Source organism: Polynucleobacter sp. HIN11 (assembly GCF_030297675.1).
Taxonomy (GTDB): domain Bacteria; phylum Pseudomonadota; class Gammaproteobacteria; order Burkholderiales; family Burkholderiaceae; genus Polynucleobacter.
Map to the genome: position 1 here is coordinate 1,085,290 of NZ_AP028142.1, position 115,343 is coordinate 1,200,632.

Below are 115,343 nucleotides of genomic sequence, written 5' to 3' on the forward strand. Positions count from 1 at the left end.
CGTATTCCACTGCTCCTGCATTTGTAAATCCATCAGGTCAACGTGATACAGGTCCACATCCTCATCTAATACCCCTTTGGCATTGAGGAGCGCTACCCGGGAAGAATCCGCCAGCGCCAAATCGGTTAATCGATTAGGGATTGTTTGAGTAAGGTATTGCACCCAGCCGCCACATCCCCCACCCAAATCAATGGCTGAGAAGTTTTCTGATGCTTGATGACGCTTTAATGACTCTAATAAAAAACGATGGCGCCCTAGATACCAAAAATGCTTGGATTGCATTTCAAATAAATGAGCAAACTGATCTTCAACAAATTCATCATTGCGGTGCGTTACTGGTTTTTGTGGCACATAAATGCCATCGCTATCTTGGTAATACATAAACATCCCCATACCGATTTCGCACCCTATTCGGTGCAGAACTTGGTTTCGTGAGAAACCGCCCAGAATGGAGGTGAACAACCCGCTAAGGGTTTAAGGCAATGAAATGTATTTTTTAGAGGTTGCCACCAACCATTGGCTTACCTGAAGCGGTAAGCGCTTAGATGAAGTGGCGATGAGGTGGCGCTAAGGCCGGGGGTGGAAACTTGGGGTTAAGAAATGAAAACGGGACCAATAAGGTCTTGGCAAACGAAACGCGCCGAATAAAGGGTCGATCTTTTAAGACTAAAAGGACGACTGCAACAAAGGCAACCACAAAAGTGGTGTCGAGAAAATGCTTACGCGCATCTGGAACAGTCACTGCATATGAATCCGGGGTTGGCTCAGGACTGCCATCATCTAAGAGTCGCGCACTATCAAATGCGCTCAAACCCGACATATGAAATCCTGAATCGTTATCTCCAGCGATATGCGCATGTAAGAACGGAGACATGCACTTGAGGAAAATTCCCAAGAACAAGAAAACTATTAGAGTCGATCGATTGAATTTAAAACGCATTCCTATATTTTAACTGGAACTAAAAACTTGAATAACCACTATAAAAATTGGTTTTTGGGCATTTGAATCGATAAGCAATTTCTATAAATTAGAAAGATCATTGCATGCCATCCATCGAGTGGTCTGCCCACTAGGCAGTTGTCTGGTTTCCCGACAAATTCCACAATCCACCACTAGATGCCAGTAGTCACGTGGATCCCACCCAGTATCACCGCCCCACTCTCATCGGTCTGATAGGCAACCAATCTAGATCGCAATCGGCCCAATCAATCCATTAGACAATTGCCTTAATTGGCCTGCCCAGCAGGAGTCGAACCTGCGACCTACGGCTTAGAAGGGCTGGCAAATCTGCGGAACACAATGTTCGACAATGGCTTGCAGTGCCCTGATTCGGGTGTTCGTCGAAACACCGAGTGCCATGGAGTTGGATGGGACCTCGTGTAGGTGGTCATGGTATCTTCAGGCGTTTGTCGGGAAAACCGACAGCTTTAAGCACCCATTGATCACTAAGATACTCCTTATTAAGCTAGTAAAATCCTCATTTAGGGTGATAAATATGTCGTGTGAGCTTAGATAATCAACCCAATGCTTAAAATTTTCTTTAATTCCTTGGGAAATTAATGAGGCGCTTCTCAGCAGTTTTCATATTGGCTGTATTACTTGCCATTTCTGGTCTATTTAAAATAGCCCCGGCACTTGCCTCTTCAGAGCAACGCTCCTTTACCCAAATGCTCAATTTGGGCGAGGTCCGAATGGCTATTCCATATGGCCAGATTTCATATGTGAACGCAAAAAACCAGATATATGGAATCGCGCCAGATCTTGCCAGGAGTATTGGTGATTATTTATCAACTAAATATAAAAAGAAAATACAAATAAAGATTATTCCATCCCCCCAGGGCAATTAATTGCACTCCTCGATCAGGGGGATGCTGACTTTGCAATTGACTACTTTCAAGAGCATGACTTACAAAAAAATTTAAAGAAATTTCTGGTTTATGAACATCCTCGTTCTGAGAAGTTTGTGGTTGTCTCAAGAAATAACCAAAATCCAATCAATAAAATTTCAGATTTATCTGGCCAAACATTGTGCGTAGGACGCACGACAAGGATTTCTTCTTTAAATAAAACTAATGAAGAGTTACAAAAGTCTGGCAAAACTCCAATTCATCTATACCAAGATCATCTTGTCTTAAATGATGAAGATCTTCTACAAATGGTTAATGATGGTTTAGTTGATTTTGTATGGGTTGCTAATTGGCAAGCCCAGCTTTGGAAGCCACTGCTCCCGAATATCGCGATCCACGCTGACACTGCTACAGAAGGCGGTTCTTCTGGCGACGTGATTGTTACAAAAATTAACGCAGACTTAGCAAAAGATATTTTGGAATTTGCAGCAAGTCCTTATTTAGACAAGGTTTTGAAAAACTATCGACAAAAGACCTTTATCCATGAAAAGAATGCCTTAAAAAATCCTCTATCCAAAAACGAATTAAATCGCTTTGAATCCATGAAGACATACTTTCATCGATATGGTCGTGAGAATCAATTAGATCCTTTATTCTTGGCGGGGCTTGGCTTTCAAGAGTCCTTGCTTAATCAAAATGCGGTGAGTCCTGTTGGGGCGATTGGCGTTATGCAATTAATGCTGGAAACGGGCAAGTCCATGAACACAGGCAATATCTATGAACTAGAGCCTAACATTCATGCGGGCGCCAAGTACATTAACTCCCTACTGTATGCTATGTCGCTTCAAAATACGTTACCTGAAACTGAACGAGGATTTTTTGCTGTCGCAGCCTACAACTCTGGTGCAAATAATGTTCGCAAGGCAAGAGAACTAGCAGTCAAAATGGGGCTTGATCCCAATCAATGGTTTTTTAATGTTGAAATGGCAAGCGCGCGATTATTGGGATTAGAAACTTTTCTCTATGTTCGTAATGTATACAAATACTACGTAACCTATGACGTATGGGTCAGGAAAACAGCACTTGACCAAGAGAAACTAAACCCGAAGAGATGAAACTAATTAGCTAGGCAACTACTGTCCATCGCAATTTTGTCGGGTTTCCCGACAAATTCCACCGAGTTCCACTAGATGCCAATAGTCTCTTGGATGCCACCCGGTGTCACCGCCCCACTCCTGTCGGTCTGATAGGTGACCAATCCGGGCCACAATCAACTCAATCGAATCAGTGAAAGATTCCCGGAATTGGCCTGCCCAGCAGGAGTCGAACCTGCGACCTACGGCTTAGAAGGCCGTTGCTCTATCCAGCTGAGCTATGGGCAGTTGGAATGACTGATTTTAATAGACTATCCCCTACCTTTGGCTCTTTTGGGCAATTTATTAAACTCCTGTTATAAATGGTGTTTTGATAACAAAAACTGCGTTGGAGATTTCATGAAATTCCTCAAATCTTGGCTTCTATTGATTGGTTTAAGCCTTTCTCTCTCTTCTTTTGCTCAGTTTCCTGCTGATGTTGGTGACGATAAGTATCAGCCTCGCTTGGGTCAAGAAGGCAAGGATGTAATCTGGATGCCAACTGGCAACGAGCTAGTCACTCAAATGCTCAAGACCGCCAAGGTAGGCCCCAATGATTTGGTCTATGACCTCGGTGCTGGTGATGGCAAGATTGCTATTGCTGCAGCTAAAGAATTTGGTGCGCGCGCCGTGGGTATTGAGTTCAATCCTGATATGGCAGCCTTTGCCCAACGCAATGCTAATCGTGCAGGTGTGGGTGATCGTGTCAAGATCATTAATGGCGATATCTTCAAAGAAGACTTCAGTAAAGCCACGGTGGTTACGCTCTATTTATTGCCTGACCTCAATTTGCGTCTGCGCCCCACCATCTTAGCTATGAAGCCCGGTACTCGCGTGGTCTCGCACGCATTCACGATGGGTGATTGGGAAGCGGATAAAGAAATTGATGTGGGCTCCAAGGGTTACTTCTGGGTGGTTCCTGCCAATGTGGCTGGCGAATGGCAACTCGACGGTGTTGATGTAAACGGCAAAGGCACCCTGAGTTTGTCGCAACGTTATCAACGAATTGGTGGCAATCTCACCATCAATGGCAAGTCACAGCCGATTCTGAATCCAACTCTCGAGGGTGACAAACTGAGTTTTGGCTATCTCGATCGCAAGAACAATTTGCATACAGTCAAAGTAACAGTCAACGGCTCTCAGCTAAAAGGTGAAGACAAAGGTAGCACGACGTTTGCTGAAGTAACTGGTAAGCGTCGCTAAATCTTTATAGATGGGAAGCTCTTTGGGCGCTAACGCTAGCGCCTCTCCTCAACGTTTGCTCAGCCCCCTTGGGGCTGTTGCCATTATTGTGGGCATCGTCATTGGTGCCGGCATCTTCAAAACCCCATCGATGGTTGCCGGTATCACTGGTGATGTTGGTTGGGCAATTACGATTTGGATCGCTGGCGCACTCATCTCATTGATGGGCGCCCTTTGCTACGCTGAGCTTGCTACCCTCTATCCTCACGCAGGCGGTGATTACCATTTCTTGACCCGTGCGTATGGCAAGAACGTCTCGTTCTTGTATGGCTGGGCCAAAGCGATGGTTATTAATACTGGCTCGATTGCATTGCTAGCCTTCGTCTTTGGTGACTATATGACCAAAGTGTTGCCTTTGGGAGCTCACTCCTCCCTCTATTGGGCATTCTTGATTGTGATTGCACTTACGCTCATTAATTTGATTGGTATTCATGCGTCAGCTAATGTGCAAACAGTACTGACTGTTTTAGAGGTGACTGGTTTAGTCGCCATCATCATCGCTGGCTTTGGTTTATTCGGTAATACTCCACCCCCAGTTGATAACCCACCCTTGTTTAGTAATACCCCGCAACTCGGCATGCTTGGTTTGGGGATGGTCTTTGTCTTACTCACCTTTGGCGGTTGGAACGAATCCGCCTACATCTCAGCTGAACTCAAAGGTACTAGCAAAACGATCGTGAGCGTGATTGTGATTAGCCTGGTGGTGATTACCATCATCTACTTACTGGTCAATATTGCTCTTATTAATGGACTAGGCCTGAAAGCGTTAGCCAGTAGTAAGGCGGCGCCTGCTGACTTATTAGGTTTGGTCTTTGGCCCCGTCGGTGAAAAATTACTCGGTTTGTTTGTGGCAGTTGCAGCGCTAACTAGTATTAATGCCACCATGATTGTGGGAGCCCGTACCAACTACGCAATGGGTGAAGACTGGGATGGCTTAAGCAAAATGGGCAAATGGGAATCCGCCCGCGGCACCCCAACCTTTGCATATCTAGTTCAGGGTGTCATCAGCCTGGCTTTAGTTGCCTTTGGTGCTTTGCAAAGTGATGGCTTTGAAGCCATGGTGGAATTTACTGCCCCAGTGTTTTGGACCTTCTTGTTACTGGTTGGCCTTGGCTTATTTGTATTGCGGTTTAAAGACCGCTCTCCGCGCCCCTTTAGCGTACCTCTCTACCCCATCACACCACTGATCTTCTGTGCCTCATGTGCCTACTTAGCGTATTCGAGCATTATGTATGCCCACAGCAAAGGAGCAGTCGAGATCTCCTTCTATGTGATGCTGGCAGGCTTAGTTGCTCTTCTTATTCTGCGGTTACGGAAGATCTCTTAGGTCATTGAACTGACATCTTGCTCTGTAAACTAGAGCTTTTGTGGGTGTGGTTCATGCATTTGTCCTGGTTCATTCAATGCGTTTTGCTGATACTGGTCTTGGCTGGATTGCCAAGACTTGGTCATGCATTTGAGCCCTTAAACACCGATGATGCAGGCACGATTGGCAAGAGGGTCAATCAGATCGAGCAGTACTTTTATGTTCTGCACAACAACACGCCAGGTAATCCTGGTAGCGTCGCCACCCCTGGCGAAGAGTTCCGGGGGCTTGGTAATGCCAAGGCATTTCCATTTACGTACACCCACGGCATCTCCGATACGACCGAGATCGCATTTTCAACAACCTACTATGCAACCCCGCGCGGATCGTATTCACCATTCTCAAACAACATTGTTTCCTTGAAATGGCGCTTCTGGGGCGATGGTCAAACGGGTCTTGGAATGGCAATTAAACCGGCAATTACCCTGCCAGCGAGCACCTCGCAACAGGTGCAAGGCTTAGGTCTGGCAAAAACCAACTATGAGATCAATTACATCGTCTCCTACTATTGGGAACGCATTCAGGTACATACCAATATTAGTTATGCCCGCAATCCCTACAACACCAACTATCCCATAAGCGGCACATACAGTCCGTATCAAATCAATTTGGTATCGGGTTCTATTGCGCCTGTTTGGATTGTGAACTCATGGCTTAAGCTTGCTTTAGATATTGGTAGCTCGATTGATACGTCCCCAAATGCAGCCGCAGTTAATGACTACGGAATGGTGGCAGCAATATTCTCGATGAATAAGAATGTGGATATTGGCCTGTCTTATCTACAGAGCAGCACCACACCCAACAATGCTTGGACTAGCAAGGGCATTACATCCGACCGGACCGAGGTTGGGGTAACGTGGCGTTTTTGAGGAGGTTACGAGCGTATCAAGATAAAAGTGGTCGGAGTACAAGGATTCGAACCTTGGACCCCCTGCTCCCAAAGCAGGTGCGCTACCAGGCTGCGCTACACTCCGACAGACCTCTATTATAGCCTGACTGGGCTCTGAGCGCCCTCCTACAATAGGGGGGCTTGACAGCTCAGGTAGTATTGACGATATGCCTTCTTTATTGCACCATCGCCTCTTTGCCCAAGATACCCCGCCCATTAAGCGCTGGGTCATGCTTGGCTTGGTGCTGCTGAGTCTCTTAAGCACCCAATGGCTTGGGTTGGTTCACCAGATAGAACACCAAGAACTTAAACCCTCAGTAACTCTACAGACCCATGAGTCCCATGCCAGTTGCGAGAGCCATGATCACTCAATTTTTGCATTCCTGGGTCATGAAGAACATTCGGTCGAGTGCCAACTCTTTGATGCAATCACACTCGCAGGTCTTATTACTAGTAGTCCAACTCAGTTGGTTGTTCCAAATGGTTTTAGCCAATCCCTAGTTAGCTTTATTACTCCCGTGAGTGCATCACGCACTCACGAGCCCTACCAATCGCGGGCACCTCCACTCCTCATCCTCTAATCCCCCTTTGTAAATCGGTCTTCGCTTGAAGACTGATTTGGATGATTAAACGGTTTGACCTGGCATGGCCGGGTCATCCCCCCATTTGGATGAATCAATCATGAACCTGACATATTCAGTGATCGCAACACGGCGATCAGCCCTTTGGCTTGTGGCAACAGCTGCATTTAGTAGCGCAGCCATGGCACAACAAAATCCCATGCAAATTGATGTCACGGGCTCCCGCGAATCTGCAAGCAGTATTTTGACTCCCACCAAGATCTTGCAAGGTAATGAGCTGCAAGATAAATTAGGCACCACCTTAGGTGCCACCATTGGCAATGAACTTGGTGTATCGCAAACGGGTTACGGTCTTGGTGCCTCACGCCCTGTGATGCGCGGTCTTGAGGGAGCGCGTGTACAGATCTTACAAAACGGTCTATCGGTTGGCGATGTCTCAGCAATCTCTGCCGATCATGCGGTAGCCAGTCCAGTAGCGAACGCCAGACAGATTGAGATTTTGAGAGGGGCTGCCGCCCTGCTCTATGGCTCAGGATCGAGCGGTGGTTTGGTGAATATCGTCAATGATCGGATTCTGACAACGCTACCTGGTAAAGCTACGGGTGCTGTGAACACTAGTTATGACACAGTTAGCAACGGTCGTGCGGCATCCGGTGTGATTGAGGGGTCTGTGGGATCCGTGGCAGTTCATGTCGATACAGCGATTAACAACAATCAGAACTATCGGATTCCGGGGAATTCAACTTTAGCCCCTGGGGGGTGGCCGATTGGCCCCTATGAAGGTGAGACTGCTCCCAATTACACTGGGAAGCTTCCCAACTCTTTTAACAACCAAAATAACTTAGGTGTAGGTGCGTCGTATATCGGTAAATCAGGGTACACAGGAATCTCAGTTGAGCGTTTGAACAATAACTACGGTATTCCAACGCCTGAGGGTGGATTTATTAATCAATCTCAAAATCGATACGACTTCCAGCACCAAACCCGCGATCCGTTTGCAGGGTTCTCATCCATTAAATTCAGTGCAGCCAATGGCAACTACAACCATACTGAATTTAAAACTTCTGGCGAAGCAGCTGCGGTTTGGAAAAACATAGCTAATGAATTTCGTTTAGAGCTTGCGCATAAACAGTTCATGGGCTGGAAAGGAACGTTTGGCGCACAAGTAACTAACAGTTCGATGGAGGCCACAGAGGTTGAAAGCAGAAGTTATGCCATCTTGCCATCCACCAAAACAAACTCGAATGCGCTCTTCTGGATTGAGGAAGGAAGATGGGGGGCATTGCAAGGAAATCTAGGCTTGCGTTACAACAACGTTGGGCAAAAACCGAATCTTGCAACAGAGTTTGAGGCTCCTTATTATGCAGGTCCAGGTGCCGCCCCTCTAGCGCCAGGCTTACAAAACCGTAATTTCAATCTTCTATCGTATTCAGCAGGAGGTCTCTGGAACTTTGCAAACGGTTATGGAACTGGGTTGTCTTACACCGTTTCACAAAGAGCTCCTTCGGCTCCTGAACTTTACTCCTATGGGGTTCATGAAGCTACAGCGACTTTTGTTGTTGGAAACTCAAACCTCAATAAAGAAACCTCTCATAACCTCGAGTTGAATATCCAAAAAACATTAGGCAAAGTCAAAGGTAAGGTGAATGTATATCTCAACAAATTTAATAACTACATTTATGGTTACTACCTTCCGAATGAGTATGCTGGGGCAGAAGATGATGAGCTATTCAACGTAGTCCAATATCAACAAGCCGCTGCCACCATTAAGGGGGCTGAGGGTGAGCTGACCTACAACTGGGGCAATGTGGGTAGTGGTGCACGCTTGTTTGCCGATGCGTCTCAGGGCAGCTTTGATGCGGGTGGTAACTTGCCCCTGCAACCTGCTCCTCGCGTTGGTGTGCAGGTGGCGCATCAGAAGAATGGTTGGTTGGCGAACGCCAGTTATACCTATAGCTTTCAGCAAAATCGTCTTGCTGACTGGGAGGTTGGCCCAACTCCAAGCTATAACCTCTTAAATGCCGGTTTGTCCTATACCGAGAAGATCAATAAGGTGAGTTGGACGGGCTATATGATGCTCAGAAACATTCTGAACGATGATATTCGCTATGCCACCACGCCGATGGCGGTTCGTTTATACGCACCCCAACCGGGTCGCAGTTTGATGGTGGGTGTTCGAGCTAACTTCTAGAAGCCTCAATCATCGATCTCACCTGGGTCTCGCAATACAGCGCGAGATCCTTGCGATCCAGTTCGACTGCAGGGCTTGGTGCAAAGATCAGCTCGACGGTAATGGCTTTGGCTCTCAGCATCTTGGCAATGGAATCAATCAAGGTCATGTCGCCAATGAAGGCAGTGGCATCGCTATATTCCTGATGCGCATTGCGATATCGAATGGCCATTGGGAAGCTTTGCACCTGGGTTTGGGCGGCCGACTCAAAGAGATTCGTCTTGAAGGGTAAAACCCGATCTCCTGCCGTTGAGGTGCCTTCTGGGAAGATGCAAATCGGCTCTTTAGGGAGTAGATCTTCCAGTTGTTTGGCAATCTCTTTACCATGCCGTTTGTTGTCTCGACGTATAAAGAGGGTTCCGGTTTGTTTAGCCATCCAGCCAAAGATGGGCCAGCTTGCTACCTCGGATTTGGCCACAAAGCGGCAAGGCAAGAAGGAATGAATACTGGCAATATCAATCCAAGAAATATGGTTAGCCGCAATCAGATAACCCCCGCTCTTGGGCAAATACTCGGCATTAATGACCTTGAGTTTGAGCTTAAAGATCTTAAGAAGTTCTCTTGACCAAGTCTGAATATGATGTTTTTTGGTCGATTCCTGCGCAAAGGGGAAAATCACAATCAGAATCAATGCGCCTTTGATCACATGGAGCATGATTTGCAAGGCGGGCCAGAATAAGAGTCGGGATGAATCTGCCATAGTTGAGATGATAAATGGCCTTGCCTTAGCGCTTGTCATCAAACTGACACCAAAGTGTCATGATGATTTCATGATGCGGTGGCATTGTAGAGGTCCATGAAGCACTATCGAGCCATTTGGATCTCAGACGTGCATCTCGGGACACCTGGATGCCAGGCTAAGTTCCTCCTCGATTTCTTAAAGCATAACGAATCCGATACTCTTTATTTGGTTGGCGACATCATTGATGGCTGGCGCTTAAAGAAGAGTATTTACTGGCCTCAGTCGCATAACGATGTCGTGCAAAAGATCTTACGCAAGGCTCGCAAAGGTACTGAGGTCGTCTATGTGCCCGGTAATCATGATGAGTCTGTGCGTCAGTTCTTGGGCCTCTCCTTTGGTGAAATCAAAGTGGTACCCGAGGCTATTCATACCACAGCCGATGGTCGCAAGCTCTGGATTACCCACGGTGATTTATTTGATGGCGTGATGCAATATGCCAAGTGGCTTGCTTATGTAGGTGACAATCTCTACTCCCTCATTTTGTACTTGAATCGCTATCTCAATCTACTGCGTATTCGCATGGGTATGCAGTATTGGTCGCTCTCGCAATACTTAAAGCACCAGGTCAAGAATGCGGTGAGCTACATTGCCGACTTTGAGATGATCATGGCGCGCGAGGCTCGTTTACGGGGTTGTCAAGGCGTGGTCTGTGGGCATATTCATAAAGCTGAGATCCGTATGATCGATAACCTCCTCTATTGCAATGATGGCGATTGGGTCGAGAGTTTGACCGCCTTAGTTGAGACCCATGAGGGTGAGCTCAAGATTGTGCATTGGCCACGCATCTTAGATGACAAACCGGTTATCGAAGAGGTGATGGTTGAGCAAATGAGTCTATCGATTTCTTTTCCGAGCCGAGCCGCATCGCCTGCGTTGATGGCGCAATCCACTACCACTCATTCAATGGAGACTATTTCATGAGAATCATGATCGTAACTGACGCTTGGGAACCCCAAGTCAATGGCGTTGTCAGAACCCTCAAGCAAACCACCTATGAACTCCAAAAGATGGGGCATCAGGTCGAGATGATTACGCCCACCGAATTTAAGACCATTCCCTGCCCCACCTATCCAGACATTTCTTTATCGATCTTGCCTGGCAAGGGTGTCACTAAACGCATGAAGGCCTTCTCGCCCGATGCAATTCATATTGCGACCGAGGGGCCGCTTGGCTTGGCTGCACGCTCGTACGCACTGCGCCACAACTTACCATTTTCAACCGCTTACCACACCCGTTTTCCTGAATACGTCTTCGCACGCACCCGCATTCCACTAGCATGGACCTATCGCTTCCTGAAATGGTTTCATGGGCCATCGATGGCAGTGATGGCACCCACCCAAGTGGTCAAAGACGATCTCGAGAAATACGGTTTTGACAATGTCGTGATCTGGTCGCGCGGCGTTGATCTAGAGATATTTAAAGTCCAACCCTCCAAAGTATTAAATTCTGCTCACCCTATCTTCCTATATGTGGGTCGGGTTGCGGTTGAAAAAAACATCAACGCCTTCTTAGAGCTTGATCTGCCTGGATCAAAGTGGGTGGTCGGTGATGGTCCGACCTTAAAAGAAATTAAAGAGAAATACCCGCTCGTCAACTATCTTGGCGTCCTCAATCAATATCAATTGGCTGAGGTCTATGCAGCGGCCGATGTCTTTGTGTTCCCGAGCAAGACTGACACCTTTGGTCTCGTTTTGCTGGAAGCCATGGCTTGCGGTTTGCCTGTAGCAGCCTACCCTGTTACCGGCCCAATTGATGTACTGGGTGACTCCAAGGCTGGAGTCATGCATGCGGATTTAAAAACCGCGTGTATGGAAGCCCTAAGGATTCCGCGTGAGGTGGCCCGCGCCCATGCCGAGAAGTTCTCATGGAAAGCGGCGAGTGAGCAGTTTGCCAATCATCTAAAGCCAGTGCGTGTGCATGTGAGCACGCAAACGGTTCCCGCTTGATGAGTCAACCATACGACATTAAACAAAATCCCCATAAGGGGAATCGCGGTCTGACCCGAGCGATTCATGCGGCCAAGAACTCCTGGCATGGTTTGGTCTTTGCATTTAAAGAGGAAAGTGCCTTTCGGCAGGAACTAGTCTTATTGGTGGTCTTAAGCCCGATTGCCCTTCTCCTGCCAGTTGGCCACCTTGAGAAAGCTCTCATGATCTGCTCGCTAATCATGGTGCTGGTGATTGAACTGCTGAACTCGAGCGTAGAAGCCGCGATCGACCGAATCTCCTTTGAGCACCATGACCTCTCGAAGCGGGCCAAGGATTTTGGCTCTGCCGCTGTGATGCTAGCCCTACTCATTGCCTTTGTGATCTGGGCTGCCGTCCTCTATCAAGAATTTATTCAATAAAAACAATTACTTATGATTTTGTCACCCCTGCCTTATTCCTGTAATATATGCCCTATAGGATCAGGCTATCAACTAAGGAATCACAATGCCTGATATCCCAAATCCTTTTTCGCCTTTAGACAACCTATTTATTACAACGAAACGTCATGCGAACGCATCAATTTCCACTAAACCCTGGGCGGATAAATTGAATCCTCTCAAAAAGCTCTTTGGCAAAAAGCCAGAGACTCCTGAGGGCGATATCAAGTCCGACACGCCCACGTCTAAGACTGGATTAGAAAACGTTCCTCAGCTCTTAGGTAAAGCCAAGCGTGCTCCCTTTAAGATCTCGTGGGCCATCAATGCCGAGGAGATCAAGGAAGCGCAGCGCCTGCGTTACAAGGTATTTGCCGAAGAGATGGGTGCGCATCTGCCAGTCAATGAAGACGGTCTTGATATCGACGAGTTTGATGCCTATTGCGATCACTTGCTCATTCGTGACCCCGAGACCTTGCGCGTCATTGGTACTTACCGGGTCTTGCCACCCCATAAAGCCAGTCAACTTGGCCGCCTTTATTCGGATTCGGAGTTTGATCTCTCCCGCATTAATCACTTACGCCCCAAAATGGTGGAAGTAGGTCGCTCCTGTGTGCATGAAGACTATCGCTCGGGTGCAGTAATCATGGCCCTATGGAGTGGTCTTGGCCAATACATGAAACAGCATCAATATGAGATCATGCTCGGTTGCGCCAGCATTCCAATGGCTGATGGCGGCCACTATGCAGCCAGTCTCTATAACTCGCTCGGGCCGGAGCAAATGGCACCAGTTGAGAACCATGCGTTTCCGAAGCTACCTCTCCCCTTAGATCGCTTAAATGGCGGTCTGCATGTGGAAGCACCACCGCTCATTAAGGGCTACCTGAAACTCGGGGCTAAGATTTGTAGTGCGCCCGCTTGGGATCCAGACTTCAACACCGCCGATCTACTCACGATGTTGCGGCTCTCCGAAATGAATCCGCGCTACGCGAAGCATTTTCTAGAAAAGGCGGACTAATCCGTTAGCTTTAGGGTGTAGCGGTACCCGATTCGTTCCCACTCCGCCGCTTCTTTACGTAGACTGAACTCGGTTAAGGGGTGGGCATTGGCCCACTGCCGATCAATCGCGACCTCAAAGGTCTCGCTATTAGGGTTCTTCACCTTCACCTTTGGCAAATGCTCATCCATGCGTGAGCGGCACAAGACATGCGCTAGACGAATGCAGAACAACATACGCCAGTCGGTGAAGTTGGCATTGTTTGAGAGCTTGCCCAGTTTGCCCGTATGTCCCAGAAGCAGCGCTGCCAATCGTGCTTGATCATTCTTGGAGAACCCTGGCATATCCGCATTTGCGGCGATATAGGCTGAATGTTTGTGATAGCCGTTATGCGAGATTGATAATCCGACCTCATGCAGGTTTGCTGACCAGCCAAGTAAGGCAAGGTTATCAGTGCGGCTCTCGTGATTAGGCTTTGGTAATTGGGCTAAGAACTCCGCTGCCAAAGTGCCTAAACGATGCGCCTGCTCACGATCAACTGCATAGCGTTGCATAAACTGCTCAACGGTCACAAAGCGCATGTCGTCGTGCTGCGTCCGTCCTAATAAATCGTAGAGCACGCCAACTCGGAGGGCTGCATCACTAACTTCCATGCGCTCGATGCCTAACTCATCGAAGATGGCGAGCATGATCGATAACCCACCCGGCAAGACGGGGCGGCGATCATCCTTGAGGTTGATGAGATTAACGCGATCAATATGATCAAAATCCAGGAGGCGCTTCTTCAGGCCCTTGAGACCCTGCAAGGTAATCACCCCCGCACCACTATTGTCTAAGGGGTCCAGGGTTGACTTCTCACCAGAACCATTCAATTTGTTATCCGCTATCAAGTCAGCCAAAGCACGCGCCGTGCCTGATGAGCCAATGACTTGGTTCCAGCCTGATTTACTAAACCGTCCTTTAATCACTTGCACCTCGCGGCGCGCAGCTAGCTCAGCCTCTTTGAATGCATGGGGATCAATCACCCCATTTGGAAAAAAACGAATGCTATGCGATACGCAACCGATGTAAAGACTCTCTAAGAGCTTTGGCTCATAGCCTTTACCGATGATGAACTCACTCGAGCCACCACCCACATCGATTACCAAGCGATTGCCTGAAACAGCTGGAGCCTCATGCGAGGTGCCGATATAAATCAGACGGGCTTCTTCCACTCCAGCGATTACCTCAATCGGAAATCCCAAAGCAACCTGAGCCTCTTGCACAAACTTTTGCGCATTGCGCGCTACTCGTAAGGTGTTGGTGGCAACGGCTCTCACCTGCTCAGGCCGAAAGCCCCGCAAGCGCTCCCCAAAGCGTCGAATCGCCCCTAAGCCCCGCTCCATCGCCTCGTCATCCAAGACCTTGCCAGGGGTTAGGCCGGCTGCCAAACGAACTGGCTCGCGCAAGGTGTCGATGGTACGTAACTGCATCCCGGAGGGAGTAATGTAGGCCTGACAGATGAGCAATCGAAAGCTATTGGAGCCGAGGTCAACGGCGGCCACTAGGTCTAGTCCGGGCTTATTAGGGGTGCTGGTCTTAGACACGGTATTTAGGATTTATTAAAGTCAAAGACTATTATCGTATGAAATAAAAGTGACACATTTGTGAAATATAAAGAGATATGTCACTTCTATTACTCAACCGTGAAATCGGTATCCTCGAGTTTAATTCACGGGTTCTGGCGCAAGCCGAGGATCCGAAGATCCCCCTACTGGAGCGCATTCGCTTTCTGAGTATTGTCTCGAGTAATCTCGATGAGTTTTTTGAGATTCGGATGTCGGGCATCAAGGAACAGCTCATCGATAACTCCTTAAAGGTAGGCTCTGATGGGCGTACTATTGCAGAGAGTTATGAACTGGTCTCGCAACACACCCACACCTTGGTTGAGCGCCAGTATCATCTTTATCAACAGGTGCTGATCCCGCAGTTGCGCAAAGCGGGTATTGAATTTTTACTACCCGATTACTGGAATGATGAACAGCGAGTTTGGGCTGAAGACTTCTTTAAAGAAGAACTCTTTCCCTTACTCACACCCATCGCCCTCGATCCGGTTCACCCCTTCCCACGCGTCATCAATAAAAGCCTGAACTTTATCGTTCAACTTGATGGGAAGGATGCTTTTGGACGCAAGGCTAATCTTGCTGTGGTGCAAGCACCGCGCGCACTGCCTCGTTTGGTCAAAATGCCTCACCGCTTATCAGGCAATACAAACACCTTTGTATTTTTATCTTCCTTTATTCAAGCGTATGTGGGTCAGCTATTTCCGGGGATGAAAGTACTTGGTTGCTATCCATTTCGGGTGACGCGTAACTCCGATCTCTTTGTATCTGATGATGAGATCACCGATTTACGTCAAGCCTTGCAAGGCGAGCTGCCTACCCGTCACTTGGGTGATGCAGTGCGCCTTGAAGCAAATATTAATATTCCAGATGCTCTCTTACAGCGCTTATGCAAGGAAAATAATCTTGATATGCGCGATTGTTACCGTGTCAATGGCCCAGTCAATTTGGTCCGCCTTGCTCAACTCCCAGACTTGGTTGATGAGCCTAAGCTGGTCTTTAAACCATACACTCCTGCCATACCATTTAAGCACGGCTCAGGTAATGGAGCTGTCTCATTCTTTGAGCGCATTAAGCAGGCCGATATTCTTTTGCATCATCCCTATGAGAGCTTTGAGCCCGTCTTAGATCTATTGCGCGAAGCAAGTCGCGATCCTCACGTATTGGCAATTAAGCAAACAGTGTATCGGACTGGTGATAAATCGCCAGTCATGGAGGCTCTGATTGAGGCTGCCCAAAATGGCAAAGAGGTTACGGTGGTCCTTGAGCTTCTTGCCCGTTTTGATGAGCAAACCAATATCAACTGGGCGGCTCGCTTGGAGGAAGTTGGAGCACATGTGGTCTATGGGGTAGTCGGTCATAAATGCCATGCCAAACTATTGCTGATCGTTCGTAAAGAGAAAATCCATAAGTCAGGTAAGACATCACTAGTGCGCTACGCCCACCTTGGAACCGGCAACTATCACCCCCGTACCGCTAAGCTCTACACCGACTTTGGTTTGATGACCTGTGATCCACTCATCACCAAGGATGTGCATCAAGTTTTTCAGCAACTCACGGGGACTGGAATGCAGCTCGAGACCCGCGAACTGTGGGAAGCGCCCTTCACTATGCTTGAGCAACTCGTACATCACATCCGCGCCGAGACCAAGGCCGCAAAACAAGGTAAGAAAGCGCGCATTATCGGCAAGATGAATGCTCTTTTAGAAAAGACCATTATCGAAGAGCTCTATAAAGCTTCGCAGGCCGGAGTGAAGATCGATCTGATTGTGCGCGGGGTCTGCGCTCTGCGCCCTGGGGTGAAAGGTCTATCCGAGAACATCAAGGTACGCTCGATTGTGGGTCGCTTCTTAGAGCATCACCGGATTTATTACTTCTATCATGGTGGCTCTGAACAGGTTTATCTGTCGAGCGCAGATTGGATGGAGCGTAATCTCCTGCGCCGCGTGGAGGTTGCATTCCCGGTAAAGGATCCCAAACTCAAGCAACGGGTGATTAACGAGGGCTTAATGATTTTGCTCAAAGACAATGCCTCAGCATGGCTAATGAAGCCCGATGGTGGTTACGTGAAGAGTAAGCCACGCAGCAACCAAACCCCGATCGTGGGTCAGCTCGAACTGCTTAAGAAATTCGCTCGGGGGGAAAGCGCAGGGTAAAGGTACTACCCTTGCCAAGCGTACTCTCAACCACTAACTGGGCTTGATGACGGCTCGCCACATGCTTCACAATCGCTAGCCCAAGACCGGTACCACCGGTCTCACGCGAGCGACTCCGATCGACCCGATAGAAGCGCTCGGTTAAGCGCGGTATGTGTTCCGCTGAAATCCCAGGTCCCGTATCGGTTACCGAGAACTCCCCCTCTCCCTCAGGATTAATGCCCCATGAGACCGTCACCGATCCCTCTTCTGGTGTATACCGAATCGCATTCGATACCAAATTACTAAAAGCGGACAACACCTCGCGCTCTTCACCTAATAAATTACAGGGTGTATTGAGATTAAAGTTCAGAGCATGTTTACCCTGCGATAAGGCGTAAGCATCATTTTTGATGAGCGACATTAAATAACTCATCGAAACACTGTTTAGAGGTGCGGGTTGTGTGTTGGCCTCAAGGTTTGCCAGAGTTAAGAGGTCCTCAACTAAATTCTTCATGCGCTTACCTTGATCCATCATCATCTCGAGGTATTGGGCCTTTTGCTCGGGTGGTAGATCCAAGGTTTGCATGGTCTCCAAAAAGCCCATCATGACGGTGAGCGGTGTGCGCATCTCATGCGAAACATTAGCCACGAAATCACGCCGCATGGCCTCAGCCTTACTCAAATCCGTGATGTCCTGAATCAAGACCAAGCGGCGGTTCTCAGAGAATGGGAATGCTTGCAGACGAAGTATCAGGCTTGAACCACTCATCTTCTCTAACACAATCGGCTCTTCATAATTCCGCTCAGTGATGTATTGCACAAACTCTGGTTTGCGGACGATGTAATGAATCCGTTGTAACACATCACGTTTGAGCTCAATCCCCAAAAAGCGTTCCGCAATCGCATTGCACCACTCGATTTGATCTTGATCATCAAGCATCACAATACCATTCGGGGATGCCTGAAATGCCTCAATAAAGCGTTTATGCTGGCGCTCTGCCTGCTCAATGTCTTTCCGTAAGCCAGTAATAATGCGTTGGAGTTTGAAGAAGATCTCAGCCCAAGCGCCGCCAAATCCCGATAAATGAGAGATTCCTGCACCCTTGACAAAGGCGTCTAGGCGGGATTGATTGACATAGGCAATGAATAGGCTAAATACAATGATGAATACCGCAAGAAGCCAACCAAGCTCATCCCGTAGAAACGACTCACCAATCAAGCCAGCAACGCCGGCAAGTAGAAGGATTGGGATAAGGCGGAGAAATCCAGAAAGCATGGCGACATCTTAGAGCATCTTCCGGAGATGCTCAAAAATTAAGCATAACGCCTAAGCTGGGGTTTTAGTGATCCGGTAGCCGCTACCGCGCACGGTCTCGATATATTGATCACAATTGGCTTCCGATAGGGCCGCGCGTAAGCGCTTAATATGGACATCAACGGTCCGCTCCTCGATGTAGACCTGATCGCCCCAAACCCGATCCAGAAGATGCGAGCGGCTATGAACCCGCTCAGGATTGCCCATGAAGAACTGCAGAAGGCGGAATTCGGTTGGGCCCAAGTTGAGCGATTGCTCTTTTTCTCCGGGATGGGTTACGGTAATGCGATGGGTGACCGGATCCAGTTGAATGGGCCCGAGTTTTAATACATCATCACTCATCCCCAAGACGGTATTACGTCGTAATAGTGCCCTCACCCGCGCAATGAGTTCTTTTGGCGAAAATGGCTTGGTCACATAATCGTCTGCCCCAGAGTCTAGCCCCTGGATCTTATCGGCTTCTGCGCCTTTGGCGGTCAGCATCAGAATGGGTATATTTTGTAACTCAGGACTAGCGCGAAGTTCTTTGGTGAATTGCACCCCAGATTTACCGGGCATCATCCAATCCAAGATCAATAAATCGGGTTTTTGAGATTTAATCTTTTGCAGCCCCTCCTCCGATTGCAGGGCACGCTCCACCGTAAAACCTGAATGAGTAAGATTAATCGCAATCAGTTCTGCAATCGAAGGTTCATCTTCAATAATCAGAATGCGGTGTGACATGGGCTACTTAGTCGCCTCGCGAACTAGGTCATCATGTGGCACATGACGAACGTCGGCGCCTTTCACAATATAGATCACAAACTCTGCAATATTTTTTGAGTGATCACCAATCCGCTCGATTGCTTTTGCAATCGACAAAAGATCCAGTCCGGTTGAGATCATCTTAGGATCTTCTGCCATGTAAGTAATGAGCTTACGTACAAAACCCCTAAACTCTTCATCGATTTGTTTATCATCCTCAACCACTTTGGCAGCCGAGGCGGCATCAAGACGTGCAAAACAGTCAAGGGAGCGGCGCAATAGCTCAATGGCCATTTGCCCGGAGAGCTTAATCTCCGCAGCATTAATTTTATAGTTCGGCGCCTGCTCAATCACGCGCTTGGCACGCTTCGCAACAATTTCTGCTTCATCGCCGGCTCGTTCAAGATTGGTAATCGCCTTAGAAATCGCCATGACCAATCGCAAGTCACGGGCTGTTGGTTGACGACGCGCAATTAACTCAGTGCATGCAGAATCAATTTCAACCTCTAAGGTATTAATTGATTTTTCTCGTTCAATGACTTGATTGCATAAATCAATATTAGTTTCTGAGAATCCGCGCATGGCAACCTCGACCTGGGACTCTACTAGGCCACCCATTTTAAGCAGCTTGCTACATAAGGAATTTAAGTCCTCGTCAAATTGAGATGATAGATGGCGATCGTTCATTGCTTCTCCTCACTAACCAAAGCGACCAGTGATGTAATCCTCGGTTTCTTTACGCTTTGGCTTAATAAAAATTTCATCGGTTTTGCCGTATTCAATCAGTTCACCCAAATACATATAGGCGGTGAAATCAGAAACACGCGCAGCTTGTTGCATATTATGAGTCACAATCGCAATCGTGTAATCCTTTTTGAGCTCATTGATTAGCTCTTCGACCTTAGCCGTTGAAATGGGGTCTAGAGCTGAGGTTGGCTCATCCAATAACAGAACCGATGGCTTCACTGCGACACCACGAGCAATACAAAGACGTTGTTGCTGACCGCCCGAAAGAGATAGACCACTTTGATTGAGCTTATCTTTCACCTCATTCCACAAGGCGGCTTTATTGAGCGCCCACTCAACCCGCTCATCCATCTCTGCTTTCGATAAGCGCTCATAAAGACGAACTCCAAAGGCAATGTTCTCATAGATCGACATCGGAAATGGTGTCGGTTTTTGAAAGACCATCCCAATTCGGGAGCGGAGTAAATTAACATCCTTACCCTTTTCCAAAATATTCTCGCCATAGAAGGTAATCTCACCCTCAGCACGCTGACCTGGGTAAAGGTCATACATGCGGTTTAAGGTTCGTAATAAGGTCGACTTGCCACAACCTGATGGGCCAATAAACGCAGTAACCTTACGCTCCAAGATATCGAGGTTGATATTCTTGAGACCCTGAAAACTGCCATAGAAAAAGTTTAGGTTCTTAATCTTGAGAGCAACGGCCACTTGCTCAGCGGACTGCTGTTCAACAGTCTGATTAATATCCGCATGAAACATCGTTTTCATCATTGTCATACTTTTACCTTTTCACGTAATACTACGCGAGCCAAAATATTTAAACCGAGAACCGCAAACGTAATTAGGAGCGCCCCACCCCAAGCCAAATTGACCCAATTGTCATATGGGCTCATAGCAAACTGGAAGATCACCACGGGTAAATTAGCCATCGGGGCATTCATATTGGTTGAGAAGAACTGATTATTTAAAGCAGTAAATAGCAAAGGCGCTGTTTCTCCACTTACCCGTGCAATCGCCAACAATACACCCGTGATCACACCGCTCTTGGCGGCCCGCAAAACCACGCTCAGCGATACCTTCCACTTTGGGGCGCCAAGCGCAAAAGCCGCTTCACGAAGTGTGGTGGGTACCAACTTCAGCATGTTTTCAGTGGTACGTACGACGACTGGGATTGCGATTAAGGAGAGTGCAACCGTTCCAGCCCATCCTGAAAAGTGCTTTACTTGATAGACGATGATGGCATAGACAAAAAGACCAATCACAATAGATGGAGCCGACAACATAATATCGGTGACAAAACGGGTCACTTCTGAAAATTTATTATTTTGGCCATACTCGGACAAATAGATTCCTGCCAAGATTCCGATGGGTGTGCTGATAAAGGCACAGAAAGCCACCATCATCAAACTACCGACGATGGGATTGGCTAGACCGCCCCCCTCTGATCCGGGTGCTGGAGTGCTGGCAAGGAATAAAGATGGGCTAATTGCGGCAAAACCCTTCCACAGAAGAATGGCCAAGATCCAGAAAAGGAATAGCATGCCGATCGACATGGCAATCATGGAGAAAGTCAGGCCCAGGGTATTAGCCCGCTTTCTTTTAGCAAATAAGGATGGATCGCGCGTGCTCATTAGGTTTTGACTCCTTGATTAGCTTCCATGCGCATCAACATGACCTTTGCGAGCGATAAAACGATGAAAGTGATCACAAACAATGCCAAGCCTAAGGCAAATAATGAGGAATAATGCAGACCCACTTCCGCTTCACCGAACTCATTTGCCAAAGTCGATGCAATCGAATTTCCTGGAGCAAAGAGCGACGCTGAAATCTTGTGGGCATTACCAATTACAAAGGTGACGGCCATAGTCTCTCCAAGAGCACGCCCCAAACCCAACATAATGCCTCCGATCACACCGGTTTTGGTGTAGGGTAAAACAACATTCTTAACCACCTCCCAGGTGGTGCAACCAATACCGTAGGCAGACTCTTTTAATACCGGGGGAACAATTTCAAATACATCACGCATCACCGAAGCAATAAACGGCAGAACCATCATTGCCAAAATTAAACCGGCACACAAAATACCGATTCCATTAAAGGCGCCTGAGAACAAAATACCTAGCCCAGGGATTTGCCCCAATGTTGCAGCAAGAGCTGGTTGAACATAGTCGGCAAATAAAGGTGCAAAAATGAATAATCCAAACATACCGTAAATAATGGACGGCACTGCAGCCAAGATCTCAATTGCGGTCCCAAGCGGGCGTCTTAAAATAGTAGGACAGATCTCAGTTAAAAATACTGCGATACCAAAACTCAATGGAACTGCGATCACCAGAGCAATCAACGAGGTCATGATAGTTCCGTAGATGGCAATCAAGCCACCAAACTCGCCATTAATAATGTCCCACTCTACTGTGGTGAAGAACCCGAAACCAAATTTACTAAGCGCTGGAGCAGCATTAAAAATTAAGGAGGCAATAATGCCGAGTAATGCAAGCAATACAGTCAATGCAAAAAATTGCGTGGAATATTTAAAGACACGATCGAGAGCACGCTGTCGTTTAGCAATACTTAAGACTTCGTGATTGACTACGTGATTGCTTAACGCGGCTTCCATAAATAGACCTTTTTAGACAAAATCAGCCCCAGTGATACTAGGGCTGATTTTAGAACAGTCGGTAAAGAGATTACTTTGTATTAATTTGATTCCAAACATTCTTGCGAATGAAGTCGGTCGTGGCATCAGGCATTGGCACATAGTCCAACTCAGCTGCCATCTTTTTACCCTCTTTGAACGCAAAGTCAAAGAACTTCAATACTTCAGCTGAACGTGCTTTGTTTGCAGGCTCTTTGTACATCAAGATAAAGGATGCACCAGTAATGGGCCAGGATTTGGCACCGCCAGCATTAGTGATAAAGGTTCCCATTCCAGGAATCTTTGCCCAATCGGTACCGGCAGCGGCAGCAGCAAATGTATCGTCATCGGGCTGCACAAACTGTCCAGCAGCATTACGAAGTTGTACGTGGGTCATGTTGTTCTTCTTAGCATAGGCATACTCCACATAACCAATGGAGTTCTTAACACGTGCAACGTTTGCAGCCACGCCTTCATTGCCCTTACCACCAACCGATGAAGCGGCAGGCCACTTCACAGCAGCGCCAGCGCCAACAGCGGATTTCCAATCGGCACTTACTTTGGCCAAGTAGTCAGTGAAAATTGCGGTAGTACCAGAACCGTCGGCACGATGCACCACGGTGATCTCTCCCGCAGGAATCTTCACACCAGGGTTCAAGTCAGCAATGCGCTTGTCGTTGAAGTTCGTGATCTTGCCTTGGAAAATATCAGCCAAGGTTTGGCCGTCCAAACGAATTTGACCGGGCTTGATGCCATCTAAATTAATGATTGGCACAACACCACCAATAATTGCAGGGAACTGAACCAATCCATCGGCCTGTAGATCTTCAAACTTCACTGGGTTGTCGGTTGCACCAAAGTCTACAGTCTTGGCTTTAATTTGTTTGACACCGCCTGAAGAGCCGATTGATTGATAGTTCAAACCATTGCCAGTGCGAGCTTTATAAGCTTCGGCCCACTTGGCATAAATGGGGTATGGAAATGTTGCACCAGCACCAGTAATGTCTGCAGCAAAGGCTGCTGGAGCAAAACTGGCAGTGGATAGAGAAAGAGCCGCTACTGCTAGGGCTTTTTTCAAGGTAATCGTCATTTATCTTCCTTTAAATGGTTCTCGCACAACGCGATACTTAAACAATAAACAGGAAATATGACGCTTTCATGACAAGAAACTAAATGAAGTTTCTTAAAAAAATCAAATGAATCAATGGGCTAGCAGCATATGCTACCCCAATGTCTCTTCAATAAATAAAAGAGATCACTGATCGGAAGTTTTTCCAGGAAGGCTTGATTCGGCCTTTTTGACAGCTCGGGATGTTTTTCTGGGTACTAGTTTTTTAACCGCAGTCTTTCGTTTGGTTGGCGCTTTGGGTGCAATGACTTTACTAGCCTTTTTGGCAACTGTATGCAAATTCTTTTCAGCAGAATTAATTGCGCCCTCTACTGCCTTACGGCCCTCTTTAAATACTTTGGCGCCCGCATCGGATACCTCACGCACAACCTTCGCAAGTTTTTCTCCGCCCATTGGTATTTTTTTGTCAGCCTCTTTGATCCAGTCACTGATGGCATCACGAGCACGATCAAAATGCTTTTCAGCACCATCGGCTGCTTCGTTGCCGATATCTTTCAGGATTGCCTTAACCTTCTTTTGGTAGACGCTCATACGCTTAGTCGCATCTTCTGCTGCCTTTTTCTGTAGGGCTTGCAACTTGGTGACGTCCTTTTGTGCAGCAGTCTTAGCGGCCTCCATCGCTTGCTGCATGTTGTAGCGCAACTCTGCTGCATGATGCTCACTTAGCTGTTTGGCAGCATCTAATAATTTGTGGGACAAGGTAAATAACTCTTGTGCTTTGGCTTTCTTAGCAGCTGCTGACGGCTTTTTCATGGAACACCTCGCGTTAAATGAAGATTATTCAGTCTAACAAACGAATATGACAATCGCTTGATGCGCCGCACAAGTTACAAGTCGCTTAATTTAACCTCAAGAAACGCTGACTTCCTTTGCGATGGCCTCGGCACTCGCCTGTGCTAGGCTTTTCTCATTGGCTTCAACCATGACGCGCAGGACTGGCTCCGTTCCTGATGGCCGGATTAAGACCCTGCCCTTACCAATTAGGCTTTGCTCCACCTTACTGACCATGGCATTAAGCTTTTGATCGGCCTGCCACTGATAGCTTGGATTGGTCTTCACATTGATGAGTACTTGCGGATAGATGGTGATGCCATCTAACAGTTCGTTGAGAGATTGTTGCTTTTGTTGCATCGCTGCAAGTACTTGTAAGGCTGCAATCGTGCCATCGCCGGTACTGTGTTGATCCAAACATAAAAGATGCCCTGAACCTTCACCGCCAATCACCCACTGCTTGGCTTGTAAGAGCTCGAGGACGTAGCGATCCCCGACCTTAGCTCGCTCAAATCCAAGGCCTAGATTCTTGATAGCAACTTCAATCGCCAAGTTCGTCATCAAGGTGCCTACTACTCCACCAATTGCTTTGCCTTGCTCTAAGCGATCTTTAGCCAAGATATAGAGTAGCTCATCGCCATTAAACAAACGCCCACTTTGATCCACCATTTGTAGACGATCGGCATCGCCATCAAGTGCAATCCCAATATCGGCATTCACTTCCTTAACCTTTGCAATCAGCGCAGCTGGTGCAGTGGCACCACAATGATCGTTGATGTTCTTGCCATTAGGTTCTACTCCAATCGCAATCACCTCAGCGCCGAGCTCATGAAATACTGGCGGTGCAGTGTGATAGGCAGCGCCATTGGCACAATCCACCACAATCTTCAATCCTTTGAGGTTAAGGTCTTGTGGAAAAGTGGATTTGCAGAACTCAATGTAGCGCCCTGCAGCATCATCCAAACGAAATGCCTTACCAATTTTGTCGGAGCTAACACAGCCCATCGGCTTTTCGAGCTCTGCTTCAATCTCAAGCTCGATCGCATCAGAGAACTTATCGCCTTTACCATTAAAAAACTTGATACCGTTATCTTGGTAAAGATTATGCGACGCAGAGATCACTACACCGGCAGATAAGCGCAGTGCTTTGGTGAGATAAGCGACCCCCGGAGTAGGCATTGGACCGCACAAGGTGACATCGACTCCGGCAGCCGAGAACCCAGACTCCAAGGCAGCTTCGAGCAAATAACCTGAGACCCGCGTGTCTTTACCAATTAGGATGCGTTGACGCTCATTGGGTTTGCCATGGCGCTTAAGCACCATGCCAGTAGCGTAACCGAGGCGCAACATAAACTCCGGAACGATGGGTGGAATACCAACTTCACCCCGAATGCCATCGGTCCCAAAATATTTTTTAGTCATGATTCATTATAAAACTGAGGTACTTTGCTCTCGCATAGCCTGCCAGACCTGCAGTGCATTCACGGTCTCAGGTACATCGTGCGTACGCACAATCATCGCGCCACGCTCCACTGCCAAGATGGCTGCCGCAATACTCGGGATCAAACGCTCGCCCACCTCAAGATTGGTGACCTTGCCAAGCATGGACTTACGCGATAGGCCCGCTAAGACCGGGTAACCATGTTCAGTAAATACGTTCATTTGTGCCAATAATTGATAGTTATGCTCCAAGCTCTTACCAAAGCCAAATCCAGGATCAATGGCAATCCGTTGCGAGTCAACTCCTGCTTCTTCGATCACTGCCGCACGTTCTAATAGGAATGCTTGTACCTCTTGAACCACATGCTCGTAATTGGGATCAAATTGCATAGTTTGAGGATCACGCTGCATGTGCATCAACACAATGCCACATTGGCTTGACTTGATGGCATCGACTGCTCCCGCTTGTCGCAAGGCCCAAATATCATTGACGCAATCAACACCCATGGCGAGTGCTGCTTGCATGGTTTGGGGCTTGTAAGTATCAATCGAGAGAGCAACACCACACTCTTTGAGTGATTCGATGACTGGCAAAACGCGATCGAGCTCCTCTTGCAAACCAACGGGCTCGGCTCCTGGCCGGGTAGACTCTCCACCAATATCGATGATGTCAACGCCCGCAGCGAGCATTTTCTCGGCCTGAATGAGACCTGCATCGCGCTGATAAAACCGCCCACCGTCCGAGAAGGAATCCGGCGTGGCATTGAGAATACCCATTACCAATGGGCGTCGATGCTGATTGGCGGGGAACTCAAAAAGAAAACGCCCGCAGCGCCATGCCACGGGCGATGATGAATGCGGCATGCTTACGCGGTTGCGGGTGCGCTACCTGCTGCAGGACCCTGAGTACCACCACCACCCGCAGAGTTACCAAACGCAGTCGCGGTGACTGGCTTAGGTGGCTTCGGTGTGCGACCCGCCATGATGTCATTGATCTGCTCCGAGTCAATCGTCTCCCACTCTAAGAGGGCAGTAACCATGGCCTCCACCTTGTCACGGTTCTCTTCCAAAATCTTTTTGGCGAGTGCGTATTGACTATCAATCAAGGTGCGGATCTCCGCATCAACCTTTTGTTGGGTCAGCTCCGATACGGTCTTGCTGTTCATGCGACCGAACATGCTGTCTTGCTCGGTATCCACGTAGACCATGGTACCCAAGCTATCGCTCATGCCGTAACGGGTCACCATATCACGAGCCATTTTGGTGGCGCGCTCAAAGTCATTTGATGCACCAGTACTCATGGAGCCCAAGAACACCTCTTCAGCAGCACGGCCACCAAACAAGATGGCTAACTCTTCGAGCATGCGATCTTTGTATAAGTTCACACGATCAAACTCTGGCAGCTGCCAAGTTACACCAAGCGCCATACCGCGCGGCATGATGGTGACCTTGTGAACAGGATCGGCCTTTGGCAACATCTTTGCCACCACCGCATGACCCGACTCGTGATAAGCCGTATTGCGACGCTCTTCCTCACGCATCACGGCGGACTTACGCTCAGGACCCATATAGATCTTGTCTTTGGCATCCTCGAAGTCTTGCATATCCACCGCGCGCTTACTACGACGAGCTGCAAACAAAGCTGCTTCATTCACTAAGTTGGCCAAATCCGCACCCGAGAACCCTGGAGTACCACGAGCCAAGACCGCAGGATCAACGTCAGCATTAATCGGCACTTTGCGCATGTGCACGCGCAGAATTTGCTCACGACCCCGAATATCAGGTAAACCAACATGCACTTGGCGGTCAAAACGGCCAGGGCGTAGTAAAGCGCGATCCAGAACATCCGAACGGTTGGTCGCAGCAATTACGATTACACCGCTATTGGTCTCAAAGCCGTCCATCTCAACGAGCATTTGGTTTAAGGTTTGCTCGCGCTCATCATTACCGCCGCCCATGCCGGCACCACGATGACGGCCTACTGCGTCAATCTCATCGATAAAGATGATGCAAGGTGCATGCTTTTTAGCGTTCTCAAACATGTCGCGTACACGCGCAGCGCCCACGCCCACAAACATCTCAACGAAGTCGGAGCCCGAGATTGAGAAAAATGGTACTTTGGCCTCGCCAGCGATGGCACGGGCCAATAAGGTCTTACCGGTTCCAGGAGGACCAACTAAGAGCACGCCGTGTGGAATACGACCACCCAGCTTTTGGAACTTTTGGGGATCTTTGAGGAAGTCAACAATCTCAAATACTTCTTCTTTAGCTTCATCGCAACCCGCGACATCAGCAAAAGTTACTGAGTTACTGTTCTCATCAATGAGACGTGCTTTGGATTTACCAAAGGAGAATGCGCCACCCTTACCGCCACCTTGCATCTGACGCATCATGAAGAACCAAAAGCCGATGATTAATAAAGTAGGCCCTAGGTAATAGAGTGCAGAGACCAATAGATTGGGTTCGTCTTCGGTCTTGCCAGTAACCTGAACACCGTATTTCATGAGATCACCCACCATCCAGATATCGCCTGGGGAGATGATCGAGTATTTATTGCCATCAACTGGGGTGATTTGCAAGGTACGGCCTTGCACATCCACGCGCTTGATCTTGCCAGCTTTGGCATCATCCATAAATTGGGAATACGTGACCTGATCTTGAGTCCGTGGTTTATCAAACTGTTTAAACACAGTGAACAAAACCAAGCCCACGATGAGCCATACACCCACTTTTTGGAACATATTGTTATTCAAAATACACCTTTGCCGGATCAATCCGGGAGTTATCGGGGTTGAGAACCAAACCTCACCCTATGTATTTGATTCTACTCCCGTTGAAATTCAAGGGTTGGAGGACTAATTTATCCTAAAAATGCTGGGTTTTCTATGGTTTTTGGGCAATCTCTACCATTTACCCTACTTCAAATAGCGCCCTAGCAGAAAGGTTTCCGAGGATTTATCCCGTGAGGCCTTGGGTTTACGAGGGGCAACGGTCTTAAATACCCCCTTAAATGCCTCAACTATTTGACTATAGCCGCTCCCATGAAAGCACTTGATCAGAAGTGCCCCATCGGGCTTGAGATGCTCTTTGGCAAACTCCAAAGCGAGCTCCGCAAGATTAGCCATCCGCGCTGCATCGGCCACACCAACACCAGAGAGGTTAGGCGCCATATCGGATAGCACTAAATCAACTTTGCCATTCGCCTCTGGGGGTAAAGCAGCCTCGAGCGCTCGCAAGCCCTCCTCCTCCCGAAAATCACCCTCTATAAAGGTGACATCCGCCACGGGCTCCATCGGCAAGAGATCAATAGCGATGATGCAACCATCGGGCTTACCAGCTGTCTCGGGTGTGGGATGTTTGCGAAGCTTTACTAAGCGATTACGAATGTACTGACTCCAACTGCCCGGGGCACTTCCTAAATCAACCACAGTCATCCCAGCCTTGATGAGGTGATCTTGTTCATCGATCTCCGAGAGCTTATAGGCCGCGCGCGCACGATAACCCTCTTTCTGCGCGAGCTTGACGTAGGGATCATTGACATGATCGTGTAACCAATTTTTGTTGAACTTATTCTTTGCCACAAACGCTATTGTCCTTGTTTTGGGTTACACACTGCAAATCCTCTATGATGCAGGGATGACTGCTCTCCTACTAACACCAGCGCAACGCAAGGCGCACCGCGCTAAAGCCCATGCTCTTAACCCCGTCGTCATGATCGGTAACGAAGGACTCACTGCTGCCGTTCGCAAAGAAATTGATCGTGCCCTATCGAGCCATGGCCTGATTAAGATCCGCGTGCTAGGTGATGATCGCGATGCCCGCATTGCGATGTATGAATCGATTTGCGATGACCTGAATGCTGCCCCGATTCAGCACATTGGCAAACTGCTCGTGGTGTGGCGCCCCGTTGAATCCAAGCCTGAGAAAGTAGTTCCCAGTAAAAAAGTAGCACGCGCCTATCAAACCGCTCGCAGCAATCAGCGTGGCAGTGGCTCGCGTGTGGGCTTTAAAAAAGCAGCTGTGGCTAGCACCAGCAAACCAAAGCGCCGCAAGACTCGCTTAGCTAGTCCCAAAAAAGCGGCTTTGGGTTAAGCGCCAAACCAAGTAAATGCCCAAGAGGCTTTGTACCAAAAAAACACTGCTTGAGATACCGTGCAAAGTAGCAAATAAACTCGCAGAAGCTGAATACATCACTGGCATGCCTTGCAACAAGGCATCCTCGCGTAAGTTCTCCATCCAGGGCATAAGCACGAAGCTACCAAGCGCAGCACACACAAGCATCGCAAGCAAAATCCAACGAATCGCACGATAGGCTTGCAACCCACGACTTACCAAGAGGTTTGCTAAGACCAGCAGCGCCACGCAGAGCACCAGACTCACATATGCCTCTACCTGAAAGATCGCACCAGCCACCATACCGGCGACCTGACGATCGGTGAGCGTTGCAAAGAGCGTCGGTGCAACCAAGTAGCCAACAGTAATGAGGCTACCAACCCAAAGACTACTCACAAAGAGAAAAAGGCGTTGCGCAATTTGGTGCTGAGTAGATTGAGCTTGCATAATGCGTACTAGGTAACTAAGGTTGCTAGTTTAGCCAAGACCTCATCAATCACAGCCGCCGACACGGTCTCAACGCGTTTTGCTTTGCGAGCCGCGAGGTCTAGTGTGCGAGGTTGATCGCAGCGTGCAATACCAACAGTTTTAGCTCCAACCAGCTCAACTGCAAATCCTGCCACCCGCGCAAACTGACCTCCAGTGGAGATCGGTACAACGATTGGGGTCTTGGTTAATTGATTAAACGGTGCTGGTGACACTACCAATACTGGTCGATACCCTTTTTGCTCATGGCCAGCCGTTGGATCAAGAGATACCAAATAAATATCGCCTCGCTTCATTACAGAATCTCATTGCCGATCGGGGCGCTATCCAACCACTGCCGATCCTCGCTTGGCATTTTTGCTTTGGGATCGCATTGCGCTAATAAATCAGCGAGTTCGTACTTCCGCTTTGCGATGGGTCGAACGACCAATTGCCCGTCCTTTAGGGCGACATCAACGGTCGATCCGCAAGTGATCTGAAGTTCTTTCAGGAAAACCGGGGACACTGCCAGCATCACTGAGCCTCCAACCTTTCTTAAATTGGTATGCATACGCCCTCCGAATAAGTTATACCGAAGTATAACACATTCAGTAGGTTATTATATTTTTATATAACTAGATGTAACGAACTGAGAGGATCTCGACTTCTCGGGCGCCTGCGGGGGCTTGGACGGTCACCACATCACCCTCCTCTTTGCCAATTAAGGCGCGAGCAATGGGGGAGCTAATCGAGATCTTATTGGCAGCGATGTCGGCTTCATCATCGCCTACGATTTGGTAGCTCATTTTTTTACCGTCATCCAGATCTTCCAGTTCAACAGTGGCCCCAAAGACGACCCGACCTTCTGCTTCGAGTAATGCAGGATCAATAATTTGTGCAGCCGATAATTTGGTCTCAAGCTCTTTGATGCGACCCTCAATAAACGCTTGCTTCTCTTTGGCAGCATCGTACTCCGCGTTCTCAGAAAGATCGCCTTGGGCTCGCGCTTCAGAGATTGCATTAATCACTGCGGGACGATCGACATGCTTTAAGCGCGTGAGCTCTTCTTTCAAGAGCTCAGCGCCATGCTTGGTAATGGGAATAGTGTTTGTACTCATACTGCTCAACCTTAAAATCGATGAAGCTCGATTTTAGTCTAGCTAAGCGAAATGTGTAAATTCTGTAAGGAATACACCTCGAGCGAATCCTTCGCCCGCATCCCTTCCATTACCGCACGTGCCGCACTAATTGTGGTGTAGTAGGTCACACCATTGGCTTGTGCGGTAGTTCGGATCGAACGAGAGTCCGCAATTGCATTACGGGTTTCATCCACGGTTGTAAATACCAAGGTGATCTCACCATTTTTGATCATGTCGACAATGTGAGGACGACCCTCTTTGACCTTGTTCACAACCGATACCGGAATATTCGCTGCGGCAATGGCTGCGGCAGTCCCTTTGGTGGCGACCATCGGAAAGCCCATCTCATGCAAGAGCTTGGCAACCGCAACGGCGAGAGGCTTATCACTATCTTTAACGGTCAACACCACATTACCGCTCTTCGGTAATTTGATACCCGCCGCCAACTGTGATTTGAATAAAGCTTCACCAAAGGTCTTACCCACGCCCATCACCTCACCGGTGGAGCGCATCTCAGGACCCAGGATCGGATCAATGCCTGGGAACTTATTAAATGGGAACACCGCCTCTTTAACCGAGTAGTACGGAGGAATCACCTCTTCTGCGATACCCTGCTGATCGAGGCTCTGCCCCACCATGCAACGCGCTGCGATCTTTGCTAACTGTAAGCCAGTTGCTTTGGAGACATAGGGCACCGTACGTGATGCCCGTGGGTTAACCTCAAGAACAAAGATAGTGTCCTTGCCGTCGCTTTGCTGAATGGCAAATTGCACGTTCATTAAACCAACGACATTCAGACCCTTGGCCATCGCCGCAGTTTGGCGCTTAAGCTCAGCAATGGTCTCTTTCGATAAAGAGTATGGTGGTAATGAGCAGGCCGAATCACCCGAATGTACACCCGCTTGCTCAATGTGTTCCATGACCCCACCAATGAACACTCGAGCTCCATCGGAGATGCAATCCACATCACACTCAATCGCATCGTTTAAGAAGCGGTCTAATAATACCGGTGAGTCATTCGATACCTTGACGGCCTCGCGCATATATCGCTCAAGATCACGACCATCGTGCACGATCTCCATGGCTCGCCCACCTAACACATAAGAAGGACGAACCACTAAGGGATAACCAATCTCTTCGGCCAGCTTTAATGCTTCATCCTCAGCACGTGCAGTGCGATTGGGCGGCTGACGTAATTTGAGGTCATGAAGGAGTTTTTGGAAGCGCTCCCGATCCTCGGCAGCATCAATCATGTCAGGCGATGTGCCAATAATCGGCACACCATTTGCCTCAAGATCAAGGGCAAGCTTCAATGGGGTCTGACCACCATATTGCACAATCACACCCTTGGGCTTTTCCTTGGCGACAATCTCTAGTACGTCCTCTAAGGTCAGAGGCTCAAAGTACAGACGATCCGAGGTGTCATAGTCGGTTGATACGGTCTCGGGATTGCAGTTCACCATGATGGTCTCGTAACCATCATCGCGCATTGCCAGTGCCGCATGGACGCAGCAGTAATCAAACTCGATACCCTGGCCAATCCGGTTGGGCCCACCGCCGAGCACCATAATCTTTTCGCGCTGCGTGGGCTGAGACTCGCACTCGCCATGCTGTGCTTCGTAGGTGGAGTACATGTATGCCGTATTGGTTGCAAATTCGGCTGCACAAGTATCGACTCGCTTGTAGACTGGGAATACGCCATGACGATGACGCGCTTGACGCACCGCCGTCGCATCGGTCTTCAATAATTTGGCGAGACGACGATCTGAAAATCCTTTTTGCTTTAAGAACCGTACTTCTGCAGCGCTCAGGCTTGCCAAGGTATGCTCTTTAACGGCATTCTCAATCTCAACGAGCTCTTCAATTTGCTCCAAGAACCATGGGTCAATTTTGGTCTCTTCGTAAACCTCATCGATTCCCATGCCCATACGAAAGGCGTCAGCCACATACCAAATGCGATCCGGGCCAGGCTCACCGATCTCGGCAATGATGTCTTCAAGATCAGTGGATTTCTCATCGAGACCATCAACGCCCACTTCAAGACCGCGCAGGGCTTTTTGGAAGGACTCTTGGAAGGTGCGGCCAATCGCCATCACCTCGCCCACGGATTTCATTTGGGTGGTTAAGCGTGGATCCGCTTCACGGAACTTCTCAAAGGCAAAGCGTGGGATCTTGGTGACGACATAGTCAATGCTGGGCTCAAACGATGCCGGCGTGGCACCACCCGTAATATCGTTTTGTAACTCATCTAAGGTATAGCCCACGGCTAATTTGGCAGCGACCTTGGCAATGGGGAAGCCAGTGGCCTTCGATGCAAGAGCGGATGAGCGCGAGACCCGCGGGTTCATCTCAATCACGATCATGCGGCCATCAACTGGATTAATCGAGAACTGCACATTCGAGCCACCGGTATCTACGCCAATCTCACGCAAGACCGCGATCGAGGCATTGCGCATGATTTGATACTCTTTATCAGTGAGCGTTTGTGCGGGAGCTACCGTGATCGAATCCCCGGTATGAACGCCCATTGGGTCTAAGTTCTCAATCGAGCAAACAATGATGCAGTTATCAGCCCGATCGCGCACCACCTCCATCTCAAACTCTTTCCAGCCTAAGAGAGACTCTTCAATCAAAAGCTCCCGCGTTGGCGACAGATCAAGACCGCGTTTGCAAATCTCTTCAAACTCTTCGCGGTTGTATGCAATACCACCGCCCGATCCACCCATGGTGAACGAGGGGCGAATGACCACCGGGAATCCTGAGCTACCGGTCTCTGCTTGAATACGTTGCTGAACCGCGATCGCCTCGTCCATCGAATGCGCAATCCCAGACTTGGCTGAACCCAAACCAATTTTGGTCATCGCGTCTTTAAACTTCTGACGATCTTCGGCTTTATCAATTGCCTCAGGAGATGCACCAATCAACTCACAGTTGTATTTTTTGAGAACGCCATGACGATGCAAATCGAGAGCGCAGTTGAGTGCGGTCTGACCACCCATGGTGGGCAATATCGCATCGGGCTTCTCGGTGGCAATGATGCGTTCCACCACTTCCCAGGTAATCGGCTCGATGTAGGTGACATCGGCCATCTCCGGATCGGTCATGATCGTTGCTGGATTGCTGTTGACCAGAATGACTCGGTAGCCCTCTTCGCGCAGAGCTTTGCATGCTTGCGCACCTGAGTAATCAAACTCGCAAGCTTGGCCAATCACAATCGGACCAGCGCCAATGATCAAAATACTCTGAATGTCTGTACGCTTTGGCATTAGCGAGCTCCTTGGCCAGCGGCATTCATGAGGTGCATGAAGCGGTCAAATAAATAGGCAATGTCATGTGGGCCTGGGGAAGCCTCTGGGTGCCCCTGAAAACAAAATGCTGGCTTATCTTTCCAGGCTAGGCCCTGCAAAGATCCATCAAATAAGGAAATATGCGTCACCCGCAAATCATTTGGCAAGGTCTTTGCGTCGACTGCAAAGCCATGGTTTTGTGAGGTGATTGCCACCCGACCACTGTCTAGATCTTTGACAGGATGGTTTGCACCGTGGTGCCCAAACTTCATCTTTAAGGTCTTCGCGCCCGCAGCCAAGCCCATGATCTGATGACCTAAGCAAATACCAAAGGTTGGGATATTTTTACTAATGATGGTTTGAGCCGCACTAATCGCATAATCACAGGGCTCGGGGTCGCCAGGGCCGTTGGATAAAAATACGCCATCGGGCTTTAAGGCCAACACTTCAGCCACCGGGGTTTTGGCAGGCACGACTGCGAGCGCACAACCGCGCTCAGCCAGCATACGCAGAATATTGCGTTTCACACCAAAGTCATAGGCCACAACGCGCTTCGTTGGGTTCTTCATGATTCTGAATGCAGGCTTACCCTGCTCGCCATGCAACTGCCACTCACCTTCTTGCCACTCATAGGCTTTATCGGTGCTAACCACTTGCGCCAAATCGAGACCTGCCATTCCAGGAAATGCCTTAGCTAGGTTTAGAGCACGCTTGGCAAGCGCCTCTACATCATCGCCGATCTTCCCAGCCACGATGGCGCCCGATTGAGCGCCGCGGTCACGCAATAAACGCGTGAGCTTGCGGGTATCAATACCGGCGATACCAGGGACCTTAGCAGCACGCAAGTAATGATCGAGACTATCTTCGGCTCGAAAGTTCGAGACACGTGCAGAGAGATCTTTAATGATGAGGCCGGCAGCGTAGATTTGTGCTGACTCAGCGTCTTGGGCATTAACGCCCACATTGCCGATGTGCGGATAGGTTAAGGTAACAAGCTGACGCGCGTAACTGGGATCAGTGATGATTTCTTGATAACCCGTTAATGCGGTATTAAAAACAACTTCACCACTGGTCTCGCCAGGAGCGCCGATACTTTGACCAGAAAAAATGGATCCATCAGCAAGTGCTAAAACAGCGGGGGGAAAGGAAGGAAGCAAGGGCGACAAACAATCTCCAATACCCTGTTGCCGTCCAACACTTTTTGCCCCAAAAGACAAACCCGAGGCGAAATTGCGGGGAGGTAAGTGTCTTTAAGCGCTAGGGCAAATTATTAGTTACTGATAACGTAATGATACCAGTTCTCTGCCCCTCACCCTGCCTTCACGCAAAACGGTTTACTTTGCCAAGCTACTTTCCAATCACCTGTTTAATCTGCGCCAGAACCGATTGATCTTCCATCGTGCTGATATCCCCAGGATCGCGCCCCTCCGCAACGGCTTGCAATGCGCGGCGCACAATCTTGCCCGAACGCGTCTTTGGTAATGCACTCACCAAGTAGACCCGTGCTGGTCGCGCGACCGCTCCTAATTGAGAGTCGACGGTTTTCATGACCTCCGCCTCCATGGTCTCGGTTTTGCTTGGATCTTTTGCAATCACAAAGCCAATTGCTACCTGACCCTTGAGTTGATCTTCCACACCAACAACTGCCACTTCGGCGACATTAGCGTGACTTGAGATACTCTCCTCGATCTCGCGAGTTCCTAATCGATGTCCAGCGACGTTAATCACATCATCGGTACGACCCAAGATGAAAAAGTAACCATCCTTATCTTTAATCGCCCAATCAAAAGTGGAATACACCATCTTGCCAGGCACGGTCTCCCAATAGGTTTTAATAAACCGTTGATCATCGCCCCAGACGGTTTGCATACATCCCGGTGGCAATGGCCCTTCAATCGCAACTACGCCCTTTTGATCCGAACCCAACTCAGCACCGGTTGCTTCATCAAGCAGTTTCATGTTGTAGCCATAGACCGGTACACCGGGCGAGCCAAATTTATGTGGCATGACCTCCACACCTCGTTGAATCGCCAAGATTGGCCAACCGGTCTCGGTCTGCCAGTAGTTATCAACCACCGGCTTCTTCAGCGCATCATGAATCCATGATGCCGTTGGTTCATCGAGTGGCTCACCGGCCAAGAACAATGTCCGCAGCGTCGATAAGTTGTATTTACTGAGGAAGGCGGGGTCCTGTTTCTTGAGTACTCGCACCGCCGTGGGGGCAGAGAACATCACCGATACCTTGTATTTCTCAACCAAGCTCCACCAAATACCCGCATCAGGGCGCAAGGGCGTACCCTCGTACATGATGGTGGCCATGCCGTTAATGAGTGGGCCATAAATAATGTAGCTATGCCCCACCACCCAACCAATATCGGAGGTGGTAAACATCGTCTCACCCGGATTGCCACCAAAGATCAGACGCATTGAGCTTGCGAGTGCAACGGCATAACCACCCGTATCACGCTGTACCCCCTTGGGTTTGCCAGTAGTGCCCGAGGTGTACAAAATATAGGATGGATGCGTTGCATCGACCCACTCGACGGGAACCTTGGTATTGAGATGCTTCTCACGCTCAGTGGCGTAATCCAAATCACGATTGGCCACGGTCGTGAACTCTGAGAGGCCGCGGTTCACAATCAGAACCTTCTCAGGCTTAGCAGTTGATAGCGTAATCGCCTCGTCGAGGAGTGGCTTATAGGGCACGGCCTTGCCACCGCGCATTCCGGCCTCAGCAGTAATAATCATTTTGGGCTTTGCATCATCGATGCGTGAAGCCAAACTATGCGATGCAAATCCACCAAACACGACTGAATGAATCGCACCGATGCGGGTACAGGCGAGCATTGCAAAACAGGCCTGCGCAATCATTGGCATGTAGATCAAAACACGATCGCCCTTCTTCACGCCGTTGGCTTGCAAGATCGCAGCCATACGATTGACCTCATCGTGCAGCTCTGCAAATGTGTAGGCGTGCTCCTGATTGGTTTCGGTCGAGACTGCAACCAGTGCGATTTGGTTGGCGCGATCCTTCAAATGCCGATCTACGGCGTTATGGCACAGATTGGTTTGCCCACCGACAAACCACTTCGCAAAGGGTGGATTGGAATAATCAAGGACTTGTGAAAACGGCTGATGCCAATCAACTAATTTAGCCTGCTCGGACCAAAATGATTTTGGATCCCGAATGGAGTTCTCATGAAACGATTTGTAGCCAACACTCATCCTGCATTCCCTTCACAGCAAAATAATCAATGGCCAGGAATTAAGGAGCCGTTTTTACACTGGCACTTACTCCAGAGCCGGAGGTAGTACCAGTTTTCGCTGATTTTGTGGTGTTTGTCGATGGGGATTTTTGCTGAGTACTTGCGGTCTTAGGGTTGGCGGCCTTTTTGGGGGCCGATTTGCTTGCAGTGCTTGCCTGAGCCGGCTTACTGGTCTTGGGTTTAGGCGGGACTGCCCTGTCGAGCTTCAACTGCCCATGCTCGGCCAAATACTCAGAAATATCCGACTGTTTTCCTGGGGGTTTGGGGATCAGAACGGTTGATCCCGCCCGGATCCGCATGCCACGGGGGATGTTATTGACATCCCGAATCGTTTCCGGATTTAAAGCCAGACGAGTTGCCAATTGCTCAGGGGTCTCACTCTTGGTGACCTTGAGTGCAGTCCAAGACGATAAGGGTTTGGTGTAGCTTGCCAGGTTCATTTGAAAGAGCTCGGCACGCGCAAAAGGTAAGAGCATTTGCTGATCGGTTGCGGCCAAGATCACGGGTTTATTAAATGCCGGATTGAGATTACGAAAATCCTCTAAAGACATTTCGGCTAATTGGGCAGCAACATCGACATCAATATCGCGGGTCACATCAATCGCTACAAAATAAGGGTGGTTCTCAAGCTCCGGTAACACGATGTTGTATGCAGCTGGGTTTTGCACAATGTTTTTGTAGGCCATCAACTTAGGCACATACTCACGGGTCTCGCGTGGCATCGTGAGGCTCTGGTAATCCGTGGGCTTACGCTGGGCTTGATTGCGCTTAATCGCACGGGCCACATTCCCCTCACCCCAGTTATAGGCAGCGAGGGCGAGCTGCCAATCACCAAATTGTTTATACAGGCGCTGAAGATAATCGAGAGCGGCGTTCGTGGATTGCAAGACATCACGTCGCTCATCCCGGAAAACATTCTGGGTTAACTTAAAGTCCTGACCGGTTCTGGGCATGAACTGCCAGATCCCCATGGCTTTGGCGGTCGACTTGGCTTCAGGATTGAAGGCGCTCTCAACAAATGGCAAGAGTGCGATCTCGGTGGGCATATTGCGACGATTAACTTCTTCAACAATGTAGAAGAGATAGCGAGACGAGCGTGCCATCGAACGATTGACATAATCTGGACGCTTAACCAGCCATTGGGTTTGCTGCTCGACCAAGGGGCTATCGAGCTCGGGTAATTGAAAGCCCTGCCGAATCTGGATCCAAAGATCATTCGAAGGTGCCATGATGCTGCTCACCGATTGCTTACTAAGATCCACACGCGGCGCTTTGGCTGCCCGCGGGTCACGCCTTGAATCAGTGCTTGAGGACCACTCGGGCGAAGTACTGGCGCAGCCACTCAACACCAGAACAGCTGCGCTGGCAATTAGTAGGAGTGAACGGCGCATCATCTTAGAAGCGATCCTTCCAGGCCCGCACGACCGCCAAAACCTCGGCGGAACTTTTGAGGTCTTGCCCAATTTGTGCACGCGCAGCGGCAATGACTGGGGCTTGATCGCAGCGCATGAATGGATTAACCCGCTTCTCATGGGCAATCGTCGTGGGTACCGTGGGTTGATTGCGCTGACGTAAGGCATCGGCGGTTTGCGACCACTCGATTAGATCTGAATTATCTGGCTCGACCGCGAGTGCAAACCGAATATTGGATAAGGTGTACTCGTGGGTGCAGTACACCAGCGTATCAGGAGGTAAGGCCAAGAACTTGGCCAGTGAGCTCGACATTTGAGTGGGGGTGCCTTCAAAGAGCCGTCCACAACCGGAAGCAAAGAGTGTGTCGCCGCAAAACAATTTTGAGGTTTGTCCAGCGTTATCCTCGCTGCGTGCCACGTAAGCAATGTGACCCAAGGTATGTCCAGGGACTTCTAGGACGTTTAATTGAATGGGCGGCTCATCAAAGCGGACGGTATCACCCTCAAAGAGTGCGTGACTGCGCAAGGCAATATCCTCAGCCGCGGGGCCATACACTGGGACTGAGAGACCCCCTTGACTTGCCCACGCGAGGATCTCTGGTAATCCTCCAATATGGTCAGCGTGGTAATGAGTGATTAGAATTCCGGTAAGACGTAAGTTCTGCTGAGTTAAATAATCAATCGCTGGCTTTGCTTCACCAGGGTCAACCAAAATAGCCGACTGTTGATCGTGTATGCACCAGATGTAGTTGTCAGTAAAGGCGGGTATGGGCCACACTTGCAATAAGGAATTTGTAACCACGGCAACACCTTAGGACACAAGATAATCCTTCTATGATACCAATGACCCCGCTAAACGTGCAGACCAACACTCCGCCCGAGAGTTCGTGGGAGACTTGGCTGCAATCGCCTCCGGGACAATACATCCTCAAATCCGAGCAAGAGCTCTTTAATCAAGCGGTCGTCGATGTGTTTGGCTATTACGCTTTGCAAATTGGTTTACCGCAAATCAATACCCTCGCAGAAAATCGTATTTCACTCAAATTGATGTTACTTCCCCACGGGATTGCAAAAGCCGATGGTGATCTGCCCTATCAACCGATTGAAGGGATCCCGGAAGAATTACCATTTGCCGATCAATCCATCGATTTAGTGGTGCTGCCGCATGTCTTGGAGTTTGCCCAAGATCCGCACCAAATTCTGCGCGAGGTCGATCGTGTCTTAATACCCGAAGGTCGAGTCGTGATCTCTGGATTTAATCCAGCGAGCCTCTGGGGCTTGCGGCAATATGCAGGACGATTAATCGGTAAAAACTATTTACCGCGTGAGGGTCAGTTCTTAAGTTTGCTGCGTGTTAAGGATTGGTTGAAGTTACTCGACTACTCTCTCGATCGTGGTCACTTTGCCTGCTATCGCCTGCCACTGCGCAAAGAGAAAAATATCGCCCGCATGGCTTTCCTTGAAAAAATGGGTAATCGCTGGTGGCCGATCTTTGGCTCGGTCTTTTTAATCTCGGCAATTAAGCGCCATCCGGGCACCCGTTTGGTAGGACGCGTTCCCAAACAAGCCTTACAAGCGCTCCCACAACTCAACCCAGCTGCTCAGCAAACTTCCCATCGGGTGACTGAAGAGGTATAAAGAGCGCATGAGTAAACCCCATATTACGATCTACACCGATGGTGCTTGCAAAGGCAATCCCGGTCCTGGTGGCTGGGGTGTGGTGCTGCGATCAGGCGCGCATGAGAAACACTTGCATGGGGGAGCCCATGACACCACCAATAATCGGATGGAAATTAGTGCGGTGATCCACGCACTCAAGGCGCTTAAGCAAGCCAGCGTGGTGGACCTCTATACCGACTCCCAATACGTCCAAAAAGGAGTGAGTGAGTGGCTCGCCGGATGGAAGGCTCGGGGGTGGAGGACGGCTGATAAATCCCCGGTCAAGAATGTCGATCTTTGGCAGGAGCTCGACGCCCTTTTACCCCTACATGAGATTCAGTGGCACTGGGTCCGCGGCCATAACGGCCATCCTGGGAACGAACTGGCCGATCAACTCGCCAATCAAGGTGTGGAAGCCTATTTATCCAATAACTGATCTGCACCCCACCTAGGCTTATGAGAGAATGCTTTAACTCTTTAAATAACAAAGCAATTTAGACTAGCTCTGTGACCAAACCTCCATCCTTTTTAGCTCGAGTCAAACAAACCATCATGGCCTGGGGTTGCCAACTGGTCACCCAGCTCCAGAAAATCGACCTCAAACAATTTATGGCGTTTCTGATGAAGCGCAAATGGTGGGTCCTAGCGATCCTGGTACTCATTTATGCCGGTGATAAAGCCTACGATCATTTTTTTCCGCCCGAAAGTAAACGCGGTGGGCCGCAAACAGTGGTTACTCTGGTCCTCGAAAAACAAGATATCCCCATCATCATTGAGTCAACCGGCACAGTTGTGGCGGCTAATATTGTGGATATCCGTCCGCAGGTTAGCAATGTGGTTAAAGAAGTCCACATCAAAGAAGGTCAAGAGGTGAAGAAAGGGCAACTGCTGTTCACCTTAGACGATCGCAATGATCGCGCCAATTACGATAAAGCCAAAGCCGTAGCCGATGATGCACAGCGTCAGTTACAACGCGCCAAAGAGTTGGTTGCTCAAAACTTTATCTCCAAGGCAGGTTTAGATACTGCCGAAGCCAATGCTAAGTCCGCTGCCGCTACTGCGCGTGCTGCTGAGGTGCAACTCTCCTTTGATTACATTCGCGCTCCAATTGATGGGCGTGCAGGAATTATTAATGTGTTCCCTGGCTCCTTGGTAGCACCTGGCAATATCGTAACCACCACCTCAAGCTCTACCGCAACCACTGCCTTAGGTGCGATGGTCACAATTACTCAGCTAGACCCCATCAACGTGCAATTTATCGTGGGCGAGGACAATATCCCTTTATTGATGCAAACTGATCCTGCCAACTTAAAGGTATCGGTGACGGTAGGCGATAACCGTACCCAGGTCTACGAGGGGAAAGTCTTGGTCATCGATAACCAGGTTGATCCAGCAATCGGGGCGGTTCGCGTTAAGGCACAAATTGCGAATGACAAACGTACTCTATTGCCTGGACAATTTGCTCGGGTCAAACTTGAAGCCAATACCTTAAAAGACGCCATTTTGGTTCCATCCCAAGCGGTAGTGATTAATCCGCGCGGACGCTTTATCTATGTAGTGGGCGCTGAAGATAAGGTGAACCTCAAACCGATCAAAGTGAGTTATGAGTACCAGGGCAAAGCTGCTATCACAGGCGTGGAGGCTGGCGAGCGCGTGGTAATCGAAGGCAAACAGAATCTACGCCCCGGCACCAAGATCCGAGAAAACAAGGCAGCGCCTGCCAAGCCTGCTGAGGCTCCCAAACCTGAATCCAAACCTGCTGACAAAAAATGACGCTCTCTGAGCTTTGTATCCGACGGCCTGTTATGACCGTCCTGCTCTCAGTAGTGACGGTCATTGCTGGCGCAGTAGCGTACACCCGTATTCCGGTTGCGGCCTTGCCTAGTTTTAATACACCAGTAATTTCTGTATCAGCCTCATTACCAGGCGCCTCTCCCGAAAATATGGCGTCTTCGGTTGCCCTGCCTCTCGAGAAGGAGTTCTCGACCATTGATGGCATTACGGTGATCAGTTCCACCAATTTCTTGGGAACAACAAACATCACCCTCGAATTTAATAACGATCGCGACATTGATAAAGCCGCGGTTGATGTACAAGCGGCACTGTTGCGCGCCCAGCGTCGCTTACCGATCGAGATGACCGTGCCACCCTCCTATCGCAAGGTCAACCCTGCCGATGCGCCGGTCCTCATCATCGGCATGACCTCGCCATCGATGGATTTATCCGAGCTCAACGATTACGCCGAGAACCTGATTTCTCCAACGCTATCCACGATTGATGGGGTGGCTCAAATTATTGTGTATGGCATTAAGCGCTATGCCATTCGTGTGCAAGCGCGGCCCGACTCCCTAGCAACCCATAACCTCACGATGGAAGATCTCTCGATCGCCATCAATAAAGCGAACTCAAATACCCCCGTGGGTGTTTTAGAGGGCCCACGGCAGCTACTCACTATTTATGCCAATAAGCAATTAGTGAGTGCTTCGGATTTTGCCAACCTCGTGATTGCACAAAAGAATGGTTTACCCATCTATCTACGCGATGTGGCTGATGTGGTTGAGAGTTATGAGAACGTTCGTACCCTCTCCACCACCAATGGTGAGCGCTCGATTGCGCTAGCGATTCAGCGTCAGCCCAATGCCAATACGGTCAAGGTGGTGGATGCGGTGAAAGCGATGATCCCGCAGTTTGAGAAACAACTACCAGCCTCGATCAAACTCACACTGGTCAACGATCGCTCAACTTCGATTCGGGAGGCGATTGCTGACGTCAACTTCACCCTGGCGTTAACCGTGGCCTTGGTAGTCCTGGTGATATTCCTGTTCCTCAAGCACCTCTCAGCCACGATCATTCCATCCTTAAGCCTGCCCATCTCACTGATTGGCGCCTTCTTCCTGCTTTACTTCATGGGCTATAGCTTGGATAACGTCTCGCTGTTAGGCATTACGCTCGCTGTAGGTTTGGTGGTGGATGACTCCATTGTGGTACTTGAGAATATCGTGCGTTATGTGGATGAGGGTATGAGTCCACTCAAAGCCGCCCTCAAAGGGAGTCGCGAGGTCGGCTTCACGATCATTTCCATTTCGCTCTCCTTGGTGGCTGTTTTCATCCCACTCTTTTTTATGGAAGGTCCGATCGGACTACTGTTTCGTGAGTTTGCCGTAGTCGTTTCACTCGCTATCCTGGTTTCTGCTGTGGTATCGCTTTCCCTAGTACCGATGCTTTGCAGCCGCTATCTTCCAAAACCTGGGCAGCATGCTCGCGAATATGCAATTAACCGTCACTTTGATCGCTGGTTTGATTGGACCCAGAAGACCTATGTGCATTATTTGGACTTAGCGCTACAAAAGCGCAAACAAGTGCTATGGTTAGCAATTGCAACATTTGTGATCACCATTGCAATGTTTGTGTATACGCCAAAGGGATTTTTTCCGGAGGAGGATATTGGACAAATCACAGCAACGACCGAGGCCGATCAAGATATCTCCTACAAGGCGATGCTGGAGCTACAAGATCGTGCTGCTGAGATTGTGGCCAATGATCCAAATGTGGCGAGTTTTGTCTCGATTCTAGGTGGTGGCCTAAGCGCGGGTAGCAATACCGGCCGCTTCTTTATTGTGCTCAAGCCCCGCAGCGAGCGGGAGTCTATGACTGAAGTTCTTGAGGGCCTTCGTAAAAAGTTTAGAGATGTCCCCGGCCTACAGGTGTTCATGCGGCCAATTCAAAACCTTCAATTAGGTGGACGTTCCAGTAAAAGCCGTTATCAATTTACTTTGCAAAGTGTTGGTTTTGAGGGGGTGAATGAATGGTCTGAGAAGATGCTGGAGAAATTGCGTAGCGACCCCCTCTTTCGGGATGTGACCTCGGATTCTCAACTGCGCGGCCTCAATGTGCAAATTGATATTAATCGTGAGAAGGCGGCGCAAGCGGGAGTCACGATTGCGGATATTCGTCAGGCTCTGTATAACGCCTTTGGTCAACGTCAGGTCTCCACCATTTACACAAGTGTCAACACCTATTACGTCATTTTGGAGACCGCCGAAGATCAGCGGCAATTTGAAACCGATCTAGGCAAAGTCTTTGTACGAGGGCGCTCAACCAATCAATTGATTCCACTCTCAAGTCTTGCTAGCTTCAAGCGCACCATTGGCCCAACCGCGGTCAACCATCAAGGGCAGATTCCGGCGGTAACTCTCTCATTTAATCTAGCGCCCGATGTCGCCCTCGGGCAAGCCACCGATGCAATTGAGAAATACGTGAAAGAGATTAAGCTTCCATCCTCCATCATCACAAGCTATGGTGGAGATGCGAAGGTCTTCAAAGGCAATCAAAGTGGGCAATTTATTCTGATTATTGCCGCACTCGCAGTGATCTATGTCTTGCTCGGTGTTCTGTATGAAAGCTACATTCACCCAATCACTATTTTGGCCGGCTTGCCCTCCGCAGCGATCGGCGCCCTTCTCTCTTTATGGATGTTTGGGATGGAACTCACCATCATTGCGACGATTGGCATTCTGATGCTAATTGGAATTGTGAAGAAAAACGCCATCTTGATGATCGACTTCGCCCTTGAGGCGCAACGCAAGCAAGGGATGAGCCCTACCGAAGCGATTCGCTCAGCCTGTATCTTGCGCTTTCGACCCATTATGATGACGACCCTCACCGCTGTTGTAGGAGCACTACCTCTTGCTTTGGGAATTGGCGCGGGCGCTGAGTTGCGTCAACCCCTAGGAGTAAGTGTTGTGGGCGGTCTTGTGCTTTCCCAATTTGTCACCTTGTTCATTACCCCCGTTATTTATCTGTATCTGGATCGTTATGCCGGTCGAGGACCCCTTGAGATACCCCCAGAAGATCTTGAGGATGCCTGAGCGTTTTACAATTAGGTATGCGTCAAATTATTCTGGATACTGAAACGACTGGGCTCAATCCAGCTACCGGTGATCGCATTATTGAGGTCGGTTGCATTGAGTTAATCAATCGCCGCCAAACCGGCAAAACTCTCCACCATTACATCAACCCCGAGCGCGATATTGCCGAGGGTGCATTTGCGGTGCACGGCCTATCTCGCGAGTTTTTATCCGACAAACCCCTATTTGCACAAATTGTGGATGAACTCACTGAGTTCGTTGCTGGGGCTGAGGTGATTATTCATAATGCGCCCTTTGATTTGTCATTTCTCAACAATGAATACGCCCTACTCAAGCGCCCGAGCTTCTCAGAGCTTGCTGCCAAGATTACCGATACGCTCGTGGATGCGCGCCGCATGTTCCCAGGCAAACGCAATTCTCTGGATGCCCTATGCGAACGCTTTGCAGTCAGTAACGAACACCGCACTCTGCATGGCGCCTTGCTCGACGCTCAGCTCCTAGCCGAGGTTTATCTAGCCATGACCCGTGGTCAAGATGATCTCACCATTGATTTAATTGATTACAGCGTCTCTGGGAAAGATGGCTTATCAAAGGCCCCTCTACCGAGCGACTTGATCTACTTCAAAGCGAGTGAGCTCGATTGCGCCGAACATGAAAAAGTTTTACAGGCCATCGAGAAGGCCAGTAAAAAGACCCCGATTTGGGGTCTCTAAGTTCACTCTAGATCGCCGCAGCGATCGCCTTGCCTAAATCCTGAGTGCTCGCTTTACCCCCAATATCTGGAGTGAGGGGTGCGTGAGCAGAACCAGCTGACAGCACTGACTCAATCGCCGCAAATACTTGCGCACCGGCTTCTGGATAGCCTAAGTGATCGAGCATGAGTGCGCCGCTCCAGATTTGACCAATCGGGTTAGCAATGTTCTTGCCATAAATGTCGGGGGCTGAGCCATGCACGGGCTCAAAGAGTGATGGAAACTTCCCTTCTGGATTAATGCTGGCGGATGGTGCGACAGCAATCGTACCAGTACAGGCCGGGCCTAAATCAGAGAGGATGTCGCCAAACAAATTAGAGGCGACCACGACATCGAAGCGATCAGGGTTCATCACAAACTGAGCGGTCAAAATATCGATGTGATACTTATCGGTTCGAACATCAGCATAGTTTTTAGCCATTAGTTCAACTCGCTCATCCCAATATGGCATGGTGATCGCAATCCCATTGGATTTGGTTGCCGAGGTCAAATGTTTCTTGGGGCGACTTTGAGCGAGATCAAAGGCAAACTTCAGAATTCGATCGACGCCATGGCGTGAGAATACCGACTCTTGAACCACAATTTCACGCTCGGTATCAGCAAACATCTTGCCACCAACCGCTGAGTACTCTCCTTCGGTGTTCTCGCGCACCACAAAGAAATCAATATCACCTGGTTTGCGGTTTGCTAGTGGACAAGGCACACCTGGCAATAAGCGTACTGGGCGCAGATTGACGTATTGATCAAAGCCACGACGGAACTGGATCAAGCTACCCCACAGGGATAGATGGTCCGGCAAGATATTGGGCATACCAACCGCACCAAAGAAGATCGCATCGTACTTCATGAGGGTGTCAAACCAGTTGTCCGGCATCATCTTGCCGTGCTGTTGGTAGTAATCGCAACTGGCGAAATCAAAGTGGTCAAACTGAAATTGAATACCAAACTTTTTTGCAGCCGCTTCTAGAGCGCGTACGCCCTCCGGCATCACCTCTTTACCAATCCCGTCACCAGGAATCACAGCAATCTTAGGGTTCGTTATTTTCTTTTTGGTGTTCATAAATCATGTCTCATGGATTAAAAGATCGATTTTACTAGCTGATGGCGCGGCGGATTTCACGCTCCGCCTGGCGCTCTTTTTCCTTGGCTTCCTCATCAGTCTCGGCTGCGGGGATCGATAATGCGAGCTCTTCCATACGCAAGTTATCTTTTGGACAAATGGGTGCGCCATAACTTGCCCAACGCTTTAAGAGCGTTACCTCGTAACCACATTGGGGACACTTCGCTTTATTGCGACTGAGATTACTCGCTCGTGGCGGGGGAAACACAATTGCTTGATGAGGGTAAGGGCCTAACTTTTGACTGATGGTCATTAGGCGTACTTGCAGTTCTTCGGATGCATGCGCCATGCGCGCGGGCCCCTCTAAACCAACGGCTTGGCAAATCCCCTTGAAATCCTCACCATGACCGCTATGACAATCATCGACTGCATGGCAGAGCTCATGCAAGAGCGTATCGAGAAGCGTAACTGGATCATCCAATTTTGGTGAGATAAAGATCTCATTCACACCCCCGCCTGAGCGCTCGCGCGGCCAGCACTGCCCTAGGGTGGTTCGTGGGCTACTTGACGCCGGAAAGCCACAGGAGACCCGCACCGGCGGAATCACATAGCCAGCCTTCGCAAAAATTGCTTCCAAATGACGCACGCCATCTTGTAGCCAGGCTTCGCGAGTGCTGTGAGAGGAATTACTTTGAGTCATACAAATAGTGGGAAATCTTGGGGTAAATTGGGGTATTCTAAAAGGGTCAAACAACGAAACCACGAGCATAAACGCATTTAAGCCAAAACGATGACATCCTTTAAAAATCTAGCTAACCTTAGCGCCACCCAAGCCGCGAAAGCGCTCGCTCAACGCGAGATCAAGGCCGAGGATCTGCTCAATGATTGCTTAAATCAAATTGGCATGCGCGAGCCTGAGGTGCATGCTTGGGTCAGCTTTGCCAAGGTGCATGCTCAAACCCAAGCTCGCGCCCTCGATCGCGGTCCAATCCAAGGAATCTTGCATGGCCTACCCATTGGCGTGAAGGATCTATTTGATACACACGATTTGCCAACCAATTACGGCTCACCGATCTATGGCAATAATCATCCGGTTTGCGATGCAGTTTCGGTATCACTGATGCGAGAGGCTGGCGCGATTGTGCTGGGTAAAACAGTCACCACCGAGTTTGCCAGCTTCAAACCGGGACCAACCCGCAATCCACGTAATCTTGATCACACTCCCGGTGGATCTTCTAGCGGCTCTGCTGCGGCGGTTGCGGATTGCATGGTCCCTCTTGCAACGGGCAGCCAAACCGCTGCCTCGATTATTCGGCCGGCGAGTTACTGTGGGGTGGTTGGCTATAAACCCAGTTACGGCAAGATTAGTATTGGTGGGGTCAAGAGCCTATCGGTATCTCTCGATACACTGGGTGTGTTTGGTCGCACCGTATCGGATGTAGCCTTGGGCGTTGCTGCGATGTCGGCAGATCATGATCTTATGAATATTGCTCCCTTAGAGTCCAAAATCCGCGTTGGGATTTGCAAGACCGATGATTTTGCTCTTGCCCAACCTGAAAGCGCAGCTGCCCTCTCGCTAGCCGGCTTTGCAGCGAAGGTGTTTGCTAAAGGGGGCGTTGAGGAGATCACCTTACCTGCAGATTGCGCCAAGCTCAGTGAGACCCAAACCAAGATTATGCTGTTTGAGATGGCCAAAAGTTTTACCTTTGAAAAGCTCAACCACTTTGATCAAATCAGCCCAACCCTTAAAGCGATTATTGAACGTGGCGATGCCATTCATTACCATCATTACAGCGATGCCCTTCTCAAAGCCCGTCGCGCTCGCACTACGATCACCCAATTCTTTTCAAATGACATTGATCTAATCATTGCCCCCAGTGCAACCGGTGAGGCGCCTAAGACATTAGAAGAAACAGGCGATCCAGTCTTTAGTCGCGGCTGGACCTTGCTGGGCTTACCGTGCATTAATTTAACAGTGACCGCGGGGCCCAATGGTTTACCCGTTGGGGTGACATTAGTTGCGGGGCCTGGACAAGATCGCCTGCTACTCAGTGCAGCAAGCGCCCTCGCTCAACAACTCTCCGATCCAATTTCAATCAATCAATCTTAATATTTGCTGCTTTAATTGCTTTTTGCGTTAATGCAATTTCCCTTTTTAGCAAGGTATCGGTTGCCTGCGGATTTAGATAACGTAGCTCAATTCCCGCCGCATCTGCCCGTTGTTTAGCTTCTGGCAGTTCTAAGGCTTTTTTTACATCCTGTGTTAATTTGTTCACAATTGGTGTTGGGGTTCCTGCGGGAGCGTATAGCGCAACCCATGACTCCAGCTCAAATCCTGGCAAACCTGCCTCAGCAACCGTTGGCACATTGGGCATCATTGGGTGCCGAGCTTTACCAGTAACTGCTAGCGCCTTTAACCGACCGCTTTGAATATGGCCCATGACCGAGGGCGGAGTCGTAATAAAGACCTGCACTTGTCCAGCCAATACATCCTGAATCGCTTGGCCAGACCCCTTGTAGGGAACGTGCGTTAATTTGATATCCGTTGCTTGCTCAAAAATCTCAGTTCCAATATGCGAAACCGAGCCATTCCCTTGAGAGGCGTAGTTCAACTTACCGGGATTTGCTTTGGCATACGCAATGAATTCTTTTAGGTTATTCACAGGAACCGAGGGATGAATCGCAATGACGTTCATGGCGACCGTTAATAAAGCAATTGGCGTAAAGTCTTTAAATGGATCCCAATTTAACTTATCCATCAGAAGAGGATTGGCTGCGTGGTATCCGGAGTAAGAGGCTAGCAAGGTGTAGCCATCTGGTTTGCTGCGGGCAACGTATTGATAGGCAATATTGCCACTCGCTCCCTGGCGATTATCAATCACAATCGATTGGCCAATGACACGTGCTAACGGCTCGCTCAATAAACGCGCCGATGCATCAACCAAGCCACCCGGAGGGACTGGAACGACGATCGTGATCGGTCGATCAGGAAAATTTTGAGCAATCGCTTTATGGGGTGCAACAAAACCCAGAACAATACTAAATGTGATGGTGACGAGCGTCTTAAGCACTCTTTTTGTGGTCATCATGGTCTCCTCTTGCGGTTATGGTGAATTTCATTCTAACGCTGCCCCATCTTCGCTTCCACAAAGACGCTTTGCGCATCCCTCGGTAAACAGCGCCAGTACTGTGGACTCGCACTCACTTGCCCTCCTAAGACCGCCGCTGCTTCCCATGCCCAACGGGGCTTGTACAAAAATGCGCGTGCCAATGCAATCAAATCAGCTTCTTGGTTTTCAAGGATTGCCTCAGCTTGCCTTGGATCGGCAATGAGCCCAACGGCTATCGTAGCCATTCCGGTTGCTGCTTTAATTGCTTTCGCAAAGGGCACTTGATAGTTTGGGCCTAACTGAATTTGCTGCTTCGGAGAAATTCCTCCGGATGAGACGTGAATGTAATCGCAGCCCAATACTTTTAGTTGTTTAGTGAGTTCGATGGACTCATCAAGCGACCAGCCGCCCTCGATCCAATCGCTGGCAGAGAGACGCACTCCCAATACGCCCTGCCACTGAGCGCGCACTGCTGAAAATAACTCCAAGACAAAACGCATTCGGTTCTCAAGCGAACCGCCGTATTGGTCATTTCGTTGATTGGCAATCGGCGATAGAAATTGATGGAGTAAATATCCGTGAGCAGCATGCAGCTCAATACCATCGATACCGATTTCTTCTGCGCGCTTGGCGGCGATCACAAACTCATGAATGATTTGCTCAATCTCCTCCAGACTCAAAGCATGCGGCGGTCGCTCGCCCTCCAATTGAGGAATATCCGAGGGCCCTTGTGTTTCCCAACCACCTTGAGTGATCGGTAATAGTTGACCGCCCTGCCATGGTGGCGCACTCGATGCCTTGCGCCCAGCATGTGCCAATTGAATAAAAACCGGGGTCTTCGGCGCTAATTGTTTGGCGCGCTCTAAGGTGCTGTGTAGTGCGCTTTGGGTTGCCTGATCCCACAATCCCAGGCAATATGGGGTGATTCTGCCTTCGGGACTCACTGCCGTGGCCTCGATAATAAAAAGTCCGGCACCACTATTGAGTAAATTGCCCCAGTGCATCAGATGCCAATCGGTTGCCTGACCCTCATGCGCGGAGTATTGGCACATTGGTGCCACCACCACCCGATTGGCTAGCGTAAGAGATCCTTTGGGGGCTGGAAGGGAGTACGAAGAAAACAAGAGGCTCATGGATTGGTGATTGTGAGATTGAGATGAAAGAATGGTCCGCAAGCGGACTTACCTGAAACGATTAAAATGATACCAATAGCTTTGATAACCAATGCATTGGCGACATCTTTGATTGCCAAGCACCCAACCTACGAGACACCAATACCATGAACGCTCCCCAAGCCTTTGAAATTAAAGAAGATATTGCTCATTACATTGGTGGCCAAATGGTCTTGCCCCAAGGCAGTCGCTTTGCCGATGTTTATAACCCCGCCACAGGGAGCATCTCGCGTCGCGTGGCATTGGCCAGCAAAGCCGATGTCAATCAAGCGGTGGCTTGTGCACAAGCCGCCTTCCCAGCCTGGGCCAATACCTCCCCACTGCGGCGCGCGCGCATCTTGTTTAAATACTTAGAGCTCTTAAATCGTCATCGCGATGAACTGGCTGCCATCATTACTTCTGAGCATGGCAAAGTGTTCACCGATGCCCAAGGTGAAGTGACCCGTGGAATTGAGATTCTCGAATTTGCTACCGCCATTCCCGAACTCCTCAAAGGCGATTACACCGAGCAGGTCTCAACTGACATTGATAACTGGGTGATGCGCCAACCATTAGGCGTAGTCGCAGGCATTACACCCTTTAATTTTCCGGTGATGGTACCAATGTGGATGTTCCCCGTCGCAATTGCCTGCGGTAACACCTTTATTCTCAAACCGAGTCCAACCGACCCATCGGCCTCATTGCTCTTAGCGCGTCTCTTAAAAGAGGCAGGTCTGCCCGATGGCGTGTTTAATGTGGTGCAAGGCGACAAAGAAGCGGTTGATGCTCTCTTAGAAAATCCCGATGTCCGTGCTGTGAGTTTTGTGGGCTCCACACCGATTGCTAATTACATTTACGAGCGCGGTGCACACTTTGGTAAACGCGTTCAGGCCCTCGGTGGCGCCAAGAACCATATGGTGGTGATGCCCGATGCGGATATTGATAAAGCCGTTGATGCCTTAGTTGGCGCTGCATACGGATCCGCGGGTGAGCGCTGCATGGCGATCTCGGTTGCCGTGCTCGTTGGAGACGCGGCTGAGAAAGTCATGCCCAAACTGATTGAGCGCACCAAGACCCTCAAGGTAAAAAATGGGCTTGAGCTCGATGCTGAAATGGGTCCCATTGTGACCAAAGCTGCGCTCGAGCGCATTACTGGCTATATCGATCAGGGCGTCAGTGGTGGCGCAAAACTATTAGTCGATGGCCGTGGGCTCAAAGTTCCCGGTTTTGAGAATGGGTTCTGGTTAGGCGGCACCCTCTTTGATCAGGTCACCCCAGACATGACCATTTACAAAGAAGAAATCTTTGGCCCCGTCCTATCATGCGTCCGAGTCGCCAACTTTAGTGAGGCTCTTGAGCTGGTCAATGCCCATGAATATGGCAATGGCGTAGCCTGCTTTACTAGCGACGGCAACATCGCCCGAGAATTTGCACGGCGCGTTCAGGTTGGCATGGTGGGGATTAATGTGCCTATTCCAGTACCGATGGCTTGGCATGGTTTTGGCGGTTGGAAGCGCTCCTTATTTGGTGATACCCATGCGTATGGCAAAGAAGGTGTACGTTTTTACACCAAGCAAAAGAGTGTGATGCAACGCTGGCCAGAGAGTATCTCCAAGGGGGCAGAGTTTGTCATGCCCACCTCCAAATAAAACGAGTCGTTTACTTCTTGCGTGAGATGAACATCACTGGAACCTTCAGGTTCCAGTAGATCGCAGCCGAGCGAAAGGCAAAGATCAGTACGATGCAGGCAATCGATCCGACGATCGCATGCTCCGGAAAGTAGTTCAAGAGCAAGACATAAAGCATGCAACCGAGTGATACGGGGATCGCATAGAGCTCATAGGACATCAATAAGGTTTTGCGTCCTGCTAATACATCGCGAATGAGTCCCCCACCAATCGCGGTGACCACGCCTAGAATGATCGCTGCTGCCGATCCACCAAAGTCATAATGCCAAGCTTTATCGGCGCCTTGGATACCAAACAGAGCCGCTCCTAAGCCGTCGATGTAAAGAATGGCCTTGTACAGTTGAGGCTGAGATAAAGTGGATTCTGCGTAGAAGGTAATGATGCTGGCAATCGCTGCCACCAGAATATAGATGGGGGCATCCGCCCAAAACACGGGCACTCCCAGAATCACATCCCGAATCGTGCCGCCACCAATCGCAGTGATGATGCCAAGCACCAAAACGCCAAAGAGATCCACGCCTCGATCAGAAATAGCTAAAACGCCGGTTACCGCAAAGGCTGCGGAAGCAACAATGCCTACCCAAAAACCCAGCTCTTCCATGGAGCCCTTTTAATCGATTGTGAAGAAGGAGTAATTATTGCAAAGTATTTTTGAGGACCGGCATTTCAGGGAGTGCAAGGACATCAATTCCCTCTTCGCGTAATGCCATCACTTCATCGGCACTGGTCTGCCCCCGGATGCTGCGCTCGGGCGACTCTTTGTAATGAATCTTCCTGGCCTCCTCGGCAAAAGCCGCACCCACATCCTCCGATTTACCAACCAACTCCCGCATGGCTTTCATGAACGTCGCCTGAATCTGACGCTCCAACTGTCCGTGATCGGCATTCGATAAGGCAATACTTTGACTTGGTTCAGCGGCCACTGGCTCTTCTGAACTGACCTTACCGCCAATACGAGGGGCTGATGGCAAGCGGCTGACATGCGCGCTGTCGCAGACCGGGCAGCACAATGTGCCACTGGCTTGTTGCGATAAAAAGTCATCCTCCGAGGCAAACCACCCCTCAAAATGATGCTCCAGATCGCAGGCTAAGTTATAGACTTTCATGAAGAACAGATGGGGATGGTGGTTGGATAATCAATAGCAATCTGACATATTTATCGTTATTGCTATTTTAAGCTCTTAACGCAGTCGTCGTTGGCGATCGAGCCAGTACAGTGAAATGATGGTCTTCACGTCCGTAATCGTGCCGTTCTCCACCCACTCGATCAACTCCTCAAGGGGCGCAGCAAAGACATCCAAAAACTCTTCGGCATCCAGACGCGCTGGGCCAGCGGTTAAACCCTCTGCCAGGTAAATATCGATGAACTCGGTGGAATAGGAAATCACCGGATGAATCCGCCGAATCTTGCTCCACCGCTTAGCAAGGTAGCCGGTCTCTTCTTGTAACTCCCGCTGCGCACAGAGTAAGGGGTCCTCCCCTACATTAAGCTTACCCGCCGGAATCTCAATCACGGCTTGCTCGATGGGGTAACGGTATTGACGCTCTACAATCACACGCCCGTCGTCTAAGATCGGCAAAATGGCAACCGCGCCCGGATGTTCCAGATACTCACGCAAGGCTCGCTGCCCGTCAGGCAGCAGCACCGTATCGCGTTTCATCTTTAAAAAGATGCCAGTGTAGACATCCTCACCCGATACGCGCTTCTCGACTAAATGATCATCGGTATGCGCGAGATCTTGAAACGATTTCTCGCTCATACCCAAACAATTAAGAACCGATGAGGGTATTGCGCATGATATTGAGGCATAGGGCCATCAGACCTGCTGGGAATACACCCAACAGGAGAACCATCAAGCCATTGAGACCCAACACCCCTTTTGCAATTCCTGAACCAGTCACCGAATGCTCATGGCTTGGTTCATCAAAATACATCACCTTCACTACACGCAAGTAGTAGAAAGCACCAATCAGCGATGCGATCACCGCAATCACAGCCAAAGCGATGTAATCAGCGTCAACCAATGCTTCCAAAACAGAAAGCTTAGCGGCAAAACCCAAAGTGGGGGGCACTCCAGCTAGGGAGAACATCATGATGAGACCAATGAAGGCATACCATGGGTGCTTGCGATTGAGACCCTTTAAGCCATCCAAGGTGTCGCAATCGTAGCCCTTGCGTGATAAGACCATCAGCAAACCGAAGGTGCCCAAAGTAGTGATCACATACGCAATCACATAGAACATCGAGGCACTAAAGGCGTGATCATCAAAAATCGAGAGCATGCCAAGCAACACAAAGCCCATCTGCGCAATCGCTGAGTAGGCCAACATCCGCTTGATATTGGTTTGGGCGATCGCCGTGATATTACCAATCACTAAGGATAGAACCGCAAGAATCATCAGCATCGGCTGCCAATCGGAGATCAGGGGTAATAAGGTATTGATCAGCAGACGGAACAGGAGAGCAAAGGCAGCAAGCTTAGGAGCTGCTGCAATCAATAAGGTGACCGCGGTTGGTGCGCCCTGATAAACATCCGGTACCCACATATGAAATGGCACCACGCCAAACTTAAAGGCAACGCCAGCCACAATAAAGACTAGGCCAAACGCCATGATGAGGTGATTAATGCGGGGATCGAGGAGGGAGCGCAAGATCTCTAGAAGATCTAAGGATCCGGTCACACCGTAGATCATCGACATACCGTAGAGCAAAAATCCCGATGCTAAGGCGCCCAGTACAAAGTACTTGATCGCCGCTTCAGAGGAAAGGCCGTTAGAATGGCGCATTGCCACCAAGCCGTAGGTTGACAGAGCCATCAACTCAAGACCAAGGTACAAGGTGATGAGGTTGGATGCCGAGATTAAGACTAATTGTCCCAATAAAGCAAATAAGGTGAGGACCAAGAAATCAGGCCGGAAGAGGCCCCGATCAATCAAATACTGCTTGGAGTAAATCAGGCTAACCAGTAGCGCAAAGCAGCACCCTGCTTTCAGTAAATTGGCAATCGGATCGGACTGGAACAGACCGGCCATGGCAAGGTATGGCAAATCAACCATTCTGCTCAAAAACACCACACCCAAACCAATTAAAAGTAAGCAGGAACAGAAATAGACAAAAGATGCTGCCCGTGGAGTGTGAAAAACATCACTCGCGACATGATCCTTCTTCTCTTTAATAAAGGCACTGGTCAACAGCAAATCACTGGCCACAAAAGCCAGAACAATTTCTGGAGCGATGGCAATTAGGTCAAAAGTATCCATGCAATAACCTTAATTAGAGTTTGCTAATCGCGACATGTTCAAGCAACTGCATCACTGCCGGATGAATAATGTCGGTAAAGGGTTTGGGATACACGCCCATGCCAATCACGCAGAGCGACAGAACGATGAACATAAAGAACTCGCGACCATTGAGATCCTCAAGCTTCTCGACCTCTGGATTGGTGATCGCACCAAAGATCACGCGCTTGACCATCCATAAGGAATAGGCAGCACCAAGGATTAATGCGGTCGCTGACAGTAGACCAATCATAAAGTCATAATCAACGGCAGCCAGGATCACCATAAACTCCCCCACAAAACCCGAGGTGGCTGGTAAGCCGCAGTTAGCCATTGCCATGAGCACCATAAATGCCGAGAACTTTGGCATGCGATGCACCACACCACCGTAATCAGCAATCTTGCGGGTGTGCATACGGTCGTATAAAACACCAATGGCCAAGAACATCGCGCCCGATACAAATCCATGCGAGATCATCTGAACAATGCCGCCCTCAATACCAAGAGGACTGAAGACGAAAAATCCTAGGGTCACAAAACCCATGTGCGCAATCGACGAGTACGCCACCAACTTTTTCATATCCTGCTGAACCAGCGCCACTAAACCAACGTAGATCACTGCAACAAGCGATAAGAAAATAATGATCGGTCCTAAAAGGATGCTGGCATCTGGCGCAATCGGCAACGAGAAACGCAAGAATCCATAAGCACCAAGCTTCAACATAATGGCTGCCAGTACCACTGAGCCACCGGTTGGGGCCTCCACGTGAACATCGGGCAACCAAGTATGCAAAGGCCACATTGGCACCTTCACGGCAAAGGCCATGAAGAAGGCAATAAAGATGAGTACCTGCTCCACAATATCCAACTTCGCCCGGTGCCAGGTCAGCAAGTCAAAGGTATTGGTTAGGTTGTAGAGATACAAAATAGCAACTAGAGCCAGCAACGATCCCAACAGGGTGTAGAGGAAGAACTTAAATGCCGCATAGATACGGTTTTGTCCACCCCATACCCCGATGATGATGTACATTGGGATGAGCGTTGCCTCAAAGAAGATATAAAACAGTAGGCCGTCAAGCGCTGAGAACACCCCAATCATGAGTCCCGACAAAATCATGAATGCGGCATAGTATTGCGAGGCCTTCTCGGTAATGACCTCCCAAGCAGCGATCACGACAAAAATATTGATAAAGGCGGTCAACACCACAAACCATACCGAAATGCCATCCACACCAAGGTGATAATTAATGTCGTAGCGTGGAATCCAGCTATGCTTTTCCACAAACTGCATGCCGGCATTGGCGATATCAAAGTTGGCGATTAGAGGTAAGGTAGCAATAAAGCCCAAAATAGCCCCAAACAAGGCCAAATACTTCACGCCAGCGGATGGACGCTCTGAGCCATAGACCAAAATCATCAGGCCAAAAACAATCGGAATCCAAATCGCGTAAGAAAGAATCATGACCAGGTGTACTTAGTAAGCAATATAAATATGGGTATACAAAATCCAGGCCATTAAGCCAATCAAGCCGACGATCATGGCAAAGGCATAGTGATAGAGATAACCCGACTGCAAATGACGGATCACCCCTGAGAACTTGCCAATCAAATGAGCGCTGCCGTTCACCACAAAACCATCAATGACTCGTTGATCGCCCTGCTTCCATAAGCCACCACCAATCAACAGAGCACCCTTTGCAAAAATCCATTGGTTCAAATCATCGAGGTAATACTTGTTATCCAATAAGGTCTTGATTGGAGCAAAGGTCTTCGCGATTTTCTCGGGCAAGGATGTAGCCCACAGGTAGCAAATGGCCGCCACCAATACACCCAGGATCAAGAGAATAAACACGGGGGTGGTAAAGCCATGCAAGGCCATCGCCACCGGGCCATGGAAATGGGATGCAAAGGTTGCGAGTGCAGGATGCTTAGCCTCATCAATATAGATCGCATCACCAAAGAAACTACCAAACAACATCGGGTCAATCGTGTAGTAACCAATAATCACCGAAGGAATTGCCAATGCAATCAACGGCAAGGTGATCACCCAAGGTGACTCATGCGGCTTCTCACCTGGTGCAAGCCCATGATGATGCTCATCGTGCGCATCATGCGAATGGTGATGGTCATAGTCATGACCAAAACGCTCCTTGCCATGGAATACATAGAAGTAGAGGCGGAAAGAATACAAGGCGGTCACAAAGACGCTCGCCATCACCGCAAAGTATGCAAAGCCCGATCCAGGTATGGTGCTCGCCGCCACCGCCTCAATAATCGAGTCTTTAGAGTAAAAGCCCGAGAAGAATGGTGTGCCAATCAATGCCAAGGAACCAATTAACATCATCAAACAGGTAATTGGCATGTATTTCCAGAGGCCGCCCATCTTGCGCATGTCCTGCTCGTGATGCATTCCAATGATCACACTACCCGCTCCTAAGAACAGCAAAGCTTTAAAGAAGGCATGGGTCATTAAATGGAAGATAGCAATTGGATAGGCAGAGACGCCGAGCGCAACGGTCATATAGCCCAGTTGTGAGAGCGTTGAATACGCCACCACGCGCTTGATATCGGTTTGTACGATTCCTAAGAATCCCATAAAGAGCGCGGTAATTGAGCCCATGACCAGAATGAAGCTCAGGGCAACATCGGAGAGCTCAAATAATGGCGACATACGGGTCACCATAAAAATACCTGCGGTCACCATCGTCGCCGCATGAATCAAGGCCGAAATGGGGGTTGGGCCTTCCATTGAGTCCGGTAACCAGACATGCAATGGAAACTGAGCCGACTTACCCATCGCACCAATGAAGAGGCAAATGCAGGCAACCGTGATTAAATTCCAATCCGTTCCTGGCACAGTCTGCGCAGCCATGACGGTATTTTGGGCAAAGATGTCCGCATAGTTCATCGAGCCAGTAGCCGCGAGCAATAGACCAATCCCCAAGATGAATCCAAAGTCGCCCACCCGATTGACCAAGAAGGCCTTCATGTTGGCAAAAATTGCGGTGGGACGATCGTAATAGAAACCGATCAGCAAATACGACACAACGCCTACCGCCTCCCAGCCAAAGAACAGCTGCAGCATGTTATTGCTCATAACAAGCATCAGCATCGCAAAGGTGAATAAGGAGATATAAGCGAAGAAACGGTTATAGCCCTCCTCACCTGCCATATAGCCGATGGTGTAGATGTGAACCATCAGAGAGACAAAGGTCACCACCACCATCATCACGGCGGTTAATGGATCAATCAGAAAACCAATATCAAAACTCAACTCCCCAATCTTCATCCAGGTGTAGACGCTACCATCGAAGTAATAGCCGTTCATCACCTCATATAAAACCCAACACGACAGCAAAAAGGAGATGGCGACACCCAAGATGGTGATCGATTGGGATGCCACTTGACCAATCCGATTGCCAAAGAACTTGGTGCCTAATAGTCCTGCAAACGCCGCTCCCACCAGTGGGGCTAGTGGAATCGCGCAGAGGTGGGCCGTTGTTAAAGCAGTGGTCATGTCAACTAGCCTTTGAGATGATCGAGGTCTTCGGTATTAATCGTGTCGACCTTACGGAATAGCACCACCAAGATCGCCAAACCAATTGCAGCCTCCGCAGCGGCTACGGTCAGTATGAAAAATACAAATACCTGACCGGCCATATCACCTAAGTAATGAGAGAACGCCACAAAGTTCATATTGACGGCAAGCAACATGAGCTCAATCGCCATCAAGAGGATGATCACGTTACGCCGATTTAGGAAGATACCGACGACGCTAATTGCAAACAGAATAGCGCCAAGGACTAAATAATGTGCAAGGGTGATGGTCATGCTGGGTCACCTGAGTTGGTTCGAGACTTTAGGTCTTGCTTAGCATCACGCTCAGCATCCATCGATACAATCCGCATCCGATCCTTAGCGGAGACCGCAACCTGCTCAGCAATATTTTGACCCTTCACATCCTTGCGTTTGCGCAAGGTAAGAGCAACAGCTGCGATGATGGCAACCAATAAAACAATACCGGCAACCTCAAAAGCATAGATGTACTCGGTAAACATTAAATAACCAAGGGCTTGGGTATTATTTGCTGCCACTACATCGGGCAAGACATTCACTGGCGCGGTAGTACCAATAAAGCCGCGGATTAACACGATCGAGAGTTGCAAGATAATGACCACACCAATCAGCATGGCGAGTGGTAGATACTTCTTGAAATCACGTCGGAGATGCGCAAGATCCAAATCGAGCATCATCACCACGAATAAGAACAACACCATCACCGCGCCCACATAGACTAGGATCAGGATCAAGCTTAAGAACTCGGCCTTGAGCAACATCCAAATACCTGAGGCACTAAAGAACGCCAAAACCAAGAACAAGGCGGCATGCACAGGATTGGGAACCGTAATGACCCGTAATGCGGAAATCACCAAGAGCGCCGCGAAGGCGTAGAAAAAGACTGAGAAGATTAAATTCGGGTCGAGGGTCATAAATCAATCAACGGTAAGGTGCGTCTGCCTCTCGGTTAGCGGCAATTTGCTTTTCGTATTCATCACCGACTGCTAGCAACATCTCTTTGGTGAAATACAGATCACCGCGCTTATCCCCGAAATACTCAAAAATATTGGTTTCCACAATGGCATCCACAGGGCAAGCCTCTTCACAATAGCCACAGAAAATGCATTTGGTGAGGTCGATGTCATAGCGTGTTGTTCTGCGGGTACCATCCTCACGCTGATCAGACTCAATCGAGATTGCCAAAGCTGGGCAAACGGCCTCACACAGTTTGCATGCAATGCAGCGCTCTTCCCCATTCGGATAGCGACGCAGCGCATGTAAGCCTCGAAAACGTGGTGAGAGTGGCGTCTTTTCTTCCGGATACTGAACCGTAATTTTAGGTTTAAATAAATAACGCCCAGTAATCGACATTCCTTTAAGAACATCTTTGAGCATTAAGCTATTGAGAAACTGAGAGGCGCGCTTGAACATAGTGATTAGCTCCAAATGTTCCAGGGGGACAAAATCCAGGCCCCAACCAACAATACCCAAACCACGGTTAACGGAATAAACACCTTCCAACCCAAACGCATAATTTGGTCATAGCGATACCGTGGCAATGAAGCCCGTAACCAAATAAAGCACGAGAGCACAAAAAAGATCTTGGCAAATAACCAGAAAAATCCTGGAATATCGCGCAAGATAGGTAAATCAAGGATTGGTAACCAACCACCCAAGAACATGATCGACGTTAAGGCGGCAATCAAGATCATATTGGCGTATTCAGCCAAGAAAAATAATGCGAAGGCCATGCCAGAGTACTCCACCATATGACCCGCAACAATCTCTGACTCACCTTCCACCACATCAAAGGGGTGACGATTGGTCTCCGCAACTCCAGAGATGAAATAGATCACAAACATGGGTAGTAAGGGCAACCAGTTCCACGAGAGGAAGTTCAGGCCCATGTCGGCAAAGATGCCCACCTCTTGAGAGCGCACGATATTACTGAGATTTAAGGAGCCGGCCACCATCAATACGGTCACCAGGGCTAAGCCCATGGCAATCTCATAAGAGATCATTTGAGCAGAAGCACGCATCGCTCCCAAGAATGGGTACTTCGAGTTTGAGGCCCACCCTGCCAAGATCACGCCATACACACCCACCGAGGTTATGGCCATCACATATAAGAGACCGGCATTTACATCCGCTAGAACTAAGTCTGCCTGGAATGGCACCACTGCCCATGCAGCAAGTGCCGGGGTAAGCACCATGAGAGGGGCAATGATGTAGAGCGTATGACTGGCGCGTGTTGGGGAGACGATCTCCTTCATCAATAGCTTGAGTGCATCTGCAATCGGCTGGAATAAACCGAGGGGACCAACCCGATTTGGACCCAAACGAATGTGCATCCAGCCAATCAGCTTACGCTCCCACAGAGTAAGGTAAGCGACCGCACCAAAGATGGGTAATACGATGATCAGGATCTTCGCTAAGTTCCAAACCAAAGGCCAGAACGAACCAAACAGTTGTTCGCCGTGGCTGGTAATGAGATCGATCCAGTTGCCCATAACGACCTTAAGCGCTCACCGTTAATTTAGAAAGAGCCACTTCACCAAACATAGAGGCTAGATGACCACTCAGCTCCGTTGCTGTTGCAATGCGCACTACACCGTCGGCCAAGTCGGGTTGTAATTGAACGCCCACTTCAACCGTCTGGCCAGCTTGGGTAAGCGCCACGCGATCACCGGCCTGCAAACCTAGTTGCCCCCAAAGGGTCTCCCCCACTCCAACCATATTGGCATCCTTTGCATCACGGGTGCGTTGCAATGCAGGGGCGCGGCGCACAATCGCATCACTTGAATAAATCGCTTGATAGGCAAGGCGCTCGAGCGATGCGGTAATCTGAACGCGTTGTTGGACCTCAGGGTTGGCTGTAAAACAATTATTGAGTTGGCTCTCTACAGACTTTGCAAACGCATCGGCATATACCTCTTCTGGGAGGTTATACAAAAAACCATTGAGGTTTAGGAGACTTCCTAATGCACGGAGCACCTTCCATGCCGGTCTAGCATCTGCCAAAGGTCGAACAGAAGGCTGAATGGTTTGCACCTGCCCCGCCATGTTCACAAAACTTCCAACGGATTCAGTATAAGGAGTGATTGGCAGAATCACATCGGCTAACTCAAGCAAATCGGGGCTCGTGTAGGCGCTCATCGCAATTACGGTATCGGCGCCTTGTAACGCAGCTCGGGTTTGTTGTGGGTTGGGTAAATCCTGAAGTGGCTCGACGTGTAACATCACATAGGCGCGCGCCTTACTTTGCAATACGGTATCAACACTGCCTTGATTACCCTGGGTAGCACCCACCAGTTGCGCCCCCACTGAATTACCACCTTCACACAAGAACCCAAAGGTGCATCCCGTATGCTTGGCAATAAACTCCGCAAGAACATGTAAATCAGAGGCGTTGGGATGGGCAATCGCCAGTGATCCCAAGAATATTGCCTGTGGCTCAGGGCTCTCAAGTTTGGCATTGCTGAGCAATTGATCTGCAATCGCTTGCGCTTCACGAGAAACGCTCTTCACTGAGAGACCAGTTGGAGGCTGTAAGGATTTTGCTTGCGCAATCGCTTGGGCAATTTGCCCCAATTGATCCACCCATTGACTGGGCTTCGATTTGAGATGCGCAGTAATCGGCATGAGCCAATCGTTACCGCCTGCATCGAGTCGATAGACCTTAAGGCCCTGTTTGCTTGCCGTGCGCATCCGAGCAGCGATCAGCGGCAGATCTTTACGCAAATGACTACCAATCACCAAGACACGCTTGAGTTCACTCAACTTCGCAATTGGCATACCCAACCAGGGTAGCGTTGCTGCTCCGCGGGTATCAGTTTGGCGCAAACGCGTCTCAATTTGATGACTTCCCAAACCACGCATCACTTTTTGCAAGAGGTAAAGTTCTTCAGCGCTTGCGATGGGGTGAGCCAATGCCGCTAACGCCTGACTACCATGCTGCTTCTGAATATCACTTAATGAGTGCACGACGTAATCGAGGGCAGACTGCCAATCGGTCTCTAACCACTGCCCATTTTGTTTCACCATTGGAGTGGTTAAACGATCAGGGCTATTTAGGCCTTCATATGCAAAGCGATCGCGGTCACTAATCCAGCACTCATTGATGGCCTCGTTCTCGAGTGCGACAACCCGCATCACATGATTAGCCTTCGTTTGTACGGTAGTGTTGGCACCCACGGCATCATGCGGACTGATCGAGCGCTTACGGACCAACTCCCAGGTGCGCGCGGCATACCGAAATGGCTTACTGGTTAAGGCGCCCACCGGGCAGATGTCGATCATATTGCCCGAGAGCTCAGAGTCAACCGTTTGCCCCACAAAGGTCGTGATTTCCGAATGCTCACCACGGTTGATCATGCCAAGTTCCATGACACCAGCAACCTCTTGGCCAAAGCGCACACAGCGGGTGCAGTGAATGCAACGCGACATCTCTTCCATGGAAATGAGTGGTCCAACATTTTTATGGAAGACCACACGCTTCTCTTCTTTATAGCGCGAACTGGATTTACCGTAGCCAACCGCCAAATCTTGTAATTGGCATTCGCCACCCTGATCGCAAATCGGGCAATCCAAGGGATGGTTAATGAGCAAGAACTCCATCACCGACTTTTGAGCCTCAACAGCCTTCGCCGAATGAGTAAACACTTTCATGCCCGCCATCACGGGGGTGGCACATGCTGGTAATGGCTTAGGCGCCTTCTCCACTTCAACCAAACACATCCGGCAGTTTGCGGCGATGCTCAGCTTCTTGTGATAGCAAAAATGAGGAACGTAAGTGCCTAGCTTGTTGGTGGCATGCATCACCATGGAGCCCTGCGGTACCTCGACGGGCTTACCGTCAACATGGATCTCAATCATGTTCACCGTACTCATGATTAGGCGGCCTTTGCAAATGAAGAAACCATGCAATGCTTATGCTCGACATGGTAAGCAAACTCATCCATATAGTGCTTGAGCATGCCTTGCACCGGCATCGCCGCTGCATCACCTAAAGCACAGATGGTCCGCCCTTGAATATTCCCGGCAACGTCTTTGAGAAGATCTAAATCCTCAGGTCGACCTTGACCGTGTTCAATGCGATTAACAATCCGCCACAACCAACCAGTCCCCTCGCGGCATGGAGTGCATTGGCCACACGACTCTTCGTGATAGAAATACGAGAGGCGTAAGAGTGAACGTACCATGCAACGGGACTCATCCATCACGATCACTGCTCCAGAGCCGAGCATCGACCCAGCCTTGGAGATCGCGTCGTAATCCATCGTGATATCCATCATGATCTTGCCAGGCAAGACTGGTGCCGATGATCCACCAGGGATCACTGCTTTGAGCTGTTTGCCATTGCGCATCCCGCCTGCCAACTTCAATAACTCAGCAAACGGTGTACCGAGTGGAACTTCATAGTTACCTGGGTAAGTGACATCTCCCGATACGGAGAAGATCTTCGTGCCGCCATTATTGGGCTTACCCAATTTGAGATAAGCCTCTGCACCAATGGCCAGAATAAATGGCACAGCTGCAAAGGTCTCGGTATTGTTAATGGTGGTTGGCTTGCCGTACAAACCAAAGTTCGCTGGGAATGGTGGCTTAAAGCGAGGCTGCCCTTTTTTACCCTCAAGCGACTCCAAGAGTGCGGTCTCTTCACCGCAAATGTAAGCACCAAAGCCTGGGGCAGCGTGCAACTGGAAACTAAATTCTGTTCCTAAAATATTCTGTCCAAGATAGCCCGCAGCACGCGCTTCCTCAAGCGCCTCTTCAAAGCGCTCATAGACCTCCCAGATCTCGCCGTGAATGTAGTTGTATCCCGTTGAGATCCCCATGGCATAAGCGCCAATAATCATGCCTTCGATTAACGCATGGGGGTTGTAGCGCATGATGTCACGGTCTTTGAATGTACCGGGCTCACCCTCGTCGCTATTGCAAACGAGGTATTTGTTACCGTTGTAGTTCTTGGGCATGAAGCTCCACTTCAAGCCGGTTGGGAATCCCGCACCACCACGGCCACGCAAGGACGATGCCTTGACTTCCGCAATCACGGCATCCGGGGTAATCTTTTCGTTAAGAATCCGGCGTAGCTGCTGATAACCACCGCGAGCCTCATAGTCTTTGAGATGCCAGTTCTTACCATCTAGGCCAGCCAAAATTAAGGGCTTAATGTGACGACTATGCAAACTGGTCATATGCTCCCCCGTTTTGCTTCTGCACTCAACTCATCTAATAAAGCATCGATCTTTTCTTGGGTCATAAAACTACACATACGGTGGTTATTCACCAACATTACAGGGGAGTCGCCACAAGCACCCATGCACTCACCCTCTTTTAGGGTGAAGGTTCCACAGGGCGTAGTCTCATTAAAGTTAATCCCGAGTTTTTTCTTGAGGTAGTCAGCCGCTTCTTCGCCATGCGTTAATTGGCAAGGCAAATTCGTGCACACCACGAGCTTGAACTTACCAATCGGCTTGGTCTCATACATGTTGTAGAACGTCGCTACTTCCTCAACCGCAATCTTGGGCATCTCCAGAATTTGCGCCACCTCAGCGATGATCTCGGGGGAGACCCAACCATGCTCTTCTTGTGCAGCAATTAAACATGCCATCACCGCCGATTGTTTTTGCTCAGACGGATACTTCGCAATATTGCGATCCATTTGGGCGCGGGTCTTAGCAGAAAAAAGGGATTGGGCTGTCATCATGGTTTATCGATCAATCTCACCAAATACAATGTCTTGGGTCCCAATGATGGTGACCGCATCCGCAATCATATGACCGCGTGACATCTCATCCATGGCTGCTAAATGAGCAAAGCCAGGAGCCCGAATCTTTAAGCGGTAAGGTTTATTAGCACCATCCGAAATGGCGTAGATACCAAACTCCCCCTTCGGGTGCTCTACTGCTGCATACGCTTCACCCGTTGGCACATGAATCCCTTCGGTAAAGAGCTTGAAGTGATGGATCAACTCTTCCATATTGGTTTTCATATCAACGCGCTTTGGCGGGGCTACTTTATGGTTATCACTCATCACTGGGCCTGGATTGGCTCGCAACCACTTCACACACTGTTGAATAATGCGATTGGATTGACGCATTTCTTCCATGCGCACTAAATATCGGTCGTAGCTATCGCCATTCACACCCACTGGAATATCAAAATCCAACTGGTCATAGACTTCATAAGGCTGCTTCTTGCGCAAGTCCCAAGCAAAACCAGAGCCACGCAACATCGGGCCAGTAAAACCCATCTGCAGAGCTCGCTCAGGGGAGACCACGCCGATACCCACCAAGCGCTGCTTCCATATTCGGTTATCGGTTAACAAATTGTTGTACTCATCCACATTGGCTGGGAAGCGATTACTAAAGTCCTCAATGAAATCCAATAATGATCCGCTGCGGCTCTCGTTCAAACGCTTTACCGCTTGCTCACTCCGAATCGCCGACTTGGCGTATTGAGGCATCCTCTCAGGTAAATCGCGATAGACACCGCCGGGACGATAGTAGGCTGCATGCATGCGAGCACCGGATACCGCCTCATACATATCGAAGATATCTTCGCGATCACGGAAGGCATATAAAAAGATTGCCATCGCACCAACGTCGAGACCATGGCAGCCAACCCAGAGTAAGTGATTGAGCAGACGGGTGAGCTCATCAAACATCACACGGATGTATTGGGCTCGGATAGGAACATCAACATCGAGAAGCTTCTCGATGGCCATCACATAGGCATGCTCATTGACCATCATCGATACATAATCAAGACGATCCATATACGGCACACTCTGAATCCAAGTCCGGGTCTCGGCGAGTTTCTCGGTCGCACGATGCAATAAGCCAATATGCGGATCGGCGCGTTGGATCACTTCGCCATCGAGCTCAAGCACTAAACGCAATACACCGTGAGCCGCAGGATGCTGGGGGCCAAAGTTGAGGGTGTAGTTCTTAATCTCAGCCATTTGCCAAGCCACCGTATTGTTCTTCACGAATCACGCGGGGGGTCACCTCACGTGGATCAATCGTGACTGGCTGATACACCACTCGCTTTAACTCCGGGTCATAGCGCATCTCGACATGGCCCGAGATTGGGAAATCTTTACGGAATGGATGACCAATAAAGCCGTAATCGGTCAAGATACGACGCAAATCCTCATGACCATCAAATAGGATGCCAAAGAGATCGAAGGCCTCGCGCTCAAACCAATTGGCTGAGTTCCAAATGGGCACCATCGATGCCACCAATGGATAGTCGTCGTCTGGGGCAAATACCCGAATACGCAGACGTTGGTTATGCTTGATAGACAGTAAGTGGCTAACCACCGCAAAGCGGGGGCCGCTCCAAGTGCCATCGGCATAGTCTTTGTAATCAACTCCACATAAATCAATCAGCTGCTCAAACGCTAAGCTGGGATCGTCTCGTAATAATTTGGCTGACTCAGCATACGTTGCGTGATGCAAGACGATGGTCAACTCACGATGATCGATCGAGGCACTTTGAATACGGTTGCCTAAAACACGATCCAATTGCAAACGAAGTTGTTCGAGGCGATCACTCATCTCAACCCTTCCGCGCAATGGTGCTGGTGCGACCAATTTTGGCCTGCAATTGAATGATGCCGTAGATCAAGGCTTCGGCCGTTGGTGGACAACCAGGAACATACACATCCACTGGAACGATACGATCGCATCCGCGTACCACCGAATAAGAGTAGTGATAATAGCCACCGCCGTTAGCACATGAACCCATCGATATCACCCAACGCGGTTCTGGCATCTGGTCATAGACCTTGCGTAAAGCGGGGGCCATTTTGTTACATAAGGTACCCGCCACGATCATTAAATCTGATTGACGAGGCGATGGACGGAACACCACCCCAAAACGATCGAGGTCGTAGCGCGATGCGCCCGCATGCATCATCTCAACTGCGCAACAGGCCAAGCCAAAGGTCATCGGCCAAAGCGATCCGGTTCTGGTCCAATTAATTAACTGGTCAGCCGAAGTCGTTACAAAACCTTGTTTTAGAACACCTTCAAGTGCCATCGACGTCTACTCCCAATCCAGGGCGCCCTTTTTCCAGATGTAAGCAAAACCAACGATAAATTCGAGGAGGAAAATTGCCATCGCAATGTAACCTTCCCAGCCAATATCCCTCAAGGCAATGCCCCAAGGAAATAAAAATGCGGTTTCGAGATCAAATAGGATAAAGAGAATGGCGACTAGGTAGTAGCGCACATCGAATTTCATACGAGCATCTTCAAAGGCTTCAAAGCCGCACTCATATGGAGAATCTTTTTCTGAATAAGGTTTGGAGGGGGCTAACACTTTTCCCAAAACAATGGGAGCAAGACCGACGCCGATACCAACAAGAATAAACAACAGTACTGGGAAGTAATTTGAAAGGTTCAACTTCTTCTATCCTGTGTCAGATTTCCAAACGTTCGAATTATCAACGACTTTCATTTTGGGATTCTTGATTTACAGCAATAAGACAAGAATTCCCGACCAAACTATTCCACTTTGGTGCCGACGGCGAGACTCGAACTCGCACAGCCTAAGCCACTACCCCCTCAAGATAGCGTGTCTACCAATTTCACCACGTCGGCATCTCGGAAAAGCCCTACAACAACCCTCAATTCTACCGCATTGCACCTTCCAAAAAGGTGCAAATTAGCGAGGCACGACCGGCTTACCGGGTTCTGAACTTGCTCCATTTGCTGGAGTGGCGCCACCTTGCTGGGCAGGGGCTACGGTCGGCAACGTTGAGTTGGATAAAACCCCTGACTCAACAGGCTTTTTAGTTCCCAACCATGTAATTCCTAGGGTGCTTACAAAAAAGATCACTGCAAAAATAGCAGTGGTGCGCGAGAGGAAGTTTGAGGAACCAGTCGCCCCAAATAAACTGCCTGAGGAACCTGAACCAAATGCGGCACCCATATCAGCACCCTTACCTTGCTGAATCAAGACCAAGCCAATGATGGCCAATGCAGAAACTACTTGCAGGACCACGAATAAAGTTTTAAGCCATTCCATTTCTGTTCTCCATATTGTCATTCATCATGCAATCCATCACGCTCGACAGATTGCTAAAAACTCCTTGGCATCTAACGACGCACCACCAACCAACGCCCCATCAATATCGGGCATGGCAAAAAGCTCCGTGGCGTTATCGGCACGGACACTGCCCCCATAAATAATCCCAATATGAGAGGCCACATCATCATCAAACTCAGCCAGTTGCAAACGAATCGCCCGGTGCATATCTTGGGCCATTTGCGCACTGGCAACTTTACCTGTACCAATTGCCCAAATCGGTTCGTACGCAATCAAGCAATCCACCAATCGATCCTGCAGGGTGCTCACCTGACTGGCAACCTGTCGCCTCACCACCTCGACCGCACGCCCAGAATTTCGTTCATCGGCTGTTTCACCAACACAAATGATTGGGGTCAGCTCATGATCTAAAGCCTGCTCTGCCTTAAGGGCAATGCTCTCATTGGCCTCGCCATACTGCATGCGACGCTCCGAGTGACCGACGATCACAAAGCGAACGCCCATCTCTTGCAACATGCTCGCACTCACCTCACCTGTATACGGACCGGATGCATAGGCCGATACATCTTGCGCACCCAACTGAAGTTGCGAACTTCCCAAATAGCTGCCACATTCTTGCAAATAGGGAAAGGGTATGCAGACACCGAAGCGGCGCCCTGCGGGCATGCCCTGCTGCATCTCTGCAATGACCGTTTGCAACCAATCCCGATTACTACGAACACTGCCATTCATCTTCCAATTGCCGATGACCGTCAATGCGCGCATAGCAACCCTCTTACACCGTTAAAACAATTTTTCCGACATGCTCGCTCGATTCCATCAATCGATGCGCATCAGCGGCTTGCTCTAAGGAAAATGTTTTATAAATGACTGGCTTTAGTTGACCCGCATTCAGTAAGGGCCACACCGTCTGATACAACTCTTTGGTAATTTGATGCTTGAAGGCGACAGGTCTAGGACGCAAGGTCGATCCCGTGATAGTTAAGCGGCGACGCAATATTTGGCCCGTATTGACTTCTGCCTTTGAGCCCCCCATGATCGCAATGATCACAATACGACCGTCATCGGCCAAGCAATCAATCTCGCGCTGTAAATAGGTGCCGGTGACCATGTCTAAGATCACATCCACACCTTTGCCATTGGTAGCCTTCTTGATTTCTTCTACAAAGTCTTGAGTTTTGTAATTGATTGCAAGATCTGCGCCCAATTGCGTGCAGGCCGCACACTTCTCATCGCTTCCTGCAGTAACAAAAACTCGATGACCGAGTGCTTTGGCAATCAGAATAGCGGTCACACCAATACCACTGGAACCACCTTGCACCAGCAGAGTCTCACCTTTACTGAGATGCCCGCGCTGAAAGACATTACTCCATACGGTAAAGAATGTTTCTGGCAAAGACGCTGCCTCAATATCTGAAAAACCTTTTGGATAGGGCAAACATTGCGCGATTGGAGCAGTGCATAAATCCGCGTATCCGCCACCCTGCACAAGTGCACAGACTTTATCGCCCACCTTCAAACCAAAGGTGTTATCAGCATGTGCGAGATCACCGCCAATAATCTCCCCAGCCACTTCAAGACCGGGGATATCGGATGCACCTGGAGGAACGGGGTAATGCCCTTTTCGTTGCAAGACATCTGGACGATTAATACCGGCTGCCTTCACCCGAATTAAGACCTCGCCAGAACCTACGCTTGGCACAGCAGGATCAGGGCGCTCAGCTTTTACCAACATCTCTGGCGCGCCATACTCCCGAATCTCCATTACACGCATACCAATACTCCTACTTAAACGGTCTCGTTGGGACTATCGCTTGCCTGAGTATCTGCTGAACCAGACTCCGGGGTTAACAGAGCTTTCATGGATAAACGCAAACGGCCACGCTCATCGGCTGCGAGTAATTTCACACGCACGATCTGACCCTCTTGCAAGAAGTCTTTGACATCCTTCACGCGCTCCGTTGAGATCTCAGAGATATGTAACAGCCCATCTTTACCCGGAAGGATATTCACGAGGGCGCCAAACTCAAGTAACTTCACCACTGGTCCCTCATAGACCTTACCAACTTCAGCTTCAGCCGTGATACCTTCGATCTTGGCTTTCGCTTGCGCCATACCTTCTGCACTGGTTGAGGCAATCGTGACCGTACCATCATCTTTAATATCAATGCTGCACCCGGTCTCTTTAGTGAGCGCCTGGATCGTTGCGCCGCCCTTACCAATCACTTCACGGATCTTGTCTGGATGGATCTTAAAGGTCACCATGCGTGGTGCGTGCTCTGATAGCTCTGTGCGGACAGAACCCATCGCTTCTTGCATTTTGCTCAGAATATGCAAACGGCCTTCTTGGGCTTGCGCCAACGCAACCTGCATGATTTCTTTGGTAATACCCTGGACCTTAATATCCATCTGCAAGGCAGTAATACCGTTAGCAGTACCAGCTACCTTAAAGTCCATGTCGCCTAAGTGATCCTCATCACCCAAGATATCGGTTAAGACGGCAAAGCGATTACCATCCAAGATCAGGCCCATGGCAACACCGGCCACATGGGCCTTGACTGGTACACCGGCATCCATCAGCGCTAAGCAGCCGCCACATACCGAAGCCATTGAAGATGAACCATTGGATTCGGTAATCTCAGAGACCAAACGAATGCTGTAGGCAAACTCTTCCATGCTTGGCAATACTGGTACTAAAGCGCGCTTTGCTAAACGGCCGTGACCAATCTCACGACGCTTGGGTGTACCAACGCGACCGGTCTCGCCGGTTGCAAATGGAGGCATGTTGTAGTGGAACATAAAGCGATCGCGGTACTCGCCTTCGAGCGCATCAATAATTTGCTCATCGCGTGCTGTTCCAAGAGTTGCAACTACTAAGGCTTGCGTCTCGCCACGAGTAAAGAGTGCGGAGCCGTGGGTGCGAGGCAATACACCGTTGCGAATTTCAATGGGGCGCACGGTTCGAGTATCACGGCCGTCAATGCGTGGCTCACCATTGAGAATTTGGCTACGTACGATCTTTGCTTCGATCTCGAACAAGAGATTACCAACCTCTACTTCATCCACTTCACCGTCAGCGGCCAACTGGGTCATGACATTTGCAACCACTTCTTTAATCTTGGTGGAGCGAGCTTGCTTTTGACGAATTTGATACGCATCCCGCAATGGGCCCTCTGCCAAACTTTGTAACTTGGCGATCAAAGCTTCGTTCTTGGGTGCTGGTTTCCAATCCCACTCGGGCTTACCGGCATCACGCACCAGCTCCTGAATCGCATTGATCGCGATTTGTGACTGCTCGTGTCCATACACAACAGCACCTAGCATGACGGCTTCAGATAGCTGTTGGGCCTCGGATTCCACCATCAATACTGCCGCTTGGGTGCCGGCTACGATCAAATCGAGTTCGCTCGTCGCTTGCTCGCTACGATTGGGGTTGAGTAAGTACTGGCCATCACGATAACCAACGCGCGCCGCACCCATGGGGCCATTAAATGGAATACCCGAAATTGCCAGGGCTGCAGATGATGCAATTAAAGCTGGAATATCAGCTGGCACATCAGGATTAATCGACATCACATGTACGACCACCTGGACTTCGTTATAAAAGCCTTCTGGGAATAATGGGCGAATTGGACGATCAATCAGACGAGAAATTAAGGTCTCGCCTTCGGAAGGACGTCCCTCGCGACGAAAGAATCCCCCAGGAATCTTGCCAGCAGAATAGGTCTTCTCAATGTAGTCAACGGTTAAGGGGAAAAAGTCTTGGCCCTCTTTCGCTGTTTTAGCACCGACTACCGTGGCGAGCACCACAGTGTCATCCATATTGAGGAGTACAGCACCACTGGATTGGCGAGCAATCTCACCGGTTTCCATGGTGACGGTGTGTTGGCCCCATTGAAACGTTTTTACAACTTTATGAAACATTGACATCTTTTTTTCTCCAAACATACGCACCGCGGATCCACAGCGCCGCGGTATCACTGGAGTGATTGTTTGATGAACCCAAGTGGGATGCCATTCCAGTGCGCCTCTTTTAAGAAGAAACGCATTGGAATGACACGATCCCTAGAAGCCGGTCATCTTGAACCACTCAAAGTAGAGCCTTGCCGGTTTGGCAACACCCTACTTCATTGCAATGCTGACAAAAACAAGAAATTACTTACGTAAACCTAGTTTGTCGATCAGCGCGCGATAACGGTCCAGATCCTTGCTCTTGAGGTAATCCAAGAGACGGCGACGGCGCGAGACCATCTTCAACAAGCCACGACGGCTGTGATGATCTTTTGCGTTTGCCTTGAAATGGGGGGTAAGTTCATTGATACGAGCAGTTAATAACGCCACCTGAACTTCGGGGCTACCCGTATCGTTTGCGCCACGCGCGTTTTGTTTGACGATTTCCGCCTTATTAATGTCTGCAACTGCCATCTTCATACTCCATACGTGCGGACACTCAAGCTTGCACCTGATATGCCGTGTTAATAAAAAGCTTTATAAATCAAAGCTTCAGCATTCTAACAGACCGCACCCTCCGATTGTGGGCAAAGCGGTCTGATAGTTAATAAAGTTATATAAATCAATAACTTATGATTTAAGGTGCCATCTGGGCATTGAGCTTAATCGCGCTGGGGTCGTGCAATTTGTTCAATGCCGCTAAATAGGCCTTGGCCGAGGCAGCAATAATGTCGGGGTCCATACCTACTCCATTCACAATACGACCCCCTTTAGAGAGCCGAACAGTAACCTCCCCCTGCGACTCGGTTCCTGAAGTAATGGCATTGACTGAGTAGAGCAAGAGTTCAGCGCCGCTTTGTACTTTGTTCTCAATCGCATGCAAGGTGGCATCAACCGGGCCATTACCCTCCGCCTCCGAATGCACATCATGACCACCCATCTTGAACACCACCTTCGCCGATGGCTTTTCACCGGTCTCAGAATGTTGGTTCAAGGAAATGAAACTGAAGTGCTCATTCTGATCAGCCACTGAAGAGTCTGACATTAAAGAAATAATGTCTTCATCAAAAATCTCGGCCTTTTGATCGGCCAAAGCCTTAAAGCGGGCGAAGGCATCATTGAGCTCACTCTCCGACTCCAACACAATCCCCAACTCGGCAATGCGTTGCTTAAAGGCATTCCGGCCGGATAACTTACCAAGCACGATGCGATTGGTTGCCCAGCCCACATCTTCAGCCCGCATGATCTCGTAGGTATCGCGTGCCTTCAATACACCATCCTGATGAATACCTGATGCATGGGCAAAGGCATTGGCGCCAACCACTGCTTTATTCGGTTGCACCACAAAGCCCGTGATTTGCGAGACCAATTTAGAGGCTGGCACGATCTGCTTCGTATCAATGCCCACATCCAACTGAAAGAAATCCTTCCGAGTTCGTACCGCCATGACAATTTCTTCTAAGGACGTATTGCCCGCGCGCTCGCCAAGACCATTAATCGTGCACTCCACCTGGCGGGCGCCGCCAATATGCACACCAGCTAAGGAGTTGGCCACGCCCATCCCTAAATCGTTATGGCAATGCACGGACCAGATGGCTTTGTCTGAGTTCGGAATCCGAGTGCGCAAGGTTTTAATGAACTCGCCATAGAGTTCAGGAACGGCATAACCAACCGTATCAGGAACATTAATGGTGCTCGCACCCTCAGCAATCACTGCCTCCAAGACCCGGCACAAGAAGTCCATATCCGAGCGGTAGCCATCCTCGGGAGAGAACTCAATATCACCTGCCAAGTTTCTGGCAAAGCGGATAGACTTTTTAGCCTGCTCATACACCTGCTCCGGGGTCATGCGCAATTTCTTTTCCATGTGCAAGGCGCTGGTTGCCAAGAACACATGAATACGTTTTGCATTGGCTGCCTTGAGGGCATCTGAAGCGCGAGTGATATCAGTCTCATTGGCACGCGCGAGTGAGCACACCACCGAGTCTTTCACGGCTGCAGCAACCGCAGAGATAGCCGCAAAGTCGCCTTCAGAGCTAGCTGCAAAACCGGCTTCAATCACATCGACCCGTAAGCGCTCGAGTTGACGGGCAATCCGTACCTTTTCATCTCGGGTCATGGATGCGCCAGGTGACTGTTCACCATCGCGCAAGGTGGTATCAAAAATAATTAATCGGTCACTCATCATCTATTCCTTGTCTAAACATCCAATACTGGTTTTCTAAAACAAAAACCCCAGCGGTTTAGCTGGGGCTGGTTTGCGAACTTAGTGCCTTACTTCATGTGTCTAAGCGCGACCCGCCCCGAGCCGAAGGCCCAGTGCTAGAAGAAGTAGAAGCGCATTGAATTGATTCATCATGGAAATACTATACCCCATTTACTCAGACTTGGCTGCAACTGTGGTTTCTCCACCAATCCTGCGCCCCATCGCTCGTTCCCATAACCATAAAACGTAGCCAGAAAGGGAATAAACCACAAATAGGCCAAATAGAGTTAAGGGTGGGTTCGATGAAATCAAGACAAAACCGAGGATTAAAAGCACCATCACCCAAAACGGTACTCGATACCGAATATCCAAGGCTTTGCCACTGTAAAAACGGGCATTCGAGACCATGGTGAGTCCTGCATAAATCGTAATGAAGAAGGTTACTAACGGAATCGCAGAGTCCTTGACTGGTATCTTGTTATCGTCCGCCAACCAAATAAAACCGGCCAAGAGCGCTGCAGCCGCTGGACTTGGCAAGCCCTGGAAAAACTTTTTATCCACCACACCAATATTGGCATTAAAGCGGGCTAAGCGCAGTGCTGCGCCGGCACAATAGGTAAATGCTGCTAACCAGCCCCACTTACCAAGATCTTTTAAGACCCACTCGTACGCCACTAAGGCTGGGGCCACACCGAATGAGACCATATCAGCCAAAGAATCATACTGCTCACCAAACGCGCTTTGGGTGTTGGTCATTCGCGCGATTCGGCCATCCATGCCATCAAGCACCAGCGAAGCAAAGACAGCAATCGCTGCAACCTCAAAGCGATGGTTCATAGCGTTCACAATCGCAAAGAACCCGCAGAACAATGCCGCCGTCGTAAATAAATTGGGTAATAAATAAATGCCTTTGCTACGTGGACGCGGTGGCTCGACGACGAGATCATCCTCCGTCAAATCCTCCACAGAATCCCATTCCTCGCGTCGCGTATTTTTACTCCGCAGAAAACGAGAACGGTCCGGACGGAACTTGCGGCGTGGGGTCATGACTTAATCTAAACCCGGCAAACGTGCCAGCGCGGTATTGGTTGCAAAGACTTTCTCGCCAACACTCACTAAGGGCTCGGCCTCCAAAGGTAAATACACATCCACCCGCGATCCGAAGCGGATAAATCCATAGCGCTCACCGCGCTTGACGCGATCATTAGCACGGATGTAGCACAAAATGCGTCGCGCAACCAAACCTGCGATTTGCACCAAGGTGACCGTTTTGCCATTGGCATCAATCACGACCGCATTACGCTCATTCTCCGTCGAGGCCTTATCAATGCTGGCATTAAAGAACTTACCTGGAAAATAGGTGACCTGCTTAACAAGGCCACTCACGGCACAGCGATTGGAGTGCACATTAAACACATTCATGAACACGCTAATCTTTAAGGCTTCCCGATTGGCATACGGATCATGGGCTTTCTCAACCACCACAATGCGGCCATCGGCTGGCGATAAAACAAGATCCTTACCTAAGGGGGCAATTCGTTGTGGATCACGAAAGAACTGCAAGGTGAAGACAAAGAATAGCCACAATGGCCATGACCAGAAAAAACCAGCATAGCGATGCACTACAAAAGCTAAGACCCCAATCACAACCAGGTAGAGCCAGCCCTCTTTGGCAATGATGGGGTGTGGATACATCATCGGATGATTACCTTCTGAACTTAGTTCTTTGACTGGTCAACGAGTTTGTTCTTCGCAATCCAAGGCATCATGGCACGCAACTTCGCACCCACAACTTCGATCTCATGATCAGCAGTCAAACGACGACGCGAAATCAAGGTTGGTGCGCCAGCCCGATTTTCAAGGATGAAGCTCTTGGCATACTCACCCGTCTGAATGTCGTGCAAGGCCTTGCGCATTGCATTCTTGGTTTCCTCGGTCACAATCCGTGGACCAGTGACATACTCACCGTACTCTGCATTATTTGAAATAGAGTAGTTCATGTTAGCGATACCGCCTTCATAAATGAGATCCACGATGAGCTTTAACTCGTGCAAGCACTCAAAATAGGCCATCTCAGGAGCATAACCGGCCTCCACCAAGGTCTCGTATCCGGCTTTGATTAACTCGACGGTGCCGCCACAGAGTACCGCTTGCTCTCCAAATAAATCGGTTTCGGTCTCTTCACGGAAATTGGTCTCGATCACACCCGCACGGCCACCGCCATTGGCAGTTGCGTACGATAGAGCTAAATCACGTGCAGAGCCCGACTTGTCTTGATAAACCGCAATCAAATGGGGCACGCCACCGCCTTGAGTGTATGTGCTGCGCACAGTGTGGCCAGGAGCCTTAGGCGCAATCATGATCACGTCCAAATCCGCGCGAGGAATCACTTGACCGTAATGCACATTAAAGCCATGAGCAAACGCTAAAGCAGCGCCTTGCTTGATGTTGGGATGTACTTCGTTTTTATACACCTCGGCAATTTGCTCGTCAGGCAACAGCATCATCACAACGTCTGCGTCCTTCACTGCTTCAGCAACTTCTTTCACTTGCAAGCCCGCATTCGCTGCTTTTTTCCAGGATGCGCCGTCTTTACGTAAACCGACGGTGACTTTCACGCCGGAGTCGTTGAGGTTTTGTGCATGGGCATGGCCTTGCGAGCCATAACCAATGATGGTTACCTTTTTACCCTTGATCAGGGACAGATCGGCGTCCTTGTCATAAAAAACTTTCATACGATTTCCTTAAATTAAATACAGAGTGATTAAAACTAAACTTTCAGAATACGTTCGCCGCGCCCAATTCCCGAGCCGCCTGTGCGGACCGTCTCAAGAATCGATGCACGATCAATTGCACTAATGAAGGCATCCAACTTACTACTTACGCCTGTGAGCTCAATCGTGTAACTTTTATCAGTCACATCAATAATGCGGCCTCGGAATATATCCGCAGTACGCTTTAACTCCTCGCGCTCTTTACCAACGGCCCTCACCTTAATCATCATGAGCTCGCGTTCGATATGAGGACCCTCGGTTAAATCAAAGACCTTCACCACCTCGACCAAACGGTTGAGATGCTTGGTGATTTGCTCAATCACATCATCCGAACCAATCGTGACCAAGGTCATGCGCGACAAAGACGGGTCTTCAGTCGGCGCAACGCTCAATGTCTCAATGTTGTAACCGCGCGCTGAGAACAAACCAACGACGCGCGAGAGCGCTCCTGGCTCGTTCTCGAGCAAAACAGAAATAATGTGACGCATTAGAGATCCTCGCTTCCAAGCAGCATCTCGCTAATACCCTTACCCGCTTGCACCATCGGCCAAACGTTTTCCTGTGGATCAATCTGGAAATCCATAAATACGGTGCGATCCTTCAATTTGAGGGCCTCTTTGAGCGCTGGCTCCACATCGGCCTTGGTCTCAATCCGCATCCCCACATGGCCATAGGCTTCAGCCAACTTCACAAAATCGGGTAGTGAGTCCATGTATGAACTGGAATAGCGCTTGCTGTAGGTCAACTCTTGCCATTGACGCACCATGCCTAAATACCGATTGTTTAAGGAAACGATCTTAATCGGCGTGTTGTACTGAGTGAGCGTTGAAAGCTCCTGAATACACATCTGGATCGAACCCTCTCCGGTAATGGTGACGACCTCCTGATCAGGGAACGCCTTTTTAATTCCCATGGCATAGGGCAAACCAACGCCCATGGTGCCTAAACCACCCGAGTTAATCCAGCGACGCGGTTCATTAAACTTATAAAACTGGGCCGCCCACATCTGATGTTGGCCAACATCTGAACACACAAAGGCATCGCCCTTAGTCAACTCCCAAAGCTTCTCAACCACGTATTGAGGCTTCACGATTTGCGAGTCACGATCGTATTTCAAGCAATCGCGCTTCTTCCATTCATTAATCTGATCCCACCACGCCTTCACCTTCGCTTGATTCTTGCGTGCTGGTGCCGCTCTTAATTGCGCGCTCATGTCGACCAAAATCTCTTTGAGATCACCGACAATCGGAACGTCCACCTTAACGCGCTTTGAAATCACCGATGGATCAATATCAATATGAACAATCTTGCGTGGATGGCTAGCGAAGTGTGCTGGGTTTCCAATCACGCGATCATCAAAACGGGCGCCGATTGCAATCAACACATCGCAGTGCTGCATGGCCATATTGGCTTCATAGGTGCCATGCATTCCAAGCATGCCCACAAACTGCTCATGCGTGCCCGGGAATCCACCCAAGCCCATGAGAGTATTGGTTACGGGATAGCCCAAGAGTTCGGCAAACTCTTTAAGCTCTTTGGCAGCTTCGGCCATGATGATCCCGCCACCCGTATAAATATAAGGCCGCTCAGCCTCTTGTAATAAAGAGACGGCTTTGCGGATTTGGCCGCTATGACCCTTGATCACCGGATTGTACGAACGCATGCTCAAACTATCGGGGTAAACAAAAGGTGCTTTAGTGGCCGAGATATCTTTTGGAATATCGACTAACACGGGGCCAGGACGACCAGTGCGTGCAATATGAAAAGCCTTTTTAAGTGTGATGGCAAGGTCATTAATGTCCTTGACCAAGAAATTGTGTTTGACGATGGGTCGTGTAATGCCCACGGTATCGGCCTCTTGAAAGGCATCCTCACCAATCGCGTAGGTTGGCACGTTACCGGTGATGATGACCATCGGAATCGAATCGGTGTAAGCGGTCGCAATCCCAGTGACCGCATTCGTGACTCCTGGGCCGGAGGTAACCAATGCCACACCGACCTTACCGGTGGCACGCGCATAGCCATCAGCTGCATGAACTGCCGCTTGTTCGTGACGAACCAAAATATGTTCAAACTTATCTTGTTTGAAGATCTCGTCGTAAATAAAGAGAACCGCACCACCAGGATATCCCCATACGTACTCCACCCCCTCGGCATGCAAGGCATGCACCAACATCTCAGCACCAATCATTTCAGGGGCGGATTGTTTTGTGGGGCTTGGGTTAGAGTCGGTTTGAGACCCGGTTGCGGCCTGACCACCTTTGGTGGCTAAGAATTCAGCATTACTCGTATTCATTGTCATTTTCCTTTGCAATTTTCGGCAAAAAATTGTTTAGGCTGTTCTGTCCCTTACTTATGGTCCGGGTTCGAACGGCACTGCCGCAAAGAAAAAAGACTGCCACTTCTTGGATGGTCTCTTTGCGGTAAGCTCTCCATTGTAAAGCAATAGCCTAGAATGAGCGAGTTTAGGCACTATTTTGGGTCGAAAACGAATAACGAAACCACAAAAACACACTCATTAATCCGCAGTAATTCACATGGCTTCTGCCCAAGAACTCGACCAATTTCTGGCTGGCATTGAGAAAAAAGCCTTCAAACAGGCCGTCTATGCAGTTCGGGATGAGGCCGCTGCCCTTGATGTGGTGCAAGATGCCATGATTAGCTTGACTCAAAAATACGGCGATCGGCCGGCCGCAGAGCTGCCACTGATTTTTACCCGAATTCTGCAAAATCGGATTCATGACTGGTTTCGTCGCCAAAAAGTGCGCTCCGCCCACGAGACCCCCTTCTCAGCATTGGGATCGGGTAATGATGGCGAGGAAGACTTTGATCCTTTGGAGCTTATTGAGATCCGGGATGGAGGTCCAATACCCCTAGATGCCAGTGCGGCATTAGCCAATCAAGAGTTATTGGCTATCCTTGAGGCAGAAATATCAAAATTGCCAAGTCGTCAACGAGAGGCCTTCCTCATGCGTTATTGGGATGAACTGAGTACTTCTGAAACAGCCCTTGCCATGGGATGCAGCGAGGGCAGTGTAAAAACCCATTGCTCCCGAGCCGCCCACACCTTGGCAGCTGCATTGAGGGCCAGAGGAATTGTGTTGTGATGATGAACAAGAATAAACAAAATTTAGATCCAGTTGAGCAAGAGTTTGGAAAGCGGGTAACCCGTCTATTAAGCGCTCAATCAGAAAATCTCAGCAGCGATATCCAATCGCGCTTGCAAGATGCTCGTGCGACTGCGCTCAGTCGCGCCAAGCCTGAACCTGTATTTGTTGCACAACTCCAAACGACGCATCGTAGCTTTCGGACCTCATCTTGGAATAAACCCATATGGTCATTCACTGGTTGGCTCGTACCCATTACCGTCGTAGTTCTTGGCTTAATTGCCATCACCGAATGGCAAGAAGACTTGCGCATCAATGATATTGCCAATGTCGATATTGCCCTCCTAACCGATGACGTTCCACCCGATGCATTTGTTGATAACGGCTTTATGGCGTTCCTAAAACTAAAGACCCTCGCCAAACCAGAGACGGATGATAAAAAGTCCGACGACGAAAAAATTTAGCGATGCAATTTCGACTTCTAGCACCAGCCCTTCTCACTCTCTTCATCGCACTGTCGAACTCTGGGGCTCATGCGCAGAATACTGGAGTAACCCAGCCCTCCCCGACAACTGTTGGCAAGAAAGTCGATAAGCTCGCCTGGAATCAATTAAACCCACTGCAGCAAACCGTACTTGCGCCATTGGAGAGTGATTGGGAAACCTTGAGCAATGACCGTAAAACAAAATGGTTACGGGTCGCGAATCGCTACCCCTATATGACCTCCCCCGAGCAAGAACGGCTCCAGGGACGAATGGCCGATTGGGCAAAGCTGCCCCAAAAAGATCGGCGTATCGCACGCGATAACTATCTGACGAGCCTACAAATCCCAGCGGAACAAAAAGCGGCTGCTTGGGAAGCTTATCAACAACTCTCCGAAGAAGAAAAGCAAAAGCTTGCTCAGCAAGAACTCAATAAAAGAAAATCAAGCGCAGCTACCGCACCTGCAATTCAGCCGCGCGCAGTCATCAATACCCCCTCAGGGCCCGCACCAAACTCCACAATCAAATAAACTCTGGGGATGAACCCCGCAGAGCTCAATGCCTTACCGCCACCTCGATTTTGGCGACGCGTATTTTGTAATCTTTATGAACAACTTCTACTGGTTGGAGTATTAGCGCTCACCTTTATGGTCCCCAATTTATTAATCGGGGTTCTATTTGGTATCGCGATCCCCAGTTGGCTCAGTTTTTTCTACTTATATGGTGTGCTGGGGTTTTACTTTGTCTGGTACTGGCGACGCAACGGACAAACCTTAGCCATGCAAACCTGGCGCATCCAAATCGTCGCTGAGGATGGCGGTCTGCTAGCCAAAAATCAGGCGCTGTGGCGCTACGTCTACGGCTCGCTGTGGATCGTACCCTGCCTCATCATCCACGCCATCTATCCGCTACGGGGTTGGCAAATCATTGGGCTCCTGTTTGCGGTTTCTCTTTTCCTTTGGCCGCTCAGTATGTATTTGGATCGCAAATATCGTCAAGGCATACCCGATCGCATGGCACAAACGAAGTTAATTCAGTTGCCACCCAAATCAAAGGTTAAGGAGGCCGCCGCTCCAAAAGCGGACTAAACCTCGCGTAGACATTCCATCGTGCTCGCGGTCTGGATCTTTTGCTGTAAACGAAAACCAGCCAGCAAACTGACGCACACGCCCAAAACAATACCAAGTCCAATTGCTGTACCAAAGGAATAGAACTCAATTTCCAATAGGTAGCGGCCCAAGGCCCACGTAGTAGCGCTTGCTGCCAAGCCGCCTAATAGTCCCGATAGAAATCCAATGGTGGTGAGCTCAATGACCACGAGCTGCGCCAAGGTTCGTTTTGATGCCCCCACTGCCTTAAGCAGAGCCGCATCCCGAAAACGATCGTCTTGCGTAGATCCAATTGCAGCAAAGAGCACCAAAATAGCAGCACACAAGGTAAACACCAATAACAAACCCAATGCGCTCGCTAGACGATTTAAGACCTCCTGAATTTGACGAATCGAGTTCTCAATATCAACAATCGTCAAATTAGGATAGGTCTGAGCTAACTTGAGATCCAAGTTCTCACGCTCTCTGGGTTGGTGATAGGAGGTAATCCAAGATTTAGGGAAATCATCCAAGGCCGCAGGCGGAAAGATCACAAAGAAATTAACCTGCATGGATCCCCAATCGAGCTTGCGCATCGAGGTAATGGGTGCAGTAATTTTTTGGCCAGCGATATCAAAACTCATTTGATCGCCCATGCGCAGATTCAGGGTCTTCGCAATACCACTCTCAATCGAAATTTGTGGAGTTGCCGAATTGCCAAACCATTGACCAGAAACCAATTGATTGTCACTGGGTAATTGATTGGTATACGAGAGATTAAATTCTCGATCAACCAAGCGGCGTGCATTGTCGGTTTGATAGTTATCGGGCATGACCTCACGCTCATTGATATGCGTGAGTCGACCCCGAACCATCGGATATAGTTGCGCCTGCGCAATGCCACCGATATTTAACATGCGCTGCACGTCTGCCTTTTGATCATTTTGGATATTGATCAAAAATCGATTGGGGGCATTATCAGGGACATTAGCTTGCCAACTTTGCAATAGGTCTTGGCGTAACAAAAAGATCAGTAAGAGTGCCATGATGGCCAATGCCAAAGAGCTCACCTGAATCATGGCAAAAGCAGCGCGGCGCGATTGTGTACTAATCGCAAAGCGGGTCACAAAGCCAATCCTCGCTAGATAGCGTGATTGGCTAAAGCGCTCGAGGCCCCACAGACCAAGCCAAGCGAGCCCGGCAAAGAGTAAGGCGCCAATCCCAAATGAACCGGTTGCCCAAACGAGTAACTTCAGGTCGCGGGTTGCCCAAAAGACCAAAGCCAAGCAACTAATGAGTCCAAATAGCGCAATCGATTTGGCCGCTAACGGTACTTTGCCAAACTCTCGACGCACTAGACGCAATGGAGAGATCTGACTTAAGGTCAAGATTGGTGGCCCAGCAAAGCCAAATAGGAGTAACAGAGCAAATGCAATGCTCCAGACCAACGGCCAAACCGATGGCAAAGGCAGACGAGTTTGAATAAGCCCCCCCAGGAGCTGCATTAAGGCTTCTTGAGCAAACCAACCGATCAATCCGCCAAGAATGGTGGCTACCACGCCAATGAGGGTAAGAACAAGCAGTTGCTTGCGCAAAATCTGTCCCTGACTCGCGCCAAAGCATTTCCATACCGCACAACTATCCGCTTGCTTGAGAACATAGCGTCTGGCTGCAAGTGCAATTGCCAAGGCGCAGATCAGTGCTGTCATTAAGGCTACTAGTGATAAAAAGCGCTCTGCTCGCTCCAAGGTCTTGCGCATCATCAGCTGAGCATTTTCCAAGGACTCAATCCGAATACCGCGCAGTTTTTCTTGCTCAATATGATTGAGAGCCCAATCTTGATAGTCCCGGATTTGACGATCTGTTCCAGAAACCAGTAGGCGATAGGTAACGCGACTTCCAAAACCAATCAGCCCAGTGCTTGCCAAATCATCAATACTGATCATTGCTCGAGGTGCAAAGTTCATAAAAGCTGCACCACGATCCAGTTCTCGCACTATCACCGCATCAATCCGAAATTGACGATCGCCGATGTTTAGTGAGTCACCTAACTTGGCACGCAGAGAAATCAACACAGCCGGGTCAACCCAAACCGTATTTTTAGGAGGCATCCCAGTGACCTCTTCAATCGATCGCTCGTCGACCCTGCCATCAATGACTTGACGACTAATTTGCAACTGGCCCCGAAGAGGATAAAGAGCGCTCACCGCTTTTAATGAACTTAATTTACTTTCCCCGCCATGGCTCACCATGCTTGGGAATACGACTGTTTGGGCAATGTTGAGCTTTTTGGACCTTGCCTCCTCAATTAATGCAGGCGAGATCGGCTGATCCGCAGCAATTAATAGATCGGCAGCCAGCAGTGTACGGCCATCGATTTCAAAACTGCGTTGGAGCCGATCGGCCAAAAAGCTAACGCTAGAGAGCGCAGCTACTGAAAGCACGAGGGCCACAAAGAGCCAAAAGAGCTCTTTGGCGCGCAGCTCCTTAAAGAGCATCTGCATCTGTATTAAATGCTAGGCACCTGACCGCCATCCACCCGTATTACTGACCCCGTAATGTAGGAAGCGTTTTGACTCGCCAAGAATGCAGCGGTATCGCCATACTCTTTTGGATCACCATAACGGCCTGCGGGAATGGTCTTCAGACTGGCACTTACGACCGCATCGTAAGAGATGTTCTCACGCTTAGCGCGCGCTTCATCAAGTTGGCGCAAGCGATCAGTGGCCACGCGACCTGGCATGATGACATTGACAGTCACACCATCGGCTGCCACCTCGGCAGCCAAGGTTTTGGACCAACCTAGTAACGCGGCACGAAGCGTATTCGAAATTGCTAAATTACGAATTGGCACGATGGCTCCAGAAGTGGTACTGGTAATAATCCGGCCCCATCGACGCTCGCGCATGCCCGGCAGGACCCGATCGGTAATTTTCATGAGGGAGAGAACCATCTCCTGAAAACTTTTTTGCCATAGCTGTGGATCTTGACCGCTCGCCGTTGTGGGTGGCGGCCCCCCAGTGTTATTAATCAAGATATCAATTGGGCCTAGTTGGCTCTCAACCGTTTGAACATGGCCATCAATCGCATTGAGATCGGCGAGATCCCAATTTAAGGCAAGCGCCTTGCCGCCAACCGATTCAATCATTTTGACCGTTTGCGCGAGACCCTCGGCATTGCGACCGGTTATAGCAACGTGTACGCCTTCACGTGCCAAAGCAGTCGCCATGGCTTGCCCTAAACCACGGCTTGATGCCAGCACTAACGCGGTCTTTCCTTTAATTCCCAAGTCCATCGTGCATCCCCTTATTCGTTGTTTTATTGATTGATTGACTTCATCTGAACCAATGGTTTTGGCAGGTTCTTGGTACCCGCATCCAAATCGGCTTCAAACCGCTGCAAGATAGTCGCAAACGCTTGTTGCAAACCATTAGCTAGCGTATTGGGACGATTATCCTTTAAAGGAACGCGCTGTGTGTAACGGCTGTTCATCAAGATGGGATTTTGGGAGCCTGAGGACAGAACGACCAAATAGAACTCGATGCTAACAACCGCTTCTGCTTGATTGCGATAGTCCCCATAAAACTCAGTGACATTAACCTGGAGGGTGTAATACGGAAAGAAGGTGTTACTTTGATTAACAGTTGCTTTAAAAATATTGGCGTCACTGATCCACTGACGCGTCGCATTACCAACCATCTCCGCTGGACTGGAAATATAGCCGTTATAGAAATCCTTCTCATAGCGCTGATCGGCCAAGCGATAAACCATGGATTTACTATCAAATGGTCCATTGACCGATACTGGCCCAACCTTTAACCAAAAATCGGTATTGGGTTTACGGGGCTCCCCAGTTCGCTTTGGATCAATCAACCAAGTGCTAGTTTCAAGATTGGGTCGGGTGGGGGCGCAAGCCGCCAAGATAGAAATGCCAGTCAACAGGACCAAGACTCGCGTGAGGCGACGTAATGCAAAGCTCATTTTTGAACTCCAGTTTGGGGCAAGGTAATGCGCGGTGGGGGCTCTCCCCAAACCATGCTGCTCGGATATCGGCTAGCCACTTTGGCAAAATCATTCAACTGATCGGTAATTTGCTTGAGATTATCGATTGAGGTAATGGTGTCGCCTTGCATACTCGATAAGGTTTGACGAAGAATGACCGTGGTCGCAATCACTTCGCGCATCAAGAGCTCAAGCTCTGCTTTATTAGCGACCTCATCAATTCTGCCAAGCAATACATTTAAGCGCTCAACCGATTTTGCGATCCCGGAATTATCTTTACCATCGCCACCAATGATGGTGTTGAGATTGGTCAGCAGCACATCAAATTTTTTCTGAGTTTCTGCTAAATTCATCTCGCCCAAGTTATCCAATACCTTACGAATTCCTGAGAAAAAAATGTCGGTCTGACTAGGTAGGGAATCAATCACCAAATACTCAGGTTTCCAGTTATATGGGAGAGACTTATAGTTATTCATATCACGCACGTAGTCGAGCTCGACATAATTCACGCCGGTAATCCCCTGACTTTTCACACGAGCGCGCAAGTCCTTTGGTAGTTGCTTAGTGGGTCCTAATAATTTTTCTTCATCACCATCAATCAGCATCCGCACTACGACATACTCCTTGCGCTCAGGGAACGGTTCATTGGACTCATACAAGGCACCTGACAAGCCAATAAAGGTTACTTGCCCCACTTTCACCCCCCGAAATCGTACTGGGGCGCCTACATCTAATCCCGTAATTGATTGCTCAATATAAGTCTCCGCCATCGTTGTTTTCTTAAAGAGCTGGCCAGTTCCAAACACCAAAATCAAGGCAAGAATGGCAGCAAAGCCGGCAAACACAAACAATCCCAAGCGAAAGTAATTTGGATTCGATTGACTCATGCTGCTTCCTTCGACATAACGCGATTAAAAAATTGATGCACTTTGGGATCAGTACTGGTATCTCGTAAGACACGAGGATCGCCTTGCGCAATAATACTTTTAGTATCTTTATCTAACATAATCACTCGATCCGCAATCGCATAAATACTGGCTAACTCGTGGGACACGATCACAAACGTGATGCCCAAATTTTTGGCCAAATCCAAAATGGTCTGATCTAAATCAGCGGATGTAATCGGGTCAAGGCCAGCGGACGGTTCATCTAGAAACAAAATCTTCGGGTCTAAAGCCATGGCACGCGCAATTGCTGCCCGCTTTTGCATTCCTCCGCTAATCTCATTGGGCATGTAATTGGCATAGGGTAATAAACCCACTAGGTCTAATTTACAACGCGCCAATAAGTCCATCTCGTCATCGCTGAGGTCGGTGTATTCCTCCATAAAGAGTCGGACGTTTTCAAGGAGGGTCATCGAACCAAATAATGCGCCTTGCTGATACATCACCCCAAAATGGGTCATGATGTCTTGGCGTTCCTGACCAATCGCTTGGGTAATGTTCATCCCTTCAATCCAGACATCGCCGGCAAGAGGTTGATAGAGTCCAAACAGATTTTTAAGTAAGCTCGATTTTCCACAACCGGACCCGCCAAGAATAATAAAGATCTCCCCATCGGCTACCGAGAAATTAAGGTTTTGTAACAGCACCTTGCTGCCATAGCCAACGGTTAGATTTTTGACCTCAATTGGATTCATTAGAAACCTGTTCGGTATGAGACATAGGCAAAAATACCATCCACCACTGTAATCATCACAATGCTACTTACTACTGCGCGCGTGGTCGAGATACCCACTGCGGCTGCTCCAGTGCCCGTTTGCATGCCCCGCAAGCAACCCACACTCGCGACCACGACACCAAATAGGGTGGCCTTGGTTAATCCAGAAAAAATATCCTCCAGTAGCACAGTATTGAGCACACCTTCATAAAAGTTCACCAAAGGTACGCCATAGATCAACATGGTGAGCGAGGATGAAAAGACGCTAACTAAGTCGGCATAAATGGTCAAGATGGGTGCCACAACCAAACCTGCTAAGACTCGGGGCAGAACCAAAAAACGAATGGGGTTTAATCCAGCGGTTACTAAGGCATCCACTTCACTGTTGACGGTCATAGTACCGATTTCAGCTGCAAAGGCGGCAGAGGATCGACCTGCCAATAGGATGGCAGTAATCAAGGGTCCCAACTCCCGAAAGATCCCCAAGGAAACGAGCGGACCGACAAAGGTAATGGCTCCAAACTTTTCCATACCAATGGCTGACTGAAAGGACAAAATCACACCAATCAGAAATGCCACCAATCCAACAATCGGCATTGCCGCAAGACCCGCTTGTACGGCAACGCTGGCAAAATCTTGCCAACGGACTTTTAGGGGATTGCGTGCAGCCCAAGCGAGTTCGCTGGCAACTTGGCCAGTAAAAAAGATAATGTCTCGAATATCGTTCCACAAAAAGACAGCTGCCTTGCCGGTCTTAACTAGCACTCCCACATCTGGAACTGCGTCTTCCTTCGGAAATAATTTCTCAAACGGTGCAAAGCGTTTTAATTGATTTTGATGGGTGGCACTAAATCCCTGCAGTTCGATCGCCCCACCGTGCAAGGCTTGGGCATGTTGCAAATCAATGATGAATGCCAAACCTGCACCATCAATGTACTCAATGGCTGCACCATTAATTTGCAGCGTTTTACTTTCGGCCCCCTGCCCTAACCATTGCATTTGCCGATTGCGAACGTCTTGCCAGGTGTGCCCCAAGGTATCAGCACTGATTCGGCCCGATAGGGTTACACAAGCAATCGCTCTGGATACATGCCAGCTTGCAACCGGGATTGATGAAGTGATGGTGGTAGATGAAGCCATATTCTGACTATTAAAGCAAAGAATCGTGACTTACAAAAAATCTGCCACAAGGGCAGATCTAGGAATATGGCGCGGCTGGCAGGATTCGAACCCACGACCCCTTGGTTCGTAGCCAAGTACTCTATCCAACTGAGCTACAGCCGCATGAGGCAGAATTATGCCATGGATACGAAGAACTACATCACACCGGCTGGGCATGAGGCTTTAAAAACCGAGCTTTTGCAGCTTTTGGACCAAGAGCGCCCACAAATTGTGCAGGTGGTGCATTGGGCAGCATCCAACGGGGATCGCTCTGAAAACGGTGATTACATTTACGGCAAGAAGCGTTTACGTGAGATCGATCGGCGCATTCGCTTCCTCAATCAACGTCTTGAGAATGCTGTGGTGGTCAATAACCAAGAACGTATTGCAAATGGCGGCGATCCCGAGCAGATCTTCTTTGGAGCAACCGTTGTTTATAGTGATGGTGACGGGGTTGATACCCAAATTCGGATTGTTGGCATCGATGAGGTCGATCTTGAGAAAGGCTATGTGAGCTGGATCTCGCCAATTGCGAAAGCACTAATCAAGGCCAAAGTAGGCGATACGGTCCGCATTCAAACGCCAGCAGGTGCCAAAGAAATTGATATTCTGGATGTGCGTTACGAGGACTACTAAACGCTTTTATTACGGATTACCCGAAATACATCGGCATTCGCGCGCAGGCCCCGCAATACGCGCGAGAGATGCAAACGGTTTAATACCTGAATCGTGAAGCGCATCGTGACCGAGTCTTCTTTGTATTTATCGTCCATTGAGACATTGAGGATGTTCGAGTCAGCTGAAGTGATCGAACTCGCAACGCGGGCCAACACCCCTTTTCCTTGCTTAGTGTCCACTGTAATGGCCACATCAAACTCTCGGTTGGTATCTTTACTCCATTGCACACCAACCCACTTATCGCTATCTTTGGACAGCATGCGATGAGCTACCTTACAGTCCTGAGTGTGGATTTGCAGCCCCTCACCCTTACCAAGATAGGCCATGATGTCATCCCCAGGAATTGGATGGCAACAGCTTTGAAAGCTTACTGACATGCCCTCACGGCCATCCACGACGAGGGCTTGTGTTTGCGTCTCTTGATCAGAGCTGCCCCAATCATTTGAGCCCAAGCGCATTTGCTCCGCCCCGCCCTCTTCACCAATCAGAATTTTTAGACGGGTCGCCAACTCGGCAGCGGTACGTCGGCCCAGCACAATATTGACACAGACCTCCTCGCGCGATTTATCACCAGTCCAATGCAGTAACTTTTCCCAAATCTCGGGAGTAAGGAGCCCCGCATCAACTCCCTGTTGTCGCAATGCGCTCGCCAATAAACGTTCGCCTAACTGTAACGCCTCGGCATAGTGCTTGGTTTTCAATGAATGGCGGATCGCTGCTCGGGCCTTACCGGTGCGCACAAACTCTAACCACCCTGGATTGGGTTGAGAGGTTGTGGAATTGATCACTTCCACAATATCGCCATTTTTGAGTTCAGTGCGTAACGGTAGTTGTAAATTATTCACCTTGACTGCCACGCAGGTATTACCAAGGTCACTATGAATCGAGTAGGCAAAGTCGAGGGCTGTTGCGCCCCGTGGTAACGCCCGTATTTGCCCTTTGGGGGTAAACACATAGACAGCATCGGGGAATAAATCAATCTTGACGTGCTCTAAGAATTCTTGGGAGTCACCGCTGTTGTCCTGAATATCCACGAGCGACTGCAGCCATTGGTGCGCACGGTTTTGCACTTCACTCAATTCGGGTGAACCGTCCTTATAGGCCCAATGGGCTGCCACTCCAGATTCAGCTACGGCGTGCATATCCGCAGTGCGTACCTGAAACTCCACTGGCACTCCGGATGGACCCACTAAGGTGGTGTGCAAAGACTGATAGCCATTGAGTTTAGGAATCGAGATGTAATCCTTGAACTTCCCAGGCATGGGCTTATAGATAGCATGCAAAATGCCGAGGGCACGATAGCACTCATCCACGGTTCGTACCGTGACTCGGAACGCATAAACATCCAAAACCTGCGAGAAGCTCAAATGCTTACTACGCATTTTGTTGTAGATACTAAATAGGGTTTTCTCACGACCCTGCAAATCAACTTCGATCCCGGCTTTCGCAAACTGCATCCGTACCGTATCCAGAATCTTATCCACCATCTCACGGCGATTGCCACGCGCCTTCTTTACTGCTTTCTCAATGGCCCTAAAGCGCATGGGCATTGAGTGTTTAAAGCTGATGTCTTGCAGATCACGGTAGATTAAGTTAAGCCCCAGACGATGTGCGATCGGGGCGTAGATTTCCATGGTTTCCAATGCAACCCGGCGTCGTTTTTCAATCGGCACCGCATCGAGGGTGTGCATATTGTGGGTTCGGTCAGCTAACTTGACCAAGATGACCCGCACATCACGGGCCATGGCCATAAACATTTTCCGAAAGCTCTCAGCCTGGGCCTCGGCATGACTTTGAAACTCTAATTTGTCGAGTTTGGTTAAACCCTCAACTAGCTCGGCCACTTTCGCGCCAAACTGATTCACGAGGTCAGTCTGGGTGCAACCAGAATCCTCAATCACATCATGGAGCAAAGCGGCCATGATGCTTTGGGCATCTAAGCGCCAGGTTGCACAGAGCTCAGCGACTGAGACCGGATGGCTGATGTAAGGCTCTCCGCTATGGCGATATTGGCCTAAGTGCGCGGCATCCGCAAACTGAAAGGCCTTCTTAATTTGGTTAATTTCCTCGGGCTTCAGATAATGAAGCTTCTCGGTCAAGCTCGTAATCGATACAACTTGCTGCTTAGGCGGCAAAGTCGGTTGCGAGGTAGGGCCAAAGAGATGGCGGCTGGATTGCTCCAGCAAAGAGGCAATCACGCTTTGAGCGGGATTGGCGCTTGGTAAAGGCTTACCTGTGCGAATCTGGCTAGACGAGACTTCGTCTAGCGAACCCGTTGTGGTGACTGTAGACGCCACAGCGGGACCCCGGATTAGAGAGGTACTTTGGTCAGCATATCCCGATCGGTTACCCCAACAGCGATCTCACGCAATGCAACCACGGTTGCCTTATCTTTTGCGTCGACTCGGGCTGCGTGACCCTGAACCAATTGGCGGGCCCGATAGGTGCCAGCGAGGACTAACTCAAAACGATTGGGAATGGTTTTTAAACAATCTTCTACGGTAATACGGGCCATTCTGAACTCACTTATTTAGATTAATACCGATAGGATACCCGATGACAGCCCATCATGCCCCAAGTCGCTTGACTAAGGCTGGATAACGGGCCATCATCGGCCCCGTCCGTAGCCGGCTGGCTGCCACAATCGCCTGCAGGTCTTTTAAGGCGTCGGCAAAGACCTCATTAATCACAATAAAGTCGGCTTCGTGAGCATGTTGCAGCTCAATATGAGCGGCTGCAACGCGCTTGGCAATCGTGATCTCATCGTCCTGGCCGCGCTTGTGCAAACGCTCCGCAAGAGCCTCAATAGAGGGTGGGAAGATAAATACCCAAATCGCTTGGGGAATTAGTTTACGAATTTGCTGTGCGCCCTGCCAATCAATTTCCAGGATCACATCCTGACCTTGTTGCATTTGACCTTCTATCCACGAACGCGAGGTGCCATAGAGATTGCTGTGCACCTCGGCGGACTCCAGAAAATCACCGGCCGCTTGTTTGGCCAAAAAGGTTTCTTTGGTAATAAAGGAGTAATCACGCCCATCCAACTCACCGGCACGCGGTGCACGCGTAGTGAACGACAGCGAAAGCTGTAATCGATGATCGGACTCCAATAACGCATTGACTAAAGAGGATTTGCCAGCCCCCGAAGGGGCCACGATCATCAGCATACTGCCCTGATAGGTGGTTGGAGCACTCATGGTCATCACTCTAAATTTTGCACTTGCTCGCGCATTTGCTCAATCAATAATTTGAGCTCCAAGGCAGTGTTCGTGCAATCCTCATGGACCGCCTTGGATCCGAGGGTGTTTGCCTCGCGATTAAGCTCCTGAATTAAGAAGTCTAAACGCTTACCGACAGCCCCGCCCTCTGCCAGGGCCGTCCTTGCAACCTGGATATGCGTTTTGAGACGAGCCAATTCTTCGGCAACATCAATCCGTACTGCATATAAGACAACCTCTTGCCGGATACGCTCCATTAGCTCAGCATTAAAGGGGATATTGGCTTGGGTTGCATGCACGCCCAATGCTTCCTCGATCCGAGTGACTAATTTATTTTGGTAGAGGGTCACGATTTCTGGGATGCGGGGCTCAAGCCGAGTAACCATGTCTTGCATCGCATCGAGAGCATTCGTTAATACCTTAGCGAGTGCTTGGCCCTCGATTTGCCGTGATTGGATTAATTGCCGTAAGGCCTCTTCGCCAGCCTTTAGGGTGGCACTTTGCCATTGATCCTCGGCGGTCTCCGATTCGGTTACAACACCCGGATAGCGCAGGATATCGGCGACGCGCAACTCTTCGGCCGCAGGAAATTGCTCCTGAATCATGGCTTGTGCTTGTTTTAAGGCGATCAACTTTGCTGGATCGATCGAGATGGTTTGGGAGCGCGCATGCTCACCAGTGCTTTGCCGCCACGCAGCCCGAAACTCGACCTTACCGCGCTTTAAGTGCTTATTAAGGAGCTCACGCAAAGCGCCTTCAGCAGCACGACACTCATCGGGTATCCGAAAGCTCAAATCCAAAAAGCGACTGTTGACCGCCCGGATCTCAACCTGCAGATTGGCATAACCCCCCTCACCCATTTCAATAGGATGGGAAGCGCTGCCATAGCCGGTCATGCTCGATATCATGTAGGCATTGTAAATTGCAAAAAAGGAACTCCCCCATGAATCGTCCCAGTCAACGCCAAGCACGCGATCTGCGGCCCATTACCATTACTCGCTCATTTACCAAGCACGCAGAGGGTTCGGTTCTTATTGAGTTTGGGGATACCAAAGTTCTTTGCACGGCAAGCGTTCTTGAAAAGGTGCCGCCCCATCAAAAAGGCTCTGGCGAGGGTTGGGTCACCGCGGAATACGGCATGCTGCCCCGCTCCACCCATACTCGCTCTGATCGTGAAGCCGCCCGGGGCAAGCAAAGTGGGCGAACTCAAGAGATTCAGCGATTGATTGGACGAGCCATGCGCAGTGTCTTTGATCTCAAATTACTCGGTGAGCGCACTATTCATCTCGATTGCGATGTATTGCAAGCCGATGGCGGAACGCGGACTGCGGCAATTACCGGCGCCTATGTGGCTGCCCGCGATGCGGTCAATCATTTGCTCAATCAGAAGATGATTGCCTCCGACCCGATGATTGATAGTGTTGCGGCGATCTCGGTAGGTATCTACCAGGGCGTTCCGGTTCTCGATCTCGATTACGCAGAGGACTCAGAGTGCGACACCGATATGAACGTGGTGATGACCGGTCGCGGCGGCATGATTGAAGTGCAAGGAACCGCTGAAGGCGCCCCATTCTCGCGTACCGAACTCGAGGCATTATTAAATCTTGCCCAAGCAGGTATTGAGGAATTAACACGCATCCAGAAAAGCGCCTTAGCCGCATGAGTCGACGGTTGGTCTTAGCTTCGAATAATGCTGGGAAGCTCAGAGAGTTTGCACAACTATTTAAACCCTTTGCGATTGAACTCATCCCCCAGGGGCAGCTTGGGATTAGTGCGGCAGAAGAACCCTTTGACCGCTTTATCGATAATGCGCTAGAAAAGGCACGCCATGCCAGCAAGCTCAGTGGTCTACCCGCCATTGCCGATGACTCCGGCATTTGTGTGGATGCCTTAGGTGGTGCGCCCGGTGTTCGCTCAGCTCGCTTTGCCGGTGAGCACTGCTCAGACACCGATAACAACCAAAAGCTACTGTCATTACTCGCGGGCGAGCTAAATCGTAAAGCGCACTATGTATGCGCCCTAGTGGTGGTTCGCGAGGCCGATGATCCCAACCCAATCGTCGTTGAAACCCATTGGGACGGCGAGATCATCTACGAAGCGCGTGGTCAACATGGTTTTGGCTACGATCCCTACTTTTATCTCCCTAAACATCAGATGACCGCAGCAGAACTCAGCCCAGAGCGCAAGAATGCCATTAGCCATCGCGGCCAGGCGCTGATTCAGCTCATGGAGCAATTAGAGAAAGATCCGTTTTTTCAGAAAACCGATGATTAACTCTGGTATCGCACTAACCGCACTTCCCCCTCTCTCGCTCTATATCCACTTCCCATGGTGTGAGCGTAAGTGCCCATATTGCGACTTTAATTCCCATCAGGTCAAGGATGGTGGATTTAACGAGAGCCGTTATATCGAAGCACTCATCTCAGATCTTCAAACCGAGCTGCCGAATGTCTGGGGTCGTCGCGTTCATACGATTTTTATTGGCGGTGGAACCCCTAGTCTCTTATCTCCAAAGGGTCTTGATCATCTCTTATCGCACGTACGGGCGCTTATCCCGATGGAACCTCATGCTGAAATCACTCTCGAGGCCAATCCAGGTTCAGTGGAATCAGCGAAGTTTGCCGAGTTCGCTAGCATCGGCATTAACCGTGTGTCGCTTGGGATCCAGAGCTTTAACTCAGATCATCTCAAGGCATTGGGGCGGATTCACAATCAGCAGGATGCGCGCCGTGCCATAGAAATCGCACACGATCACTTTGAGCGCATCAATCTTGATTTGATGTACGCTCTTCCACAGCAAACCCTTGCCCAGTCACAAGCCGATCTCAGAGAAGCTCTGGCATTTAATACATCGCATCTATCGCTCTATCACCTAACACTCGAACCGAATACCTATTTTGCGAGTCACCCGCCAGCACTTCCGCACGAAGATGAGAGTGATGCCATGTTTGAATCCGCCCTAGAAATGTTGGCAGCGCATGGCTACGACCGATATGAGGTATCGGCCTATAGCAAGCCCAAACAACAATCCAAGCACAATCTCAATTATTGGGAGTTTGGTGACTATATTGGTATTGGTGCGGGTGCGCACGGTAAGATTTCCTATCCAAATCGCATCACACGGCAGATTCGTGAGCGCCACCCTGAGACTTATATGGGCAGGATGACAGAACAAGGTCATGCTGTCATTGAAAATCGTTTACTCACGCAAGACGATTTACCGTTTGAGTTCATGTTGGGAGCACTTCGATTAATGGATGGGGTGCCAACAAGTATGTTCTCAGAGCGAACGAGCCTCGGGCTTAATACGATTAGCAAACCAATTACAGAGGCTCTGCGTAAGGGGCTATTGGACGAAGATCCAACGCGACTCAAAGCTAGCCCACTGGGCATGCGCTATCTCAATGATCTGCAGGAATTGTTCTTGAAATAGATGATGGCGGAAGCGGTGAGATTCGAACTCACGGAGGACTTTCATCCTCGCCAGTTTTCAAGACTGGTGCATTCAACCACTCTGCCACGCTTCCTCTGAAGGAGTAATTATAGGGGAGTTGAAGCTTGGATGAAGAATTGAGGCCTAAGGATTAAGTAAGCCCTTTAGATATTTCGCGATTGCCAAACTTGAGGTTAGTGCGGGTGACTCAAAGCCAAAGAAGTTGTAGAGGCCCTCAATACCATGCTCATTAGGGCCATCGATACGAAAGTCCCCTGCGGGTTGATCTTTCGAGACAATCTTGGCGCGCACCCCTGAATAATCGGCCTGCAACGCTCCGTCTTGAAGACCTGGCCAGTACTGTCGGATGGCTGCATAGAATCGCTCACCGCGAGTGGGATCGACTGCGTAATTAATTTGATCTTCCGCATCGATATCAAGCCATTCCACATCGGGGCCAAACTTAGCCTGCCCCGCCATATCGAGGGTCAAATGCACCCCTAATCCGCCCGGCTCTGGGACGGGATAAATTAAATGTCGAAAGGGTGACTTACCTGCTAAGGAGAAATAGTTGCCTTTTGCAAAATAGGCTTTGGGAATGTGCTCGGCCGATATTCCGTGAATGCGTTGCGCTACGGCCGGCGCACTCATACCCGCACAATTAATTAGATACTTAGTTTGCAGTTGTATCGCATCGGCACCGCCCACCTCTAGCTCAAACCCTCCAGGAATCACGCGTGCATGATTTAACGGAGACAAATAAGCAACCATTCCTCCTGCATCCTCAAAGCCGCCAAGCAATGAGAGCATATAGGCATGGCTATCGACAATGCCAGTCGTTTTGGACAAAATCGCTGCTGCAACTCGTAGATCGGGCTCTAGCGCATTGGCCTCTTTGGCTGTAATGAGGCTAATCTCACGTGCCCCATTTTGCTGGGCACGATAAAAAATACCGTGCAGATCATCAACCTGCTGTGGATCGCTTGCCACAATTAATTTACCGTAGCGCTGGGTTCCCACCTGATGGTCGCGACAATACTCATAGAGCATGCGATTACCCTCAACGCATAGTTTTGCTTTTAAGGAATCCTTGGGGTAGTAAATACCGGCATGGATAACTTCGCTATTTCTGGAGCTACTAATGGTTCCAAATGATGCTTCGCGCTCTAGCAATACGGTTTCATGACCTTGCAATGCCATTTCGCGGGCCACTGCTAAGCCCACAACTCCCGCACCAACGACGACACAATCCAGTTTATCCATATTAATTGCTTATTTTTTGATGCCAAATCGTACCATTTCACTGAAATTAAATCTTGATGCTTTCGAAGCCCTTATTGATAAAATCTATATATGACCGCATTCTCCAACGCAAAATCATTCGATAACCCCTCAACCGCGGTTTTTGGCTCTTTGCAAGCAGCTGGCATCGTATTGGATCTTGCCTATCAGGGGATTGGATCTGAAGATTGGAAGAACTTATTTGCCAAAGCCGAGCAAGCGCAGCTCAGCAATCATCTCCATGCTGTCTTTGCTGGCGAACATGTTAATACTAGTGAGCACCGCCCTGCACTTCATACGGCACTACGTAATCTCGATAAATCCCCAATACTGGTTGATGGCAATGATGTAATGCCAGAGATTGCCGAGGTTTGGCAACGAATCGAGGGTTTATGCAATAAATGGGTGGGGGTAACAGATTTAATTCATATTGGGATTGGGGGCTCTGACTTTGGCCCACGACTTGCAGTGCAAGCCTTAGCCCATTCAGCGCACAAATTCAATCGCGGGATGCGGGTTCATTTTGTGGCTAATGTGGATAGCGCAGAACTGAGCCATGTATTAGAACGTGCTCAGGCGAATAGCACTAAGGTACTGATTGTGTCCAAATCATTTGGCACGGCTGAGACCTTAATGAACGCACGCGCTGTTCTTAATTGGTTCAAAGCGAAGAACCTCACGAGCTCGCAGATCCAAAACTCCCTATTTGCGATTACTAGCAATGTCCAAGCGGCAGAAGACTTTGGCATTCAAGCAGAGCATGTCTTTCCATTTTGGGATTGGGTAGGTGGGCGATTCTCGGTATGGTCTGCGGTTGGTCTGCCCATTGCTTTGCAGTATGGGTTTGAGACCTTCAAACAATTTTTGTTGGGAGCCAATCACATGGATCGCCATGCGATCAGTGCTCGTCCCAATCAAAATCTCCCAATCCTAATGGCATTGGCTTTGTACTATCAACAAAGCAAACATCATTCCAAATCGTATGCAGTGATTCCATATGCGCACGCCTTGGAACTCTTCCCGTATTGGTTGCAGCAATTGGATATGGAAAGTAATGGCAAGCAAGTCGATCGCCTTGGTAAGCCGGTATCGCTGAGCTCCCCTGTTGTGTTTGGAAGCGCCGGTACCAATGCCCAGCATTCGTATTTCCAGTTACTACATCAAGGACCGGAATTCATTCCGGTTGATCTGATTGCGATTAAAGAGCCGATGAGCGCCCTACCAGAAGCTAAGGAGCATCACTATGCCCTCTTAGCCAATTGCTTGGCCCAAGCTCAGGCGTTGGCCCTAGGCCGTGATGCGAGCGACCCCAATCTTAGCTATCCTGGAAAGAGACCTAGCAATTTAATTGTGCTACCCAAGCTTGATGCCTATCATTTGGGTGCTTTACTTGCTCTTTACGAACACCGTGCCGTTTGCTTGGGAGCGCTATGGGGCATGAACAGCTTTGATCAGCCCGGGGTTGAGCTCGGCAAGGTACTAGCCAAACCCATTGAGCGCGCTCTTCAACAAAAAGACACTTCCGGTGCTGAATTTGATTCCATCACCGCTGCCAGAATCCATTACTTCCAGAAATAATCCATGAACGTTCCTGCCTCGATTTTTAAAGCCTACGATATCCGCGGCATTATTGATGAAACCCTGAATCCATCAATTGCTAAAGCAATTGGTCAGGCTTTTGGAAGTCAAATGCGCGATTTGGGAGAAACGGATGTTGTAATTGGCCGTGACGGTCGACTCTCTGGCCCAGTTCTGATTGAGGCCCTGACCGAGGGTTTGCTATCCACAGGCATTAATGTGATTGACCTTGGGATGGTCGCCACCCCAATGGTCTACTTCGCCACCCATCAGACCATTGGAAATTGCCAACCGAAATCCGGCATCATGATTACGGGTAGTCATAATCCGCCTAATTACAACGGCTTTAAGATGGTGCTCGGTGGTTCAGCCATTTATGGGGATCAGATTCAGGGGCTACGCCAGCAAATTGAAGCGGATGATTTTCGGCAAGGCAATGGAAAACGCTCCAGCTTCAATATCTTCCCCCAATATTTGCAAACCATTGTTGGTGATATTCGCTTAGCTAGACCCATGAAGATCGCCGTCGATTGTGGCAATGGTGTGGGTGGCGCGTTTGCTGGAGAGTTATTCCGAGCTCTGGGCTGTGAGGTGCAAGAGCTCTTTTGTGAGGTTGATGGACGTTTTCCGAATCACCATCCAGACCCTGCCCACCTTGAAAATCTTCAAGACCTGATTCGCAATCTCGCAACGACCAACAATGAGCTTGGACTTGCCTTTGATGGCGATGCTGATCGACTGGGTGTGGTAACCAAAGATGGCGAGGTGATTTTTCCGGATCGGCAAATGATGCTGTTTGCCAAGGATGTACTCAGTCGCAATCCCAAGGGCCAAATCATTTATGACGTCAAATGTACTCGCAACCTCGCTCCTTGGATCCGTAAACATGGAGGTGAGCCGCTAATGTGGAAGACCGGCCACTCCTTGGTCAAAGCCAAGCTGAAAGAAACTGGTGCTCCCCTAGCCGGGGAAATGAGTGGTCATATCTTCTTCAAGGATCGTTGGTTTGGGTTTGATGATGGCCTATATACCGGCGCTCGATTACTAGAAATACTCAGTCAATTTGATAATCCAAGCGAAGTATTGAACGCCCTACCCAATGCTATTTGCACCCCAGAATTGCAACTGCCATGTGCTGAGGGCGAATCTTTCGTCTTACTTGAGAAGATTAAAGCCAATCCCAAGTTTCCAAGTTCTCAATCGATTAATACGATTGATGGTGTACGGGTTGAGTATGCTGATGGCTTTGGTTTGGCTCGTCCCTCCAATACAACGCCCATTGTGGTGCTGCGATTTGAGGCTGATTCTGAAGAAGCGATTCAACGAATCCAGCAAGAATTCAAAGTGGCTCTTTTGGCTGTGAAGCCCGATGCAAAATTACCCTTTTAGTGGGCCTACTTAAATCTTTTTAATTTCTTTAATCTGATTTCGTTCATCCACTAGAACAATTTTCGGAGTGTGGGTTTTGGACTCGGCGTTGTCAACTGGTCCGTAGGTGCAAATAATGAGATGGTCACCCACATGGGCCTTACGAGCGGCCGCACCATTTAAGGAGATCGCACCTGAGCCTCTGGGTGCCTTAATGATGTAGGTAGAAAATCGCTCGCCGTTATTGATGTTGTAGAGCTCTATCTTTTCGTATTCACGCATATCGGCTGCATCCATGAGATTTTCATCAATCCCACAAGAACCCTCATAATGCAAATCGGCCTCGGTCACGACCACCCGATGCAACTTAGCCAATAACATGATTCGTTTCATAGAAATCCCCTTTGAGAATGGGATTCTATCGCGAAAGTGATTGCGAGTTAAGATTGATGGATGGGCACAATGAATGAATCACTTTCGACCGGTAGTTTTTATGATTACCCCCAGCAAGATGCTTCGGGGGCTACCTGCATCGCGCAGGCGTGGGCCAAAACGCCCGCACCTCTTGCTTTGGGAGAAAAGCAGGATGTGATCGAGCGGATCAAGCTTTTGTTAAAAGCAAAAGATGCGGTCATTGTGGCGCACTATTACGTCGATGGCGATATTCAAGATCTTGCGATGCAAACTGGGGGCTTTGTTTCAGACTCTTTGGAAATGGCTCGGTTTGGTAAAAATCATACCGCTCAGAATTTGATCGTTGCGGGTGTGCGATTCATGGGTGAGACCGCAAAAATTCTGAGTCCTGAAAAGCGGGTATTCATGCCTGATCTTGAGGCAACCTGTTCGCTTGATTTAGGGTGTCCCGCAGAGGACTTTCGGAAATTCAAGTCCGCCCATCCGGATCGAATCAGCGTGGTGTACGCCAACACGAGTGCTGCGGTGAAGGCGCAGGCGGATTGGATGGTAACCAGTTCTTGCGCCCTAGCAATCGTGCACCATTTAGACCAGCAAGGTAAAAAGATATTGTGGGCACCCGATCGGCATCTAGGACGTTACATACAAGAACAAACTGGTGCCGATATGATTCTATGGAATGGCGCCTGCATAGTGCATGATGAGTTTAAAGCAGTTGAGCTTGCAGCAATGCGTGAGAAGCATCCGGATGCCATGGTTCTTGTTCATCCGGAGTCACCACAACATGTGGTCGATCAAGCGGATGTAGTTGGCTCGACCTCGGCGATGATCAAAGCGGTAATGGAAGGTGGCGCCTCTGAATACATTGTGGCTACTGATCAGGGTATCTTGCATCGTATGCGTCAGCTAGCGCCCCATAAAAAGTTGATTGCCGCCCCAACGGCTGGTGAGAGCGCCACTTGCAAAAGTTGTGCCAATTGTCCTTGGATGGCCATGAATGGCTTACGGGGTATCTTGCATTGCCTGGAGCATGACTCTGGTGAGATTGTGGTCAATGAGCCTATTCGTTCCGAGGCGCTTGGGTGCATTGAACGTATGTTGAAATTTACGTCCACTCACCCAGAATTATTAGCCAAAGCCCAGCACGGCTTCATTAAAAATATTGGCGCTGCCTAAGTCTTTTTCCATGTTTTCCGATAACGAATCCTTAGATCAGGCGATTGCTCGCAATGTGCGCGATGCCCTGTATGAAGATCTAGGTCGCGGCGATTGGACCGCCAATCTGGTGCCCGCTAATCAAACTGCGCATGCCAGATTAATTGTTCGCGAGCCGGCCGTACTGTGTGGAACCGCATGGTTTGATGCCGTGATTCTGTCGCTTGATTCACAGGCGCGGGTTAATTGGTTGTTTTCTGAGGGCGATTGGATGGCGCCCGATAGTCTAGTCTGCGAAATTACCGCAAATGCCCGCGCCCTTCTGAGTGCTGAGCGCCCTGCCATGAACTTCTTACAGACCCTCTCCGCAACTGCAACAACGACCCGGCGATATGTTGAAGCGATTGCAGATGCCAGCTCTAATCCCAAGGGATGCTCGATTTTGGATACCCGCAAAACGATCCCGGGGCTGCGACAAGCCCAAAAATATGCTGTTCGAGTGGGCCATGGTCAGAACCAACGGATGGCTCTATGGGATGGCATCTTGATTAAAGAGAATCACATCGCTGCGGCTGGTAGTATTGCGGCAGTATTGGCTGCTGCCCATCAACTCAACGCAGGGGTTGATGTACAAATTGAAGTAGAAAACCTCGCAGAGCTCCAAGAGGCGATCGATCATGGCGCCAGGAATATTTTGCTTGATAACTTTAGTCTCGATCAAATGCGCGAGGCTGTAAAGCTCACCAGCGGCCGAGCTCTCCTAGAAGCATCTGGTGGTGTTACCCAAGATCAACTCCGTGCCATTGCAGCAACGGGTGTCGACCGAATCTCGATTGGGAAATTGACTAAGGACATTCAAGCAATCGATTACTCGATGCGAATTGATCGCATCAACTAGATTGCTGGGTTTGAATCGGGGTCAGAATGGTTGGATATGAAACCGGCCAGGTTTTTGGATAATCGCGACTAAAGTGCAATCCGCGGCTTTCCTTACGTAATAGGGCAGAGCGCACGATCAACTCCGCACATTCGAGCAAATTACGTAACTCGATCAAGTCTCGGCTCACCCTAAAATTAGCATAGTAGTCTTGGACCTCAGTTCGCAAGAGCTCAATGCGGTGCAAGGCGCGCTCGAGTCTGCGGGTGGTTCGCACAATGCCCACGTAGTTCCACATCAAGGAGCGTAACTCATCCCAGTTATGCGCAATGACGACTTGCTCATCGGCGTCTTCAACTTTACTTTCATCCCACAGCCGCACCGGGGGTTGCTCAACATCGCCCTGCTCTAGGATATCTGCTGCTGCAGCCTTACCAATCACGACACATTCCAGTAATGAGTTGGACGCCAAGCGATTAGCGCCATGCAATCCAGTGTAGGTCGCCTCACCTACCGCATATAGGCCGGTTAAATCGGTACGCCCCTTAAGGTCGGTGACGACGCCCCCACAGGTGTAATGCGCAGCGGGTACCACCGGAATTGGTTGTTTGGTAATGTCAATTCCCAGGGCGAGACAGCGTGAGTAAATCATGGGGAAGTGTTCGCGGATGAATGATTCTCCAAGATGGGTTGCATCGAGATGCACATAATCCAAGCCATGTTTTTTCATCTCAAAGTCGATGGCGCGCGCCACGATATCGCGAGGAGCGAGCTCCTTGCGCTCATCATGCTCTGGCATAAATCGATGCCCATTGGGCAACTTCAAGATTCCGCCCTCACCACGCATCGCCTCGGTAATGAGAAAGGTGCGATCACTTGGATGATACAAACAGGTTGGATGAAATTGCACGAACTCCATATTTCCGATTCGGCAGCCTGCGCGCCATGCCATTGCAATTCCGTCGCCAGTGGCTGTATCAGGATTACTGGTATAGCGATAGACCTTCCCTAAACCACCGGTTGCCAGCACGACAGCCTTTGCTAGGATGGTTTCTACTCGACCCTTTTCAATATCGAGTGCATACGCCCCATAGCAACGATTGGATTTGTACTTCGCAGGTACTTGTAAATGTTTGTTGGTGATGAGATCGAGTGCAATCCAGTTCTCAAGAATCCGAATATTTGGATGTGCTTTGGCTTTATCCAGCAATACCTCATGAATTGCTTTACCAGTTGCATCGGCAGCATGTGCAATACGTCGATGACTATGCCCACCCTCACGGGTTAAATGCAATCCTTCGGGGCCAGATTGATCGGGGGTAAACGGTACGCCTTGCTCAACCAACCAATGAATCGCTTGCGCACTTTGCTCAGCAACGTAACGCGCTACCGATTCAACGACAAGTCCTGCTCCGGCATTTACCGTATCGACCACGTGCGATTCAATACTGTCCTCTTGATCGAGAACCCCAACAATCCCACCTTGCGCCCAAGCGGTTGCCGCTTCGCTCAGACGACGCTTGGCCATCAAGATGACCGGTTGACGGTCTGCGAGGTGAAGGGCAACAGTAAGGCCGGCTAAGCCGGCCCCAATGATTAATACAGGATGATGATGGTCATGCGCTACGCTCATTGAATGAGCATAGCATCGTTTACCGTTCGGTCATAACCAATGTGCTGGGCCGGCTTGCCGCCTTTATGAACTGCCACAGCGCAATACTTAAACTCTGGAATCTTGCCAAAAGGATCCAATGCAGGGTTGGTCATTAGATTAGCAGCCGCCTCATAATAAGCAAACGGCATAAATACAGCCCCACTTGGCGTACCATCATCCCGCCGGACATGAATCCCAACCTCGCCCCTACGGGACTTCACGGTAATCACATCCCCTGGGTTTAGACCCAACTTCGCCATGTCTTCACCGCACATCGAGGCGGTCGCCATGGGCTCAATCGCATCCAAAACACCTGCGCGTCGGGTCATACTTCCAGTATGCCAATGCTCTAGTTGACGGCCCGTAATTAACACATAAGGATATTCGGTATCGGGTCGCTCATTGGCCGGAATAATATCGGCAGGTACCAGTTTTACTTTGCCATCGGGCGTTGGGAAGCTCTCGTCAAACACAATGGGTTGACCTGGATCATCCTCGCTTAAGCATGGATAAGTGACGCAGGACTCACGCTGTAAGCGATCCCAAGTAATGCCATTGATCACGGCATGCATGGCACGACGCATCTCATCATAAACCTCAGCAACACCGCACTCCTCGCCTTGGTAACCCCACTGCAAACCAATGCGTTTAGCAAGCTCCTGAATAATCCATAAATCAGGCTTTGCATCACCGGGTGGGTTGAGAGCGCGCTTACCCAACTGCACCATACGGTCAGTATTGGTCACAGTACCGGTTTTCTCGGGCCATGCACTCGCTGGCAGGATAACGTCGGCCAACCACGCGGTCTCGGTCATAAAGATGTCTTGAACGACGAGGTGATCGAGTGATGCCAAGGCATGCCGGGCGTGATTTAGATCGGGATCGCTCATCGCAGGGTTCTCACCCATGATGTACATCCCTCGAACCTTGTCTGGATCTGAATCCGGGGCCGTGATCTTATGCATGATCTCAACTACGGTATATCCAGGCTTTTTATCTAGGGGGGTGTTCCAAAACTTCTCGAACCACTCATGCGCCTGTGCATTATCAACGCGCTGATAGTTGGGGAACATCATCGGGATCAATCCTGCGTCACTGGCACCTTGTACGTTGTTCTGTCCACGCAGTGGGTGTAAACCAGAACCAGGCTTACCAATTTGACCTGTGATACTCACGAGAGCAATCAAGCAGCGGGCGTTATCAGTACCATGCACGTGCTGACTCACACCCATGCCCCACAAGATCATCGAGGCTTTGGATTTAGCAAACTCACGCGCTACCTCACGGAGTGTCGCGGCAGGCACACCACAAATAGGTGCCATTGCTTCAGGGCTGTAACCCTTGACGTTCTCTTTGAGGGCTTCAAAATTAGAGGCGCGCTGCGTTATAAAGTGTTGATCGCACAGACCCTCTTCAATGACTGTGTAGATCATGGCATTGAGCATAGCGACGTCGGTGTCTGGCTTAAATTGCAAGGTGCGCCAAGCGTGCTTACCAATATCGGTCACACGTGGATCGGCTAACACAATCTTGGTGCCATTCTTAGCGGCGTTTTTCATCCAAGTTGCAGCCACGGGATGATTGGCGGTTGGGTTAGAGCCAATCACTAAAATTAAGCCAGAGTGCTCAATATCATTGACCTGGTTACTCACTGCTCCAGAACCAACACCCTCGAGCAATGCGGCAACACTCGATGCATGGCACAAGCGGGTGCAATGGTCGACGTTATTGCTACCAAAGCCAGTCCGTACCAACTTCTGAAATAAGTAAGCCTCTTCGTTACTGCCCTTGGCTGAACCAAATCCTGCCAAGGATTTCTTGCCATATTGATCACGTATCGCTTTTAACTTGCCGGCTGCTAGATCAAGCGCCTCTTCCCAACTGGCTTCTCGGAAGACTTCGCTCCAATCCTCGGGATTTTTACCTGCAGACTCAATCGAGTGCTCATCCTTTGGTACACCAGGTTTGCGAATTAATGGCTTAGTTAAGCGTTGGGGGTTATGTACATAATCAAACCCGAATCGACCCTTCACGCATAAGCGGCTGTGATTTGCTGGACCATCACGGCCATCCACGCTCACAATTTTTTCGTCTTTCACGTTGTAGGTAATTTGACAGCCCACCCCACAGAATGGGCATACCGAATCCACCTTACGATCAACTGCTTGTGAACCAATATGAGTTTTTGGCATCAAAGCGCCTGTTGGGCAGGCTTGTACACATTCGCCACAAGCAACGCAGGTACTGGTGCCCATCGGATCATTCAAATCAAAGACGATTTCGCTATGTGCGCCACGCATCGCATAACCAATCACATCGTTCACCTGCTCTTCACGACAAGCGCGTACGCAACGGTTGCACTGAATACACGCATCCAAATTAACAGCCATCGCAGGATGCGATAAATCAGCTGCAGGTTGGTGACGGCGCAAGGCCTTAAGTTCAGGACGAACCGCTACATCAAGACGACTGGCCCACTCACTGAGCTCCCCATGCTGCTGACGCTCACGCTCAGCATCGCTATCACCGACCCATTTATAGCCTTCATCAGGCATGTCGGAGAGCAGCATCTCAAGCACCAATTTTTGGCTCTTTAGGGCACGCTCGCTATTGGCTTTGACTTCCATGCCGGCAGTGGCGGCTCTGCAACAACTAGGTGCCAAGGTGCGCTCGCCATTGATCTCAACCACGCATGCGCGGCAATTACCGTCAGGACGATAGCCATCCTTAAAGCACAGATGGGGAATATCAATTCCATGGCGTTTGGCTGCTTTCAAGATGGTCTCACCATCATAGGCAACGATCGTCTTGCCATCGAGTTTGAACTCAACGGTTTGCAATGCTAGTTCTTGCGGATTGACTGGTGCGTTCACGCCTTAAGCTCCCTATCTAAGCGGTTATGCAATTTCGTGGGGGAAATATTTATGGATGCAACGTATGGGGTTTGGTGCTGCTTGCCCAAGACCGCAAATAGAGGCATCTACCATGACCGTGGACAAATCCTCCAAAGTAGCCTGATCCCATACACGTGCCTGCATCAATTGCGCGGCTTTACTGGTTCCAACCCGACACGGGGTGCATTGACCACAACTCTCGTGCTCAAAAAAGCGCATCACGTTTAGGGCTGCATCGCGTGCCTTATCTTGATGACTAAAGACCATCACAGCTGCGGAACCGATAAAACACCCGTAAGGCTGCAAAGTATCAAAATCCAATGGAATGGTATTCATGGTCGCTGGCAAAATACCACCTGAGGCACCGCCAGGTAGATAGCCATAGAAGGTGTGACCTTCTTGCATACCGCCGCAATACTCATCAATGAGCTCCTGAATAGTGATACCAGCTGGTGCAAGTTTGACACCAGGATATTTCACTCGACCACTCACGCTAAAGCTGCGCAAGCCTTTGCGATCATGGCGACCAAAGGAGCTGAACCATTGCGGTCCACGCGCGATGATGTCGCGCACCCAATATAAGGTTTCAAAATTATGCTCAAGCGTGGGTCGACCAAATAAGCCAACTTGTGCAATATAAGGAGGACGCATTCTGGGCTCGCCCCGCTTACCCTCAATACTCTCAATCATGGCAGACTCTTCACCACAGATGTAGGCACCCGCTCCCCGGCGCAACTCAATCAGCGGTAACTTGAACGATGCATGCGCTTGAAGTTTTTTAATCTCGGCATCAAGCAACTCGCGGCAGCCGTGATACTCGTCACGCAAATAGATGTAACAAGCATCAATTCCAACCACGCGCGCAGCAATCAACATTCCCTCAAGGAAGCGATGAGGGTCGCGCTCTAAATAGGTACGGTCTTTAAATGTTCCGGGTTCGCCCTCGTCAATATTGACCGCCATGAGCTTAGGTGCCGGTTGATCCTTCACAATCCGCCATTTGCGTCCGGCCGGAAATCCAGCACCACCAAGACCACGCAAACCAGAATCTTCCATCGCCTTAATGATGGACTCGACCTCGCGCTTACCGCCATCAAACTCTTTGACTAAAGCGTAGCCACCTTTTGCGCAATAGGCCTCATAACCCACATATGCGGGTGATACCTCATTAGCTTTTTGCTCAGGGCTTACGGCTTGCTGCGCAAAGTCTGCGGGCTCAAATTGAGCATCATCCTTTGCCTTAGGATGAGTCAGTTGACGATTTTTAACTGCTTTTGAAACCTTTTCTGCATCCGCAAACAATACAGGGTATTGATGCACTACCGCCACTGGAGCCTGCTCACAGCGACCTACACAAGGAGCTGCAATCACTTTGGTCTTCGCATTACCGAGAATCGCTGGCAAGCGCTCCAATAACTGCTTAGCCCCCGCCAACTCGCATGACAATCCATCGCATACCCGCACCGTAATATCAGCAACTGGATCATTACCACGCACGACTTCGAAGTGATGATAGAAAGTGGCAACTTCATAAACCTCAGCCATCGGCAAGTTCATTAACTTGGCAAGGGCGGCTAAATGACGATCATGTAAAGCGCGGTATGCATCATTCATCAGATGCAAGTTCTCAATCAGCAGGTCACGTCGATATGGGCCATCACCGATCAGTTTTTTTACTTCGGCCAACGATGCATCATCCGCTTGCCGCCCTTTTAATTTACTTTTTTGCCGAATTCGCTCACGAAGGTCATCCGCGCTGGCAATGGCAACCGCCTTGATTTCGCTAGAGGGCTTTGGGTGATTCATGCTGTTTTAGTCTCTCTAAATAGTTATTTAAAAGATCGTGTTACGTGACCTTTTAAAGATTGAAATCAATGTAATTGATCTACCCATCTAAGTAATTGATATGGCTCAAGATCTCCGGAATCAGGGTTAACCCTGAAGTACGGCAGAGAGTCCAGCTACTACCGGATTAGATTAATTGGAACTCGGCAAAAAGGTATTGCTGTAGTCCATTTCCCTTTCTCGGACACGGGCTTTAAAGCAGGCTTCAAAGTCGGGGGTTCCAACCCGCAAGCCCACTGCCGTGCAATCGGCTTGCGCGGCTGACTGTACCGTGCCACAAGCTGATAAGCTCAATGTACTGGCAATCACTAATCCAGCAATCATTATTTTCATTGTCATGCGTCGAGTCTATCACCTAAAACAGTTGCTTCATTAACAGAACTAATCCCGCAAATACCAAAATGCTGCCATAGGCTAATTGCATATGATGAATACTCAAGCGCTGATGGGTTTTTGAGCCAACCCAAAGACCAATCACCATACAGGGCACCAGAAATAATGCAAGGCCCAAAACCTCCCAGTTCAATATTAGGCCTGTAACCAGCATAAAGATCAGACGCAAGAATACGAAGATCAGAATGGCAAAAGCCATGGTTGCGCGGAGTGTATTGGGTTGGTTAAAACGCATCGCTAAATACGATGCATAGATGGGTCCGCCTGTAGCAAACAATGCTGTAAAAATTCCTCCGGCGATCCCAAAGGGCATCGACCAATACTGCGAGATGGTGTGCATGGGTGCGGATTTTTTCTTGGTTAAAACTCGCAAGCCATTAAATGCAGCAAAGGCGCCTAAAGTGATCAGCAGGGGCTCTGGCGGAGCCTTTAACAACAAGGTGATACCAATCACCATACCGATAAAACTAAATGGCAGTAACCAGCTGAGTTCTTTCTTATCGGCCGCATCGAATGACTTTGTGCCCAAATAGAATGCGGCGCATAGATCGAGTATCACCATAATTGGCACAACGACCTGTAGAGGAAAGAACAAAACAAGTACCGGCACCGAAATAATCGATGACCCAAAACCGGTCACTCCAAAAATGAAATACGCCACTAACACAATCGTGCAAGCGGCAATAAAAGAGGTGGGGCTAATTAACTCAAAAATAAATGTACTTTGTTAGTATTATTTTTTACTGCCCAAGGAAATGCCCAGAGGAATACCCTCTTGATCGGCACTGACCGCCTTGGATGCTCCTATAGTAATTCGTTCAGCTAAATTGGGCTGCTGTGCAACCATCAACTCTTTTGCGCGATTGGCTCGTGCGCTTGCTAATTGCAATAGCTCTGCATCGCTCACTGCATAACTTTGAATGAGCTCATTGCGGAGTTGCTGATAGCGCGCTTCATTATCAGGCAGTGAAATCAAACGCTGCGCTAATTTAATTCGGCCGACTTGTTGTCCATACGCTGATTTGACTCCAGATTGAACCCGAGGGTCCGAAAGGCTGGGGGTTGGGAGGGGTTCTTGAGGACTCAATTTAAATCCGGCAGCATTCAGAATAGCGTGATCAGCACGCGCCCTAGCTAAGGCTGCTTTATCAGCATTCGGATCATAGCCCCCGACAAATTCAATCGTGGCATGAGGGCGCTTTACTAAAACCCCTGCCAATTTATCAAGCTTCTCCTGATCAACCGGCAAATAAGAGCTCTCGCCCAATACTGCATGAATCGGCGTATCGCTTTGCAGGCCCAATAAGGATGCCAATGCTCGAAATGGTGCAGTGACAATATTGGTGAGAACAGTACGAATCGCTTGCCAAACGAGGCCCGTCGCCGAGAACTCGGGAGAATCAACGTTCCCTTTGATTCCCAGCGAGATATCAATCACGTTGTCGGAGTCCTCCAGCAAGGCAATCGCCAGACGCAGAGGTAAGCGCCGACCCTGAAAATTAGGTACCTCTTCCCCGAGTTCAATATCTTTGATGACGAAACGATTTTGACCAACCAGTTCAGCATCTTTGGCCCTGTAATTTAACATGAGATCTAAGCGTCCATCTTGAATGGCATACCCAGCGTATTTCATGAAATATGCATTGGCAGTTTTCAGCGGAACATTCTTAAATTCAAACAACACGTCATGATTACGCCGCGGATCTTCAAAGGCAGCCTGACCTTTTGCTCGAAAACTGCCGCGATCCGCAATCAATCCGTCAAGAGCGATCGCCGCATAGCGGCCAGGAACATTACTCACGCCGAGCAAGGAACCATTGAGTTTGCGAATATCGGTTTGCAACTGTGGAACCACGGCTAAATCAGCAAAATGCACAATGCCATTTCGTAATTTGATAGCTTTAATGTCGAGCTCAAAATTCGATGACTTTGCGTCTGCTGCACTTGTCGCAGGCTCTGACCCTGTGGATGTGCTTGGGGCAGGTTTAGAAAACATCCGACGAATGTTGGAGAACCCTTGCTCATCAAGGTCGTACTTAAAGTCGGGCTGATCAAACAAAACCTCATCAATCGTGAGTGATGTTTTGCCACTCGCTAATTTACGAAGATCAATTTGCTTGAAATCGGCTTGGCGCCATTTTATGAAAGCCTGTCTAGGCTTACCTTCCGTGATTTCAATATTCTTAAGGCTTAGCTCACCCACGGTTGACCATAGCCCTTGGCGAGTTTGATATTCCAATTTGCCAGACATGACGCCTGAGTTGGTTTGTAAGGGGTTGTTGGCTGGTAACAAAGTAACGACTGGGGTAACAGATAGGTTATCGATTGCGACATCGATCTTGATTAAATTTTGTTTAGGCTCGAGATGAAAGAGGAAATCCAATACTCCAGCATCGAGTTTGAGGGTTAGCTTAGCATCAAGCTGATCGGGCTCTGGACTACTAACTCCTCCCGAGGCTTGAACTTTGTCAAATACCACCATCTTATTGAGTGATGGAATGAGCACGTCAACCCTACCCAGATCGAGCTCATACAAACCCTCCACACCAGGCTCATCAGATGCTAGTCGATAATTACTAAGTTGTTTGAGATTCAAAGAAAACGGTCCTAGATCATCGGCGAACTTGGTTTGCCCATCTCGAAACTGAAGACGCGCCCCTTGAATTCTGAATTGATCAACTGATACTTTGATTGCTTTTGATTTGGTGGGCGACGATGGTGGTTTTTGTGCATTGATGGTCTCAATCAACTGCATCCAGTTCCACTTGGATCCATCGCCCTGTGCTCGCTCAAGCAAGATCGATGGATTCGTGAGTTGTAAGTCACGAATCCCCAACTCTCCGGTCATTAATTTGCCCCAGTGCAGACGAATCAGACCAGCATCCAATCCGAATAATTGCTTGCCCTGAATTTGTTGAAGGCGCAGACCCTCTACCTGAGCAGTTAATTGAAATGGTTTGACACTAATGGATTGAATCTGAACCGAATAGCCGAGTTGCTGACTGTATTCCTCGACTTGCTTTTTAATCCATGAGGGCGCCCATGTAACGCCAATGATCCAAAATAAACTGGCCAAAATTGCCAGCACCACGCTGAATGTTAGAGTGATGCGGAGAGGTCGATTATTAGACAATCGCATCGATTAAAAGTTAACCCCAAAAAATCTTTTTCATCTCCGGCGACCCGATAACCGATTGCAAGCTCATAAAGGTGAGATAAGGCAACACAATTAACCAATAGATCAAACTCAGCGCCAGTAGATGAATGAAATCACCATTTCCAAAACTAGCCAACGAACTAATGAAGCCTCGATGATGAATCCAACCCTCTAAAGCGGATTCGAGAGCGC

108 protein-coding genes and 5 tRNA genes (2 of these 113 only partly in view) are annotated in these 115,343 nt (G+C 49.4%); 32 read left to right on the forward strand and 81 right to left on the reverse strand.

The features are described from left to right. Both QUE60_RS05720 and QUE60_RS05725 read right to left on the reverse strand, forming a co-directional pair. Positions 1-387 carry the start of a class I SAM-dependent methyltransferase gene (locus tag QUE60_RS05720; RefSeq protein WP_286226376.1) on the reverse strand. 450 nt of this gene lie to the left of the window's left edge, so 387 of the gene's 837 nt are visible here — the first part of the coding sequence; its start codon is at positions 385-387; the stop codon falls past the left edge of the window. Between the two features lie 154 nt (positions 388-541). Continuing rightward, positions 542-874 carry a hypothetical protein gene (locus tag QUE60_RS05725; RefSeq protein WP_286226377.1) on the reverse strand — a complete coding sequence of 111 codons (333 nt, stop codon included), beginning with the start codon at positions 872-874 and terminating at the stop codon, positions 542-544. A 713-nt stretch (positions 875-1,587) separates the two neighbouring features. On the opposite strand from QUE60_RS05725, the gene QUE60_RS05730 reads away from it, so the two are divergent. Further along, on the forward strand, positions 1,588-1,848 hold the full coding sequence (locus tag QUE60_RS05730) for a hypothetical protein (protein WP_286226378.1): 261 nt from the start codon (positions 1,588-1,590) through the stop codon (positions 1,846-1,848). A 116-nt stretch (positions 1,849-1,964) separates the two neighbouring features. Further along, positions 1,965-2,963: a transglycosylase SLT domain-containing protein gene (locus tag QUE60_RS05735; protein WP_286226379.1), complete on the forward strand. Its 999-nt coding sequence runs from the start codon at positions 1,965-1,967 to the stop codon at positions 2,961-2,963. 190 nt (positions 2,964-3,153) lie between these two features. On the opposite strand, the gene QUE60_RS05740 is transcribed toward QUE60_RS05735, so the two are convergent. Then, a tRNA-Arg gene (locus tag QUE60_RS05740) sits at positions 3,154-3,230 on the reverse strand. A gap of 111 nt (positions 3,231-3,341) precedes the next feature. Here QUE60_RS05740 and QUE60_RS05745 point away from each other — a divergent pair. From QUE60_RS05745 to QUE60_RS05755, 3 genes are read left to right on the forward strand one after another with little or no spacing between them, the layout of a single operon-like run. After that, on the forward strand, positions 3,342-4,184 hold the full coding sequence (locus QUE60_RS05745; RefSeq protein ID WP_286226380.1) for a methyltransferase domain-containing protein: 843 nt from the start codon (positions 3,342-3,344) through the stop codon (positions 4,182-4,184). Between the two features lie 22 nt (positions 4,185-4,206). Continuing rightward, positions 4,207-5,550 carry an APC family permease gene (locus QUE60_RS05750; RefSeq protein ID WP_286226381.1) on the forward strand — a complete coding sequence of 448 codons (1,344 nt, stop codon included), beginning with the start codon at positions 4,207-4,209 and terminating at the stop codon, positions 5,548-5,550. Positions 5,551-5,603: 53 nt separating this feature from the next. Beyond that, positions 5,604-6,458 (forward strand): hypothetical protein, encoded by an 855-nt coding sequence (locus QUE60_RS05755; RefSeq protein WP_286226382.1) that lies wholly within the window; start codon positions 5,604-5,606, stop codon positions 6,456-6,458. Positions 6,459-6,486: 28 nt separating this feature from the next. On the opposite strand, the gene QUE60_RS05760 is transcribed toward QUE60_RS05755, so the two are convergent. Continuing rightward, a tRNA-Pro gene (locus QUE60_RS05760) sits at positions 6,487-6,563 on the reverse strand. Positions 6,564-6,645: 82 nt separating this feature from the next. Here QUE60_RS05760 and QUE60_RS05765 point away from each other — a divergent pair. Both QUE60_RS05765 and QUE60_RS05770 read left to right on the forward strand, forming a co-directional pair. Continuing rightward, positions 6,646-7,059: a hypothetical protein gene (locus QUE60_RS05765; protein ID WP_286226383.1), complete on the forward strand. Its 414-nt coding sequence runs from the start codon at positions 6,646-6,648 to the stop codon at positions 7,057-7,059. Between the two features lie 100 nt (positions 7,060-7,159). Next, entirely contained in the window at positions 7,160-9,250 is a 2,091-nt protein-coding gene (locus QUE60_RS05770; protein ID WP_286226384.1) for a TonB-dependent receptor, read from the forward strand. Here QUE60_RS05770 and QUE60_RS05775 read toward each other — a convergent pair. After that, complete coding sequence (locus tag QUE60_RS05775; RefSeq protein WP_286226385.1) at positions 9,240-9,989, reverse strand: lysophospholipid acyltransferase family protein; 750 nt, start codon at positions 9,987-9,989, stop codon at positions 9,240-9,242. The genes QUE60_RS05770 and QUE60_RS05775 overlap by 11 nt on opposite strands. Before the next feature lie 96 nt (positions 9,990-10,085). Here QUE60_RS05775 and QUE60_RS05780 point away from each other — a divergent pair, with 96 nt between their 5' ends. The 4 genes from QUE60_RS05780 to QUE60_RS05795 all read left to right on the forward strand — a co-directional run bounded on the left by QUE60_RS05780 (position 10,086) and on the right by QUE60_RS05795 (position 13,411). Continuing rightward, a complete protein-coding gene (locus QUE60_RS05780) occupies positions 10,086-10,952 on the forward strand; it encodes a UDP-2,3-diacylglucosamine diphosphatase (protein WP_286226386.1) in 867 nt (288 codons plus the stop codon). Then, entirely contained in the window at positions 10,949-11,977 is a 1,029-nt protein-coding gene (locus tag QUE60_RS05785; RefSeq protein WP_286226387.1) for a glycosyltransferase family 4 protein, read from the forward strand. The genes QUE60_RS05780 and QUE60_RS05785 overlap by 4 nt, the downstream gene beginning before the upstream one ends. Next, entirely contained in the window at positions 11,977-12,378 is a 402-nt protein-coding gene (locus QUE60_RS05790) for a diacylglycerol kinase (RefSeq protein ID WP_286226388.1), read from the forward strand. The genes QUE60_RS05785 and QUE60_RS05790 overlap by 1 nt, the downstream gene beginning before the upstream one ends. A gap of 85 nt (positions 12,379-12,463) precedes the next feature. Further along, on the forward strand, positions 12,464-13,411 hold the full coding sequence (locus QUE60_RS05795) for a GNAT family N-acetyltransferase (protein WP_286223160.1): 948 nt from the start codon (positions 12,464-12,466) through the stop codon (positions 13,409-13,411). On the opposite strand, the gene QUE60_RS05800 is transcribed toward QUE60_RS05795, so the two are convergent. Next, positions 13,408-14,976, reverse strand: coding sequence for a Ppx/GppA phosphatase family protein (locus QUE60_RS05800; RefSeq protein ID WP_286226389.1), 1,569 nt, complete (start codon positions 14,974-14,976; stop codon positions 13,408-13,410). The genes QUE60_RS05795 and QUE60_RS05800 overlap by 4 nt on opposite strands. 77 nt (positions 14,977-15,053) lie before the next feature. Between QUE60_RS05800 and ppk1 the strand changes: the two genes are divergently transcribed. Further along, entirely contained in the window at positions 15,054-17,147 is a 2,094-nt protein-coding gene (gene ppk1, locus QUE60_RS05805; protein ID WP_286226390.1) for a polyphosphate kinase 1, read from the forward strand. On the opposite strand, the gene phoR is transcribed toward ppk1, so the two are convergent. The 12 genes from phoR to QUE60_RS05865 all read right to left on the reverse strand — a co-directional run bounded on the left by phoR (position 17,113) and on the right by QUE60_RS05865 (position 29,491). Continuing rightward, positions 17,113-18,405: a phosphate regulon sensor histidine kinase PhoR gene (gene phoR, locus QUE60_RS05810; protein WP_286223163.1), complete on the reverse strand. Its 1,293-nt coding sequence runs from the start codon at positions 18,403-18,405 to the stop codon at positions 17,113-17,115. The genes ppk1 and phoR overlap by 35 nt on opposite strands. Positions 18,406-18,456: 51 nt before the next feature. Further along, a complete protein-coding gene (gene phoB, locus QUE60_RS05815) occupies positions 18,457-19,167 on the reverse strand; it encodes a phosphate regulon transcriptional regulator PhoB (RefSeq protein ID WP_286223164.1) in 711 nt (236 codons plus the stop codon). 3 nt (positions 19,168-19,170) lie between these two features. Beyond that, entirely contained in the window at positions 19,171-19,875 is a 705-nt protein-coding gene (gene phoU / locus QUE60_RS05820) for a phosphate signaling complex protein PhoU (protein WP_286223165.1), read from the reverse strand. A 12-nt stretch (positions 19,876-19,887) separates the two neighbouring features. Beyond that, positions 19,888-20,694: a phosphate ABC transporter ATP-binding protein PstB gene (pstB, locus tag QUE60_RS05825; protein WP_286224744.1), complete on the reverse strand. Its 807-nt coding sequence runs from the start codon at positions 20,692-20,694 to the stop codon at positions 19,888-19,890. 14 nt (positions 20,695-20,708) lie between these two features. Beyond that, the gene (gene pstA / locus QUE60_RS05830) at positions 20,709-21,566 is read right to left on the reverse strand and encodes a phosphate ABC transporter permease PstA (protein ID WP_286226391.1); all 858 of its coding nucleotides are present in this window, start codon (positions 21,564-21,566) and stop codon (positions 20,709-20,711) included. Beyond that, on the reverse strand, positions 21,566-22,552 hold the full coding sequence (gene pstC, locus QUE60_RS05835; protein WP_286223167.1) for a phosphate ABC transporter permease subunit PstC: 987 nt from the start codon (positions 22,550-22,552) through the stop codon (positions 21,566-21,568). The genes pstA and pstC overlap by 1 nt, the downstream gene beginning before the upstream one ends. A 70-nt stretch (positions 22,553-22,622) precedes the next feature. Next, entirely contained in the window at positions 22,623-23,660 is a 1,038-nt protein-coding gene (pstS, locus tag QUE60_RS05840) for a phosphate ABC transporter substrate-binding protein PstS (protein WP_286223168.1), read from the reverse strand. A gap of 165 nt (positions 23,661-23,825) precedes the next feature. Then, positions 23,826-24,452 (reverse strand): phasin family protein, encoded by a 627-nt coding sequence (locus tag QUE60_RS05845; protein ID WP_286226392.1) that lies wholly within the window; start codon positions 24,450-24,452, stop codon positions 23,826-23,828. Between the two features lie 96 nt (positions 24,453-24,548). After that, positions 24,549-25,892, reverse strand: a complete 1,344-nt coding sequence (glmM, locus tag QUE60_RS05850) for a phosphoglucosamine mutase (RefSeq protein WP_286226393.1) — start codon at positions 25,890-25,892, stop codon at positions 24,549-24,551. A gap of 6 nt (positions 25,893-25,898) precedes the next feature. Further along, complete coding sequence (gene folP / locus QUE60_RS05855) at positions 25,899-26,774, reverse strand: dihydropteroate synthase (RefSeq protein WP_286226394.1); 876 nt, start codon at positions 26,772-26,774, stop codon at positions 25,899-25,901. Between the two features lie 2 nt (positions 26,775-26,776). Next, entirely contained in the window at positions 26,777-28,663 is a 1,887-nt protein-coding gene (ftsH, locus tag QUE60_RS05860; RefSeq protein ID WP_108508702.1) for an ATP-dependent zinc metalloprotease FtsH, read from the reverse strand. 162 nt (positions 28,664-28,825) lie between these two features. Then, complete coding sequence (locus QUE60_RS05865) at positions 28,826-29,491, reverse strand: RlmE family RNA methyltransferase (RefSeq protein ID WP_286223172.1); 666 nt, start codon at positions 29,489-29,491, stop codon at positions 28,826-28,828. Between the two features lie 55 nt (positions 29,492-29,546). On the opposite strand from QUE60_RS05865, the gene QUE60_RS05870 reads away from it, so the two are divergent. Further along, positions 29,547-30,002, forward strand: coding sequence for a YhbY family RNA-binding protein (locus QUE60_RS05870; protein WP_286226395.1), 456 nt, complete (start codon positions 29,547-29,549; stop codon positions 30,000-30,002). Here QUE60_RS05870 and QUE60_RS05875 read toward each other — a convergent pair. The 9 genes from QUE60_RS05875 to gloB all read right to left on the reverse strand — a co-directional run bounded on the left by QUE60_RS05875 (position 29,970) and on the right by gloB (position 40,394). Next, positions 29,970-30,470 carry a DUF4149 domain-containing protein gene (locus tag QUE60_RS05875; protein WP_286224963.1) on the reverse strand — a complete coding sequence of 167 codons (501 nt, stop codon included), beginning with the start codon at positions 30,468-30,470 and terminating at the stop codon, positions 29,970-29,972. The genes QUE60_RS05870 and QUE60_RS05875 overlap by 33 nt on opposite strands. Positions 30,471-30,478: 8 nt before the next feature. Then, entirely contained in the window at positions 30,479-30,805 is a 327-nt protein-coding gene (locus tag QUE60_RS05880) for a type II toxin-antitoxin system PemK/MazF family toxin (protein ID WP_286226396.1), read from the reverse strand. Beyond that, positions 30,805-31,059 (reverse strand): AbrB/MazE/SpoVT family DNA-binding domain-containing protein, encoded by a 255-nt coding sequence (locus tag QUE60_RS05885; RefSeq protein WP_286223176.1) that lies wholly within the window; start codon positions 31,057-31,059, stop codon positions 30,805-30,807. Before QUE60_RS05885 ends, QUE60_RS05880 begins: the two co-directional genes overlap by 1 nt. A gap of 64 nt (positions 31,060-31,123) precedes the next feature. Next, complete coding sequence (gene greA, locus QUE60_RS05890) at positions 31,124-31,606, reverse strand: transcription elongation factor GreA (protein WP_108508707.1); 483 nt, start codon at positions 31,604-31,606, stop codon at positions 31,124-31,126. Between the two features lie 38 nt (positions 31,607-31,644). Next, complete coding sequence (carB, locus tag QUE60_RS05895; RefSeq protein ID WP_286226397.1) at positions 31,645-34,893, reverse strand: carbamoyl-phosphate synthase large subunit; 3,249 nt, start codon at positions 34,891-34,893, stop codon at positions 31,645-31,647. Then, positions 34,893-36,071: a glutamine-hydrolyzing carbamoyl-phosphate synthase small subunit gene (carA, locus tag QUE60_RS05900; RefSeq protein ID WP_286226398.1), complete on the reverse strand. Its 1,179-nt coding sequence runs from the start codon at positions 36,069-36,071 to the stop codon at positions 34,893-34,895. The genes carB and carA overlap by 1 nt, the downstream gene beginning before the upstream one ends. Positions 36,072-36,261: 190 nt before the next feature. After that, entirely contained in the window at positions 36,262-38,139 is a 1,878-nt protein-coding gene (locus QUE60_RS05905) for a propionate--CoA ligase (RefSeq protein WP_286226399.1), read from the reverse strand. 40 nt (positions 38,140-38,179) lie between these two features. Continuing rightward, the gene (locus QUE60_RS05910) at positions 38,180-39,574 is read right to left on the reverse strand and encodes a transglycosylase SLT domain-containing protein (protein ID WP_353506031.1); all 1,395 of its coding nucleotides are present in this window, start codon (positions 39,572-39,574) and stop codon (positions 38,180-38,182) included. 1 nt (position 39,575) lies between these two features. Beyond that, positions 39,576-40,394 (reverse strand): hydroxyacylglutathione hydrolase, encoded by an 819-nt coding sequence (gene gloB / locus QUE60_RS05915; RefSeq protein WP_286226400.1) that lies wholly within the window; start codon positions 40,392-40,394, stop codon positions 39,576-39,578. Positions 40,395-40,435: 41 nt separating this feature from the next. Here gloB and QUE60_RS05920 point away from each other — a divergent pair, with 41 nt between their 5' ends. The 5 genes from QUE60_RS05920 to dnaQ all read left to right on the forward strand — a co-directional run bounded on the left by QUE60_RS05920 (position 40,436) and on the right by dnaQ (position 46,832). Then, on the forward strand, positions 40,436-41,230 hold the full coding sequence (locus QUE60_RS05920) for a class I SAM-dependent methyltransferase (protein WP_286226401.1): 795 nt from the start codon (positions 40,436-40,438) through the stop codon (positions 41,228-41,230). Between the two features lie 7 nt (positions 41,231-41,237). Beyond that, positions 41,238-41,687 carry a ribonuclease HI gene (rnhA, locus tag QUE60_RS05925; RefSeq protein ID WP_286226402.1) on the forward strand — a complete coding sequence of 150 codons (450 nt, stop codon included), beginning with the start codon at positions 41,238-41,240 and terminating at the stop codon, positions 41,685-41,687. Between the two features lie 71 nt (positions 41,688-41,758). After that, positions 41,759-43,024: an efflux RND transporter periplasmic adaptor subunit gene (locus QUE60_RS05930; RefSeq protein ID WP_286226403.1), complete on the forward strand. Its 1,266-nt coding sequence runs from the start codon at positions 41,759-41,761 to the stop codon at positions 43,022-43,024. Next, a complete protein-coding gene (locus QUE60_RS05935) occupies positions 43,021-46,119 on the forward strand; it encodes an efflux RND transporter permease subunit (protein WP_286226404.1) in 3,099 nt (1,032 codons plus the stop codon). The genes QUE60_RS05930 and QUE60_RS05935 overlap by 4 nt, the downstream gene beginning before the upstream one ends. A 17-nt stretch (positions 46,120-46,136) precedes the next feature. Beyond that, complete coding sequence (gene dnaQ, locus QUE60_RS05940) at positions 46,137-46,832, forward strand: DNA polymerase III subunit epsilon (protein ID WP_286226405.1); 696 nt, start codon at positions 46,137-46,139, stop codon at positions 46,830-46,832. Positions 46,833-46,839: 7 nt separating this feature from the next. On the opposite strand, the gene QUE60_RS05945 is transcribed toward dnaQ, so the two are convergent. Together QUE60_RS05945 and QUE60_RS05950 are read right to left on the reverse strand one after the other, a co-directional pair. Further along, positions 46,840-47,913, reverse strand: a complete 1,074-nt coding sequence (locus QUE60_RS05945; protein ID WP_286227495.1) for a tartrate dehydrogenase — start codon at positions 47,911-47,913, stop codon at positions 46,840-46,842. Positions 47,914-47,965: 52 nt separating this feature from the next. Further along, the gene (locus tag QUE60_RS05950; RefSeq protein WP_286224973.1) at positions 47,966-48,631 is read right to left on the reverse strand and encodes a SprT-like domain-containing protein; all 666 of its coding nucleotides are present in this window, start codon (positions 48,629-48,631) and stop codon (positions 47,966-47,968) included. A 90-nt stretch (positions 48,632-48,721) separates the two neighbouring features. Between QUE60_RS05950 and QUE60_RS05955 the strand changes: the two genes are divergently transcribed. After that, a complete protein-coding gene (locus QUE60_RS05955) occupies positions 48,722-50,041 on the forward strand; it encodes an amidase (protein ID WP_286226406.1) in 1,320 nt (439 codons plus the stop codon). Here the strand turns inward: QUE60_RS05955 and QUE60_RS05960 are convergent. Both QUE60_RS05960 and QUE60_RS05965 read right to left on the reverse strand, forming a co-directional pair. Further along, positions 50,028-51,017, reverse strand: a complete 990-nt coding sequence (locus QUE60_RS05960) for a Bug family tripartite tricarboxylate transporter substrate binding protein (RefSeq protein WP_458574807.1) — start codon at positions 51,015-51,017, stop codon at positions 50,028-50,030. The two genes, QUE60_RS05955 and QUE60_RS05960, sit on opposite strands and share 14 nt — an antisense overlap. 35 nt (positions 51,018-51,052) lie before the next feature. Next, positions 51,053-52,174 (reverse strand): NADH:flavin oxidoreductase/NADH oxidase, encoded by a 1,122-nt coding sequence (locus QUE60_RS05965; RefSeq protein ID WP_286226407.1) that lies wholly within the window; start codon positions 52,172-52,174, stop codon positions 51,053-51,055. A gap of 146 nt (positions 52,175-52,320) precedes the next feature. Between QUE60_RS05965 and QUE60_RS05970 the strand changes: the two genes are divergently transcribed. Beyond that, positions 52,321-53,841, forward strand: coding sequence for a CoA-acylating methylmalonate-semialdehyde dehydrogenase (locus QUE60_RS05970; protein WP_286226408.1), 1,521 nt, complete (start codon positions 52,321-52,323; stop codon positions 53,839-53,841). A gap of 10 nt (positions 53,842-53,851) precedes the next feature. On the opposite strand, the gene QUE60_RS05975 is transcribed toward QUE60_RS05970, so the two are convergent. From QUE60_RS05975 to QUE60_RS06115, 29 genes are all read right to left on the reverse strand, one after another. Then, entirely contained in the window at positions 53,852-54,481 is a 630-nt protein-coding gene (locus QUE60_RS05975) for a trimeric intracellular cation channel family protein (protein ID WP_286223191.1), read from the reverse strand. Between the two features lie 34 nt (positions 54,482-54,515). Further along, positions 54,516-54,986, reverse strand: coding sequence for a DUF1178 family protein (locus QUE60_RS05980; protein WP_286226409.1), 471 nt, complete (start codon positions 54,984-54,986; stop codon positions 54,516-54,518). 75 nt (positions 54,987-55,061) lie between these two features. Then, on the reverse strand, positions 55,062-55,640 hold the full coding sequence (locus QUE60_RS05985) for an NUDIX domain-containing protein (protein ID WP_286223193.1): 579 nt from the start codon (positions 55,638-55,640) through the stop codon (positions 55,062-55,064). A 10-nt stretch (positions 55,641-55,650) separates the two neighbouring features. Next, positions 55,651-57,141 carry an NADH-quinone oxidoreductase subunit NuoN gene (gene nuoN / locus QUE60_RS05990; protein ID WP_286226410.1) on the reverse strand — a complete coding sequence of 497 codons (1,491 nt, stop codon included), beginning with the start codon at positions 57,139-57,141 and terminating at the stop codon, positions 55,651-55,653. A 13-nt stretch (positions 57,142-57,154) separates the two neighbouring features. Next, positions 57,155-58,621 carry an NADH-quinone oxidoreductase subunit M gene (locus QUE60_RS05995; RefSeq protein ID WP_286224979.1) on the reverse strand — a complete coding sequence of 489 codons (1,467 nt, stop codon included), beginning with the start codon at positions 58,619-58,621 and terminating at the stop codon, positions 57,155-57,157. 12 nt (positions 58,622-58,633) lie between these two features. After that, on the reverse strand, positions 58,634-60,676 hold the full coding sequence (gene nuoL / locus QUE60_RS06000; protein ID WP_286226411.1) for an NADH-quinone oxidoreductase subunit L: 2,043 nt from the start codon (positions 60,674-60,676) through the stop codon (positions 58,634-58,636). 5 nt (positions 60,677-60,681) lie between these two features. Then, positions 60,682-60,990: an NADH-quinone oxidoreductase subunit NuoK gene (gene nuoK / locus QUE60_RS06005; RefSeq protein ID WP_108508726.1), complete on the reverse strand. Its 309-nt coding sequence runs from the start codon at positions 60,988-60,990 to the stop codon at positions 60,682-60,684. Then, positions 60,987-61,649 (reverse strand): NADH-quinone oxidoreductase subunit J, encoded by a 663-nt coding sequence (locus tag QUE60_RS06010; RefSeq protein WP_286223197.1) that lies wholly within the window; start codon positions 61,647-61,649, stop codon positions 60,987-60,989. Before QUE60_RS06010 ends, nuoK begins: the two co-directional genes overlap by 4 nt. A 7-nt stretch (positions 61,650-61,656) precedes the next feature. Further along, the gene (nuoI, locus tag QUE60_RS06015; RefSeq protein ID WP_286223198.1) at positions 61,657-62,148 is read right to left on the reverse strand and encodes an NADH-quinone oxidoreductase subunit NuoI; all 492 of its coding nucleotides are present in this window, start codon (positions 62,146-62,148) and stop codon (positions 61,657-61,659) included. A 5-nt stretch (positions 62,149-62,153) separates the two neighbouring features. Further along, positions 62,154-63,227, reverse strand: coding sequence for an NADH-quinone oxidoreductase subunit NuoH (nuoH, locus tag QUE60_RS06020; RefSeq protein WP_286223199.1), 1,074 nt, complete (start codon positions 63,225-63,227; stop codon positions 62,154-62,156). Positions 63,228-63,234: 7 nt separating this feature from the next. Then, complete coding sequence (gene nuoG, locus QUE60_RS06025; protein WP_286227496.1) at positions 63,235-65,592, reverse strand: NADH-quinone oxidoreductase subunit NuoG; 2,358 nt, start codon at positions 65,590-65,592, stop codon at positions 63,235-63,237. 17 nt (positions 65,593-65,609) lie between these two features. Further along, a complete protein-coding gene (gene nuoF, locus QUE60_RS06030; RefSeq protein WP_286223200.1) occupies positions 65,610-66,914 on the reverse strand; it encodes an NADH-quinone oxidoreductase subunit NuoF in 1,305 nt (434 codons plus the stop codon). Continuing rightward, a complete protein-coding gene (gene nuoE / locus QUE60_RS06035) occupies positions 66,911-67,423 on the reverse strand; it encodes an NADH-quinone oxidoreductase subunit NuoE (RefSeq protein WP_286227497.1) in 513 nt (170 codons plus the stop codon). The genes nuoF and nuoE overlap by 4 nt, the downstream gene beginning before the upstream one ends. A 6-nt stretch (positions 67,424-67,429) precedes the next feature. Continuing rightward, positions 67,430-68,683: an NADH-quinone oxidoreductase subunit D gene (locus tag QUE60_RS06040; protein WP_286227498.1), complete on the reverse strand. Its 1,254-nt coding sequence runs from the start codon at positions 68,681-68,683 to the stop codon at positions 67,430-67,432. Beyond that, positions 68,676-69,281: an NADH-quinone oxidoreductase subunit C gene (locus tag QUE60_RS06045; RefSeq protein WP_286223202.1), complete on the reverse strand. Its 606-nt coding sequence runs from the start codon at positions 69,279-69,281 to the stop codon at positions 68,676-68,678. The genes QUE60_RS06040 and QUE60_RS06045 overlap by 8 nt, the downstream gene beginning before the upstream one ends. Position 69,282: 1 nt before the next feature. Beyond that, positions 69,283-69,765, reverse strand: a complete 483-nt coding sequence (locus QUE60_RS06050; RefSeq protein ID WP_108508733.1) for a NuoB/complex I 20 kDa subunit family protein — start codon at positions 69,763-69,765, stop codon at positions 69,283-69,285. 6 nt (positions 69,766-69,771) lie between these two features. After that, positions 69,772-70,131 carry an NADH-quinone oxidoreductase subunit A gene (locus tag QUE60_RS06055; protein ID WP_286223203.1) on the reverse strand — a complete coding sequence of 120 codons (360 nt, stop codon included), beginning with the start codon at positions 70,129-70,131 and terminating at the stop codon, positions 69,772-69,774. A gap of 112 nt (positions 70,132-70,243) precedes the next feature. Beyond that, positions 70,244-70,328 (reverse strand) — tRNA-Leu (locus QUE60_RS06060). Between the two features lie 64 nt (positions 70,329-70,392). Beyond that, positions 70,393-70,755: a preprotein translocase subunit SecG gene (gene secG, locus QUE60_RS06065; protein WP_108508735.1), complete on the reverse strand. Its 363-nt coding sequence runs from the start codon at positions 70,753-70,755 to the stop codon at positions 70,393-70,395. A gap of 36 nt (positions 70,756-70,791) precedes the next feature. Further along, the gene (tpiA, locus tag QUE60_RS06070; RefSeq protein WP_286223204.1) at positions 70,792-71,541 is read right to left on the reverse strand and encodes a triose-phosphate isomerase; all 750 of its coding nucleotides are present in this window, start codon (positions 71,539-71,541) and stop codon (positions 70,792-70,794) included. Between the two features lie 10 nt (positions 71,542-71,551). Further along, positions 71,552-72,550 carry an NAD(P)H-quinone oxidoreductase gene (locus QUE60_RS06075; RefSeq protein WP_286223205.1) on the reverse strand — a complete coding sequence of 333 codons (999 nt, stop codon included), beginning with the start codon at positions 72,548-72,550 and terminating at the stop codon, positions 71,552-71,554. A 14-nt stretch (positions 72,551-72,564) separates the two neighbouring features. Next, a complete protein-coding gene (gene pnp / locus QUE60_RS06080) occupies positions 72,565-74,706 on the reverse strand; it encodes a polyribonucleotide nucleotidyltransferase (protein WP_286223206.1) in 2,142 nt (713 codons plus the stop codon). Positions 74,707-74,931: 225 nt separating this feature from the next. Next, positions 74,932-75,201, reverse strand: a complete 270-nt coding sequence (gene rpsO / locus QUE60_RS06085) for a 30S ribosomal protein S15 (RefSeq protein ID WP_108508739.1) — start codon at positions 75,199-75,201, stop codon at positions 74,932-74,934. A 163-nt stretch (positions 75,202-75,364) separates the two neighbouring features. Continuing rightward, positions 75,365-76,912 carry a 2-isopropylmalate synthase gene (locus QUE60_RS06090; protein ID WP_286223207.1) on the reverse strand — a complete coding sequence of 516 codons (1,548 nt, stop codon included), beginning with the start codon at positions 76,910-76,912 and terminating at the stop codon, positions 75,365-75,367. A gap of 192 nt (positions 76,913-77,104) precedes the next feature. Continuing rightward, entirely contained in the window at positions 77,105-77,980 is an 876-nt protein-coding gene (gene pssA / locus QUE60_RS06095; protein WP_286223208.1) for a CDP-diacylglycerol--serine O-phosphatidyltransferase, read from the reverse strand. Positions 77,981-77,983: 3 nt separating this feature from the next. Beyond that, positions 77,984-78,631, reverse strand: coding sequence for a phosphatidylserine decarboxylase (locus QUE60_RS06100; RefSeq protein WP_286224984.1), 648 nt, complete (start codon positions 78,629-78,631; stop codon positions 77,984-77,986). A 20-nt stretch (positions 78,632-78,651) separates the two neighbouring features. Next, positions 78,652-79,668: a ketol-acid reductoisomerase gene (gene ilvC, locus QUE60_RS06105; protein ID WP_286224985.1), complete on the reverse strand. Its 1,017-nt coding sequence runs from the start codon at positions 79,666-79,668 to the stop codon at positions 78,652-78,654. Positions 79,669-79,703: 35 nt separating this feature from the next. Continuing rightward, entirely contained in the window at positions 79,704-80,195 is a 492-nt protein-coding gene (ilvN, locus tag QUE60_RS06110; RefSeq protein WP_286223211.1) for an acetolactate synthase small subunit, read from the reverse strand. Next, positions 80,195-82,003 (reverse strand): acetolactate synthase 3 catalytic subunit, encoded by a 1,809-nt coding sequence (locus tag QUE60_RS06115; RefSeq protein WP_286223212.1) that lies wholly within the window; start codon positions 82,001-82,003, stop codon positions 80,195-80,197. The genes ilvN and QUE60_RS06115 overlap by 1 nt, the downstream gene beginning before the upstream one ends. 241 nt (positions 82,004-82,244) lie before the next feature. Here QUE60_RS06115 and QUE60_RS06120 point away from each other — a divergent pair, with 241 nt between their 5' ends. From QUE60_RS06120 to QUE60_RS06135, 4 genes are read left to right on the forward strand one after another with little or no spacing between them, the layout of a single operon-like run. Next, positions 82,245-82,814: an RNA polymerase sigma factor gene (locus QUE60_RS06120; RefSeq protein ID WP_286223213.1), complete on the forward strand. Its 570-nt coding sequence runs from the start codon at positions 82,245-82,247 to the stop codon at positions 82,812-82,814. After that, entirely contained in the window at positions 82,814-83,278 is a 465-nt protein-coding gene (locus tag QUE60_RS06125) for a DUF3619 family protein (protein WP_286223214.1), read from the forward strand. Before QUE60_RS06120 ends, QUE60_RS06125 begins: the two co-directional genes overlap by 1 nt. Before the next feature lie 2 nt (positions 83,279-83,280). Beyond that, positions 83,281-83,826, forward strand: coding sequence for a DUF3106 domain-containing protein (locus tag QUE60_RS06130; protein WP_286223215.1), 546 nt, complete (start codon positions 83,281-83,283; stop codon positions 83,824-83,826). A 9-nt stretch (positions 83,827-83,835) separates the two neighbouring features. Next, on the forward strand, positions 83,836-84,384 hold the full coding sequence (locus QUE60_RS06135; RefSeq protein WP_286223216.1) for an RDD family protein: 549 nt from the start codon (positions 83,836-83,838) through the stop codon (positions 84,382-84,384). Here the strand turns inward: QUE60_RS06135 and QUE60_RS06140 are convergent. The 7 genes from QUE60_RS06140 to QUE60_RS06170 form a co-directional block, all read right to left on the reverse strand. After that, positions 84,381-86,888, reverse strand: coding sequence for an ABC transporter permease (locus tag QUE60_RS06140; RefSeq protein WP_286226412.1), 2,508 nt, complete (start codon positions 86,886-86,888; stop codon positions 84,381-84,383). The genes QUE60_RS06135 and QUE60_RS06140 overlap by 4 nt on opposite strands. 5 nt (positions 86,889-86,893) lie before the next feature. Beyond that, positions 86,894-87,679 (reverse strand): SDR family oxidoreductase, encoded by a 786-nt coding sequence (locus QUE60_RS06145; RefSeq protein WP_286226413.1) that lies wholly within the window; start codon positions 87,677-87,679, stop codon positions 86,894-86,896. 23 nt (positions 87,680-87,702) lie between these two features. Further along, positions 87,703-88,365 carry an ABC-type transport auxiliary lipoprotein family protein gene (locus tag QUE60_RS06150; protein WP_286223219.1) on the reverse strand — a complete coding sequence of 221 codons (663 nt, stop codon included), beginning with the start codon at positions 88,363-88,365 and terminating at the stop codon, positions 87,703-87,705. Then, positions 88,362-89,273, reverse strand: coding sequence for an MlaD family protein (locus QUE60_RS06155; RefSeq protein WP_286224993.1), 912 nt, complete (start codon positions 89,271-89,273; stop codon positions 88,362-88,364). The genes QUE60_RS06150 and QUE60_RS06155 overlap by 4 nt, the downstream gene beginning before the upstream one ends. Beyond that, positions 89,270-90,025, reverse strand: coding sequence for an ABC transporter ATP-binding protein (locus QUE60_RS06160; protein ID WP_286223221.1), 756 nt, complete (start codon positions 90,023-90,025; stop codon positions 89,270-89,272). Before QUE60_RS06160 ends, QUE60_RS06155 begins: the two co-directional genes overlap by 4 nt. Next, entirely contained in the window at positions 90,025-91,185 is a 1,161-nt protein-coding gene (locus QUE60_RS06165; protein WP_286226414.1) for an ABC transporter permease, read from the reverse strand. Before QUE60_RS06165 ends, QUE60_RS06160 begins: the two co-directional genes overlap by 1 nt. Before the next feature lie 67 nt (positions 91,186-91,252). Further along, positions 91,253-91,329: transfer RNA gene (locus tag QUE60_RS06170), tRNA-Arg, on the reverse strand. Positions 91,330-91,347: 18 nt separating this feature from the next. On the opposite strand from QUE60_RS06170, the gene greB reads away from it, so the two are divergent. Then, positions 91,348-91,842 carry a transcription elongation factor GreB gene (gene greB, locus QUE60_RS06175; protein WP_286223223.1) on the forward strand — a complete coding sequence of 165 codons (495 nt, stop codon included), beginning with the start codon at positions 91,348-91,350 and terminating at the stop codon, positions 91,840-91,842. Here the strand turns inward: greB and QUE60_RS06180 are convergent. The 4 genes from QUE60_RS06180 to QUE60_RS06195 form a co-directional block, all read right to left on the reverse strand. Then, positions 91,839-94,127, reverse strand: a complete 2,289-nt coding sequence (locus QUE60_RS06180; RefSeq protein ID WP_286227499.1) for a RelA/SpoT family protein — start codon at positions 94,125-94,127, stop codon at positions 91,839-91,841. The genes greB and QUE60_RS06180 overlap by 4 nt on opposite strands. 68 nt (positions 94,128-94,195) lie before the next feature. After that, a complete protein-coding gene (gene rpoZ, locus QUE60_RS06185) occupies positions 94,196-94,399 on the reverse strand; it encodes a DNA-directed RNA polymerase subunit omega (RefSeq protein WP_108508758.1) in 204 nt (67 codons plus the stop codon). Between the two features lie 52 nt (positions 94,400-94,451). Further along, positions 94,452-95,087, reverse strand: coding sequence for a guanylate kinase (gmk, locus tag QUE60_RS06190; RefSeq protein ID WP_286226415.1), 636 nt, complete (start codon positions 95,085-95,087; stop codon positions 94,452-94,454). Then, positions 95,087-96,010, reverse strand: a complete 924-nt coding sequence (locus QUE60_RS06195; protein ID WP_286226416.1) for a YicC/YloC family endoribonuclease — start codon at positions 96,008-96,010, stop codon at positions 95,087-95,089. Before QUE60_RS06195 ends, gmk begins: the two co-directional genes overlap by 1 nt. Before the next feature lie 35 nt (positions 96,011-96,045). Here QUE60_RS06195 and rph point away from each other — a divergent pair, with 35 nt between their 5' ends. From rph to hemW, 3 genes are read left to right on the forward strand one after another with little or no spacing between them, the layout of a single operon-like run. Beyond that, positions 96,046-96,765, forward strand: coding sequence for a ribonuclease PH (gene rph / locus QUE60_RS06200; RefSeq protein ID WP_286226417.1), 720 nt, complete (start codon positions 96,046-96,048; stop codon positions 96,763-96,765). Then, positions 96,762-97,376, forward strand: coding sequence for an RdgB/HAM1 family non-canonical purine NTP pyrophosphatase (gene rdgB, locus QUE60_RS06205; protein WP_286226419.1), 615 nt, complete (start codon positions 96,762-96,764; stop codon positions 97,374-97,376). Before rph ends, rdgB begins: the two co-directional genes overlap by 4 nt. Then, on the forward strand, positions 97,369-98,535 hold the full coding sequence (hemW, locus tag QUE60_RS06210) for a radical SAM family heme chaperone HemW (RefSeq protein ID WP_286226420.1): 1,167 nt from the start codon (positions 97,369-97,371) through the stop codon (positions 98,533-98,535). Before rdgB ends, hemW begins: the two co-directional genes overlap by 8 nt. A 4-nt stretch (positions 98,536-98,539) precedes the next feature. Here hemW and QUE60_RS06215 read toward each other — a convergent pair. Then, positions 98,540-98,629 (reverse strand) — tRNA-Ser (locus QUE60_RS06215). Between the two features lie 50 nt (positions 98,630-98,679). Continuing rightward, the gene (locus QUE60_RS06220) at positions 98,680-99,798 is read right to left on the reverse strand and encodes an NAD(P)/FAD-dependent oxidoreductase (protein ID WP_286223229.1); all 1,119 of its coding nucleotides are present in this window, start codon (positions 99,796-99,798) and stop codon (positions 98,680-98,682) included. Between the two features lie 90 nt (positions 99,799-99,888). Here QUE60_RS06220 and pgi point away from each other — a divergent pair, with 90 nt between their 5' ends. Together pgi and QUE60_RS06230 are read left to right on the forward strand one after the other, a co-directional pair. Beyond that, positions 99,889-101,394 carry a glucose-6-phosphate isomerase gene (gene pgi / locus QUE60_RS06225; protein ID WP_286223230.1) on the forward strand — a complete coding sequence of 502 codons (1,506 nt, stop codon included), beginning with the start codon at positions 99,889-99,891 and terminating at the stop codon, positions 101,392-101,394. Positions 101,395-101,397: 3 nt separating this feature from the next. Continuing rightward, the gene (locus tag QUE60_RS06230) at positions 101,398-102,783 is read left to right on the forward strand and encodes a phosphomannomutase/phosphoglucomutase (protein ID WP_286226421.1); all 1,386 of its coding nucleotides are present in this window, start codon (positions 101,398-101,400) and stop codon (positions 102,781-102,783) included. Between the two features lie 9 nt (positions 102,784-102,792). On the opposite strand, the gene panD is transcribed toward QUE60_RS06230, so the two are convergent. Beyond that, the gene (gene panD / locus QUE60_RS06235) at positions 102,793-103,155 is read right to left on the reverse strand and encodes an aspartate 1-decarboxylase (protein WP_286226422.1); all 363 of its coding nucleotides are present in this window, start codon (positions 103,153-103,155) and stop codon (positions 102,793-102,795) included. 69 nt (positions 103,156-103,224) lie between these two features. Here panD and nadA point away from each other — a divergent pair, with 69 nt between their 5' ends. Then, entirely contained in the window at positions 103,225-104,352 is a 1,128-nt protein-coding gene (gene nadA / locus QUE60_RS06240) for a quinolinate synthase NadA (protein WP_286226424.1), read from the forward strand. Positions 104,353-104,362: 10 nt separating this feature from the next. Beyond that, the gene (gene nadC, locus QUE60_RS06245; RefSeq protein ID WP_286226425.1) at positions 104,363-105,229 is read left to right on the forward strand and encodes a carboxylating nicotinate-nucleotide diphosphorylase; all 867 of its coding nucleotides are present in this window, start codon (positions 104,363-104,365) and stop codon (positions 105,227-105,229) included. Here nadC and nadB read toward each other — a convergent pair. The 7 genes from nadB to QUE60_RS06280 form a co-directional block, all read right to left on the reverse strand. After that, a complete protein-coding gene (gene nadB / locus QUE60_RS06250) occupies positions 105,222-106,841 on the reverse strand; it encodes an L-aspartate oxidase (RefSeq protein WP_286226426.1) in 1,620 nt (539 codons plus the stop codon). The two genes, nadC and nadB, sit on opposite strands and share 8 nt — an antisense overlap. Then, entirely contained in the window at positions 106,838-109,735 is a 2,898-nt protein-coding gene (gene fdhF, locus QUE60_RS06255) for a formate dehydrogenase subunit alpha (protein WP_286226427.1), read from the reverse strand. Before fdhF ends, nadB begins: the two co-directional genes overlap by 4 nt. Before the next feature lie 24 nt (positions 109,736-109,759). Continuing rightward, positions 109,760-111,562, reverse strand: coding sequence for an NAD(P)H-dependent oxidoreductase subunit E (locus tag QUE60_RS06260; protein ID WP_286226428.1), 1,803 nt, complete (start codon positions 111,560-111,562; stop codon positions 109,760-109,762). 171 nt (positions 111,563-111,733) lie between these two features. Beyond that, a complete protein-coding gene (locus tag QUE60_RS06265) occupies positions 111,734-111,940 on the reverse strand; it encodes a hypothetical protein (RefSeq protein WP_286226429.1) in 207 nt (68 codons plus the stop codon). A 16-nt stretch (positions 111,941-111,956) separates the two neighbouring features. Then, positions 111,957-112,655 (reverse strand): sulfite exporter TauE/SafE family protein, encoded by a 699-nt coding sequence (locus QUE60_RS06270; protein WP_286226430.1) that lies wholly within the window; start codon positions 112,653-112,655, stop codon positions 111,957-111,959. A gap of 72 nt (positions 112,656-112,727) precedes the next feature. Continuing rightward, complete coding sequence (locus tag QUE60_RS06275) at positions 112,728-115,133, reverse strand: DUF748 domain-containing protein (RefSeq protein WP_458574785.1); 2,406 nt, start codon at positions 115,131-115,133, stop codon at positions 112,728-112,730. A 10-nt stretch (positions 115,134-115,143) separates the two neighbouring features. Then, positions 115,144-115,343: the end of a hypothetical protein gene (locus QUE60_RS06280; RefSeq protein WP_286226432.1), read on the reverse strand. Its footprint extends 283 nt past the window's final position; only the last 200 of its 483 coding nucleotides appear in the window; the start codon falls outside the window, past its right edge; its stop codon occupies positions 115,144-115,146.

Bases quoted from the DNA above. Each gene is read 5' to 3' on its own strand.
- QUE60_RS06165 (WP_286226414.1), bottom strand. From the start codon at position 91,185: ATGGCTTCATCTACCACCATCACTTCATCAATCCCGGTTGCAAGCTGG.
- pssA (WP_286223208.1), bottom strand. From the start codon at position 77,980: ATGACCCCACGCCGCAAGTTCCGTCCGGACCGTTCTCGTTTTCTGCGG.
- QUE60_RS05845 (WP_286226392.1), bottom strand. From the start codon at position 24,452: ATGAAAAAGCCGTCAGCAGCTGCTAAGAAAGCCAAAGCACAAGAGTTA.
- QUE60_RS05880 (WP_286226396.1), bottom strand. From the start codon at position 30,805: ATGAAGCGAGGCGATATTTATTTGGTATCTCTTGATCCAACGGCTGGC.
- QUE60_RS06090 (WP_286223207.1), bottom strand. From the start codon at position 76,912: ATGAGTGACCGATTAATTATTTTTGATACCACCTTGCGCGATGGTGAA.
- QUE60_RS05960 (WP_458574807.1), bottom strand. From the start codon at position 51,017: ATGACCACAAAAAGAGTGCTTAAGACGCTCGTCACCATCACATTTAGT.
- greB (WP_286223223.1), top strand. From the start codon at position 91,348: ATGGATACGAAGAACTACATCACACCGGCTGGGCATGAGGCTTTAAAA.
- QUE60_RS06275 (WP_458574785.1), bottom strand. From the start codon at position 115,133: ATGCGATTGTCTAATAATCGACCTCTCCGCATCACTCTAACATTCAGC.
- rnhA (WP_286226402.1), top strand. From the start codon at position 41,238: ATGAGTAAACCCCATATTACGATCTACACCGATGGTGCTTGCAAAGGC.
- ppk1 (WP_286226390.1), top strand. From the start codon at position 15,054: ATGTCACTTCTATTACTCAACCGTGAAATCGGTATCCTCGAGTTTAAT.
- ilvC (WP_286224985.1), bottom strand. From the start codon at position 79,668: ATGAAAGTTTTTTATGACAAGGACGCCGATCTGTCCCTGATCAAGGGT.
- pstS (WP_286223168.1), bottom strand. From the start codon at position 23,660: ATGACGATTACCTTGAAAAAAGCCCTAGCAGTAGCGGCTCTTTCTCTA.
- nuoH (WP_286223199.1), bottom strand. From the start codon at position 63,227: ATGGGCAACTGGATCGATCTCATTACCAGCCACGGCGAACAACTGTTT.
- phoR (WP_286223163.1), bottom strand. From the start codon at position 18,405: ATGCTTTCTGGATTTCTCCGCCTTATCCCAATCCTTCTACTTGCCGGC.
- QUE60_RS06125 (WP_286223214.1), top strand. From the start codon at position 82,814: ATGATGAACAAGAATAAACAAAATTTAGATCCAGTTGAGCAAGAGTTT.
- QUE60_RS06135 (WP_286223216.1), top strand. From the start codon at position 83,836: ATGAACCCCGCAGAGCTCAATGCCTTACCGCCACCTCGATTTTGGCGA.
- QUE60_RS06260 (WP_286226428.1), bottom strand. From the start codon at position 111,562: ATGAATCACCCAAAGCCCTCTAGCGAAATCAAGGCGGTTGCCATTGCC.
- QUE60_RS05875 (WP_286224963.1), bottom strand. From the start codon at position 30,470: ATGCAAGCTCAATCTACTCAGCACCAAATTGCGCAACGCCTTTTTCTC.
- QUE60_RS06130 (WP_286223215.1), top strand. From the start codon at position 83,281: ATGCAATTTCGACTTCTAGCACCAGCCCTTCTCACTCTCTTCATCGCA.
- QUE60_RS06230 (WP_286226421.1), top strand. From the start codon at position 101,398: ATGAACGTTCCTGCCTCGATTTTTAAAGCCTACGATATCCGCGGCATT.
- dnaQ (WP_286226405.1), top strand. From the start codon at position 46,137: ATGCGTCAAATTATTCTGGATACTGAAACGACTGGGCTCAATCCAGCT.
- QUE60_RS06155 (WP_286224993.1), bottom strand. From the start codon at position 89,273: ATGAGTCAATCGAATCCAAATTACTTTCGCTTGGGATTGTTTGTGTTT.
- phoB (WP_286223164.1), bottom strand. From the start codon at position 19,167: ATGTCACACCGCATTCTGATTATTGAAGATGAACCTTCGATTGCAGAA.
- QUE60_RS06195 (WP_286226416.1), bottom strand. From the start codon at position 96,010: ATGATATCGAGCATGACCGGCTATGGCAGCGCTTCCCATCCTATTGAA.
- QUE60_RS05755 (WP_286226382.1), top strand. From the start codon at position 5,604: ATGCATTTGTCCTGGTTCATTCAATGCGTTTTGCTGATACTGGTCTTG.
- rpsO (WP_108508739.1), bottom strand. From the start codon at position 75,201: ATGGCAGTTGCAGACATTAATAAGGCGGAAATCGTCAAACAAAACGCG.
- QUE60_RS05775 (WP_286226385.1), bottom strand. From the start codon at position 9,989: ATGGCAGATTCATCCCGACTCTTATTCTGGCCCGCCTTGCAAATCATG.
- QUE60_RS05920 (WP_286226401.1), top strand. From the start codon at position 40,436: ATGACCCCGCTAAACGTGCAGACCAACACTCCGCCCGAGAGTTCGTGG.
- QUE60_RS05995 (WP_286224979.1), bottom strand. From the start codon at position 58,621: ATGATTCTTTCTTACGCGATTTGGATTCCGATTGTTTTTGGCCTGATG.
- QUE60_RS05780 (WP_286226386.1), top strand. From the start codon at position 10,086: ATGAAGCACTATCGAGCCATTTGGATCTCAGACGTGCATCTCGGGACA.
- QUE60_RS06220 (WP_286223229.1), bottom strand. From the start codon at position 99,798: ATGGATAAACTGGATTGTGTCGTCGTTGGTGCGGGAGTTGTGGGCTTA.
- QUE60_RS06145 (WP_286226413.1), bottom strand. From the start codon at position 87,679: ATGGACTTGGGAATTAAAGGAAAGACCGCGTTAGTGCTGGCATCAAGC.
- QUE60_RS05725 (WP_286226377.1), bottom strand. From the start codon at position 874: ATGTCTCCGTTCTTACATGCGCATATCGCTGGAGATAACGATTCAGGA.
- QUE60_RS05955 (WP_286226406.1), top strand. From the start codon at position 48,722: ATGACATCCTTTAAAAATCTAGCTAACCTTAGCGCCACCCAAGCCGCG.
- pstB (WP_286224744.1), bottom strand. From the start codon at position 20,694: ATGTTTCATGCGGATATTAATCAGACTGTTGAACAGCAGTCCGCTGAG.
- gmk (WP_286226415.1), bottom strand. From the start codon at position 95,087: ATGACCATGAGTGCTCCAACCACCTATCAGGGCAGTATGCTGATGATC.
- QUE60_RS06045 (WP_286223202.1), bottom strand. From the start codon at position 69,281: ATGAGTGATCGCCTCGAACAACTTCGTTTGCAATTGGATCGTGTTTTA.
- pstA (WP_286226391.1), bottom strand. From the start codon at position 21,566: ATGAGCACGCGCGATCCATCCTTATTTGCTAAAAGAAAGCGGGCTAAT.
- pstC (WP_286223167.1), bottom strand. From the start codon at position 22,552: ATGGAAGCCGCGTTAAGCAATCACGTAGTCAATCACGAAGTCTTAAGT.
- carB (WP_286226397.1), bottom strand. From the start codon at position 34,893: ATGCCAAAGCGTACAGACATTCAGAGTATTTTGATCATTGGCGCTGGT.
- QUE60_RS05965 (WP_286226407.1), bottom strand. From the start codon at position 52,174: ATGAGCCTCTTGTTTTCTTCGTACTCCCTTCCAGCCCCCAAAGGATCT.
- nuoG (WP_286227496.1), bottom strand. From the start codon at position 65,592: ATGATTGAGATCCATGTTGACGGTAAGCCCGTCGAGGTACCGCAGGGC.
- nuoI (WP_286223198.1), bottom strand. From the start codon at position 62,148: ATGTTCAAGCGCGCCTCTCAGTTTCTCAATAGCTTAATGCTCAAAGAT.
- QUE60_RS06160 (WP_286223221.1), bottom strand. From the start codon at position 90,025: ATGAATCCAATTGAGGTCAAAAATCTAACCGTTGGCTATGGCAGCAAG.
- QUE60_RS05910 (WP_353506031.1), bottom strand. From the start codon at position 39,574: ATGATGCGCCGTTCACTCCTACTAATTGCCAGCGCAGCTGTTCTGGTG.
- QUE60_RS05870 (WP_286226395.1), top strand. From the start codon at position 29,547: ATGACTGCTCTCCTACTAACACCAGCGCAACGCAAGGCGCACCGCGCT.
- ilvN (WP_286223211.1), bottom strand. From the start codon at position 80,195: ATGCGTCACATTATTTCTGTTTTGCTCGAGAACGAGCCAGGAGCGCTC.
- rdgB (WP_286226419.1), top strand. From the start codon at position 96,762: ATGAGTCGACGGTTGGTCTTAGCTTCGAATAATGCTGGGAAGCTCAGA.
- QUE60_RS05745 (WP_286226380.1), top strand. From the start codon at position 3,342: ATGAAATTCCTCAAATCTTGGCTTCTATTGATTGGTTTAAGCCTTTCT.
- nuoE (WP_286227497.1), bottom strand. From the start codon at position 67,423: ATGACAGCCCAATCCCTTTTTTCTGCTAAGACCCGCGCCCAAATGGAT.
- QUE60_RS05885 (WP_286223176.1), bottom strand. From the start codon at position 31,059: ATGCATACCAATTTAAGAAAGGTTGGAGGCTCAGTGATGCTGGCAGTG.
- QUE60_RS05795 (WP_286223160.1), top strand. From the start codon at position 12,464: ATGCCTGATATCCCAAATCCTTTTTCGCCTTTAGACAACCTATTTATT.
- QUE60_RS06150 (WP_286223219.1), bottom strand. From the start codon at position 88,365: ATGAGCTTTGCATTACGTCGCCTCACGCGAGTCTTGGTCCTGTTGACT.
- QUE60_RS05765 (WP_286226383.1), top strand. From the start codon at position 6,646: ATGCCTTCTTTATTGCACCATCGCCTCTTTGCCCAAGATACCCCGCCC.
- QUE60_RS05980 (WP_286226409.1), bottom strand. From the start codon at position 54,986: ATGAAAGTCTATAACTTAGCCTGCGATCTGGAGCATCATTTTGAGGGG.
- QUE60_RS05970 (WP_286226408.1), top strand. From the start codon at position 52,321: ATGAACGCTCCCCAAGCCTTTGAAATTAAAGAAGATATTGCTCATTAC.
- QUE60_RS05935 (WP_286226404.1), top strand. From the start codon at position 43,021: ATGACGCTCTCTGAGCTTTGTATCCGACGGCCTGTTATGACCGTCCTG.
- nuoK (WP_108508726.1), bottom strand. From the start codon at position 60,990: ATGACCATCACCCTTGCACATTATTTAGTCCTTGGCGCTATTCTGTTT.
- QUE60_RS06115 (WP_286223212.1), bottom strand. From the start codon at position 82,003: ATGAATACGAGTAATGCTGAATTCTTAGCCACCAAAGGTGGTCAGGCC.
- QUE60_RS06265 (WP_286226429.1), bottom strand. From the start codon at position 111,940: ATGACAATGAAAATAATGATTGCTGGATTAGTGATTGCCAGTACATTG.
- QUE60_RS06050 (WP_108508733.1), bottom strand. From the start codon at position 69,765: ATGGCACTTGAAGGTGTTCTAAAACAAGGTTTTGTAACGACTTCGGCT.
- greA (WP_108508707.1), bottom strand. From the start codon at position 31,606: ATGAGTACAAACACTATTCCCATTACCAAGCATGGCGCTGAGCTCTTG.
- tpiA (WP_286223204.1), bottom strand. From the start codon at position 71,541: ATGCGCGCATTGACGGTCATCGGCAATTGGAAGATGAATGGCAGTGTT.
- panD (WP_286226422.1), bottom strand. From the start codon at position 103,155: ATGAAACGAATCATGTTATTGGCTAAGTTGCATCGGGTGGTCGTGACC.
- QUE60_RS05790 (WP_286226388.1), top strand. From the start codon at position 11,977: ATGAGTCAACCATACGACATTAAACAAAATCCCCATAAGGGGAATCGC.
- nadA (WP_286226424.1), top strand. From the start codon at position 103,225: ATGAATGAATCACTTTCGACCGGTAGTTTTTATGATTACCCCCAGCAA.
- QUE60_RS06010 (WP_286223197.1), bottom strand. From the start codon at position 61,649: ATGACCCTCGACCCGAATTTAATCTTCTCAGTCTTTTTCTACGCCTTC.
- nuoN (WP_286226410.1), bottom strand. From the start codon at position 57,141: ATGGATACTTTTGACCTAATTGCCATCGCTCCAGAAATTGTTCTGGCT.
- nadB (WP_286226426.1), bottom strand. From the start codon at position 106,841: ATGAGCGTAGCGCATGACCATCATCATCCTGTATTAATCATTGGGGCC.
- QUE60_RS06100 (WP_286224984.1), bottom strand. From the start codon at position 78,631: ATGATGTATCCACACCCCATCATTGCCAAAGAGGGCTGGCTCTACCTG.
- QUE60_RS05950 (WP_286224973.1), bottom strand. From the start codon at position 48,631: ATGACTCAAAGTAATTCCTCTCACAGCACTCGCGAAGCCTGGCTACAA.
- QUE60_RS06075 (WP_286223205.1), bottom strand. From the start codon at position 72,550: ATGCGTGTAATGGAGATTCGGGAGTATGGCGCGCCAGAGATGTTGGTA.
- hemW (WP_286226420.1), top strand. From the start codon at position 97,369: ATGATTAACTCTGGTATCGCACTAACCGCACTTCCCCCTCTCTCGCTC.
- nadC (WP_286226425.1), top strand. From the start codon at position 104,363: ATGTTTTCCGATAACGAATCCTTAGATCAGGCGATTGCTCGCAATGTG.
- secG (WP_108508735.1), bottom strand. From the start codon at position 70,755: ATGGAATGGCTTAAAACTTTATTCGTGGTCCTGCAAGTAGTTTCTGCA.
- phoU (WP_286223165.1), bottom strand. From the start codon at position 19,875: ATGAACGATCGCCATCTATCATCTCAATTTGACGAGGACTTAAATTCC.
- pgi (WP_286223230.1), top strand. From the start codon at position 99,889: ATGACCGCATTCTCCAACGCAAAATCATTCGATAACCCCTCAACCGCG.
- QUE60_RS05770 (WP_286226384.1), top strand. From the start codon at position 7,160: ATGAACCTGACATATTCAGTGATCGCAACACGGCGATCAGCCCTTTGG.
- QUE60_RS05975 (WP_286223191.1), bottom strand. From the start codon at position 54,481: ATGGAAGAGCTGGGTTTTTGGGTAGGCATTGTTGCTTCCGCAGCCTTT.
- glmM (WP_286226393.1), bottom strand. From the start codon at position 25,892: ATGACTAAAAAATATTTTGGGACCGATGGCATTCGGGGTGAAGTTGGT.
- rph (WP_286226417.1), top strand. From the start codon at position 96,046: ATGAATCGTCCCAGTCAACGCCAAGCACGCGATCTGCGGCCCATTACC.
- nuoL (WP_286226411.1), bottom strand. From the start codon at position 60,676: ATGACCACTGCTTTAACAACGGCCCACCTCTGCGCGATTCCACTAGCC.
- QUE60_RS05905 (WP_286226399.1), bottom strand. From the start codon at position 38,139: ATGAGTGTTGGCTACAAATCGTTTCATGAGAACTCCATTCGGGATCCA.
- pnp (WP_286223206.1), bottom strand. From the start codon at position 74,706: ATGTCAATGTTTCATAAAGTTGTAAAAACGTTTCAATGGGGCCAACAC.
- QUE60_RS06040 (WP_286227498.1), bottom strand. From the start codon at position 68,683: ATGGCTGAGATTAAGAACTACACCCTCAACTTTGGCCCCCAGCATCCT.
- QUE60_RS06120 (WP_286223213.1), top strand. From the start codon at position 82,245: ATGGCTTCTGCCCAAGAACTCGACCAATTTCTGGCTGGCATTGAGAAA.
- rpoZ (WP_108508758.1), bottom strand. From the start codon at position 94,399: ATGGCCCGTATTACCGTAGAAGATTGTTTAAAAACCATTCCCAATCGT.
- nuoF (WP_286223200.1), bottom strand. From the start codon at position 66,914: ATGACCAGTTTGCATAGTCGTCACATTAAGCCCTTAATTTTGGCTGGC.
- QUE60_RS06140 (WP_286226412.1), bottom strand. From the start codon at position 86,888: ATGCAGATGCTCTTTAAGGAGCTGCGCGCCAAAGAGCTCTTTTGGCTC.
- QUE60_RS05985 (WP_286223193.1), bottom strand. From the start codon at position 55,640: ATGAGCGAGAAATCGTTTCAAGATCTCGCGCATACCGATGATCATTTA.
- QUE60_RS05785 (WP_286226387.1), top strand. From the start codon at position 10,949: ATGAGAATCATGATCGTAACTGACGCTTGGGAACCCCAAGTCAATGGC.
- folP (WP_286226394.1), bottom strand. From the start codon at position 26,774: ATGCCGCATTCATCATCGCCCGTGGCATGGCGCTGCGGGCGTTTTCTT.